Source organism: Cupriavidus sp. USMAA2-4, from assembly GCF_001854305.1.
Taxonomy (GTDB): Bacteria; Pseudomonadota; Gammaproteobacteria; order Burkholderiales; family Burkholderiaceae; genus Cupriavidus; species Cupriavidus malaysiensis.
The window spans coordinates 1-110,654 of sequence record NZ_CP017748.1 but is presented as its reverse complement, the minus strand read 5'-3'; the positions used below and the strand labels follow the sequence as shown (position 1 = coordinate 110,654).

Genomic DNA, 110,654 nt, shown 5'->3' with positions numbered 1-110,654 from the left:
TCCTCTCCGACGAAGCCTTCTTCATCGCCGCCAAGCCCTACGCGCGCCTGGTGCTGCAGGCCGGCGACGGGCGCGGCGAAGCCCTCAGCGCCGCGCTGCCCGACGTCTCCGTCAACCGCCGCGCCGAAGACCCGCTGGTCAACCTGGAAGCGCTGCTGCTCGACAAGCAGCGCCGCGTGCTGATGTGCGCCGACTCGGCCGGGCGCCGCGAGACGCTGCTGCAGTTCTTCGCCGAGAGCGGCCTGCGCCCGCTGCCGGTGGACGACTTCGCCGCCTTCCTGGCCGGCGACAGCCACTTTTCCATCGTGGTGGCGCCGCTGCAGAGCGGCTTCGGCCTGCCCGGCGCCGCCGGCGCCCCGGCCCTGGTCACCGAAGCCGAGCTGTACGCCGGCACTGCGCGCCGCGCCGGCCGCCGCAAGCAGGAACAGGCCAGCACCGTCGATTCGATGGTGCGCGACCTCGCCGAGCTCAAGATCGGCGACCCGGTGGTGCACAGCGAGCACGGCATCGGCCGCTACCAGGGCCTGGTCTCGATGGACCTGGGCAACGGCGATGAAGAGTTCCTGCACCTCGACTACGAGAAGGGCGCACGCCTGTACGTGCCGGTGCACCAGCTCCACGTGATCTCGCGCTATTCCGGCGCCGATCCCGACACCGCGCCGCTGCACCAGCTCGGCTCCGGCCAGTGGGACCGCGCCAAGCGTAAAGCCGCCCAGCAGATCCGCGACACCGCCGCCGAGCTGCTCAACCTCTACGCCCGCCGTGCCGCGCGCGAAGGCTTCGCCTTCCCGCTCTCGCCCAAGGACTACGAGACCTTCGCCGAGAGCTTCGGTTTCGAGGAAACGCCGGACCAGGCCGCGGCCATCGCCGCCGTCATCGCCGACATGACCTCGGGCAAGCCGATGGACCGCCTGGTGTGCGGCGACGTCGGCTTCGGCAAGACCGAGGTGGCGCTGCGCGCGGCCTTCGTCGCCGTGCTGGGCGGCAAGCAGGTGGCCATGCTGGCACCCACCACGCTGCTGGCCGAGCAGCACTTCCAGAACCTGTCGGACCGCTTCGCCGACTGGCCGGTGCGCATCGTCGAGCTGTCGCGCTTCAAGACCAAGAAAGAGATCGACGCCGCCGTCAAGCAGATCAACGAAGGCGCCGCCGACATCGTCATCGGCACCCACAAGATGCTGTCCGACGACGTCAAGTTCCAGCGCCTGGGCCTGGTCATCATCGACGAGGAACACCGTTTCGGCGTGCGCCAGAAGGAAGCGCTCAAGACATTGCGCGCCGAGGTGGACGTGCTGACGCTGACCGCCACCCCGATCCCGCGCACGCTGGGCATGGCGCTGGAAGGCCTGCGCGACTTCTCCGTGATCGCCACCGCGCCGCAGAAGCGCCTGGCCATCAAGACCTTCGTGCGGCGCGAGGAAGACAGCGTGATCCGCGAGGCCATCCTGCGCGAGCTCAAGCGCGGCGGCCAGGTCTACTTCCTGCACAACGAAGTCGAGACCATCGAGAACAAGCGCGCCAAGCTGGCCGAACTGGTACCCGAGGCGCGCATCGCGGTGGCGCACGGCCAGATGCACGAACGCGAGCTGGAGCGCGTGATGCGGGACTTCGTCGCCCGCCGCGACAACATCCTGCTGTGCACCACCATCATCGAGACCGGCATCGACGTGCCGACCGCCAACACCATCCTGATCCACCGCGCCGACAAGTTCGGCCTGGCGCAGCTGCACCAGCTGCGCGGGCGCGTCGGGCGCTCGCACCACCAGGCCTATGCCTACCTGCTGGTGCACGATCCGGAAGGCCTCAGCAAGCAGGCCACGCGCCGGCTGGAGGCCATCCAGCAGATGGAGGAACTGGGCTCCGGCTTCTACCTCGCCATGCACGACCTGGAAATCCGCGGCGCCGGCGAGGTGCTGGGCGACAAGCAGTCGGGCGAGATCCACGAGATCGGCTTCCAGCTCTACACCGACATGCTCAACACCGCCGTCAAGGCGCTCAAGGCCGGCAAGGAACCCGACCTGCTGGCGCCGCTGTCGGCCACCACCGAGATCAACCTCGGCACCCCGGCGCTGCTGCCCAACGACTACTGCGCCGACGTGCACGAGCGGCTCTCGCTGTACAAGCGGTTGGCCAACTGCGAAACCGCCGAGGCCGTCGACGACATCCAGGAAGAGCTGGTCGACCGCTTCGGCCGCCTGCCGCCGCAGGCGCTGGCGCTGATCGAGACCCACCGCCTGCGCATCGCCGCGGTGCCGCTGGGCGTGCGCAAGATCGACGCCGGCGAAGCCTCGCTGGCGCTGCAGTTCGTGCCCAACCCGCCGATCGACGCCATGCGCATCATCGACCTCGTGCAGAAGAACCGCCACATCAAGCTGGCCGGACAGGACAAGCTGCGCGTGGAAGCCAAGATGCCGGACGTGGCCGCGCGCGCGCAGCAGATCAAGCAGACGCTGCGGCAGCTGAGCTGAGTTGAGCTGAGCCGGCAGTTCCATTGAGCTTCATTGCGGCCCCGGGTTGGCAGGCCCCCGCCGATCGGGGCGGCCGCCGACCCCGCACCTGATCGCCAAGGAGACCCGAGATGCCGCGCTTCGCCGCGAACCTGTCGCTGATGTACACCGAGCACGACTTCCTGGACCGCTTCGCCGCCGCCGCGCGGGACGGCTTCCAGGGCGTCGAATTCCTCTTCCCGTACGAGCATCCGGCCGCCGAGATCCGCCGGCGGCTCGACGACCACGGCCTGGTGCAGGCCCTGTTCAATGCGCCGCCCGGCGACTGGACCGCGGGCGAGCGCGGCACCGCCGCGCTGCCCGGCCGCGAGGCCGAGTTCCGCGCCGGCTTCGCCCGCGCGCTCGACTATGCCTCGGTGATCGGCAATGATCGCCTTCACGTGATGGCCGGCCTGGTGCCGGCCGGTGCCGAACGCGCGCGCTGCCTCGCCGTGTACCGGGAAAACCTCGCCCACGCCGCGGCCGCCGCGGCCGCGCACGGCATCACGGTGCTGATCGAGCCGATCAACACGCGCGACATGCCGGGCTACCTGCTGAACCGCCAGGACGAAGCCCAGGCCATCCGCCGCGAGATCGGCGCGGCCAATCTCCAGGTCCAGTTCGACTGCTACCACTGCCAGATCGTCGAAGGCGACCTGGCAAAGAAGCTCGAACGCGACATCGGCGGCATCGGCCATATCCAGATCGCGGGCGTGCCCGACCGCCACGAACCCGACCTCGGCGAGCTGAACTACCCCTATCTGTTCGACGTGATCGACCGGCTCGGCTACGCCGGCTGGATCGGTTGCGAATACCGTCCGCGCGCCGGCACCTCGGCCGGCCTGGGCTGGCTCCGGGCCTATCTGGCGCGCTAGCCTCGGGAACCGCTCATGCCGCGACGGATTGGCGGCGGCGCCGGCAACGCCACACCGTCGCCCCGGTCCTCCCTCGCGCGCCTGTGCGCCGTTTGGCTATACTGGGCTGCGGGCCCGGGCACGCCGGCCCTGCTCCGGCGGCCGGCCCGGCCATGGGAGCGGTCGCGCCACCTGGACCGACTGCCGCCACGGTGCGCCTGCACGGAGGCCCCGTACGATGAAATCCTTCCACTGCGGCCAATGCGGCCAGCTCGTGTTCTTCGAGAACGTCCGCTGCGAGCGCTGCGAAGCGCCGCTCGGCTACATTCCCGACCTCGGCGAAGTCAGCGCCTTCGCGCCCGCTGACGACGGCACCTGGCACAGCCTGCACCGGGCGGCCGCGGGCAAGCCCTACCGCCCCTGCCACAACTACGCGGTGGAAAACGTCTGCAACTGGATGATTCCCGCCGACGCGGCCCACGCCGACGACACACTCTGCGCCGCCTGCCAGCTCACCGCCACCATCCCCAACCTGGACACGCCGGGCAACCGGCTGCTCTGGTACAAGGTCGAGGTAGCCAAGCGCCGGCTGCTCTACACGCTGGACATGCTGGGCCTGCCGATCGGCACCGGCGAACGGCAGGCGGACCGGCCCATGCGCTTCGCCTTCAAGGAATCGACAGATGACGAGCCGATATTCACCGGCCACGCCGATGGCCTCGTCACCCTCAATATCGCCGAGGCCGACGATGCCGGGCGCGAGCGCATGCGCGCCCAGATGCACGAGCCCTATCGCACACTGCTGGGCCATTTCCGCCACGAGATCGGCCACTACTACTTCGACCGCCTGGTGCGCGGCACCCACTGGATCGAACCGTTCCGCGCCCGCTTCGGCGACGAACGGGCCGACTACCAGGCCGCGCTCGCGCAGCACTACGAGTACGGCACGCCGCAGGGGTGGGAGGACCAATACGTCAGCAGCTACGCCACCACGCATCCCTTCGAGGACTGGGCGGAGACCTGGGCGCACTACCTGCACATCGTCGACGCCCTCGACACCGCCGCCGCCTGCGGCCTGGTGCTGGCCCCGGAAGACGAGCGCCTGCCGCAGCTCAGCGACCAGACCGCCGTGGACGAAGCCAGCTTCCACAACCTGATGCAGCGCTGGTTCCCGCTCACCTACGCGCTCAACAGCCTCAACCGCAGCCTGGGCGCGCCCGACGCCTATCCCTTCGCGCTGGCGCCGGCGGTGGTGGCCAAGCTGCGCTTCGTGCACGACGTGGTCAGCGCCGCGCGCCGCACCGGCCGCGCGGCGATGGCGGCCGGCAGCGCAGCCTCGCCCGGAGCGACGGCGGCCGGCAGCAGCAGCGAGGCGGATGGCGCGGCGCAGGGTTGAGGGTGGTGGTTGGCGGGTCTTGTGCCGGGCTGGTGGTGGATGCCGGCCATCACGGCTGGCGCCGGCGCGGAGTAAATGCCGCCGTACTGGCGAATGCCGGCCCTCTCCCCCAACCCCTCTCCCGCAAGCGGGAGAGGGGAGCAAACCGGCGAGGAGCAAATCCCGTCGCGCTTGGTGGGGCCAAACGAGATGCGCCAACACGAAGCGCCAAGCGCGCGGTCTTGGTTCCTTCTCCCCGCACGGGGAGAAGGTTGGGGAGAGGGGTGGTTCAGCAAGGCGCCACGCGCAAACGAAGCCAAGGGTGTAATCCTGCCCGCAAGCAAAGAAACGAAGCCGACGGTGTGATCCAAGCATCCACGGCCAGCCGGCGCCTGCCCGACCAAACCGCCCCGCCAGCGCTACACTATCGCCAGCAAGCGCCCCCACCCCGGCAAACCCGAACCGCCCGCAGAGACGGCAGAGGAGACAGGACACCCGATCCCCCGGGACCGATCGCCCCCATGCATGGACCACCTGGTCCACAAAGGTGTAGCATCGGTTCCTTAACCTGTTAGCCTGTTAGCCCGTTAGCCAACCCGACGATGCAAGCCGATACCCTCAAGCAGCCCGCCACCGCCTCCGCGGATACCGCACCGCACAAAGGCAGCGCGCTCGACTGGACCCAGCGCCTGGTGACCTACGACACCACCAGCCGCCACTCCAATCTCGGCCTGATCGAGGCCGTGCGCGACCACTTCCTGGCCAAGGGCCTGCGCCCCCACCTCAGCTACAACCCGCAGCAGGACAAGGCCAACCTGTTCGTCACCGTGCCCGCCGCCGACGGCAGCACCGACGGCGGCATCGTCCTCTCCGGCCACACTGACGTAGTGCCGGTGGACGGCCAGAACTGGACCACCGACCCCTTCCAACCCGTGGTGCGCGACGGCAAGCTGTTCGGCCGCGGCACCTGCGACATGAAGGGCTTCATCGGCACCAGCCTGGCACTGCTGCCCACCATCCTGCAGGCCCGGCTGCGCGAGCCGGTGCACTACGCCCTCTCCTTCGACGAAGAGATCGGCTGCATGGGCGCGCCCTATCTGCTGGCCGAACTGCGCGAGCGCGGCGTGCGTCCCTCGGGCTGCATCGTGGGCGAACCCACCAGCATGCGCGTGATCGTGGCGCACAAGGGCATCAACGCCTACCGCTGCTGCGTCAAGGGCTTCGCCGCCCACTCCTCGCTCACGCCGCGCGGCGTCAACGCCATCGAATACGCGGCGCGCCTGATCTGCTTCATCCGCGACATCGCCGACGAGTTCAAGGCCAACGGCCCCTACGACCAGGCCTTCGACGTGCCCTACACTACGGCGCAGACCGGCACCATCCAGGGCGGCATCGCGCTCAACACCATCCCGGCGCTGTGCGAATTCATCTTCGAATTCCGCAACCTGCCCGGCGTGGACCCCGAGGCCCTGTTCCAGCGCATCCAGTCGCACGCCAATGACGTGCTGCTGCCGCGCATGCGCGCCGAGCACCCGGACGCCGACCTGGCCATCAGCAAGATCGCCGCCGCGCCCTCGCTGGACGCCGCCGAGCAAGACGCCATCACCCAGCTGGTGCGCGCCCTCACCGGCGACCGCGACATCAACAAGGTCGCCTACGGCACCGAGGCCGGCCTGTTCCAGCGCGCCGGCATCCCCGCCGTGGTGTGCGGCCCCGGCGATATCCAGCAGGCCCACAAGCCCGACGAGTTCGTCACGCTGGAGCAGCTCGCCGAGTGCGAGCGCTTCCTCGGCAAGGTGATCGACAGCCTGCGCCTGCCCTGAGCCTGCGCTTGCCCTGAGCCGGACCTGGCCACGCCCGGCCAGGCCCGCCAACCCGATGCAGTAAGCCCCGTCTACCGTAGTACCCGGGCCGCGCTACCCGCCGCGGCCCGGCCTTTGCGTCATGTCCCATAACAAAACGAGGAGACAGCATGACAGCAGTACCGGCAGGCAACCCCCAAGCAAACCCAGCCCAGGCAAGCGCAGCCGCCCCGGCCTCGCGCCACCCCTGGCGCGCGGTCATCTCCGCCTCCATCGGCAACGCGCTCGAATGGTTCGACCTGGTGGTCTACGGCTTCTTCGCCGTCACCATCTCCAAGCTCTTCTTCCCCACCCATGACGAAACCACCTCGCTGCTGCTGACGCTGGGCACCTTCGGCGTGTCCTTCTTCATGCGGCCGCTGGGCGCCATCGTCATCGGCGTCTACGCCGACCGCCGCGGCCGCCGCGCCGCGCTCACGCTGTCCATCCTGCTGATGATGGTCGGCACGTTCATCATCGCCCTGCTGCCCACCTACGCATCCATCGGCCTGCTGGCGCCGCTGGGCATCGTCGCCGCGCGCATGATCCAAGGCTTCTCCGCCGGCGGCGAGTTCGGCAGCGCCACCGCCTTCCTGGCGGAGCACGCACCGCAGCGGCGCGGCTTCTACGCCAGCTTCCAGGTCGCCAGCCAGGGCCTCACCACGCTGCTGGCGGCCGGCTTCGGCGCCCTGCTCACCGCCACCCTCACGCCCGAGCAGATGCAAAGCTGGGGCTGGCGCGTGCCCTTCCTGTTCGGCCTGGCCATCGGCCCGGTGGCCTACTACATCCGCCGCCACGTCGACGAAACCCCCGAATTCCTGCACAGCGAAGGCACCGCGACGCCGCTGCGCGACACCCTCGGCCACCAGAAGGAACGGCTGCTGCTGGCCATGGGCGTGGTCATCGTCGCCACCGTGTCCACCTACCTGGTGCTGTACATGCCCACCTACGCCGTCAAGCAGCTCGGCCTGCCGCCCTCGGCCGCCTTCGCCGCCACGCTGGCCACCGGCGTGGTGCAGATGCTGTTCTCCCCGCTGGTCGGCCACTGGTCCGACCGCATCGGCCGCATCCCCCTGATGCAACTCGCCGCCGCGCTGCTGCTGGCCACCATCTGGCCCGTGTTCTGGCTGCTCAGCACCTACCCCAGCTTCGGCATGATGCTGGTCGTGCAGATCGTGCTGGGCCTGATGATGACGCTCTACTTCGGCGCCCTGCCCGCGCTGGCCTCCGAGATCTTCCCGGTGCAGACGCGCACCACCGGGCTCTCGCTGAGCTACAACATCGCCGTCACCATCTTTGGCGGGTTCGCGCCGTTTATCTTGACGTGGCTGATCGGCGCTACCGGCAGCAAGCTGGCGCCGAGTTTCTATCTGATTGCGTGTGCGGCGGTGAGTTTGTTTGCGCTCACGCGTACGCGGGATCGGTTGGGGATCCGGTAACGCTGCCGGTTAGACGATGGTCTGCCGTTCAGAGGATGCTGCGCCAGCGCGCCAGGGTGTTCCTACCCGCTGCATCGCGGCTGGCCGGATGTCTTTCCACAGTTCAACGTTTCGCGAGGTGACCCGCATGACCAAGTCCGCGACAGTGAAACTCCAGAAATGGGGCAATGGCCTCGCCGTACGCATTCCGGCAAGCGTAGCCCGGGCAGCCCATTTCACAGAGGGACTACCAGTCGAGGTAAGCGCGGACGCCGCTGGCTTGACGATCAGGCCGGCCGGCACGTTTCGCCCGACCCTCGCCGAGAAGCTGGCGTTGTTCGATCCCGCCAGGCACGGAGGCGAAGCGATGGGCTCGGCGCCGGTTGATGCGGAGGCGATGCCATCGCCCGCTATCCGGCGGAGTCCGCTCGACGTCCTGCGCGGCTCCGTCGTGCGCTACGACGATCCGGCCGCGCCGGCAGACGCCGAATGGGACGCCGCACGATGATCGTCCCGGATGTACCAGCAGGCCAGAACGATCAGGTAGATCCGCCTCGGCAGCCGCACCACTCGTGTCGACACCCGCCTCACCGGCCCGGCCACCGCAAGCGCGCAGCTACCGCGCACTAACACAACAAGACAAAACAAAACATTCAACACAGGAGAACCAGCAAATGGCAGTACGCAGCCCCGCCCATTCCATCCGATCGGCCATGAAGGCCCGCACCACCCTTGGCACCCTCGCCCTGGCCGCCGGCCTGCTGATGGCGCCAGCCGCCCAGGCCCAGACGACCGCCGCCCCGCAAGCGGCCACCGCCACCCCGGCCGCCGCCGACCTGCACGCCCAGATCGAAACCCGCGCCAAGGCCATCGAAGCCCAGCTGATCGCCTGGCGGCGCGACATCCACCAGCACCCCGAACTGGGCAACTACGAAGTCCGCACCTCCAAGCTGGTAGCCGACCACCTGCGCAAGCTCGGCATGGAAGTGAAAACCGGCGTGGCCAAGACCGGCGTGGTCGGCCTGCTGAAGGGCGGAAAGCCCGGCCCCGTGGTCGCCCTGCGCGCCGACATGGACGCCCTGCCCGTCAAGGAACGCGTGGACGTGCCCTTCGCCTCCAAGGCCAAGGGCCAGTACCTGGGCAAGGAAGTGGACGTGATGCACGCCTGCGGCCACGACACCCACGTCGCCATCCTGATGGCCACCGCCGAAGTCCTGGCCGGCATGAAGGACCAGCTCCCCGGCAGCGTCAAGTTCATCTTCCAGCCCGCCGAAGAAAGCCCCGCCGACTTCGAACCCAACGGCAGCAATATGTGGGGCGCCAAGCAGATGGTCGCCGAAGGCGTGCTCGACAACCCCAAGGTAGACGCCATCTTCGGCCTGCACGTCAGCAGCGGCCTCGAATCCGGCAAGCTCGGCTGGCGCAGCGGCCCCTCCATGGCCGCCGCCGACCAGTTCTGGATCGACGTCAAAGGCCGCCAGACCCACGGCGCCCGCCCTTGGGCCGGCATCGACCCCGTCGTCGTCGCCTCCCAGATCGTGCTCGGCCTGCAGACCATCCAAAGCCGCCAGGTCAACGCCATGCTCGAACCCTCGGTCATCACCGTCGGCACCATCCACGGCGGCAACCGCATGAACATCGTGCCCGAGAAGGTCGAGATGATGGGCACCATCCGCACCTATGACGAAGGCATGAAGAAAGACATCCATGCCCGCATGAAACGCACCACCGAAGCCATCGCCTCCAGCTCCGGCGCCGAGGCCACCTTCAAGGTGGTGGAGCTGTACAACGCCACCGTCAACCAACCCGCGCTGACCGAAAAGATGGCGCCCACGCTGGTACGCGTGGCGGGAGACGGAAACTGGATGATCGTGCCGAAGGCCACCGCCTCGGAAGACTTCTCCTTCTATCAGGAAAAGGTGCCGGGCCTGTTCTTCAACCTGGGCGTAACGCCCAAGGGTACGGACCTGGCCAAGGCCGCGTCCAACCACTCGCCGGAGTTCTATGTGGATGAACCGGCGTTGGTGAACGGCGTACGCGCCTTGTCCAATCTGACCGTGGACTATATGGTGATGGCGCAACGCTGAGCGAAGCCAACGGGCGGCTGAGTTGCCGTCAGCCACCCCGCCCGTCGTTCATCAAGCCCAGCGCCGCACCAGCATCCCAACCCATCCAAAACGACGCCGCTCCCGGCCATCAAGCCAGCCAGCGGCCGACTCTCCTCTCATGACACAAACCATGCAGATTCGCCCGATCCGCCCCGAAGACTACGCCATGTGGAAACCCCTCTGGGACGGCTACAACGCCTTCTACGGACGCTCCGGCCCCACCGCCCTGGCTGACGACATCACGCAGGTGACATGGCAACGGTTCTTCAACCCCATCGAGCCGGTCTTCGCGCTGGTCGCCGAGCAGGACGGCAAGCTGATCGGCCTGGTGCACTACCTCTTCCATCGCGGCACGACCCGGATTGAACCCGTGTGCTATCTGCAGGATCTGTTCACGGATGCGAACGCGCGTGGGCGGGGATGTGGGCGGGCGTTGATTGAAGGGGTCTATGCGCAGGCCAAGCTGGCGGGGGCTCGGCGGGTGTATTGGCAGACGCAGGTGGGGAATGCGGCTGGGCGGGCGTTGTATGACAAGGTGGCGGAGCATAAGGGGTTTATTGTTTATGCGCATGAGGTGGAGGTTTAAGCGGGCGTGAGCGGCCGCCCGCGCGATGGTGGTGATTCCACCAAATGCCCTCATACTGGCCGCACCGCCCGCCCGGGCAGCTTGCAGTTGCCTAGAATCTCAAACGGGCCGCCACATCCCGGCGCTCGCATCGGCCTTCTGCCCCGGCCTCTACTACCTTTTTGAGCAAGGTACCCCTGCATGAACAAGCTATCCAGCAAGGACGGTGACAACTGGGTCAGCCAGTCCTATCCGGCAGCTTTCTGCCTTCAGCCTTTGCAAGGTGGGACTACCCGCCTTGCAATAGGCGTGCCGGCGGGCGACAGCCTTGTCTTTTCCCGATTGCTAGCTTGCATGCAGGAACCGCTCTACCTCCTCTATGTCTTGCATACTCCCCGAGGCGAAGGGCCACCCGGCAGGTATCAAAGCCCGGAGCTATCGCAATCGGATGTACTCGCCTTCGTGGAGAGATTCTCGCTCCTGCTTGGAACGGATGCCCGCCACGATATCTGGGCTCACTCGCCAGAGGACAATGCGACCTTGGTCTGGGAGCGCCACAACATCGTCTATGCGTACGGGCTGTTGGATCGCTTTGAATCCATCTTGACCCTGCTGGGATTCAGCAGAGGAAACATCGACATTGATTTTCCTCATCAGCACCACTACCGTGCGGAGAATGACGATGACGCCCGGGTAGTCCTATCCTACTTCGATTGGTCCTATACGCCGCTACGCGCCGAAGACGAGCAATAGAAAAAACGCTCCCGATGAGAGCCGTCGAATCGCACCTTCGTCAGCGCGTAACTCCCCTTGAAGAATTCGACAGCGTTGGCGGCCACTACTTGAGCAAGTGCGGGCGGACTTGCCCTAGCGTGGTGGCTCGTGGCCATCACGGCTTGAATCGCTTGGGCCAAGTCAAAGAAGCTTGTCGTAGCAATCTGAAACACCTCTGCTTCAGTTACCTGCGATACTCTTCGTGTCGCTGCATCACAGCACCGGGATTGGAAGCCCGAAACCAGGCGGACCGCGCCACCGTTTGGCGCTCAATCTGACAGGAGACCGCGACATGCGCCTCTTCGCCTTTGCCCGTCCAGGCTTCCAATCGGCGTGCCAAGCACGCCCCCGCCCGATCGACCTCCGTTGCCACACACTCGCAGAGCATCGGGAGGCCGCCAATGGATAACCCCCGCCAACACACCCGCTACGGCCTCACCGCCGAGTACCGCAACGCGGACATCCATCTCCACTCGCGCGCGCTCTGCGAAACGCCGCTGACCCTGGCCGCCGAGAAATCGGCGCAACTCTATGCCCTGCTCTTCCTGGCCCGCGACTGCGCGGAGTCGGGCACCTTCGGCGATCTAAATGCAGAGATCCAGAACCGAGTACTCACGTTGGCTGCTGGGCTAGCGCATGAGACGTTGGTGTTGAGTGAGTTGGCTGCGCAGTGCGAGGCTGATTCAGCAACCACATAAGGCCCCTCCAAACGAGGTAGGCTTGTTGCCGGCCTCGGGGTTCGGTTGTAAAGGAGCCGAACCCAGCACACCCTCCCCCCAAGCGGTCGCGAGTACGACTGCTGCCGGCACATCGAACACTGCCTTGCTCGCCAACGACCAGTCGTGAGCGCTCCGGAAAACACCAGCAATACCGATTGGATCCCGCACGCCTAGCGCAGGCCACCGCAGCAAGTGGTCTTGCCTCGATGCGAAGTAGGGCATTCATCCAACGCGATCTCGGCATCGACGTAGATGATGTTCTCGAAAAGGTAGTGCCCCCCCGAAACGATCATGCAATAGCCACACCAATATCCTGATCCACACAAAAAGCGAACTCAGAAACAATCAAATCCATAAACCTCAAGTATGTTTTCCTCACAGAATCATCAATAATCAGAAAATCCTCATCATTGAATCGATTCGCATGCAGCGACGCCACCTCAAAATTCTGATGCGTGATTTGAGAAAGGAACTCATAAATATCCCTATGATGCATAATTCCAATTTTTGATAACTTTGCCTTCTCCGAGACATTGGATGCCAGCGCCACAGGCTTCCACGCAGCACCAGCTTGATCTACTGCGATATCACGTGCAACCCCCTTTGAGACAAGGTCGTTACTCATCACCTCTTTCTGACGAGAAACCTCCTTGTTATCAAAGACAGCCGCCGCCGCCAAGTATCTGTAGTTTGTTTCTGGCTGCATCCAGTCGAAGCAAAAATTCAAATGAATCTCATACAACACACGCAGCAAGGATAAAGCTTGGTACCACAACTCTTGCTCAAGCAAAAGTTGAATTGCACGTAGAGTCTCTTGCATTCTAACCAGCGCCGAAAACACCATATGGTGGTAATGCATTTCATTTGGGCTTGGCGCATGAAAGAGGCGGAGCCTCCCAACAAGGCGGGCCAGTTCCTTCTGGAACCTATCCAGCATCTCTGCCGGAGCTTCTGGCAGAGCAATTCCAGTAATAGATGGGATTTTCTTCGGTACACTTGCACTGACAATCCCGCGTACGTTTGCCCCCCTCGCCACATACCTAGCGTCGACCCGGGTTTCAAACGAAGAGAAGGGCAACGAATCCTTTCCAGGACTCAGGACAACAGCAGGCACCGCACCAAAGCCAAGCTTTCTATATGCGAGACAGACTGCAACGTCATCCGGACACATAAACCTCACATCGCTACTAGCATTCAGATTACTGTATAGATGAAGAGATGGGCGCCCTCCTCCTCTAATTTCCCTCATCGTTTGCCTCACAACATCTTCTGGCGGTTGATCGCAGCGATATTCAAAGCCACGCGAGGCGAGAAAAAATCCCTCCCTCACAAAATTCATGGGAACCCGAGTGAGAAATCCAGATATTTTCCCAGTAATATATTTACGATACAAGCAAGAGAAAATCGGATCATCGTCACCCATCCAGTCCGGAACCACAATATCCTCAATAGGTATCTCCCGAACTTCCTGGGTTCTTCGAATCGAAACAGAGTTCAGCCCGACCACCCGCTTCCCCGTCACCAAGCCCTTTCTACCACTCTTATTTTTCGGCATAAGATTTATTAAAAAAGATTAGTTACCGAGCATTATTCAATGTACCGACGCTGCCTAAAAACCGTCTGCAACTCCTTCGACAAACGCCAGGAGGAAGTCCTTGACCAGCGCCACACACATCAACCCCACGCTAAAAGTCAAGACACGTGATTCTGTCAAACTGCTCCCGCATGATCGGCGGAGCAGCTTGAATCTGCTCGACAAATTATCGATCTCGCCGGCCTCCAGGACCAGCTTGACGAAATTCGCTTGCTCCAGATAGCCCGGCGAGATGGCCTCGGCTTCGTCGCTCAGTGGGGCGTCTCGTAGCCAAGGTACTGCGGGTCCGGCACGAAAGATCGATGTCGCGGGAAAAGCGATGGCCGTACCGAAGCATGAGAACGGTGCCACCGCCGAACGTCCAGACCGGCTCAATCCCGCCGTGTTTGCGCACCTCGTCCATCAAGGCAAAGGCATGCGGGAACAGGCTTTCCCAGATATCCCCTTTCCGTTCCACCTTCATGCCCACAGTCCTCCGCGCGTCGCCATCAATGCCTGCGCCAGCCTCCGCAGGTTCTTCCAGATCTCTGACGGCCTGCGCTGCCGCCTAGCGGCCACCTCCGCCACCATCTTGGTAACGAGCTGCAGTGGCGCCTCATCCAGCACCTGGGCCAGATGCGCGCGGAAGGCGGCAGGCACTTGACCAGTAGCCAGCGCCTGCTCCAGTTCCTCCGGCGTCAACTCCCCTGCATAGCTGACGCTGGCCCCTTTTGCGGCCATCCACAGTGCCCGCGTCGGCCTTCCCTCGGCTTGCCGTACTGCTTCCGGGTCGTCCACCTCCAGCACCAGGCCAAGCATATCCAGGAGCCGCCCCAAGGTATCAAGCGTGGCATTCACATGGCCATGCTCGATGCCATTGAGAGACTGGCGCGACACCTTTGCCATGTCCGCGAGCTGCTGCTGGGTAAGGTCAAGCGCGGTGCGTTTGCGTTGGATGGCTGCGCCAAGCGTCGCTGAGTTCATCTTGCGATCCATTTTTGTCAAGTACAGACGACAAGATCAGCTCAAGCGAAATGGCACAAGCAGCTACACAGCTTTCGCTTCCCTCCAGATCATTTCTAGTTCTTCGATCCGTCTACGGGTCTGCCGCCGTGGCTCTCTAGGGCAGCCGGTGTTTGGGTTCGCCCCCCCCATAACTAGATAGCCGCAATGATGTATGAGGCATCGACTTCATCATCTGGACTATCGTCGTAATGATCCATCTCGGCACGTATGACGTATGTCACACCTCGCGGTACGACAAAGGTCTTGATCTCGTCGTAGTCAATGCCCGGCTCCATCACGTACCCGCCGTTGAATCCCGATACGATGTTGTGCGCAGCAAACGTTACAGGTACGCCTTCGAGATCGAGGTAGCCGTTTGGGGATTTGCTCGGTAGCGCCTTGATGTCCACGCTGATGTCTGACCTTGCCCCTGTTCCACGAATCCCATAACCGAGGGAATTAGGCAGCCCGGTGTTGCTGAGCTGCGGACCAGTTTTTCTCGAACGTCATGGGGCTGACGTAGCCCAGCGTCGAGTGGAGTCGGCTGGCATTATAAAAGCCAAGCCAGTCAATTACCTCGTCCATTGCGGCGCGGCGGGTAGCGAACTGGCGACCGTGCAGGCGAGCGACCTTCAACGACCCCCACAGACTCTCAGTCGGCGCGTTGTCCCAGCAATCGCCCCTGCGGCTCATTGACGAGCGCATGCCATACGCCTTCAGGGCGTCTTGAAACAGATGGCTGCAATACTGGCTTCCCCGGTCGGTGTGCACAATCACACCGGCTTCCGGGCGGCGCCGGAACCAGGCCATGCGCAGCGCGTCCGTGACCAATTCGGCCTTCATGTGTGGTTGCATCGACCAGCCAACCACCTGCCGGCTGAACAGGTCGATGATGACCACCAGGTAGAGCCAGCCTTCGGCGGTCGCCACATAGGTTATGTCGCTCGTCCAGACTTGATTGGGTGCTGCTGGGCTAAAGTCGCGTTGCAGCAGATTGGGGGCCACCGGCAAATCGTGGTTCGAGTTGGTTGTCGCGATGTACTTGCGCTTGTGGCGGGCACGGATGCCGTGCAGCGCCATCAGCTTGCGAACACGCTCCTTGCCCACCCGCACCCCACGCGCCAGCAGTTCCTTCCACATGCGCGGCCAGCCGTACTCCCCCTTGACCCCGGCGTGAATCGCCTTGATGTGGGCCAACAAGGCATCGTCACTGAGTCGGCCTCTATCTGGCCTGTCGGTGCTTACTGTGCGTTGCTTGCGCTGGTGATAGCCGCTGGGGCTGACCCCTAACAGCTCACACAGGACCGAGACCGGCCAGTAACGTCGGTTTCGCTCGATGAACGCATACCTCACACCGACTCCTTCGCAAAGTATGCTGCGGCTTTTTTTAAAATATCGCGCTCCATCTTCAAGCGCGCCACCTCCGCCCGAAGCCGGGCCAGCTCCATCTGCTCCGGGCTGACCGGCTTCATACCCGCACCAGTCAGCTTGCCTTCCCGCTCCGCCTTGACCCAGTTATGCAGCGTCTGCGCTCTGATGCCCAGGGTCGCGCTAACCACTGCCATGCTCTGCCCGCTCTTCACCAGCCGTACCGCTTCCAGCTTGAATTCCAGCGTGTACTGCGCCCGCTTTGTCTTGCTTGTCATCACATCTCTCCTTGCTTCAGTTTAACCTCAGCAAGGGATTCGTTTTGCGGGGGCAAGCTCAGTCCCCACGCGTTCCACCGAGCAACTCGATCGGCACCTTCCCCAGATTCCTTGGCCGAATGTGTACAACGAGCAGTCGTCGCTCATCGTCATAAGGCATCACTTCCGCTGTTACGCTGATATTCGGATTGGCTTCGTGCGTGTCTTCGACGGAGAAATTGTGGTACGCCCACCATCCCGTCACCGGAATCGCGATCAGCGAGACGACCGTCAGCAAGAGATCGGCCCATGGCTTCACTTTTTCCAGTTGGATGCGCATAGTGCCCTCCCCTACATAGGAAACAATGCATCGAAAGATGCTAGTTCAAATAGTTGACGCTGGAGCCACTCTTGGAGAGTCCATCAGCTGGTGCGCCACATGAATCCGGCCACGCAACCCGCCTTTCCCCGATGCCCCTCCATAGATGGCCGTCACGGTAGCTTGGCGCGCAGACGGTCTATCCAGGTCGGTGGAAGGGGAACATAGTCTTTATCTTCACCGGGGCTGTAGTAGACGATGTCATCGCCCCAGGCAATACGAGGCTCTGCGATCTCCATGAACATGCGCTCAGCGATTTTTTCGCCCGTTTTGGCGTCATAGAGGCGAAACAGTGAACTGTCTCTAAAGGCCATATAGCAATGCTCGCCAATATAGTCCCCCTCGGCCTCACGTTCGCATTCGTGGGCGGTGGATCTGTAATACATCCCGCCCCCATACCAAAGAAGCAAGATGGGCACGAGCACATAGGCCAACATCTTCAATATTCGTTTCATCGCCTGAACTCAAAGACCATCGGTTCACGAAGCCTCATGCGGTAGCGGTTGGAGTACAGCACTAGGTCACCGCCTTGCCGATGCTTTAACTGCCACTCCCGGTAGTCGCGATTGCGAACGGTATAGAACACGTGCCCCCCTGTCATCCTGCCGTACCGAGCTACGGGGGGCATCTTGGCCGTTGAGACTTCCCCAAGTACGGCATACGCCGGTACTACAATCAGCCCATGCTTGTTCCAGTTTCCGAGATATTGCGTTCCCTTGGAGGTGGGACTGCCGTCCGTCCGGTCATGGAACGTGAACACGTCGCGGGCATAGTAGTTGATCTCGTCGATTTCCAGCCGCCCATTGAAGTAGGTGAACTTGCTCAGGGCCGCATAGAACGAGAAGCCCGCCAACGCCCCATAGAGGTCGTCCATAAGAATTGGCGTCACCGATCCAGCGACCCCCATGATGGCTTTGCTGGTCAGGTCGCTATCGACGTTGACCAATTGATATTGATATGTTCGGTGATACTTCTGCCAGTCGCCCTCGCATCGCGCCCATGTGTCAATCACATAAGGGGACGACTCCCAGTTGCGCGCCTTGAGCTTCAATTCATTGATGGCCGACGCGTTGAATAGTCTTTCATTCAGAAGCTCGTCCAGCTTGGCCTTGGCACGTGGGAAGCGCAGAAGCCAGTCCATCTTGATCGTCGTCGTGTCGATCATACTGGGCGGGAATGGCTGACCATCCTGATTGACGCCCAAGACAGCACCCTTGTCAGTGGTCGGGTAATTCAACTCCCCTGCGAACCACTTGCGCTGGAGCTTCGCGGAAACGGGCCAGTTCAGGCCATCCATCGCTTTGGGGACGTCCTGCAAGTCGAACGGGGGAAGGAGCTTGGCGGGGATTATTCTCGGGGGACCAAGGGTCCCCCCTGGCCCTTCCGGGACGACCGCGGTCTGGCTGTGCGCCCATTCATGGATCTTTGCACCGACTTCCAGCAGACCCTGGATGAGAGGCTTGGGCGCTTCCTTGGGCTTGGGTGGCTCCTTTGGTTTCGGCGGGGGCGGTGGCTGATCGCGCAGAGCGGGGGGAGCCTTGTCGGTAGACAGAACGACATCGTCCACTGGCGTGCAGCGCTTGCCTTTCGCTGGCTTCCATTCGGAGTTGAACATCGATTTCTCGTAGTACTCCAGCGGCTCCTCTGAATCCAGCGGCATGGTGGCTCCATCGTTGTTGGTGGCAAGCCATTTTTGCCGACGGCACAGAGTCTCACCGCACGGGTACGGCGCATTTGCACCAGGGTATTTTCCCAACTGATCTGCGCAAAATCTAAGAGCGGTCGCAGTCGACTGAGCTTGGGAATCATCAGAAAAACATCACAGATCCCGGTGCGCGAATCACTTCCTGACAACCCTGGCATCCGGATCTCAACATCCTGACGCGCAGACCATTATGCTAAGCGCCTGCACGAGCGTGTCGATTTGCAGGAAGGCTCTTCTACACTACATGATGGATTCAGCCGTTGGCAAATGGCAAAGTGATTGCCCATTTCGGCCGACAGCGAACCAGTCACCGCCGCCAAACGTGCGGCCGATGCACCGGCTGAACGATTCCATCAAGCGGTTGCGTTGACCGGTTGAATCTGCAGCCAGGAGCCGTGATTCACCGCTAGGTTCCCTGGCCCCGCAGCCGGAACACCCCGTGTGCAAGGTGCCGCCTTGCTTTGTGGCCGGCGGGCGCCGCACAGCGCAAGTGGCTCTTCATACGTGCGGCCAGGAAAGCGACGGCCCTGCACGTCCGATCGGCTATCATGCCATTCCTCTCCGAAGTAGCTCCCTATGATTTCCATCCGCAATGTCACGCTGCGTCGTGGCGTCAATGTCGTGCTCGACCGCGCGTCCGTCAGCTTCAACCCCGGCGAAAAGATTGGTCTTGTCGGCCGCAATGGCGCCGGCAAGTCGTCCTTCTTCGGCCTTCTCAACGGCACGCTGCACGAAGACAGCGGTGAGTTCTCGATTCCCGCTGCATGGAAGATGGGCCAGGTCGCGCAGGAGATGCCGGAGACCGAGCAGAGCGCGACCGACTTCGTCGTCGAGGGGGACACCGCGCTGTTGGCCGCGCAGGCCGAAGTCGCCGCCGCCGAGGCCAGCGACGACGGCATGCGCATGGCGCACGCCTACATGGCCCTGCACGACGCCGGCGCGCACGATGCCCCCGCACGTGCCCAGGCGCTGATCCTGGGCCTTGGCTTCAGTGCTGCGCAGCTGGACCAGCCGGTCAACAGTTTCTCCGGCGGCTGGCGCATGCGGCTGCAACTGGCGCGCGCGCTCATGTGCCCGTCCGACCTGCTGCTGCTCGACGAGCCGACCAATCACTTGGACCTCGACGCGCTGGTCTGGCTGGAAGCCTGGCTCAAGCGCTATCAAGGCACCCTGGTCGTGATCAGCCACGACCGCGAATTCCTCGACGCGGTGACGCAGGTGACGGTGCACGTCGACAACGCCAAGCTGGTGCGTTATGGCGGCAACTACAGCAAGTTCGAGGAAATGCGCGCGGAGCAACTCGTCTTGCAGCAGGCCGCGATGGCCAAGCAGGCGGAGAAAATCGCCCACCTGCAGAAATTCATCGACCGTTTCAAGGCCAAGGCTTCGAAGGCGAAGCAGGCGCAGAGCCGGGTCAAGGCGCTCGAACGCATGGAGAAGATCGCTCCGGTGCTTGCCGACGCAGAGTTCAGCTTCGAGTTCAAGGAGCCACTCAACGTCCCGAACCCGCTGTTGTCGATGCTGGACGCGAGCTTCGGCTACCCGGCGCCGGCCGACGCTCTGCCGGGCACGCCGCCCACGGTCATCGTGCGGGGCATCAACCGTTCCGTGCTGGCCGGGCAGCGCATCGGCATTCTCGGCGCCAACGGCCAAGGCAAGTCCACGCTGGTGAAGACGGTGGCGCACGCGCTGGCGCCGATTTCCGGCGAAATCAGCGAAGGCAAGGGCCTGAACATCGGCTACTTCGCCCAGCAGGAACTCGACGTGCTGCGCCCGCTCGACACGCCGATGGAACACATGAACCGCCTGGCCAAGGACACACCGCCGCACATGCGCGCTCCCGGCCAGAGTGGCACCGAACAATCTCTTCGCACCTTCCTCGGCACCTTCAACTTCAGCGGCGACATGGTCCATCAGCCGGTTGGCACGATGAGCGGCGGCGAAAAGGCGCGGCTCGTGTTGTGCATGATCGTGTGGCAGCGCCCCAACCTGCTGCTGCTCGACGAGCCGACCAACCACCTCGACCTGGCCACGCGCGAAGCGCTAGGCATCGCGCTCAACGAATTCGAAGGCACCGTGATGCTGGTCAGCCACGACCGCGCCCTGCTACGCGCCGTATGCGACGAGTTCTGGCTGGTCACCAAGGGCGGCGTCGAGCCCTTTGACGGAGATCTGGACGATTACCAGCAGTTCCTGCGCGACGAAGCCCGCCGCATGCGCGAGGAGGCTGCCGCAGCGTAGGAGGTCATTGCCTGACATGGTGAGACAAGGGCGGGCGTGAGCTTCACGGATTCAGCTGAAGGTCGCCATTGAGCACAGCTTAAATCTGTCACCGTTGCGACAGTAAATGTGTCAACACGAGCAGGCGATCTCAGTCGATGCTGCGCCAGCCCTTACCGGGCAAGCGTCTGGAGGTTGCGAACTCAATGTGTCGCCGAAAAGCTCGGGCCCGGGTCAGCCAACTACCAAGCCCAGCCAACGGGCGGAGATCGGCCAGGAAAGCAGCCTTTCAACTTCAGAAGAATGCTTACTCCTTCATCGACCGACTCGCCCCATCAAGTGGCCTCATCGATGATACGGATCCATGCTGCCGGTGGGGATGAACGAAGGGGCGCTGACGCTGGCCGATGCCAACCGGGATATCTCGAAGAAGCGCTTCGCCCAGGCGCGTGCCAGGTCGACACTGCCGCTGCACAGTTGGCGTGAGGCCAAGAAGGCGGTCTTCCACAGGCATGCCGGGCGGGCTGCCACGGTCTCTGAAACTCCGCTGACCCCGGCGTCACACTCATGATCGTTGCGCCGTCAGCACGCGCAGTTCCTCGAGCAGCTTGATCGACGGACCGGGCAGCATGCCGGCCCTTCGACGGAACGCAGTCAGGACTCTCTTGTCGCTGGCGCCTGGCATCTCCAGGGCGTCGATGAGCCCCGCCTTGCGCTCGGCGTCGTACATGGGCTCGGGCATCCAGCCAAGGAAGCCTGAACGCCCGATCAAGCTCTTGAGCGCCATGACGGAGCGGGTCTCGACGACGATGTTGGGCAAGGCGAGGTTCTGTCGCGAAAACACCTTCTTCATGTGCTCGAAAGGCCCGGTTCCCTTTGGAAGCATGGCCCAGCGCTCTTGCAGCGTATCAGCGAGCTTGAGATCTGGCTTTTTTCGCAAAGGATGGCGCCGACCCGCAACCACGTGGCTGGTGTCCTCCCAACGGCAATCCTTGACAGCGACGATCTCGTCAGTGTCTTCGACGTCGACCCCCAGCGCCAGATCGATTTCGTGGGAGACCAGCGCATCAGCAAGGCGATCCCAGACGCCTTCGATGATCTGGACTTGAAGATTTGGCCACTTCTTGATTGTGCTGCCGATGGCCAAGGGAAGCACCAGGCAGGCAATGCTGCCGACTGCGCCGACGCGAATCGTGCCTTTTGCCAAGCCTAGCATCGCCTTGATGTGCTCATTCGCATGCTCGGACTCGCGCTGCAATAGGAGCGCGTGGGGCTGCAAGGCCTTTCCCACATCCGTCAGTTGCATACCCTTCGAGTGGCGCTCGAACAGAGGTGCGCCAACCTGCTCCTCGAGACGGCGGATGGTGCGACTCAGCGCCGGTTGCGTCACGTTCAGGGCGTTAGCCGCCCGCCCAAGGCTTCCAGACGAAACGATGGCGTTGAAGGCGACAAGGTATTGGAGGTCGAAAGTCATGCTTAACGGTAATGACTTTCTCTCAAGAAAGCAATTTTCATGAGGGTGACGAACTTTCACACTTGTGCCATCGAGACTAGTGCTGCGACTCGTGCAGTGCACAACAGAAGGAAAGCGCGCAATGACCGGACCCCTACCACTCGCCGTCGTCGACGCAGCCAAGCAACCCGGCACCGTCACCGTCACCGTTCGCGACGCCGTCGTCGACCTCATGCGTCGTTTCGGCATGACTTCCGTGTTTGCGAACCCCGGTTCGACCGAGCTCCCGATGTTCCGCGATTTCCCAGCCGACTTCCGCTACGTACTGGGCTTGCAGGAGGCTACCGTGGTGGGCATGGCGGATGGCTACGCCCAGGCCACGCGAAACGCTTCCTTCGTGAACTTGCATTCGGCGGCAGGCGTGGGCAATGCGATGGGCAACATCTTCACCGCTCACAAGAATCGCACGCCGATGGTCATCACGGCAGGCCAGCAGGCGCGCTCGATCCTCCCTTTCGACCCATTCCTGTCTTCGGCGCAAGCCACCGAACTCCCCAAGCCCTATGTGAAATGGAGCATCGAGCCGGCGCGCGCTCAAGACGTGCCACAGGCCATCGCGCGGGCGTACTACATCGCGATGATGCCGCCGCGCGGCCCCGTGCTGGTGTCGGTGCCGGTAGATGACTGGGACCAGCCAGCAGAGTTCGTGCCGGCAAGGGTCGTGAGTACGGAGCTTCGCCCGCAGCCTGCCCTCCTGGCACAAATCGGCGACGCGCTGGATGCAAGTCATCGGCCGGCGCTCGTCGTAGGTGCCGCGATCGATCGGGACAATGCGTGGAACGAGGTCGTGGCTCTGGCCGAGGCGCACAACGCCCGCGTGTGGGCAGCGCCGATGTCCGGCCGGTGCAGCTTCCCCGAAGATCATCGGCTGTTCGCTGGCTTCCTGCCCGCAATGCGCGAGCGGATCGTCGAACTGCTCGGCGACCATGACTTGATCCTTGCCATTGGTGCGCCCGCGTTCGCGTATCACGTCGAAGGCGCGGGACCACACATCCCGAGCGGCGCTACGTTGTGCCAGCTGACCGAGGACCCGGATACCGCGGCTTGGACGCCGGTCGGCATGTCGGCGGTCGGCAGCATCCGCCTGGGAGTTCTCGATCTGCTCGCCCGCCCGGCACCCCAGGTTCGAGCCGTGCCGCCGGCCAGGATCAAAGCACCGAAGGCGGAGCCTTCGCCGTTGATGTCGGTTGCCTACGTCCTGCAGACGTTGGCGCAAGTGAAGGCACCCGAGGACATCGTGGTCGAGGAAGCACCGAGCGCGCGCCCGGTGATGCAAGCCTATCTGCCCATCACCCGCAGCGAAACCTTCTTCACCATGGACAGCGGCGGTCTCGGCTACGGCATGCCGGCAGCAGTGGGCGTAGCGCTCGGCAAACCGGGCAGCCGCGTCATCTGCCTGATGGGCGACGGTTCCAGCATGTACTCGATACAGGCGCTGTGGACCGCCGCGCAACTCGAACTGCCGATCACGTTCGTGATCCTGAACAACCGTCGGTACGCTGCGCTACAGGATTTCGCGCCCGTGTTCGGGTTCTCTGCGACCGATGTCGTCCAGGGAACGGAACTGCCTGATATCGATTTCTTGTCGCTGGCCAAGGGCATGGGATGCGCCGCCACGCTCGTCAGCGATGCCGGCGATCTGCGGGCGGTGCTCGAACTCGCCCTCGCCGCCAAGGCACCAAACGTCGTGGAGGTTCGGGTCGCCTGAAGACACCGCCGGCTCACGCATTCATTCAAGACCCTTCCGGAGACAAGGCCATGAAGATTTCGATGTTGATCAACGGCGAGCCGGTCCAGGCCCGCCATGGCGCAACCTTCGAGCGGCGCAATCCGCTTGACGGCAGCGTTGCGACGGTCGCGCCCGCGGCCACCGGGGAAGACGCGGTCGCTGCCGCCGACGCTGCCGCTGCGGCCTTCAAGACCTGGTCGCGCACTGGCCCGACCGAGCGCAGAACGCTGCTGATGAAGGCCGCCCAAGCGCTCGAAGCGAAAGCCGAGGCATTCGCGGCAGCCATGGCGGCCGAGACCGGCGCGTCGGCGATCTGGGCCGGCTTCAACGTTCACCTTGCGGCCGGCATGCTTCTCGAGGCCGCATCGCTGACCACGCAGATCGGCGGCGAGATCATGCCTTCCGACGTGCCGGGCAGCCTCGCCATGGCTGTGCGGCAGCCCGCGGGCGTCGTCTTGGGCATCGCTCCCTGGAACGCGCCCGTGATCCTGGCGGTACGGGCCATCGCGACGCCACTGGCTTGTGGCAATACGGTGGTGCTCAAGGGCAGCGAAATCTGTCCAGCGACGCACGGCCTCATCATCGAGGCGCTGCAAGAGGCCGGACTACCCCAGGGCGTGGTGAACTTCGTCACCAATGCGCCGGCCGACGCGGCGGCTGTGGTCGAAGCCATGATTTCGCACCCGGCTGTGCGACGGGTGAACTTCACGGGATCGACCCAGGTGGGCAAGCTCATTGCCGCAACCTGCGCGAAGTACCTGAAGCCCGTGGTGCTCGAACTCGGCGGCAAGGCACCGCTGGTCGTCCTCGACGACGCCGATGTCGACGCCGCCGTCAATGCGGCCGTGTTCGGTGCGTTCGCCAATTCGGGACAGATCTGCATGTCGACCGAGCGGATCGTCGTCGATTCGGCCATCGCCGACGAATTCGTGGCCAGGTTGAGCGCCCGTGCATCGAGTCTTCCGCTCGGTGATCCGCGCCTGGGCCCGGTGGTCCTCGGCTCGGTCGTGGACATCAGCACGGCAAAACGCTGCAACGAACTGATCGATGATGCGCTGGCGAAAGGCGCGAAGCTCGTGGCGGGCGGCAAGGCGGACGACACGCTGATGCCCGCCACCCTGCTCGACCACGTCACGCCGGACATGCGCATCTTCCGCGAGGAGGCTTTCGGCCCCGTGAAAGGCATCGTGCGTGTGCGTGGCGTGGAAGAGGCAGTCGCTTGCGCCAACGATAACGAATACGGCCTCGCCGCCGCGGTCTTCGGCCGTGACGTGGCGCGCGCCATCCAGGTAGCGGGACGCATCGAGTCCGGCATCTGCCACGTGAACGGGCCCACGGTGCACGACGAAGCGCAGATGCCGTTTGGCGGTGTCAAGGGCAGTGGCATCGGGCACTTCGGCGGGAAAGCCGGGGTCGATGCCTTCACCGATCTGCGATGGGTGACCGTTCAAACGAGCCCGCGTCACTACCCTTTCTGAGACGGGCACCGCAATGAAAACACAAGTTGCCATCATCAGCGCCGGCCCGGCCGGGCTGATGAAGCAAGACTGTGGTCGGCATGCGTAGTTTCGTGACCGAGCCGATGCAGTACGGCGCGCAACGTTTCTCTTGGTGGATGACCTCGATGCTGCATCGCTTCCCCGACGCGGACGAGTTCCAGCACAAGGTGCAGCTCGCCGAGCTCGACTACGTAGCCGGCTCGCGCGCTGCTTCGACAGCGCTGGCCGAGAACTCTGTCGGCTTGCCATTCGACACGCTGGACGACTGAGACGCTTTCCATCAGAGACCGCCCGGGAAGAGGCGGAGGCTGTTCGCAAACGATGGAGTGAGGGATGCCGTTTTCCCACAATTTCCGGCAGGGAGGGCAATTTCCCGGCAGGCGTCCATGCCGGACACCGCTACTGATACGACCAGGGCGCGCGCACGCCAGAGCGCTCAAACAGGAGACAAGACATGATCGAACGAACCCCGTCAGCCATTGGCGCGCAAGCTTTTCCATCGCGCAACCAATGCCAGCGCATGCTGCCCACGAGCTGCAACCCGGGAGTACGCGCATGAACTCCCAAGCGGTTCCCTTCAAGAGCCATGCCGACATCGGCCGGCTGCTCGACGACGGCGCCTATACGACCATGCAAAAGGTCGTGGTCTTCCTGGCAGCCATGTCCATTGTGATGGATGGCTTTGACGGCCAGCTCATCGGCTTCGCGATTCCGTTGATGATCAAGGAGTGGAACATCACGCGAAACGCCTTCGCCCCGGCGGTCGCCGCCGGTCTCATTGGCATGGGGATCGGCAGCGCCTGCGCAGGCCTGTTCGCGGACCGATTCGGCCGCCGGATGGCGGTCATCTCCAGCGTCTTTGTCTTCGGGGCGGCGACCTGCGCCATTGGCCTTGCGCCCAATGTCCTGACCGTGGCGGTACTCAGGTTTGTCGCCGGCCTGGGCATTGGTGGCGCACTGCCGAGTTCCACCACGGTCACGGCCGAGTTCACGCCGGCGCGCCGCAGGACGCTCGCCGTCACGGCCACGATCGTCTGCGTGCCGCTCGGCGGCATGCTGGCGGGCCTCTTTGCCGGTGAAATCCTGCCGATATTCGGCTGGCGCGGACTGTTCTTCATCGGTGGAACCTTTCCCATTGCGCTGGGCACCATCCTTCTGTTCACGTTGCCAGAAACGCCTCGATTCCTGGCACGACATCCGGCACGCTGGGTTGAGCTGGGCAAGCTGCTTGGGCGTATGGGCCATCCGATGGCTGCCGATGCAACGTACACCGATGCCGCGGAACAGCTCGTAGAAAAGCGGGCCGGATTTGGCGCGCTGTTCTCAGACGGCCTGGCGCGCGACACGCTGGCAACCTGGGCTGCGTTCTTCCTGTGCCTTACCGCCGTCTACAGCGCTTTTAGCTGGCTGCCGACGATGCTGGCATCGGAAGGACTGTCGATGGCCGTCGCTGGCTCGGGGTTGACCGCCTACAACCTCGGAGGCGTCATTGGCGCGCTGGTCTGTGCCGTCGCGATAACGCGATTCGGGTCACGTTGGCCACTGGTCCTGTGCTGCGCCGGCGCAGCCGCCAGTGCATTCGCGATGCAGACCCTGAATGTCGGGCGCGACACGCACCTGTTGATCTTCGGCTTCGGTGTACATGGCATGTTCGTCAATGCAGTGCAGTCGACCATGTATGCGCTGTGTGCGTTCATGTACCCCACCAGCGTCAGAGCGACCGGCACCGCGTCCGCGCTGGCCTTCGGACGGCTGGGCGCGATCCTCAGTGCATTCGCAGGAGCCGTGGTCATTACGGCCGGCGGTGCGACGGCTTATCTCGCGCTGCTTGGCACTGCCATGGTGTTGGCGATGCTTGCGCTTCTTGTCGTCTCGCGTCACATCCCGAAGCGCGATGGGCTGCTGAAGCCGGGTTCCGCGGCGGCAATCACCAGCTGAAATTCCTGGGGAAATCATGCGGATCACTATCGTCGGCGCTGGCGCCATGGGCTCGATGTTTGGCGGTTTGCTGGCTGAGTGCGGCAATGCTGTCACGCTGATCGACATCAACGATGCACACATCGGCGCCATCCGCTCGGATGGCTTGCGATTGGTCACGGACAACGGCGATCGGCGTGTGAAGACGCTGAAGATCTGCCGACCGGAAGACGCTCGCGAGCCACCCGAGTTGCTGGTGATCTTTACCAAGACGCTGCACACCGGCGCCGCGCTCCAGGGCGTCAAGCACCTGATTGGCCCGGATGTCCATGTGCTGTCCCTGCAGAACGGGCTGGGCAATGTCGAGAAGATCAGCGGGTTCGCCTCCGCCGAGCGCATTCTGATCGGCGTGACCACCTGGCCGGCCGACATGGTCGCGCCTGGCCACGTGCACTCGCATGGCAAAGGTGTCGTCAGACTCATGGCCGCTGACGGCAACGCCCGACCGATCGTCAGCATGGTCTCCGAGACGCTCTCGGCCGCCGGTCTCCAGTGCAGTGCGGACGCCACCGTATGGGCTGCGATCTGGGAGAAGGTCGCGTTCAATGCCGCGCTCAACAGCATTTGCGCCGTCACCGGGTGCACCGTCGATCAGCTCGGCTCTACGCCTGAAGGCAGCCGGCTCGCAGAGCAAGTCGTCGTTGAAGTGCTGTCGGTCGCGCAGCGGCTCGGTATCGAAGTGAATCCAGCCAAGTGCAAGGCCAACGTCGCCGGCGCCATTGCCCAGCACAAGGGGCACAAGCCATCGATGTTGCAGGACGTTCAGGCCGGACGCCGCACCGAGATCGAAGCGATCAATGGCGCAGCGGTCGCCACGGCCGGGAGCTTGAACATGACACTGCCCGCAACCGAAACGCTGCTGTTGCTCGTGCGCCTCGTCGAGGCGCGGGCAGTTGCCTGTCATCCGTCGCCTGCCTCAGGAACAGATCAAAATGCCCTCCCCTCGAGCGTTTGAATGACCGAAGCCCGACAGCAAGGCACGCGTGCGCTTCGGGCACGCGGAATCCACGCATGCGCCGCTCACGTTCACGAGTGGGCCGGCGACGTCTGCCTTTGCTGCCAGGTAGCTGCGCGGCCGGCCGGTGGCGATCTTGCGCGGCGCCGGACAGGAAGGCAGCACGCGCAGGAAGAAGCGTTTGGCCGCAGCCTTATCGCGGCGCTTCTGCGACAGGATGCCGAGTTCGGGCGCCATGCTCGTCGACCGCACGCCATCGCAGGCGGGGCTCGCCACGCAGCGTCATGAACATCGTGTCGAGATGCCAGGTGCTGCCTGGCTTGCGCCGTGCGTCGATGCGGCAGATGCGGCAGATGCGTTTCGACAACGACAAAGGCCCCGGAAGATCTCCCCGCCCTCGGCAGCGAGATACCCGAGACGTCAATATCAACAGGAACAACGAGCGATGCGCGCCATGCCGCGAAGCGATTTCCCTCGATTCATCTTCGTACACGATCAACGTTGCTCCGTCTTCCCGCCAGGCAGAGACAATTTCTGAGCATCCCCAATTAACAACCAAGCCAGGAAGCCACGATGGGCTCACTCGTCAACGTAGAAGATTTTCGGAGACTTGCTCAAGCTCGTCTGCCGAAAATGGTGTTCGATTACATGGAGGGCGGCGCCGAAGGGGAAAGTGGTCTTCGGCATAATCGGGATGTCTTCGAAAAAGTCCGCTTCCAACCTAAGCGCCTAACGGACACCAGCAAGCGTTCGATGGAAGCGTCGCTACTTGGCAAGCGGTTGCGTGCACCGCTTCTGATCGCCCCCACCGGTATCAACGGCATTCTGTGGCCAAAGGGCGACATCGTTCTGGCGAAAGCGGCCGAGCGATTCGGCATACCTTTCATCCTCTCCACCGCATCAAATTCCTCTATTGAAGAGGTGGCTGACGCAGCTGGCGGCGATCTCTGGTTTCAGCTCTACATCGTGCACAGAAAACTCGCCGAGATGCTTATCAAACGTGCCCTCGCCGCTGGGTACAGCACACTTGTGCTCACGGTCGACGTTGGCGTCAACGGGAAGCGGGAAAGGGACCTGAAGAACAACTTTGGTGTACCCGTGCGCTACACAGCCCGCACACTCATTGACGGACTCATGCACCCGCACTGGTCCTTCAACTTCCTTCGCAACGGCGTTCCACAATTTGGCAATCTCGCATCATCCGCAATGAATGATCCGGAAATTCAAGCCGCCCTCATGACACGGCAGATGGATGCGAGCTTCTCCTGGGATGATCTGGCACGACTGCGAGAACTGTGGCCCCACAAGTTGCTGGTCAAAGGCCTTAGCCGGCCGGATGATGCAAAGCGATGTCAGTCGATGGGGATTGACGGAGTGATTCTGTCAAATCATGGCGGCAGACAACTCGATAGTGCCATCGCTCCGTTCCAAGCACTACCCTCCACGCGCTCCGCGGTGGACATCCCAGTCTTGATTGATAGCGGCATCCGCCGAGGTTCAGATGTGGTCAAAGCTGTCGCAATGGGGGCTTCAGCCGTTCTGCTGGGGCGTGCCACACTATATGGCCTCGCGGCAAAAGGCCCTGAAGGCGTCGACGCCGTACTTGAGATTTTTCGAGACGAAATCGATCGTACACTGGCGCAGATCGGGTGCTCTGATGTCGCACAAGTAGACATCACATACCTGTGGCCTCAAGGCAGCGTTGTGGCATAAATCCTGGGCCGGGAGGGCTGACGTCCAGATCCCGGCGGATACACCGATCGACACCATCGGGGGTGATGGCGCTTACGGCAGCTGTGCTGCTAGGAGTTCTCGCGCTTGCTGATCTCCAGCATCCGCGCGGAGCCGCCACCCTTGCGCCGGTTGTATTCCCAGTACATCAGGCCGGGGGGACTTGGCCGCCGCACGCACGCCGCAGTCGTTGATCTGCTGCTGCATGTTCTTCCAGCGCGAAATGCCCAAGGAACTGGTGACCACCTGACTGCGCAGGGTGCGCAGCCCGAATGCAGCAGCACCTTGCCGTGGCCGCCGGGCAGCGGAGGCGTTTTGCGCTCGACGGCGGTGTTCAGCCCTTGGCTCCCTGGGCCATGGCAGTGCTGGTGGCAATTGCGGGCTGGCGGGCCAGTTCAATGAAGGCCCGCACGTAGTCAATGGCGGTGTCCGCTTCGCGTGCGCCCAGGAAGATCTGCTTGGCGATACCGCGCGCGCCCAGCCGCACAGGCACCACGTCCATCTTGGCCGCGTATTCGTCGACCAGCCAGCGCGGCAGGGCAGCCACGCCGCGGCCGCTGGCCACCATCTGCAGCATGATGTCGGTGGTTTCGATGGCTTTGTGGCGCCTGGGCGTGACACCGGCCGGCAACAGGAACTGGCTGTATATGTCCAGGCGCTCGATGTCCACGGGGTAGCTGATGAGCACTTCCCGGGTCAGCTGCTGGGGTTTCACATAGGCCGCCGAAGCCAGGGCATGGTCCTTGGCCACGACCAGCACCTGCTCGTAGTCGAATACGGGTTCGAACTTCAGCCCCGGCTTGAACAGCGGGTCGGGCGTGACCAGCAGGTCGATCTCGTAGCCGAACAGCGCACCGATCCCGCCGAACTGGAATTTCTGCTTGACGTCCACATCCACGTCGGGCCATGCGGCCAGATAGGGGGAAACCACTTTGAGCAGCCATTGGTAGCAGGGATGGCATTCCATGCCGATGCGCAGCGCACCGCGCTCGCCCTGCGCGAATTGGCCCAGGCGCTCTTCGGCCAGGTCCAGTTGCGGCAGCACCCGGTTCGCCACCGCCAGCAGGTATTGGCCGGCCTGCGTCAGGCGCAGGCTTCGGCCTTCGCGCAGCCAGATGTCGGCGCCCAGCTGCTGTTCTAGTTTCTTCATGCTGTGGCTCAGGGCCGACTGGGTCAGGTTCAGTACGCCGGCGGCGGCCGTCAACGACCCTTGCTTCTCGACCTGCTGAACGATGCTGAGATGGATGCGCTCAAGCATTCACATGATTCCCATTCATGGATTGGTGAAATAAAACCATTTTACTTCATCGACACACATCCATACCATGCGTTCCCATTGTTCGACTGCAGCCATCTGAAGGCAAAAATGACACGTCCACTTCGAGTCGTAGCGGTTTCTGGCGGACTGCAACGCCCCTCCAAGGCTGCAGCCCTGTCAGAGCACCTGCTGGATCTGATCGCCGACGAAATCCCGTGCCAGCAACGCCTGGTCGAACTGGGCCACCTCGCACCGCAGCTTGCCGGCGCGGTCTGGCGTTCCCAGCTGCCCGATACGGTGGAGCGCGAACTTGCAGCGGTCGAGCAAGCGGACGTCCTGGTGGTGGCAACACCGGTTTACCGCGGCTCTTACACGGGACTGTTCAAGCATTTCTTCGACTTCATCCACCAGGATGCCTTGATCGACAAACCCGTTCTGTTGGCAGCCACCGGCGGCAGCGAACGTCATGCCCTGGTGATCGACCACCAGTTGCGGCCGCTGTTCAGCTTCTTCCAAGCACGCACATTGCCGTTGGGCGTTTACGCGACCGACAAGGATTTCGTGGATTACCGCCTGCGGGACGAGGCCCTGATCGAGCGGGCAAGACTGGCGGTCCAACGGGCATTGCCGTTGGTCAAATTGACGCACCACGCCAGGCCCTCTCTGGCCGATGAAGTGGTTGTGGCCTGAAACAGGAATCGGCTTTTCTCTCAGAGATTAGGTCATGAGATCACAATGAACCAAGAACTTACCTTTCACCTCAAGAGCATTTGTTTCGATGAGAACTATCGCCCATCGGACAGCACCCGCATCACCACCAACTTTGCCAACCTGGCTCGAGGAAGGAGTCGGCAACAGAACCTGCGCAACACGCTGAGGATGATTGACAATCGCTTCAATGAGTTGGCGCATTGGGACAATCCGACGGGAGACCGCTACGCTGTCGAACTCGAGATCATCTCTGTCGAGATGAATATTGATACCGATAGCCGCAGCAATGCATTCCCGCTGATCGAGATCCTGAAAACCAGCATTCTCGACAAGACTGCGAGCAAGCGCATCGACGGTATCGCGGGGAACAACTTTTCCTCCTACGTGCGCGACTACGACTTCAGCGTCTTGCTTCCGGAGTACAACGCCCAGCGAGCGGAATTCAGCACGCCAGACAACTTTGGCGACTTGCATGGAAAGCTGTTCCAGCAATTTGCCAACTCGAGCGCGTACAAGGAGCGCTTCAGCAAGCCGCCTGTCATCTGCATCAGCGCCTCGACCAGCAAGACCTATCGGCGAACCGGGAACAAGCACCCCGTACTGGGTGTTGAGTACCAACAGAATGAACTGTCCTCAACCGACCAGTACTTCGCAAAAATGGGGATGCAGGTTCGGTTTTTCATGCCCCCGAATGGCGTTGCACCATTGGCGTTCTACTTTCACGGCGACCTGCTGGGCGACTACACGAATCTCGAGTTGATCGGCACCATCAGCACCATGGAGACCTTTCAGAAGATCTATCGCCCCGAAATCTACAACGCCAATTCTGCAGCAGGGAATCTCTATCAACCGAGCCTGAAGAACCAGGATTACTCGTTGACGCAGATTGTCTACGACCGGGAAGAACGCAGCCAGCTGGCTGTCAAGCAGGGGAAATTTGCCGAGGAGCACTTCATCAAGCCATACAAGAGCGTCCTTGAACGATGGGCTGCCGATTTCGCGCTCTGACCGGCCAGCATACATAGGCCATTCTTCCGGCATCTCGTCGGCCCAGCGCGCCGGAGCGAATATCGCTGCCTGGCGGCACTCGCATCGGCGCTGCCTGCCGTCCTGCCTCACATCACACACCATCCCGTGGCTGCTCTGGCAGAACGGTCCCGAAGTACGTTTGCCACACCCATCTTTCTTGAAAGGAACCCTCAGATGTTTGAAACCTCCATCGCCGGCAGCCTGCCGAAGCCAGCCTGGCTGGCTGAAACCAACAAACTCTGGCCTCAGTGGAGGGCTGAAGGCGATGCACTGCTCCAGGCCAAGGCCGACGCGACCCTGCTGTGGATCAAGGCCCAGGAAGACGCAGGCCTGGACATCGTGTGCGACGGCGAGCAATCGCGCCAGCACTTCGTGCACGGCTTCCTCGAGCAGGTCGAGGGCATCGACTTCGAGCACAAGGTGAAGATGGGCATCCGCGACAACCGCTACGACGCCATGGTGCCGCAGGTGGTTTCGGCCCTGCGCCTGAAGGGCCGCGTGCATGCGTTCGAAGCACAGCTGGCGCGCGCGCACACGAAGAAGAAGCTGAAGTTCACGCTGCCCGGCCCCATGACCATTGTCGACACCGTGGCAGACCGCTTCTACGGCGACAAGGTCAAGATGGCCTTCGCGTTTGCGGAATTGCTCAACCAGGAAGCGCTCGCGCTGCAGGCCGATGGCGTGGACATTATCCAGTTCGACGAACCCGCGTTCAATGTCTACATGAAGGACGCCGCTGACTGGGGCGTGCAGGCGCTCGAACGCGCGGCGCAGGGCTTGACCTGTACGACCGCGGTGCACATCTGCTACGGCTACGGCATCAAGGCCAATACCGACTGGAAGAGCACCCTGGGCGACGAATGGCGCCAGTACGAGGCGGTATTCCCCGCGCTTGCCCGCAGCCGCATCGACCAGGTGAGCCTGGAATGCATCCACTCCCATGTGCCGCCCGACCTGATGAAGTTGCTGGCCGGCAAGGACGTGCTGGTCGGCGTGATCGATGTGGCCAGCGACGTGGTGGAGACCCCCGAGGAAGTGGCTGACACCATCGGCCGGGCGCTGGAGTTCGTGCCGAAGGAGCGGCTGTTCCCGTGCACGAACTGCGGCCTGGCGCCGATGGCGCGGGACGTGGCGTGGCGCAAGCTGGAAGCGCTGGCAGAAGGCACGAGGCTGGCCAAGGAGCGGCTCACCACGGCGTGACGTCCACGCGGTCATCGCGACCAGTCATCCAGGTCGCGCCGTCGGTGGCGCGACACAATACACGCCTGCTGAATCGCCCGGCTTTTCCAAGCTTGCTTGACATCTCAAAGACCGTCGAGCGTTAGGTATGGCTGCTATGTGGCAGTAAGTGGCCCATCACGATTTGGGCCCAGGCTTCCGGCATTCCGAGTCTTCGATACCGATCGAACAGGGTTTCGCGTGGCATGATCGCCCCACAAATCTGATTTCAACTCATTGATTTCACTGAACCAATCCTAATGACGGTCATCAGGCAGGCTTGCGGTGCTCGGCCGCGTGCATCGCGAGGTAGGCTTTGAGGTTCCCGTCACTTATACCCAAGGTGCGCAAGATTTCGGCCATGAAGCTGACCGGGGCAGTGCCGGGAGCTGTGACGACGTGCTGATCGGCAACTGCATAAGGAACATCCTGATAGTGAGAGGCTCCGCGATAGTTCAGTTCCGACAGGTTTTCTGCCGAATTGGAAGTATGGCGGAGGTTGTCGAGCACGCCCGCTTGCGCCAGCACACGGGTACCGTCGCAAATGCCAGCGACGACGATGTTTCTTTCATGGGCAGCGGCAACAAGCGCTGCGATATCTGGGGCCATATCTGTTTTCCAGATAGTACCTCCACATACGATTAGCAGGTCAAGCTCATCGAGCAGGATGCTTTCGAGCGCCAAGTGCGGGGTGACGATCATGCCTCCGGAGGAGGTAACTGCGGCGCCATCGGGGGTGGCAAAGCGTGTATCGAAGCCGTAATAGGCACGACCAGTGGAATTGATCAGGGCGGTTTCCCAATCGGAGAAATCTTCGGTGAGAATAGTAATGGCACGAGTCATTGAAGTGTCCTTCTTCATGGTTTCCCACAGAGCCTTAAATCGTAATAGACACTACTGTCATTTCCTGTCAGTAGTGTTGGTTCCTGTGGAGGGATTTCCTTCATTTCGTACCGATCTTTGAGAAGAACGTTCTGGCGGCTGGCGATGTGGATGGCAATGGCACGAGACCAAATTGCGCCATCGATAAGGCTGCAAGTCCTGGCCAGAAGGGGATCACGATGCCCTTCACGACGCAAGCTACCAGGCCGGGCCGTTCAGGCTGGTCTACGAGTTGAGCCAGAAGGCCCGATCGTCATCAATACCGGCACATGCATCTGCGATAGACGCGAGTCTCTTGCACTGACTTATTCCAGGTTTCCCGGCGATGGCCTGGAGATTGTCGAAGAGGGGCAGGAGGAATGGGGGTCATCGAGGAGTTTGCCCTGCAAGCAGTGGATGCCCTGCCCGACGGTGCAAGGCCTTGACTTCAGGCGGCGCACGGCAAGGTGCTGGTATCCACTACCACCACCAGGTAGCGCCAGCTTGCGACGCTTCGCCGTTGCGGACCGGCGTGGCGAGCGGTAGCTTGGCGGTGGGCGTCCACCACCGAGCGCTTCGCCCCGGCCGCAGCGGACTCCTGCGCCGGCGGCGCTCAGAGCTTGTCCATCAACAGGACCAGCCCCTTCCCCTTGATGGCAATGCCTTTGGCATTGCGGACTTCGCCTTCCAGTTGCGCTAGGGTGCCTTTCATCTTCTCGCTCGGCGTCAGAGCCGATACGGTCCAGTGCATGCGCAGCGTGTCACCGGCGCGGATGGCGGACAGGAAGGAGAAGGAGAAATCGACGCCGACCATTGGCGTGATCTCAGAAAAGTGCGTCGCCACCATCGAGGTGAACAGGCTCATGATGTGCGGGCCGGCTGCAATGATCGAGCCGAACCGGGTCGTCCTGGCATAGTCCTCATCGTGGTGCAGAGGATTGAAGTCTTCGCAGAGCCCGGCGAACTTGGCAATGTCTTCGCGCGTCACCAACAGATCGCGGTGAAACGTATGCCCTGGGGCAATCACAGCGTTTCCGAATTGCATGGCAACCTCATCGAGAATGTAGTCTGAAACCAGCATCGTTGCTCTCCCCTACCTGAGCGGGCCGTCCGGGCTGTGCCAGATGCCGTCCAGGCGGCGCTCTGCGCGCGTGCCGGGATCGAGCTTGACCATAAAGCAGGGGTTCTCGACGACGTGCTCAACCGGCGAAAAGGCAGTCTCGCCGCTGCGCAGCTCGAAAGATAGCCCATCCCATCTGCTGTGCTCGCTCGACTGGAGCGCAGGCGCCCCGAACAATTGACGGACGTCGGCAGCGTTAGCGTCGTCGAACACCGGCAGGATCATCGATCGGCCCTCGCGGCAGTATTGGCACAAGAATGCGCGGACTCGGGACATCGGCATATGCGTCGTCGGCGCCAATACGCTGCGCCCAGGGCCATGCTGCCTTGTCCGCAGCTGTCGCGGCGGCATGGCCAACGAATTGTTCCATACAATTCAATCGTATTCAAATGTATTGTCGGATGGCAGCCTCGCTGGATAGGGTAGTCGGCGTTTTCCCGTGCTGAGCGTAGCAAGAAGCCGAAGGCAAGAGCCCATCACACTAGAGGCCCCAACCGACCAAAGCAACGTGTGAGAGACTCATCCCTCTACACCCCCTGCGCTTTGCATGCCCACAAAGCCCAACACACTCCTGGCCATGTCCTTGACCATCGCCGCAGCTCAGTCGATTTCCCTCGCTGGCAATATCCCCGCCAACGTCTCGCGCCATCTGAGCGCCATGCAGGTGGCGGAGAGCCATGGCGCCCAGCTTCTTGTGTTTCCGGAGCTATCGCTGACGGGATATGAAATGGCGATGGCGCGGGAGCTGGCGATTCGGCCGGATGATCACTCGTTGATCCCGCTCCGCGAACAGGCACGCCGCAGCGGCATGACGGCTGTGGTCGGTGCGCCGCTGCGGTCTGCCGACGATGACAGCGTTTTCATTGCTGCCCTGGTGCTTCGGCCCGACGGCTCTGTTGGCGTCTACACCAAGCAGTATCTCCATGCTGGCGAAGAGGTTGCCTTCACCGCTGGTGACGGTGGTCTCCCCCTGACGGTCGGGGACGCCTCGGTCGCGCTCGCTGTTTGTGCGGATTCCCTCCAGCCGGCGCATGCCGCCCGTGCTGCGGAGTCGAACGCAGACGTGTATGCCGTGGGTTCTGTCATCTCGACAAAGTCGTATCCGGCGGAGAGCGAGAGATTGCGGAGCTACGCTGTAGACCACGAGATGGCCGTCCTGCTTGCCAACCACGGTGCCATGACCGGCGGCTGGGCGTGCGCGGGACGCAGCGCAATCTGGGCCGCGGGCGGTGAGTTGATAGCCGCCGCGCCTGGCCTGGGGGAACGCCTGGTGATTGCCACGCGTGAATCGGGCCAGTGGAAGGGCCAGGTGGTGCCTTTGGCAGCGCAGTCGGCCGTTTCCCCCGCCGGCATCGTTGCCGCGCGCATTGGCTGGGCGGTCACGTCTGCGCCGGCAAGTCAATCGTCTGCGATGAAGTTTCCGTGCCGTGCTGCTTCAGCATGGCCTTGAGTCGCTCTGCCAGGGCTTTGGCGCGGGCCATGAAATCAGCATCGCTAACGGCATCACTACTGGCGGAGGTTGTTCTTGCGATCTCCAGGTAGGCATTGGCGTGGCTGTTAGCGCCCAGCGTCGAGGTATCCACGGACATTTGGCTTGTGGTCAGGTTGGTGTCGGATAGCCCGCCACCGCTGGTGCTGGGATCTGCGCCGCCCGCACCCGCTCCACCGGACAGCGTGAATCCTGAAGCCTCGCTTTGGGATACCGCCGGAGCCTGCTGGTCTCCTGCCCCCGTGTATTGACTCACAATGCCTTTCAATTCCTTCGCCATCTCGGCAAGGACTTTCGGCGGAAACCCGAGCATGTACAGGCGGCGCATCATCTCTTCCAGTTGCTCCAGGCGCTTCCTGGCATAAGCCTTTTCGCTGGCGGAGGCATCCTGGCTCAGCCGGCTCAACGCGGCACGGGTTTCTTCGTTGCGCTTCAGCAGTGCATCGAGAGAAGACGCAGTCTCAGTGGAAGCGGGCTGTGTCTGCCCCGAGGATTTCGGTGCGTTGGAATAGGGCAGTTCCCCGTTGCCAAGGGAAGAGATGGAAGTGAGCATGGTCAGGCGTCGCCGGTTCTTGTTTGTTGGCTCCAGATTTCGCTGGTGGAGCTTCTAGGTATCGAATCCTTTTTACGGACGTTTCTTGCCTGGATGTAGTGCGAATTTGCGTGAAGCGTATCGATCCGCCTCGACTCCCGACATCACGCTTGCTGCCATGCTCCAACCCGGTCCGCGTCCGTCATGTCGCCCGCTTCTGCGCCGTGTTGCTACGCAACAAGCGCCTGCTCGGTTGCCTGCCCTACGTCCTGGCGACCCGCCCGAGGACGGCGGCCAGCTCGGCGTCTTCCAGGACCGGCATGATCTCCAGTTCCATCAGGTCGCTCCACTGATAGGCGAACGCGGTGAGCTTGGCCGCATCGTCGGTTTCGAGCAGACCGAAGCCCGACCCGAGATCGGCGCTGGTCCATCTGCCCAGCAGCCGGACGCCCTCCGGCGGCACCCCGCCGGTTCGCAGGAAGCGCTCGATGGCTTCGGCGCGCTGCTCCGTATCCGGAGCCCAATGGAAGGTCATCATGAATTTCATGGCGGCATCTCCTGAGAGTGGGGCCTCCCCTCCTCCTGCTTCACTATACGTTCCGGCGCACCATGCGGATGCGATCGAACGCGACTCCGCACGTGGCGAGACGGGGTGTGACCTGCCGGGATACCCGGAATGCGCGCCGCCCGACGCCTGTCTCCCGGCGCGCACGGCTGGCGGCGCTAGCAGGTGAGATGCAGGATCGCGTTGGCGCCTTTGGGGTTGGCCTGGAGCGTCTCGATGGCGTCGGCGGTCGGCTGGATGACCAGCTCGACATGGCGCCTTTTGGCCTCGCGCTTCACCTCGTCCATTACCGGCAAGGCGCCGGCTCCGGTGCCGACCACGAGCTTGCTGCAGTTCCAGGGGATGTCTTCCTGGATCGATAGCGGCGTGTGGCCGAACGCTTCGCGGAACGGCTTGGAGGGGCCCTTCCTGCGTTTGCGGACCTTGCCGTGGTCGATGATGACGTCGTGGTCGTATGTGACGCCGTCGATACGGATGGTGCCGAAGGAGAAGGATTCCAACCGCATGGGGGGCTCCGCGGCGCGTTGTGCAGCGCCTGATGCAACGCGTTATGCAGCGCGCTTCCCGGCGCGCTCGGCGGCGTGCTGCAGGCGGGCCTTCAGTTCCTGGCGTTCGGTGAAGGTCGGGTTGGCCTGCCAGCCGGCCAGTTCGTCTTGCCAGCTCTCCCACGCGTTCTCGTCGAACTCGAAGTCCTCATCCAGCCGCCCGCCGTCGCGCAAATAGGCGCCGGCCACCTGTGTGCCATTCCAGTAGGCAACGGCCACGTCGGAGAAATCGGCGGTGGTCCCGATCGGCATGTCGCGCAGCAACATCGCCAGGTTTGCCTTGAACGCTCGGAAGGCTGGGGAGGTCATGGCGGGCTCCGGTGCGGGGCGGAAGATGATGAAAGCTTGCACCGGATCTTCCGGCGCGTCAATTTGGCGCGTTGACCGGCGCTGCGTGGACGGATGCCGCGCGTGCGCCGATACCGACGGCGCCATGCGGCGTCATCCCCGGAGACATCCGCCCTGATCGGTGTAGAGCTTGCCAGGGTGGGTTCGCGGTCGACCGGACGGACCAGGCACGGCTGGTATCGCATCGATCGCGCCGTCGAAGGCAAGCGAGACGTGACGATCGGCAGCGGTCATGGCCAGCGCCAAGCGCACCACGCCGGCCGACAAGGCGATGGCGATGGCGATGGCTGCCGGGTTGCCCCGCTTACTTCTCTTTGGGCCAGAGGATCAGTTGCGTGTTGCGGAAGCTGGCGATCAGGGCATTGTCGCTACCGCGACGAACCTCGGCATCCCAGACCTGGGTGGTGCGTCCTTTGTGGATGGGGCGCGCGGTGCAGATCACGAGGCCTTCGCGGGCCGTTCCCAGCATATTGCTCTTGAGTTCCACGGTGGTGAATCCGCTGGCGCCCGCCGGCAGGCTGCGCACGGTTCCGTAGCCGCAGCATGTGTCCGCGAGCGACACGACCGTTCCCGCATGCAGGTAGCCATTCCAGGCGCCCAAGGCACGGCGCACCTCAAGCGTTGCCACTACCTCATCTGGCTCCACTTTGGTAAAGGTCATGCCAAGAAGACCGGGCAGGTATTCCGCACCGGATGCATTCCATTCTTCCAACGTAGCGGGGGGAGTAATTTCCATTGGTCACCTCGATGGCAGGTAGGGTGGTCAATCATACTAACGGCCTTCTCGGCCAGCTTTCGCGGCGATCGGGATATCGCGCGCTGTCGCGGCGGTTGCCGGCAGATCAACTGGTGGCCGGTCCCGATCGCTGAGATACGCCCTGCTCCGCCGCGCGGATCCACTCTCTGCAATGCACGGAAGCGGGATCGGCCAATGGATTCCAACGCGTCAGTTGCGTTGTTGCTGCAGCCAGTTGAGGACGTCTTCGGCGTTCTGGTCCGGCGGAAAGACGGGGTAGAACACATGTTCGATCACGCCCTGCCGGATGATCAAGGTAAGACGCTTGAGCAGCACCCTGCCGCCCGCTTCGAAGGTGGGAAGGGACAGCGCGTTCGTGAAGGCCCGCTCGTGATCGGACAGCAAGGGAAAGGGCAAATGCAGGCGCTTCGCCCCTTCACGCTGGTCCGCGGTGTCTTGCGTTGACAAGCCAAAGATGTGCGCCGCGCCCGCAGCTGCCAGTTCCTTCGCGTGATCACGAAATGCGCAAGACTGAGGCGTGCAACCAGGCGCGCCAGGAATCGTGAACCATCCATCGGTGATGGGCTGGTCGGGACGGTGCATGCGCGGAAATGCGTAGAGGACCGTACGGCCGCTCAAGTGGGAGAGATCGACCACATCCCCGTCGGTGGAGGTCAGTGCCACGTGCGGCAGCGGTTTTCCCGGCAGGTGTCGGGCCGCGCCGTCGTCAGTGGGTGCGGGCAGCGTCGACCAATCGACAGAAAAGACATGGCTCACCATTGCTCCTCTTCTCCTCCTCTCCTCAGGAACGCACAGCGTACAGCAATCGGATGCGTTCGCTGCTGGTATTGCACGCGCTACCGGCCACCCATTGGTGGGGGGCGCTTTGGCATGCGGTGGGGGCAGCGCCGTGCCCTGGCGGGTGGCGGCCCCGAACGGCGGAGTCTTCCTCGCATGCGCGAGCCGCCGAGCCAGCACCCGAGCGTCACGCGCGCCCGACGTTCAAGCAACGCTTCGACCTTGATGCGCCAACCACGCACCATGGAACCCGGCCGGAATCCGTGTCGGCAGATGCACGGTCGCAACCGGTCCGGCAGCAAGATCGCACGCATTCAGCACAATCACGTCGCTGGTATCGGTCGCGCGTCGGTACACGCAACACAGCAACCATCCGTCATCTTCCGCCGTCGCTGTCCGTCGCGGCACGAACACCGGCTCACTGTTCTGATCCCCCGGCGGCACCGCATACCGTTCGAGCGTGCCGCGGTGCCAGTCGTACCGCACGATCCCGCGCAGTTCGACCGGGGTCGGCTGCTCGGCGGCATAGCCATACCGATACGGCCGGCCGGTCCACTGCTCGTTGATCCGCGGCAGCTCGATCCCGTCTTCGCCGACCTGCGTTTCCTCGACCGTCCCCGACTGCAGGTCGATCCGATACCGCCACAGCACCCCGACCGGGTTGTCCTCGAACGCACCGCCGTCTGCCGTGAGCCGCAGGAACCACGGATAGCGGACGGCATCGAGCACGATCGTCGTTTCGTCCGCGTCATAGGCATTGACGACATGCTGGATGAAACACGGCGCGATCTCGAACCATCGCACCTCGCCGCCGTGACGCGGGATCACACCCAGCCGTGAGCCGCGTTCGTGATGCCAGCGCAACGGCATCCGGTGTCCGCGCGCGAGCATGGCGAAGTCATAGCCGACGTTCAGATCGAGCAGGATGCTGTACGTCTCGGTGATCGCGATGTCGTGCATCATCGACGGGGCCGGCAGCGCGATCTCGACGTCCACGGTCGGTTCCCCCCTCGCGTCGGACACGCCATAGCGCAGGAACGGCGCCTTCCAGTCGGCGCGGAACGTCACCAGTTCACCAGTGCGCGGATCGATCTTCGGGTGCGCGGTCATGCCCGTCGCGATGCCCGGATGCCGACGCGCCGGCCCGAGCGTGTCGAGCGTCGAGGTGATTGCCAGCGGCGCGCCGCCTTCGGCCAGCGCGAGGGTTTCGCCGGCGTGCCGGATCACGTTGACGTTCGGATTGGTATCCGGCCACGTCGACATACTTTCTGGCGCATGCGCGCGCGCCCATCGTTGCGTGCGCAGCCAGCGGTTACGGTAGCCGCCCACTCGGCCACGCTCGAATGCGATCCCATGCAGCATCGCGGCCTCCGGCCACCACGACAGCACACCGTCGCCCTCGAATCGCCCCGACAGCGGGTTGGGGCCGTTGCGCACCAGCACGCCATCGAGATCGTCCGGCACCGTTCCCGTCACGCGCAGCGCGGTGAGCTCCATTTCATGCGCAACCGGCGCGACGGCGCCGGCGTTCAGGTCGAAGGTCGTCATCGGCGTTCCCCGTGGGTGACAGCGCGGCTCACAGCGCGGTGCCGAAGCCGGGCGCGAAGGCAGGGGCGCGGACGTCGGACGGCCCGGCTGGCAATCGGTTCGCCGCAATTCGCACGATCGTCTGCGAGCAACGCGCGCGCCGCCTCCTCGAAGCCGCGTCGTAGGCCACCGGCCATTGCGGGCACGAAGGGATACGTGCACACGCGTGCGATGTGGACTGAAGGTATGGGAAGAGTTGTGGGAAGAGGAATCATGGCGGGCATCCCTGCTGTGAAGCCGCCAATTTATATCCGGGTAAAATAATTGTCAATATTACCCGGATAAAATCAGGAGAGCGTCACGCCGATGCAGCGGAGGCATGCAGTGCTCCGTGAAATCGGGATTCGGGGTCTGCCCCGCGCCTCAGCCATCCAGGCATGAGCGCAACGTTCGAGCGAGACGGGCCGCTTCCTTGGCATCGGCGATGTTCGCGAAGCCGATCACGAGGCCACGCGGCGTGCGCCGCATACGGCCATTCGCGTACCAGATCGACAGCGGCAACACGGCCAGCCCCGCCTCGCGGGCCCGCGCGGCAACGGCGACATCGTCGACCGGGCCGTCGGGGCCTTCGGTGAACCGCACCGCGAACTGGATTCCGCCGGGTGGCAGTTCGACGCTCAGCCGCTCGCCGAAGGCCTGTTCCAACGCGTGCGCAATCAGCATGCGCCGCTGACCGTACAGCGCACGCATCCGCTTCACATGCCGGGCAAAATGCCCCTGCTCCATGAAATCGGCCACGGCAGCCTGCCATACCGCCGGCGAGCCGGCATTCATGCTGCACGCCACCCGCCCGACGCGCTCGACCGCACGCTCCGGCACCACGGCATACGCGAGCCTCAGGCCGGGGAACATCGCCTTGCTGAACGTGCCGCAATAGATCACGCGATCTTGCCGATCAAGGCTTTTCAACGCCGGCAAGGGCCTGCCCACATAGCGGAACTCACTGTCGTAGTCATCCTCGATGATCCAGCGCGAAGCCTTCTCCGCCCAATCCAGCAGCGCCAGGCGCCTGGTGAGCGACAGCATGTGTCCGAGCGGGCTTTGATGCGATGGCGTGACCAGTGCGAAGCGCGCCCCCGGGTCCAGTTGCATGCCGCGCTCGACGTCGATCCCTTCGTCGTCCACCGGCACGGGCACGAACTGCACGCCGGTCTCGGCCAGAAAATTGCGCGCGAGCAGATAGCCGGGATCCTCGAACCACATGCGGTCGTTCGGCTGAGCGAGACTGCGCAGCACGAGTTCAAGCGTCGCGCGGTAGCCACCGGTAATGAAGACCTGATCGGGCAGGCACGTGACACCGCGCGACAGACCGAGATAGGTGGCAATGCGTTCACGCAGCGGCCGGTAGCCCATCGGATCCGGGTAGGCGAGCATCGTGCGTTCGCCGCTGCGCACACGACGCGAGACCAGGCGGCTCCATATCTTGCGCGGGAATGCGTCCAGTGCTGGCAGCCCTGGCTGCAACGGCCGCGGCTCGCCGCTCATGGCAACGGTGATCGCCACCTGGCGCGGCATCGGCCGGCCATGTGACGCGTCCGGTGTCTTCGCCGTGCCCGCTCCTTGGGCAGCCGGCCGGCCGCGCGAGCCCTGGCGACCCTTTCCATCCGCGGAAGGCATCACTGACGCCGATAGCGAAGTCGAAACGAACGTGCCGGCAGCGCCGCGCATCTCCAGGTAGCCCTCGTCGACAAGGATCGTATAGGCCAGTTCGACCGTGCCTCGCGCCGTGCTCAATTGCGTGGCGAGGCCGCGCAGCGCGGGCACGCGGTCACCCGGACGCAGGAGGCCTGCCGCGATCGCGGTCTTGAAACGCTCGCAGATCTGCAGATAGATCGGCAACGGCTTCCCGCGGTCGATCTCGATGGCCAACGCGGGAGTACGGGTGCTCATGCCAGCCTCGCGGACAAGGAGGAGGAGCCAGAGCAACTTGGCCTAGTCATATCGATCATTCTTGACCCTTATTGATAGGTCATGATTGTTACATACTGCCCCTGGGCGATGCGGCGGCGAGAACGATGCCTTTGCGCAGCGCCCCAGCCATCGCGCATTCCACGCGTTCCTCACGTTCCTCACGTTCCTCGTGTTTCTTTATCCCTCTGGAGAACCTGCCATGAAGGTCGTCGTAATCGGTGGTTCGGGCCTGATCGGCTCACGTCTGGTCACCTTGCTCAGCGAAGCAGGCCACCAGGCGCTCGCCGCCTCTCCCCGTACCGGCGTCAACAGCGTGACGGGCGAAGGTCTGAGCAATGCGCTCATCGGCGCGGACGTCGTCGTGGATGTGACGAACGCGCCATCGTGGGAACCTCAAGCGGTCCTCGACTTCTTCCGCACCTCGGCGCGCAACCTGGGCAAGGCCGAGGTGGCCGCGGGCGTGCGCCATCACGTCGCGCTGTCGATCGTCGGCACCGATCGCATGCCTGAGAACGCGTACTTCGCCGCCAAGGTCGCGCAGGAAGCGGCGATCGAAGCGGCCGGCGTGCCGTATTCGATCGTACGCGCCACGCAATTCATGGAGTTCATCGGCAGCATTGCGGACTTCAGTACGGACGGCGGCACCGTGCGTGTCGGCGACGGACTGTTCCAGCCGATCGCCGCGGACGACATCGTGGCGATCCTCGCGCAGCTCGTGCTCTCCGTGCCGCTGAACGGCAGCCTTGACATCGCTGGCCCGGATCGGGCGCCCTTCGCCGAGATCATCGCGCGTTATCTGAAATCGGTCGGCGACGCACGCCCCGTCGTCACGGACCGCAATGCGCGGTACTACGGCGGGCTGGTCGAGGAACTGTCACTTGTGCCGCTCGGCGACGCGCGCATCGGCCGCATCAGTCTCGATCAGTGGCTCGCTCAAGCTAAAGCGGCTTGATTGCGGCTCGATTGCGGCTTGCTGCCCTGCGAAGCCCATCGTTTCACCGCTCGTTTCACCCCTCCTTTCGTTCAGCGGGACATCGCCACGATATGCCGCCAGACCCAACCCCTGCCCTCTGCCAGGAGAACATCATGACGCCACGCCTTAACTATTTTCAGCAATCGCCCGAGCTGTCGAAGAAGCTCGTGGAGCTTGGCACGCTGCTCCAGAAGACGACGATCGAGACCCACATCCGCGAACTCGTCGAGCTTCGCGCGTCGCAGCTGAATGGTTGCGCGTTCTGCGTCGACATGCACGTCAAGATGGCGAGGATCCACGGCGAGCGCGAACTGCGCCTGCATCACGTGGCGATCTGGCGCGAGTCGTCGCTGTTCACGCCCCGTGAACGCGCCGCGCTGGCATGGACCGAGGTGCTGACCCGTATTCCCGCCCACGGCGTGCCGGACGACGTCTACGACAGCGTGCGTGCCGAGTACTCCGAGAAGGAGCTGTCGGATCTCACCTTCCTGGTGGGCGCGATCAACAGCTGGAACCGGCTGAACGTGGCCTTCCGCATGGTGCCCGGCTCGTCCGACAAGGCGTTCGGGCTCGACAAGGCCGGCCTGGAGTGATGCCATGAAGCGGATCGTTTCCTTCGTTGCCACCCTGATGTGTTTGTGCCCGATGGCCGTGCGGCCGGCCATGGCCGCGCCGCAGGCGAGCGTGACATCGCTGCGTTCGGAGCCGTTGCCTGAGTATCCGGGCAAGGAAGTCCAGATGATCGTGGTCGACTATCCGCCTGGCGCGGTCGACCCGGTGCATCGCCATGACGCGCACGCCTTCGTCTATGTGCTCGATGGAAGCATCGTCATGGGCGTCAAGGGCGGCAAGGAGGTAGCGCTCAAGGCGGGCGATACGTTCCACGAGGGCCCTGACGACATCCATACGGTCGGGCGCAATGCCAGTTCCACGCAGCCGGCAAGATTCGTCGTGTTCCTGATCAAGAACAAGGGCGCACCGATCCTGACCCCGGTGAAGTAGAAAAGCCGTCTTTCGCGGGCACCGGGAACAGCTGGAGGCATGACAACCCTCCCCTGCAGCCAGTCGAGCGTTTCCCTGCTGCCGGCGGGACGTCAGTTGGGCATTCGCAACTATCCGGGCGCGCAGGGTCATTACGTCGCCGATGTCGTGAGCTTTCCTGCCCAGGCATTGCAGGCGTTCAGCCTGCGCTACCGCGAGCAGATCGGCAACTGGCCCGGACACACCTCGGACCTGTGCGTTCCGCTGGACCGGCACACCGCCTTGGCCTGGGACAACCTGCTGGAGTGCATTGCCAGCGATGCGCCGGATGCCCTGCGCAGCCACTATGGCGAAGCCGTGCTATTGGCACTGGCCCTCGGCGGCTGGGCTGCACCGCTGCTGCTGGACCGGCGCGATCCATTGTGCGAACGCGTACAGCACATCCTCATGGGCAATCCGGCGCGGGACTGGACAGTGGCTTGCGTCGCCGAACGACTGAACCTCGGGGCCTCGACCTTGCGCAGGCAACTGGCAAACGAGGCCAGCAGCTTCAGCAAGCTCCTGGAAAACGTCAGGCTGGGAATAGCCTTGCAATGGCTGCAGACCACCGCGCGCCCCATCGGGGAGATCGCCGCAGCCAGCGGCTATGCCTCGGCATCGCGCTTTGCCGCGCGCTTTCGCAAGCATTACGGACTGTCGCCCAGAGCATTGCGGACGGCGATCTAAGCGCGGTCCGAGATCTGCCTCAGGAACCGGTCGTCCGACGCTGACGATAGACGGTCACGCCGTCTTCTTCGCGCGCGGCCAGCGCATTGCGCGCGCCGCAGATCGGGCAGCGGAACAGCGGGCCCTGGCCCTCGTTGACGACGACCACTTCGGTGGACTCCCAGCGGGTTCCGCACGATTGGTTCTGGCAGGTGTAGTAGATGGGCTTTTTCATTTGCGCGGATCGTAGCACGAGATGCGGCGCTTGCCGGGATTCTGAGCCAAAGGGGCCGATCCAGCACATCCAGTACGGTGTCGCCTGGCCGATTTCGCAGCACATCCCTAAAGGCCATATAGCAGCGTTCGCCAATGTAGCCCCTCGACTTCACGTTCGCATTCGCGGACCGTGGATCTGTAATACATCCCGCCCCAACACCAAAAGAAGCAGGATGGGTACGAGCACATAGCTCACTGCCTTCAGGATTCGTTTCATCGCCTGAACTCCAAGACCATCGGTAACGGTACAGGGTAAAGCCGGCACCCGGTCGTATGCCTCCCCGTCAGTTCAAGTGGATGACTGTGTCCGGGGATTCAAGGAGCCGCTCCATTCACAAGTTATTCACAGGCAGGATCCTAGAGGTTTATGGGGGGCGGACTTCGCGCAAGCTGGACCCAACGCCTTGGATCGCGGTGGAGAGGAGGAATTTCTGCCAAAGGCAGACAAATTCAGGAATCGTCCGATAGGAATCGGGTTGCTTGCGGAGTAGCCTTTTCGGGCTACTCCGCATCGCTGGCTGGTACGTCATGACGATGCGCCCGTGCATCGCCGATACCCGGCTAACGACCATTGCCCAATATGAGTCCACCGGAATTCACCGCCGCCGAGAGGGTGCGCATCGCCCGCACCAGTGTCACGCATGAGCGGAAGCTCGAAGGGTGCGTGGACTGCGAGGAAAAGGCGCCTATCCGTGCCATCATCCTCAGTCCCAGTCTGGGTACGCCCTTGGTCCTGCCGCCCAAGCAGACCCGGTGCAGCCTCTTTATCGCGGCTGAGGCCATGGCAGAGCAGTACTTCGGCGTGGGCAAGCCCGTGCAGCCCGTTGAGTACTACGGCCGCAAGATCATCAAGGCCAAGTACGGCCCCGTCTTCGTGGACCGCCATCTGCGCCTGTACCCGATCCAGGGCAAAGGGACTGCGGCCGAGCCCAAGGACACCATGCTGTTTCGGGACGGCAAGGCCGCCTCTCGCGCCATGGAGGTGGTCAACGTCTGGCAGGTCGGCCGGTTTCATGGCGGGCTGATGGTCGATCACCGTGGCGAGCCGGTGGCCATCATCCGCCCGGAGACAGTCAGGCTGTACAAGGACATGACGCATGTCTACGAGATTGACATCGATCTCGCGACGTTGCCCGACAAGCCCGACCTCACCCTCATGCACACCTTCGCGTGGATGGTCCCGGTGCCGTCCAGGTATGCGCAACGTCCGGAGGTCAAGGGCGTACAGGCCTGGGAGTACCAGGATCAGGTGATTCTGGATTTCCTCGACGCGCAGGCGAAATCCGAGCAACAGAATGGTCAGAACCACGTGCCGCGCTTCTATGAATACGATGTGGACAAGGCCACGGCATTCGCTTTACCGCCGCTGAAGGCCGATACCGTACACCGCCTGACGGCGTGGCATCCGGTCATCCAGAAGCCGAACGCTACCTTGAAGCTCGGACACCTGTCGGATGTCCACGTCAACGTTCGCCACCTGGCCCTGCAGAAGTCTCCGGCGTGCCTGATCGAAACTACCGATGGCACGCCAGTGCCGGGGACGCCTCCGACTCCACGCGCTTCCCATCTGTGCAATAGTTTCCTGGCGCTGCGTGATCTGATCGAACAGTTCGGCAAGGCAGGCCGCGCCGACGCACTGGTGATCACCGGCGATCTGATCGACTTCAACCGCAACATTGTGCCGGCGGAAACTGGCAGTACCATTGCCGAGCAGTGGAACGCCTTCAACGTCCTCAACCAGATCCGCAATGGGAAACTCTACCAGCGCGGCGCGGATGACATGCTGCTCTATTCGCTGCTGCGCCATGCCTATCGGGACCTGAAGCTGCCGGTGTTCCTGACGACCGGCAACCATGAGGCCTACGCGGTGCCGTACGGAGTATCGCCACGCACCAACCCGTGGGTCGCGACGGCCGGCGCGCTGGAGCAAGTCGGGGCGCTCAAGGGCACGCACGGGCCGCGAGCGATCGACCCCGCCAAGATCGAGGATCTCGGCAAAGTGGCCAGCGCCGGGGCCGGGATCCTCGGCGGGATCCTCGGCGGACCTCTCGGTGGTCTCGCCGGCCGTGAGTTGGGCAAGCACGGCAGCAGCAAGGCGGCGGACAAAGCCGCCGAAATCTACCAGGACTTCGATCGCGCCAGCGATTGGGCCGAGGCCAAGGCGAACGCCGGGATCGCGGCGGACCACAACCTCACCCTCTACGAAATCTGCCTGGCGTATGGCCCCACCTATGCGCAGGTCCTCACGGCAAAGAACTTTACGCCCGCGAACTTCGATTGGTTCTTCACCCTCATCACGCCCCTCTCGGACTGGCGCCTGGATTACGGGCCAAGACAGACGCTGCTCGGCCTGGACTGGGGCAGTGGCGAAAACTATCTCAATCCCCTGGGAGGCATCGACAAGCTCCCCGAGGTTGACGACAAGATCCGCTGGGTAGCTGAACATCTGCCCAGTCGAGCCGACAAACAGGGGCTCGGTATCCTCCCCCGGGCAACGCAATCCCTCTCAGAAGAACAGAAATTCCTGCTGCAAGGCGGGCGCCGCCGCAAGCGCGACATCGGCGCCAGCCTGACCGTGTTCTCGCACTTCACCATCGTCAACTATGACGGCGCGATTGAACTCTCAAAGCAAGGCCGCCAGATCGAACCCCAGCAGAGCCCCAATGCTCTGAAGACGATGCGCTTCGAGGACAACGCCGGGGGCTGGAACCTGAATAATATGGGAACCTGCGAGCGCAATGTCGACTGGTATTTCCACACCTGCGTGGCGGGTCATGACCAGCCCAACCATGACAAGGTGGACTATCACCTGAGCGGGCACTCCCATCGCGCCGGGGTGTACACGGTGGGACTGCAGCATGGTGGAAAGCTGGTTCAGGTGCGCAGCGCCTTCGACCCCGGACTGTCCGCCACGCAGAGTACCAACAAGCACGGCGGCCCCACCAAGCTGATCGTAAGTTCGTCGGGTGGCCCGCTTGGCACGCAGAACCTGAACGGCGAACTGAAGCAATGGTTGCTGACGGCACCGTCCGGCACGCTGCTCAACGAAGCCGACGCCACGCCCATCCGCCAGGTCAGGACCGAGGCGGGCAACGGCAAGCCGCGCCTGGCGGTGGCGCTCGATTATCTGCACGTCGACAAGGTGGAGACGCCGCTGGTGTGGGTGCCACCCGCCAACGGCCCGCTGCCGCCCACCTCCTGGACCATGCAGGTTGGCCCGCTGACCGATGCGCTGCAATGTATCGACAAGGTGAGATTCTGGGTCTTTATCGCGGCCACGAAGAATTCCGCCGGCAACTGGACCCAGATTGACGCCCTGCTTAAGCCAGCAACGGACTGGCGAGCACAGCCCCGTCCGGGTAGCTATGTCATGGCCGCCCCTCTTCAACCGCTGCTGGTGCGCTTCAACCCCTCGACGTGCCGCATGTTCTGCGAGGTCTTACTGAAGGGGCCGACCTGGCCCAAGGGCGCGGAGAAGCTCGAAGGGATGTTCGATGTGGCGAGTTCCTGGGTGTTTCCCGTTGACTATCAGCATGGGCTGATTGCCCGGCGGCTGGGGGAACAGGGGGAGGTGCCGGATTGGAAGTGGTTGACTCTGATGCATCGATCTACCAAGCGATATCCAGAGAAGGACGCAGTCACTGGAGTGGACCGTAAGTGATCTCGCGCCGCCATATTCTTCGATTGCTCGCCGCCGCTGGACTGACTCTCACTGGATGCAAACGCATGACCGCCAAGAACATCGACCGGATGCCCCATGAATTTGCCATGCTTACCGACCCCGAGCTTCGTAGAACGACGCTGGGCGATCAGCCGCTCAAGATCAGCGGGGCGGACTTCGTCACGCTCGAAGCGTTCTATGAAGCCACCTGGGAAAACGTGCACTTCTACGACTGCATCTTCTACGGGATGACCCGGCTGAGCCTGCTCAAGAATTGTGTCTTCGAGCGATGCCAGTTCCCGGGATCGAACTTCCAGGGCTATGGCTGGGATAACGTGCTGTTCGTGCGGTGCGATACCCTCGGTGAGGTGGCGGTCATGGGGGGCAAGGAAAGTAAGAAAGTCCGCTTCGTCGAATGCGATTTCGGTGGAACCAAGGAGGACCCCAATCACTGGGGTGCGGTGGGCACGTGGGCGGGTGATATTTCATTCGAAAGCTGCACCGGCAAGTTCACGAACGTATTTGGTAGAGATACGGTCTCATACAAGGACTGTCGATTCGGTAGTATTGAGCTGAGGGGGGGAAGCTATGACTACAAGACCAGCACCACGTACCCTGCCAGGATAGAGCTCGACAACGTCAAGAGCGATGGAAGACTACGGCTGGGAGATAACGTTACGTCCCTCACCGTCCGCAACAGCGCCTTTGCGCTGCTCGACATAGCCCAGCTTCAAGCGACCGGTGCCGTTCGATTCGAGAACGTCACCGCCAACGGGATCGCCGCCAATGGGATCGATGCGGAGAGCTTCACGATGTCCGACGTGGTTCTTACCGGAGATGGGCTTATTGGCTTGCAGAACACAGTCATGGATGCCGGGCGCATGTGCGCGGACGCCATCCTGCTAGAACGTGTGAGATGCAGGGCGAGCAAAGCCTCCATTGCGCTTAGTGGCGCCGGTGTGCGCGAAAAGCTGGACCGGTCCCAAACGGCCATACCGCAGATAACCCTTCGCGAGTGCGCGATGCCCGAAATTGAACTGCAAGCCATCAATGCCCACAACGTGGCAATTGAGAAGGTCGACGCACAGACCGCGGACTTCTCCGAAAGCACGATCGGCTCGCTGACACTCAACGGGACAGGCATCGTGCGCAGGATCGATTTCACCAAGGCACGCATTGAGCAGATCAGCGGGCTGGTTCGATATACAACCCAGGAAATCGTGACCGAGGGGAGCAACGTCAGGCTATGAGCGCGGCCAGCAGTGTCTACCTGTCATTGAGAAGAAGGTGGAAACAGACGCACACGCCGAGGATATTCTCGACGCGTTCGATTGGAGCGTTGCCGCCCCACCCTCCTCGACTATGCCTGTTGCTCATGACGACGGCTGCTGCTGGCCGCGCCTGATCATTCGTCAGTCATCAAACCCGATGAACGTGGCGGCTTCCTCCACGGACTTTCTATGCGAGACCACCGCATTGGCGGGAAACGTCTCGTCCGGCCACCCCATGGCAATGCAGGTCTGGATCACCTGATCGTCCGGAATCGCCGCTTCCGCGCGAACCACCGGGGACTGCATGATGCCCTGGCTGTTGATGACGCAGCCCAGCCCGCGCGACCAGGCAACGTTGACGATGGCGTTGACGACGCCGCCGCAGTCGAACGGGGCGACGTCGCTGCCATGAATGGAGCGGTCATAGGTCACGATGATGGACACCGGCGCGTCGAACTGGCGAAAGCCGCGCAGCACCCATTCGCGCCGCCCTTCCTGGTCGTCGCGGGCGATGCCCATGGCGGCAAACAGTTGCTTGGCGACGCCGATCTGACGCTCACGGTGGGTACTGTCATAGGCCGGCCCGATGCGGAATTCGCGTGAATCCGGTACGCCGGCCAGGTTGCGTTCCACGTTACCTTGGCGAATGCGGTCCAGGGCGTTGCCGGCCACCACGTAGAAGTTCCAAGGCTGGGTGTTGTATGACGTGGGGGCGCGCATGGCCAGCGCCAGGATCTCCCGCACCAGTTCTTTCGGAACCGGCTTGTCCAGGTAACCTCGGATGCTGCGGCGTTGCTGAATCACTTCATCGAATTTCATGGTCTCCTCGCTGATTGTTATCGGTAGATGGGGGGCGGCAAGGAACGGGAAGGCCGCCCGAGCGGCGAAGCGTCTCAGGCGTCCATGCCGCGATCAAGCCGTGAGGCGGTCAGTGCCTTGGTTGCTCAGCACTCGCCCTTCTTCGCGTGTCCCGGTGGGCAGTGGTAGCCGCCATGCCCACGGTGTCGCTGCTCGTCTTCCCACTCGCGGCGCTGCCAGTAGCGGTGGCCGTCCCAGTAGCGGTCGCCGTGCCAGCCGATGACGATGGCGGGCGCGGGGGCGACCATGACCGGCGCGGGTGCGACCATGACCGGCGCCGGCGCGACGACGACAGGCGCGGGCACGCCGATGTTCACGTTGACGTCCACGGCATGGGCGAGGCCGGACAGCGAGAGGCCGACGCCGGCGAATGCAAGGGCAATCAGTGAGCGTTTCATGTTGTTTTCCCGAGTGTTGTAGAAGCGCGGCGCGACGAGGCGGGGCGTACGAGGCGGAAAGCCGGTTCCGTAGCACGACGCGGCGCCGTTGGATCGCAGTGTGCCGCCGTGCCGACGGGAAGGCGAGCGGATTTTGTTACGGCGGCTTGATCACGCAGTGGTGGCGCGGGGCCATGGCGCGCGCCAAACTGACAATACCGCACCGCAATAGGGCATTCGCCGTGGCGCAGCATGTTTGGAACGGCGGCCGGATTTAACGCTTTCAAACGGAACGCCATCAGGTGAACGTGACGCGAACGCCTTGTTAAAAAATGCCGCGCGGCCCGCGGCGAACCGGCGCCTGCCCGGCGCCCGCCCGGGCCGGACCCGGGTCACGCAGTGGATTGATAGGCCATACAGTAGCGACGGGCACTCCAAAGCTCAAATGAATTGTTCGCAGCCTCAGCATGCAACGCCTGCATGGCCGTCCGTCGCCCTGCACGTGAAGGCGAACGCGCGAGATCGCGGACCAAGTCGCTGGACGGCCGGCCGTGGCAGGCGTAGAAGAGCAGGAAGCCGATGGTTTTCCGTGAAGGGCCCTGCGCGATCTTCATCGCTGGCACGGGCCCATGAGTTCTCTTCCCGAGGGTGGCGAAAATGGCGATCGAGTCCTTTGCAGAGATCAACCCGGCTACGTGTGGCTTGCCGCGCTCACTGGCGACGAAGGCAGGCGGCTTTGTGTTCGTGTCCGGCCAGGTCGCCAGGGACGGAGACGGGCACATCATCCCCGGGGGGATCGAGGCGCATGCCCGCCAGACCTTGGAGAACGTCGCACAGGTGCTCGCGCTGGCGGGTTGCGCGCTCGAGGATGTTGTCAAGGTGACCGTCTGGCTCGAAGACGCCCATGACTTCGCTGAATTCAATCGCGTCTACGGCGAATTCTTTCCTCTCCACAAGCCATCGCGCTCGACTCTGCAGACCAGGAATATGGTCGGGAGCAAGGTAGAAATCGAGGCCGTCGCCTATAAGGCATGAAGCCGGAGCGTGCCCGACCATTGCATTCCTGGCGGTCAGCGCCGATTTCCACCGCCTGGCCGCCCAGGGAGACGCCGCGCTCAGTCCAGCCGCTCGACGGCGGGCACGCGCACGCGGCCGTCGCGCAGTTCGGCCTTGGGCTCGTAGGCGCGCAGTACCAGGGCGAAGTCGCCGGCCGGGGTCGGCAGCCAGTTGGCGCGCTGGGCCGGATCGGCCGGCGCGTCGCGCTGCATCACGATGTCGATGGCGCCATCCGGGCCGGCCTTGAGGCCGGCGGTGCGGTCGCCGATGGCGTAGCGTCCGATCGGGTTGGGCGTGAAGAACAGCTTGCCGTCCGGCTCCACCTCGTACATCGACAGTGACCAGAACCCGTTGACCGGCAGCGCGCCCGCCGGCAGGCGCAGGCGATAGTGGTGGGCGCCGGAGAGCTTGCGCTGCTGTTGATCGACGAAGCTGACGGGATACATGGCTTCGACGGTCTTGAGCGCCAGCAGCCCGCCCAGGGCGACTTGCGCGCGGTACGCATAGTCGGTGCCGAAATCGCCGAGGTTGTCCTTCGAATAGGACCAGCCCTCGCTCTTGGCCCCGGTGGCCCCGGTGGCCCCGGTGGCCCCGGTGGCCCCGGTGGCCCCGGTGGCCCCGGTGGCAGACAGTCCACCCTTGAGCGAGGCCAGCATGGCCGGCAGTTGCTGCGCCCACAGCGCCTTGACCTCCGGCGACAAGGCCTCCCAACGGCAGGCCGCGCCGCAGATGCCGACCGATGCCAGGCGCTGGATCAGCGCGTCTTCATAGCGGGGCGCGGGGTTGCGCGCCAGCATCAGGTTGGCCATGTCGACGAAGGCCTGCGGGCTCTGCTCCACCGGCGGCGCAGCCTGCCACAGGGGCGGCGTCTTGCCGGCGCCCAGTGGCTGCACCTTGAACTGGTCTTGCAGAGCCGTCACGGCGGGCATGTCGGCGTCGCCGTTGACGAGAATGCGCGCCAGCACAAGCACGTCGTTGGCCGGCGCGCGGATCACCTGCGCATTGGGCGGCAGCGGCTGCGTGGTGTCCGGCCCGACCACGACGAAGGTGCCGCCGCGCGTGCCGTTGGCGCGCCGGCCGAGCAGCTCGAAATTATTGGTCGCCATGTCGAGGAAGGCCAGCGAGTAGTAGCGGCCGGCCATGTCCGGCACCGACAGCGCCACCGGCCCTTGCCGCAGGTCCAGCCACAGCGTGGAGTACGCCGTGTCGTTGTTGGGCGTGGTCACCCAGCGGTCATCCGGGCCGGACAGCTTGTGCTGGTGCAGCCAGGTGTTCAGTTGCGACGCGCCAGGCCTGGCATCCGCACCCAGCATGCGGGCGCGCAGGCGCCCCATCGCGACCAGCGGAAAGGCATAGTCGAAGGCCTGGTGCAGCGTGGCTTCCTGCGACGGCGCGGCAGGCGCCGGGCTCCAGTCCTGCGCGGCCGCGGCGGCAAGGTTGGTGCACAGGCATGCGGCAGCGAAGGCCAGCAGGTGCTTGGCCACGGTGGGGCGTCGTTGGCTGGACGACATGGGTCTCCTCCTCATGTATATCGGCTTGCGCCGATAATATGAGCATTGCTCACATCCTGCCACTCGCGTTCCATGGCCTCGCCAGCAAAGGAAAAACCGCATACAGATCAGTCACTTGCCCGACGCCAGCCACGCCAGGCGCGCTCGCGCGAGAAGGTCGAACTCATCTTGGAGGCGACGCTGCAGATTCTCGACCAGGAGGGGCCGGACGCGCTGACCACCAACCGGATTGCCGAGGTGGCCGGCATCAGCATCGGCACGCTCTACCAGTATTTCCCCAACAAGCGGCAGGTACTGGAGGAACTGGCGCAGCGCGAAAGCGATCGCCTGACGGCGGAACTGCTGGCGGTCTTGAGCGAGCCGGATGGACAGTCGCCGGACCAGCGGCTGCGGCAGGTCGTGCGCACCTTGCTCGGCGCCTTCGGCGGACGGCACCGGGCGCGCCGCTTCGTGCTCGAACAAGCCATCGCGCGCGGCGGTAATCCGCTGGTCACGCCCGGGCATGTGTCGACCTTCCTGAGCTCGGCCGGCATCCGCGACGTCGACGGGCGGGTCGTGGCGCTCTCCCCCATCCAGGCCTTCGTGCTGACCCGCTCGATCATGGGTGCCATCGGCAGCGCGCTGACGTATGACGAGCAATGGCTTGCCAGCCCGGCGTTCGAAGACAGTCTGTTCAGCTTGGTGCGCGGCTTTCTGCGCGAGTGTGCCGGCAAGGCGGCAGCGCCTGCGGCTGCGCGCTAGCGCGCAGCATAGGGAAAGCCGGACTTCTCGCTCATCCGGTCAAGCCGCGCCCGCAGGCGGCCGATCTCGGCGGCCAGCTGCGACGCCATGAACGCCAGCGGCCCCGTCTCGGGAGCCGGTACGACGGCCGGCTGCGCTGGGGACACAGCGGGCGCCGGTGCCCGGCCGGTCTCGAGGGCATCGGCCAATGCCAGCAACGCGGAAGCGATGCCGGGGTCATCGCCATCGCCCGGCCCGCTCTCCTGCTCGATCGCGGCCATCAGTTCCAGCGCGCTGACGCACACACGCGCAGCATGCTGGATCTCCTCGAACTCGGCGGCCGGCACGCCGGTCTCCTTGGCGACCGAGGGAATCAGCCCGCGCAGGGGAATGAGCTTCGCCCCCAGGTCCAGCATCGCCGCGCGCTGTTCCGCCGCGTCGGCGAAGCCGTGCCGCATCTTCACATGGACGGCGGCGCTGGCCCGCAGCAGCGCGGCAAGCCTGACGCGCCACGAGTACGAGGCATAGGCCGGCAACGCGAAGGAGAACACCAGCGCGATCGCCGTACCGATGAACACGTCCACCGTGCGCCAGAGGGCGTCATAGACGTTCTGGTTGCCATGCCCGGCGGTGATGACCACGGTGATCGCCGCCAGCAGCGCGATATAGCCGCCCTTGCCGATCGCGTGGTAGGCGCAATAGCCGCAGACCACGGCCATCAGCAGATAGGTCAGCATCGGCGCGCCGAAATAGGACTGCTGCACGATCAACGCCAGCCCGACCACCGCGCCGATCAAGGTGCCGACCCCGCGCTCGGCGGCGCGGCGCCGGATATTGCCGTGATGCTGGATCCCGCCGATCACCACCAGTACCGTGATGGTGGCCCATTCTCCATGCGGGATCCGAATGCCGGTGGTCAACGCAATCGACACCAGCAAGGCGAGCGCAACGCGCGTCGCGTGGAACAGCCTGGCCTGCCGGAAGCGCCGGTTCGAATCAAAAAGGACATCGGTGGTCTTGCGCAGGATATCGAGCATGTTCGCATGGCCGGGGTCGGCTTGACGGTGCTCAAGTGTAAGCCGGGGGCGGCCGCTCAGGCGCCGCGGCCGCCGGGCGTCCGGGGCTCCCGCCCCCCCGAGCGCGAGGCCCGGGATCGTGACGATCGTGCGATCGGACCTCGCTCGGATCCGCCCAGTCCCAGCTAAGCCCCAGCCCCAGCCCCGTATATCAAATTTTTTGAATGACAATGACAATCGCGACTGCCTGACAGAGCACTTCGCCTAGCTATAGTTCTGCCCATGGACAGCGCGACGGCGCAACGAAGCGAAAGCAGCGCCGCTGTCCAAGCACTCAAATTCATTGAATCAAGAAACCATCGGAGAGCCCCCATGTCGAACGCGAAACTTGAAGTCCTGACCCCGCACAACAGCCAGTTCATCATCATCGACCACCAGCCGCAGATGGCCTTCGGCGTGCAGTCGATGGACCGCCAGACCATGAAGAACAATGTCGTGGGCCTGGCCAAGGCGGCGAAGATCTTCGACGTGCCGACCACCATCACCACGGTCGAGAGCGAATCCTTCTCGGGCTATACCTATCCGGAACTGCTCGATGTCTTCCCCGGCAAGCAGACGCTGGAGCGTACCTCGATGAACTCCTGGGACGACCAGAAGGTGCGCGACGCGCTGGCCGCCAATGGCCGCAAGAAGGTTGTCGTGGCCGGCCTGTGGACCGAGGTCTGCAACACCACCTTTGCGCTGTGCGCGATGCTGGAAGGCGACTACGAGATCTATATGGTGGCCGACGCTTCGGGCGGCACGAGCAAGGAAGCGCATGACTACGCCATGCAGCGCATGGTGCAGGCCGGCGTGGTGCCCGTGACCTGGCAACAGGTCATGCTGGAATGGCAGCGCGACTGGAAGAACCGCGAAACCTACGACGAGGTGATGGCCGTGGCCAAGGAGCACTCGGGCGCCTATGGCATGGGCATCGACTATGCTTACACGATGGTCCACAAGGCCGCGCAACGCACGGCAACCGTGCACGAATCGCTGGCTCCCGTGCACGCGCCGGTGATCGAGCGCTGATGCCCGCCCGCCGCCAGTCATCCCTCGGAGCACACACCATGATTCCAGGTCGAAGCGTGGCCAGCATCGCCCTCCCCCTGGGATGCTGGCTGGCCATCAGCGCCTCCAGCGTGGCGGCGGCAGCGATCGTTGCCACCACGCTGCTCGTCTGATCGCGCCGTCCGCGGGAACCCCCTTCCCCGCGGACATGTCCCTGCACGACAAGCAATCGACGGCCATGCTGCCGGCGGGTGTCTGCCACCCCTCGGCATTGCCGCATCGGCCAAGCGCCCGGGATCGGGCGCTTACGCGGGCCGCGGCGCCCATTTACCGGAGGGATCTCAACCATGAGCGCGAACGTCAACGCATCCAGCCCAACAGCAGCGAGCCAGGAGCCCAGCCTCTGGGAACTGTGCCGGGCGCCGATTCTCCTTACCATCGTGGGCGGCGCCATCGACACGATCGGCTTTATCGCGCTGGTGGGCTTCTTCACCGCGCACGTCACCGGAAACCTGGTGCTCGCGGGAGCGGCCTTCGTCAAAGGCGGGGCCGGCTTATGGATCAAGCTGGGCGCCATCCCGCTCTTTATCGCCACGGTCGTCATCAGCAAGATGCTGATTGACCGCAACCGGCAGACCCACCGGACCCTGGGCTGGCTGTTCGTTGCGGAAGCCGTCTTCCTGCTGGGCTTCATGGTCGCCGGCCTGTCGCTCGCACCGTTCGACAACCCGGATGGCGTGGACCTCGCCCTGACCGGGGGCCTCGGCCTCGTCGCGCTTGCCGTGCGCAATACCGCCAGCAAGACCCTGATCAAGCACATCAGCCCCAGCACCATGATGACCGGGAACACCACGCAACTGGGCATCGACCTGTCGAATTTCCTGCGTGCCAGGACACGCGCCGGTTTCCAGGATCTTCTCAAGAGCGCCAGTGTCGTGCTCGGCTTCGTGAGCGGCGCTTTCCTTGGCGCGACCCTCTATGTGACGATCGGCTTCTGGAGCGTCTTTCCCTTTATGCTTCCCATCGCCTACCTGGCGCGGCTGGCCTTTCGCAACGAATTCAAATGAGTGGATGACGTCATGAGCATCAGCAAGAACCGGGTGGAATCCTTCAGCGATGGCGTCATTGCCGTCAGCCTGACACTGATGCTGTTCCAGCTGCAGGTGCCGGAAGGATTCGCACTGAAGGACATCCTCGGCAACGCCTATAACTTCTTCGGCTACGTACTGAGCTTTATCTACGTCGGCATCTATTGGAACAACCATCATCACCTGTTCAAGGTCGCGCGCGGCATCAACGGCAGGATCATGTGGGCGAACCTGAACCTGCTGTTCTGGCTGACCATGGTGCCGTTCACCACCACCTGGACCTGGAAGTCCGACTTCGCGCAGACGCCGACAGCGATGTATGCCTTCGTCCTGTTCATGTGTTCCGTCTCCTACTCCTTGCTCACGAGGCTGATCCTGAGATCCGGCGGCGAACACTCGGAACTCCGGCAGGCCATCGGCAGCGACCTCAAGGGGAAGCTCTCCATCCCGATCTACGCCGTGGCGATCGCGGCCAGCTTTTTCAGCAGCGCAGCCTCGTTCTCCATCCTGACCGTGATGGCTGGCGTATGGTTCTTTCCGGATTCGCGGATCGAAAAATACCTGCTCGCGGACAAGACCCACGAGCTCTGAGGGCATGAGGCTCGGGATCGGACCCGAGGCTCACTCGCTCGGCCGGCGCCGGCACTCGGTCCGATACATCCGGCGGCGCAGGGGTATCGGCTGGCGCGTGCCCCCCTTCTATGGCTTCGACGATGACGTCCTATCCAGGGGCATCGCCTGCCGGATTGCCCTGGTGCAGCATTGCTCCGGCGCGCGAAACCGACGTCTTGCGAGACGGCGGGCCTCCGGAAAGCCGGGGCCGGCCTCCCGGCCGGCCCCATCGCTACCGCCGTCTTGCCACCGGTGTCACCTCAAGTCGAAGCGGTCCAGGTTCATCACCTTGTTCCAGGCTGCCACGAAGTCCTGGACGAACTTCTCCTGTGCGTCCGCCCCGCCATAGACTTCGCAGACTGCCCGCAATTCAGAGTTGGAACCGAAGACCAGATCGACCCGCGTGCCGGTCCATTTCGGCGCGCCTGACTTGCGGTCGCGTCCTTCGAACACGTCCTTTTCATCCGACAGCGGCTGCCATTCCGTGCCCATGTCGAGCAGGTTCACGAAGAAGTCGTTGGTCAGCATGCCAGGGCGCTTGGTGAGAACGCCATGCTGGGACTTGCCGAAGTTGACGTCCAGCACCCGCATGCCGCCCACCAGCACGGTCATCTCCGGAACCGTCAGCGTCAGCAGTTGCGCCTTGTCGACCAGCAGCGCCTCGGACGGGATCGAGAACTTGCCCTGCAGGTAGTTTCGGAAGCCGTCCGCGACCGGTTCGAGCACGGCCATGGCATCGAGGTCGGTCTGCTGCTGCGAGGCGTCCATGCGTCCCGGCGAGAAGGGCACCATGACAGGGTGGCCGGCCTGCTTCGCCGCCTGCTCGACTCCCGCGCACCCGGCCAGCACGATGAGGTCGGCCAGCGAGACTTTCTTGCCGCCTGACTGTGCCTTGTTGAACTCGCCCTGGATGCCCTCCAGCGTGGCCAGGACCTTTGCCAGCTCGGCAGGCTGGTTGGCGTCCCAGTCCTTCTGCGGGGCAAGGCGGATGCGGGCGCCATTGGCCCCGCCACGCTTGTCCGATCCGCGGAATGTCGAGGCCGATGCCCACGCTGTCGATACGAGTTGCGGGATGGTCAACCCGGATGCCAGCACCGTGGCCTTGAGCGCCGCCACATCCTGCGCATCGATCAGCGGATGGTCGACCGGTGGGATCGGGTCCTGCCAGAGAAGCTCTTCTTTCGGGACTTCCGGACCGAGATAGCGTGCGCGCGGCCCCATGTCGCGGTGGGTCAGCTTGAACCACGCCCGGGCAAATGCATCGGCCAGTTGCTCCGGATGCTCGTAGAAGCGCCGCGAGATCTTTTCGTAGACCGGGTCGAAGCGCAGCGAGAGGTCGGTCGTCAGCATGGACGGCGAACGGCGCTTCGACGGATCGGCAGGGTCGGGCACGGTGCCGGCGCCCGCGTCGCCCTTCGGCTTCCATTGATTCGCGCCGGCCGGGCTCTTCGTCAGTTCCCATTCATATTCGAACAGGTGCTTGAAGTAGTCGTTGCTCCACTTCGTCGGCGTGGTGGTCCAGATGACTTCCAGCCCGCTGGTGATGGTGTCACCGCCCTTGCCCGTGCCGAAGCTGCTGCGCCAGCCGAGACCCTGTTCTTCCAGGCCGGCAGCTTCGGGCTCGGGTCCCACGTGAGAAGCCGGACCGGCGCCATGCGTCTTGCCGAAGGCGTGGCCACCGGCGATCAGCGCAACGGTTTCTTCGTCGTTCATCGCCATGCGGCGGAACGTCTCGCGGATGTCGATGGCTGCCGCAAGCGGGTCCGGGTTGCCGTTCGGGCCTTCCGGATTCACGTAGATCAAGCCCATCTGCACCGCGGCCAGCGGATTTTCGAGATCCCGCTTGCCGCTGTAGCGCTTGTCGGCCAGCCACTGGGTTTCGTTGCCCCAGTAGACGGATTCGTCCGGCTCGTAGACGTCCTCCCGTCCACCGCCGAACCCGAAGGTCTTGAACCCCATCGACTCCAGCGCGACGTTGCCGGTCAGGACGATGAGGTCGCCCCATGAGAGCTTCCGACCGTACTTTTGCTTGATCGGCCAGATCAGCCTGCGCGCCTTGTCGAGGCTGACGTTGTCCGGCCAGCTATTGGTGGGTGCGAAGCGCTGCTGGGCGGTCCCGACGCCACCGCGACCGTCGCCGATGCGGTACGTACCTGCGGCATGCCATGCCATGCGGATGAACAGCGGACCATAGTGACCGAAGTCCGCGGGCCACCAGGGCTGCGAGTCGGTCATCAGCGCCTCCAGATCCTTCTTCACGGCCGCAAGATCCAGGCTGTTGAATTCCTTCGCATAGTTGAAATCCTTGCCCATCGGATCCGACTGCGGGGAATTCTGACGAAGGATATGCAGATTGAGCCGCTCCGGCCACCACTCCTGCAGAGATCGGCCGGCACCTGCGGGATGAAGAAACGGGCACTTCGCTTCAGTCGTCATGCGTGTCTCCTTGGTCGCTTGAACTCGAAACTCGAAACTCAACGTACCGCCTTGCAGCAACTCGTCGCCGTCACGCCGTCACGCCGTCAGTGAGGGAAGGGTCCAAAGGAACAGTGTTCGGATTTCTGCCGATTGGGACGTCACAGTCGCTCTACCATCCTAGAACGCGATGCCGCCCCTGTTCCATTGATTCCAGCTATGACCGCCATTGCGTTGGGGCCGCCTCCTGCCGCTCAGGGAGGGTCTATAGTGGTTAGCAGTCGGACAACAGTGGCGAGATGCGCGTCGGAGGATGCAATCATGGCCATGGCTACCACGCTGGCACGATGCTTACGCAAGCATCAGAGCCGCTATGACACCGTGTGTCGCCCTGGCAGCCCTGGCGGCATGGCCGCTGCCCGGGCGGTGTGCGTTCCCGGAGACCGGCTGGCCAAGACCATCCTGCTGGAAGACAGCCGCGGCTATGTCACGGCCGTCATCCCTTCCACGCACCACCTGAAACTGTCAGAGCTGCGCGAGCAGACCGGCCGCAGGCTTACGCTCGCGCGCGAAGACGGCGTGCGCGAAGTCTTCAAGGATTGCGACCCCGGATCTGCCCCGCCGGTCGGCATGGCGTATGGCACACAGACCTGGTTGGACGACAGCCTGCTGGCGCATCCCGATGTCTACTTCGAAGCGGGCGACCATCAGGAACTGGTGCACATGAGCCTCGCGCAATTCGTCGAACTGATGGGCGACGCACGGCGCGGGCATTTTGCGCACCGCGACATGTAGGGTAGAAACGCAGGCAGAACCCTCTGCCTGCGGCGCCTTGCCGCCACCAGGTCGAGGTTGTCCGGTTCGTACGGGTTCGTGCGGCCGGGGCCATTGGCTGCCGGGTCGGCTCTGCCCTTGTGCGGGTCGACGAAGCGCCGATCGATCTATCGATCTATCAATCTATCCGTCGAGCGAACGACCAGCCGAGCGGGCGGCCTCGGCGACCGCCCGGCCCTCAGCCCTCAGCGCCGCTCCTGGCCATCACATCCGAAGCCAGCACGACCACGCCCTGCGCCGAGGGAACGGTCTTGACCAGCGCCTGCGCCACCGCCCGTGCCTGCACCGGCCGGTAGGCGCCGGGAATCAGCGGCGCGAGCAGCTTCGCGATCGGGATCGCGATCGTCTCACCGAGCCGCGGCGGTTGCTGCAAGCCCTCCCGGTAGTCCAGCAGCAGAGACGGCTGGGCGATCACCAGTGCGGTGAGATCCATCGCCTTGAGCGCATCCTCCAGCTCGCCCTTGACGCGGTTGTAGAACACCGAGGAGCGCGCGCTGGCGCCGACCGCGCTGACCAGCCCCACGCGCCGGGCGCCTGCCGCCAGCGCGGCCTCGGCCACGGCGAGGTTGGCCGCCAGGTCCACCGCGCGGAACGCCGCCTGGCTGCCGGCCACCCTGATGGTCGTGCCGAGCGCCAGGTACACCTCGTCGGCCTGGGGCAGCGCTGGCAGCCGGCTGAAATCCACCAGGCGGACCTCGAGCTTGGGATGGCTGACACTCAATGGCCGCCGGCTCAGCGCATGCACCGCCGAAACGTCCGGGTCGACCAGCAGGGCCTGCAGTATCTGGCCGCCGACCAGGCCGGTCGCACCGGCGAGCAGGACCCGTCTCTGATGGTCTGGCGAAGACATGAGCGATTCTCCTCAATGCAGGCGCATGGCGTGACGGGCGCTCTCAGAGGTCTGCCCGCTCCACGCCCGGACGGCGCGATAGAAAGCGTCGGGAACTTCGAAGCCGATGTCGACCGATCGACGCCGCGGACGCTTGCCCGCGAACCTCGTCACACCTTCCTGACGAATTCCGATTTCAGGCTCATGGCACCAAAGCCGTCGATCTTGCAGTCGATGTCGTGGTCACTGTCGACCAGGCGGATGTTCTTGACCTTGGTGCCCATCTTGACCACGCCGGCCGAACCCTTCAGCTTGAGATCCTTGATGACCGTGACCGTATCCCCATCCTGCAGCACGTTGCCCGCGGCATCGCGATAGACCCTGGCTTCTGCCTCCACAGGTGCCGAGGCCTGCGCCGACCATTCATGCGCGCATTCCGGGCAGATATAGAGGCCACCGTCTTCATAGGTGAACTCGGAATGACATTTCGGACAGGACGGCAATGCGCTCATGGCTAACTTCTATGTGTGTGGAGAATGCCGGAAGTATACTGCCCCGCCCAAATGGCAAGCTCCTTTGCAGGATGCCATCCTGCAAACGGGAAACCGGCGCCCGCTTCCCAAGTCAGGCGAGCGCCCGCGGCGCTACGGGGTCGGCGGACCGGCAGGCCTCGGCCGTGCCCGCATTCTCCGGCCGGTTCCATTCGTCGCCCCCTCCTTCCCTGCGCCCGGCCACCCGCCAAGGCCGAGCCGTCTTCGGCTTGCGGGTTTCCCCCACTGCCGGGCACGGATCGCGATGAGAGAATCCCGCGGTACCGCAGGGCTCAAGCGCCCGCACGACGCACCATGCGCAGGCCAACCGAAGGGAGGGACATATGCATCGTTTTGCTTCTCTTGCCGCTATCCCCGTTGCTTTTGCATGCGGCTACCTTGCCGCCCACACAGGGCTGCCACCCGCCCACGCCCAGACCCCACCGGCCACGCTGGCGCCGCAGATCGTCCACATGGCGGCGATGACCGACGAAGACATCGGGCCGCAGGTGCCCAATATGGGCACCCTGCGTACCAAAGGACTGGTGGCAACGCCGTCGGGAACCATCGCGGTGCAATCGGGCAACGTTCCCAAGCACTATCACACCAGCGCCGACGAGATCCAGTACATCATCTCGGGCAAGGGCACCTTCTGGCTGGGCAATGAACAGCGCGAGGTCGGCCCCGGCGACCTCATCATCATTCCGAAGAGCATCGCGCACGCGGGTTCGGTGGCCACCACCGGCGAATTCAAGGCGCTGGCCATCAAGCTGCCGCCGCAGGCCGCGGGCGATACGCACCTGCTGCCCTGAAGGACGCCGCGATCGCAGCCCCCGGGGAGGGGCACCAGGCCCTTCCCTGCTCTCGCTCCCCTTGCGCGCGGCTTCAGTTATTTCAGTCTTGACAGAAATAACTGAAGAAACTAGATTGCCCCTCATGGAACTTACACCTCTCGCTGAACGGTTCATCCTCCACTGGGGCGAAATGGGCTCAAGATGGGGCGTCAATCGCACCGTGGCCCAGATCCACGCCTTGCTGTATCTGCTCGGGCGTCCGGTCGCCGCCGATGAGATCGCTGAAACACTTGGTGTCGCGCGCTCGAACGTCAGCACGAGCCTGAAGGAACTCCAGGCCTGGCGCCTCGCGAAAGTGGTTCACGTGATGGGCGATCGGCGGGACCACTTCGAGACCTCCACGGATATCTGGGAACTGTTCAAGCTGATTGTCGAAGGCAGGCGCCAGCGGGAAATCGATCCCACGCTGACCATGCTGCGGGACAGCCTCATGGATCCCGGTCTGGGGAAGGAAAGCAAGGAGGTGGAACAGCGCATGCGCGACACGCTGGAGTTTCTCGAAACCCTCACCACCTGGTCGGATGAGATGTTGCGGCTGCGGCCCGATACCCTGATGAAGACATTGGGCGTAGGGGCAAAGATCAGTCGCGCAGTCAGGCGGAAGGCGAACTGAGGCACGCGGTAACGGACCTATGGTCCGTATTTTTTGACCTTTTATTTCTGTCAATACAGAAATTTCAGAAACGGAGGAATCCATGGAAACGATCCTGTTGCTTGCATTCCAGCTTGCCGGCCCGGTGGCGATCGGACTGGCCATCACCTGCTATCTGCGCGCGGTGACATTGCGACTGCTGACGGATGTGTGCGGAACGCGCGATCGCGCCGAGTTCTGGGTGCGCGTTTCGGCGGTGCTGACGGTATGCATGCCGCTCTCGCTGGTTCTTCTGGCTGCGACGAGTCCTGTCAAATGCCTCTCCGGCGATCCGGTCTGCGAAGAACTCGTGGTCCGGCAAACGTTCCTCTTCACGCTTCTCGGTTCACTGCTTTCGGTCGCTGCCGTGGCCTGCATGATCGCGCGCTACCTTCCCCAACCGCAGGCGTCCACGAAGCAACCCGTGGCAGCGACCGCGCAAGCGACCGCGCAATCGACCGCGCAATCGACCGCGGAGGCAGCATGAACATCCTCGTCTGCGGCGCACACGGTTTCATCGGCGCGGCCTTGTGCGACAGGCTCGAGCGCGGCGGCCATCGCGTGGTGAAGGGCGTACGGCATGCCACGGCGGAAGATGAGCGCGCGATCGACTATGCCGGCGCCCTTGGCCCCGATGCATGGGATGCCCTGCTGCAAGGCATCGACGTCGTGATCAACGCGGTGGGAATCCTGATCGAGAAGGGTCGGCAGACCTTCGACAGCGTCCACACCAGAGCACCGATCGCCTTGTTCGATGCTTGCCAGCGGCAAGGTATCCAGCGCGTGATCCAGGTTTCCGCGCTTGGCGTTCCAAGCGGCCTCACGCCCTATTTCCAGAGCAAACTCGCCGCCGACCATCATCTGCAGTCGCTGCCGGTCAGCCATTCCATCGTCAGGCCGGCACTTGTCTATGGACCGTTGGGCGCATCGGCCGCCTTCTTCCGGATGCTCGCGAGCCTGCCCATCCACGCCTTGCCGGCGGGCGGCCATCAGCGCCTTCGCCCCGTCCACGTGGAGGAACTGGCTGAAGTCATCGAACGCTTGCTCGATGCGGACGCCGGCGACCGCGGCGTCATCGACGTGGTTGGCGGCGAAGAGGTCGAGTATCGCGAGATGCTGGCCATCTACCGCCAATCGCTCGGCTTCTCCCCCGCCTTGCCGGTGTCGATTCCAGGCGGCTTGATCGGCACCGGCGCGGCACTGCTCGACCGCGTGCCCGGGTCGATGCTGACCCGCGATACCTGGCGAATGCTGCAGGCCGGCAGCACCGGCGATGGCGCCGCGACGGCAAGCCTGCTCGGGCGCCCGGCGCAGAGTCTTCGCGCCTTCATCGGCCCCGATGCGCTTGCGCTGCGCTACCGGGCTCTTCGCACGTGGCAGTCCGCGCTGCTGAGGGGCGTGCTGGCCTTCGTCTGGCTCTGGACCTCGGCGGCCAGCCTGTGCTTTCCCCGCGACGCGACCATGGCACTGCTCGCGCGTGCGCACCTGCACGACATGAGTGCGGTATCGGCGTTCTATGCGGCGGTGTGCCTGGACTTCGCTTTCGGCGTCATGACGATCGTGAAGCCGGGGCGCCTGCTGTGGCTATCCCAGGCAGTACTGGTCGCGACCTACACGTCGATCATCGCCGTCGCGATGCCGGAAACCCTCTGGGACCCGTTTGGCGCGATTCTCAAGAATCTCCCGATTCTGGCGATCCTGCTCATCCTGCTTAGCGAGGACAACTCGCGATGAACACCTACCTCACGATCAAGGCGCTCCATATCCTCTCTTCGGTATTGCTGGTCGGAACCGGCTTCGGGTCCGCGTTCTACCTCTACTTCGCCCACCGCACGCGATCGGTTCCTGTCATTGCCGCGGTGACCCGGCTGGTGGTGCGCGCCGATTGGTGGTTCACCACGCCAGCGGTACTGTTCCAGCCGATCTCCGGTGCCTGGCTGGCACATCAGGCAGGATGGCCATGGACGAGTTCATGGCTCGTCGCCGCGGCGGTGCTTTATGCCGTCGCGGGGGCCTGCTGGCTGCCGGTGGTCTGGCTGCAGCTTGAAATGGCAAAGATGGCGCGCGTCGCTCATGCCGCCGGATCGACGGCATTGCCGGACCGCTACTGGCGCTTCTCCATGCGATGGGAATGGCTGGGATATCCAGCATTCCTGGCGATGATCGCGGTCTATTTCCTGATGGTGTTCAAGCCGGCCTGATCGACCGGCACGTGGCACGTGGCACGTGCCAGGGATAGTCCACATCCCTGCCCCTCTCCCCACATAGTTGAATTTTTCAACTATCTGCCTATAATCGCCCCAAGGGCATGCGGGGCATGCCCGCGACCTTGGAGTGGTGGTGTACTCGGACTTCCTGACGTTCAAGCTCGACCTGACCAGTGCCTTGCTGATCGAGCGGGCCAACGTGGCCTACCGCGAGCACTGGGATCTCGATGTGCGCGCGCTGCGTGTGCTGCGCCTGGTGTGCGCTGAACCGGACACGACACCCAAGGAGGTGTCGCGGCGTACACTGGTCGAGAAGACCTTGCTATCCAAGGTCCTTGCCGACCTGGAAGCGCGGGGCCTGATGCGCCGCACCACGCATCCATCGGATCGCCGCAGCGTGATGCTGCGCGCGACGGCGCGCGGCCTGGAAGTGGCGAGGGCGTCCGAGGTGCTGGGATCGGCGCTGGAGGTCGAACTGGCCAAGGCACTGAGCGCCAGCGAGCGCCGCACCCTGGAGCGACTGCTGGACAAGCTTTCGCACGACCTGTTGAGCGCCGGATCCGCCGGCGCCCCCGACTGAGTGTGCCGCCTGCCGCCCCGCCTGCGGCGCGCACGGTAACGACGAGGAGTCTCCCATGCCGAACTGGATCGAAGCGATGGGAAGCGCGATCGACGCGCTCCTGCCCGGACTGGAAGCGATCTACCAGGATCTGCATCGGCATCCGGAATTGTCCATGCAGGAGGTCCGCACGGCATCGATCGCGGCGGACTATGTCGCCGGGCTCGGCTACGAGGTCACGCGCAACGTCGGCGTCACCGGTGTGGTTGCCGTGCTGCGCAATGGCGACGGCCCCACGGTGATGCTGCGCGCCGACATGGATGCCCTGCCGATGGCGGAAGCCACCGGACTGCCCTACGCCAGCACGGTCAAGATGACGGATGAAGACGGCGTCGAGGTGAGCGTGGCGCATTCGTGCGGGCACGACCTGCACGTCACCTGGCTGATGGGCGTGGCGCGCCTGATGGCCGAGCATCGCGCTGCGTGGCGCGGTACGCTGCTGGCCGTCTTCCAGCCCGGCGAGGAGGTGGGGCGCGGCGCGCGCAGCATGATCGACGATGGCATGATGTCCCGCTTCCCCAAGCCCGACGTCATCCTGGGCCAGCACGTGATGGTCGGCCCCGCGGGCACGGTAGGCTATCGCTCCGGCACCATCCTCTCGGCGGGCGACAGCCTCAAGGTGCGGCTGTTCGGGCGCGGCTCGCACGGCTCGCAACCGCAGACGTCGATCGACCCCGTCATCATGGCCGCGTCGACCACCTTGCGCCTGCAGACCATCGTGTCGCGCGAGATCTCGCCGCGGGAGAGCGCGGTGCTGACGGTCGGCGCGCTGCAGGCCGGCACCAAAGAGAACATCATTCCCGACGACGCCACCCTCAAGCTCAATATGCGCACCTTCGACGAGGACGTGCGCGAATACATGCTGGGCGCGATCCGCCGCATCTGCTGCGCCGAGTGCATGGCATCGAATGCACCGCGCGAGCCGGAGTTCACCACGCTCAGCAGCTACCCGCTGACGGTCAACGATGACGCCACCACGCAACGCCTGCAGGCGGCGTTCGAGGCTTGGTTCGGCGAGCGGGCCTACGAGACGCAGCCGGCCGCGGCGAGCGAGGACTTCAGCGTGTTCGGCCGCGCATGGAACGTGCCGTACGCCTTCTGGTTCGTCGGTGGCACGGATGCCGCAACCTATGCCAGGGCGCAAGCGGAAAAGACACTCAACAGGCTGCCCAGCAACCACTCGCCCCAGTTCGCGCCCACCCTCCACCCCACGTTGCGTACCGGCCTGGAAGCCATGCTGTGCGCAGCCGGGGCCTGGCTTGTCCAATGAGGACGGCCATGGTGAATTCCCACGCGGCCTACACCTTCCTCGACCTGGTCGGCACCTTCGCGTTCGCCATCAGCGGTGCCGTCGCCGCCCGGCAGAAACGGCTCGACCTGTTCGGCATCGCTTCGATCGCCTTCATGGTGGCCTGCGGGGGCGGCATCGTGCGCGACGTCTGCATCGGCGCCGTCCCGCCCGCCGGGCTCTCGAACTGGCCCTATCTGGCCACCTCCCTGGCGGCGTGCGGGGTCACCCTCCTCGCGTATCCGCAAGTCCGCCGCCTGCGCCAGCCTGTGCTGCTCTTCGATGCCATCGGGCTCGGCCTGTTCGCGGTGGCGGGGGCGCAGAAGTCGCTCGCTTATGGCCATAGCGCGGAGCTCGCGATCCTGCTGGGCATCGTGAGCGCGGTCGGCGGCGGCGTGATGCGCGACGTGCTGCTCTCGCGCGTGCCGGCCATACTCGAGCGCGAGATCTACGCGTCCGCTGCGCTGCTCGGCGCGGCAGTCCAGGTCGGTTTCACCTACGCGGGCTGGACCGCCTGGTGGGCGCCGTGGCTGGCGACGCTTGCATGCGTGGTGCTGCGGCTGGCGTCTCTCTACTTCGGCTGGCGCCTGCCGGCATTTGCGGGACGGCGGGAATACCTGGCCCGCGATGGCCAATAAGCCCGCTGCCGAGCAGCCGGCCGGCGGGATGCGGCAAGCGCTGTGCAGCCCGCGGCGCCCCGGCCATCGCTCGGCGTGATGCTGCCCCGGCACGACGAGGGCGCGCCCTTCACCTCGCCCCTTGCCCTGCCGCGCTTGATATATTTTTCGACTTAATTACGCCAGAAAAATATATTGGACGTCTTAGCGCATCTCCCGCACCATCTGCACCATCTGCACCATCTGCACCAACTGCACCAACTGCACATTTCCCCCAGACCGTGCGCCCCGTTACGGCGCGCCAGGAGGCTCAAGCCGCACACCGAGCCTCGACTAGTACAACATAATCCCCGAGGACACGGATGCCTGACTATCGATCGCGAACTTCCACCCATGGCCGCAACATGGCCGGGGCGCGCGCCCTGTGGCGCGCCACCGGCATGAAGGACGGCGATTTCGGCAAGCCCATCATCGCCGTGGTCAACTCCTTCACCCAGTTCGTGCCGGGACACGTGCACCTGCGCGACCTCGGCGCCCTGGTGGCGCGCGAGATCGAAGCCGCCGGCGGCGTGGCCAAGGAATTCAACACCATCGCGGTCGACGACGGCATCGCCATGGGCCACGGCGGCATGCTCTATTCGCTGCCCTCGCGCGAACTGATCGCCGATTCGGTCGAGTACATGGTCAACGCGCACTGCGCCGATGCCATGGTCTGCATCTCCAACTGCGACAAGATCACCCCGGGCATGCTGATGGCCGCCATGCGCCTGAACATCCCCGTCGTGTTCGTCTCCGGCGGCCCGATGGAGGCCGGCAAGATCAAGTCGCCCACCGATGGCCAGGTGATCGCCAAGATCGACCTGATCGACGCCATGATCAAGGCCGCCGACCCCAAGGTCAGCGATGCCGAGGCCGAGGAAGTCGAGCGCAGCGCCTGCCCCACCTGCGGCTCCTGCTCCGGCATGTTCACCGCCAACTCGATGAACTGCCTGACCGAGGCGATCGGCCTGGCGCTGCCGGGCAACGGCACCATCGTGGCCACGCACGCCTGGCGCCAGGGCCTGTTCGAGCAGGCCGGCCGCCTGATCGTCGACCTGTGCCGCCGCTACTACCAGGAAGAAGACGCCTCGGTGCTGCCGCGCCAGATCGCCACCAAGCGCGCCTTCGAGAACGCCATGGCGCTGGACGTGGCCATGGGCGGCTCCACCAACACCGTGCTGCACCTGCTGGCCGCGGCGCAGGAGGCGGGCGTGGACTTCACCATGTCCGACATCGACCGCATCTCGCGCAAGGTGCCCTGCCTGTGCAAGGCCGCGCCGGCCACCGACAAGTACCACATCGAGGACGTGCACCGCGCCGGCGGCATCCTCGGCATCCTCGGCGAGCTGCTGCGCGCCGACCTGATCGACCCCAGCTGCGGCAACGTGCACAGCGGCACGCTGGGCGCCGCGATCGCGCGCTGGGACGTGGCGGGCAGCGGCGAGGATGCCGCGCACAAGTTCTACCGCGCCGCGCCGGGCGGCATCCCGACCCAGGTCGCCTTCAGCCAGGAAGCCACCTTCGACACGCTGGACCTCGACCGCGAGCGCGGCTGCATCCGCAGCAAGGAGCACGCGTATTCCAAGGACGGCGGCCTGGCCGTGCTGTACGGCAACCTGGCCGAGAAGGGCTGCATCGTCAAGACCGCGGGCGTGGATGAGTCGCAGTGGGTGTTCAGCGGCCGCGCGCGCGTGTTCGAGAGCCAGGACGACGCCGTGGCCGGTATCCTGGGCGACCAGGTGCAGGCCGGCGACGTGGTCATCATCCGCTACGAAGGCCCCAAGGGCGGCCCCGGCATGCAGGAGATGCTGTACCCGACCTCGTACCTGAAGTCCAAGGGCCTGGGCAAGACCTGCGCGCTGTTCACCGACGGGCGCTTCTCGGGCGGCTCCTCGGGGCTGGTGATCGGCCATGCCTCGCCGGAAGCGGCGGAAGGCGGCACGGTGGCGCTGGTCAACGATGGCGACACAATCCACATCGACATCCCCAAGCGCCGGATCCACCTCGACGTCTCCGAGGCGGAGCTGGCCAGCCGCCGCGCCGCCATGCAAGCGCGCGGCGCGCGCGCCTGGCAGCCGGAGCACCGCGAGCGCGTGGTCTCGGCCGCGCTGCAGGCCTACGCGGCGCTGGCCACCTCGGCCGATCGCGGCGCGGTGCGCGACCTGTCGCAGCTCAAGCGCGGCTGAGCCTCGCCTGCGCCCGGGTGCGACCGGGCGTGAAAAAAGGAAAGCCGGCACGGTCCTGGACCGCGCCGGCTTTCTTGTTTCGGATCGCCTCCCCGCGGATGCTCGCGGCAACAGGTTGCGCAAGGTCTGCCGGACCGCCTCTCAGTCTGTCAGGTAGCGCTCCGCCAGCAGGCTCCAGAACGCGGCCCCGATGGGCAGGTTGTCGTCATTGAAGTCGTATTGCGGATGCGCGACAGGATCGAACAGAGCGCCGCGGCGATCGTGCCTGCGGATAGGGTGGCCGCTTGAGCCTTGGCGTGAAGGTCCGGCGGACCCACGCGAACGCCGAGGCCGGGGTGCCGACCGAGCCAGCGGCCGGCACCGACACCGCGAGACGCCTGCTCGCCCGGCGTACCACTGGCGCGGGTCAGTTGCCGCCTCGCCCCGCCATACCGCGTTCGATCGTCACCCGGTCGAACTCCGGCGCCGCTTTCGTGATCGAGCGTTCGAAGGCCTGGGCATCCTGCTGCAGGCGCTGCAGGATCGCGGGCTCGCTCGCAGCCTTGTCGAACTTCTCCCCGGGATCCCGCCCCAGGTTGTACAGCGTTGGCTTAGCCATGCGGACTTGCAGGCTCTCCTCCGGTTTGCGCCCGGTGACGTCGTAGAAGTTGACCTTCCATTCCCCTTCGCGCCAGGCCTGCAGGCGGCCACGGTAGAAATAGGGCATCACCTGGCGCGGGCTTGGCGCCTGCTCGCGCAGCGTCTTGCCCAGGTCGACCCCGTCGAGGACGGCATCGGGCAGCCGGGCCTTGGCCAGCGCCGCGAAGGTGGGCAGCAGATCGTAGGTGGCGCCGATGCCGTCCACGACCGCGGGACGGATGGTGCCAGGCCACCAGAACAGGGCGGGCACGCGTGCGCCACCCTCATAGGTGGAAGCCTTGCCGTCGCGCAGCATGCCGGCCGACCCGACCAGCTCCTCATACAGGATCCAGGGGCCGTTGTCGCTGACGAATACGACCAGCGTCCTCTTGGCATCCGGGCTGCGCCGCACGGCTTCCATCACCCGCCCCACACTGTGATCGAGCTCGGCAATGGCGTCGCCCACCGGCCCCCCCTTGCTGCTGCCGACGAACTCGGGCGCCGGCATATGCGGCAGGTGAGGCTTCTCATACCCCACCCAGGCCAGGTAGGGCTTGTCGTGCTTGCCACCGATGAAATCGACGACCCGGTCAGTCAGGCGCTTGTTGTAGCCGGGCTGATCCACCGGCTGCTCGACCACCTGGTCGCGGTAGTCGGTCTTGCCGTTGACGACAATCCGCTCGCTCGAGATCAGCGGTGAGTTCCAGTACGCGTTCTTGGGATCGCGGAAGGCAGTCACCGCCTGCCGGTAGTACAGGGCGAACAGTTCCTTGGGCGACTCACCCTTGGCGAAGCGCTGCCGCAGTTCCTCGATGCTGACGCCGCCGGGAATGCCGGTGAAGTACGCATCGTTCGACATCGGCATGCCCCACCAGGAGTCGAAACCGTGCCGTGTCGGGTAAGCGCGCGGGGCGTCGCCCAGATGCCATTTGCCGAACAGGGCGGTGGCATAGCCGGCGTCGCCCAGCACGCTGGCGACCGTCGCTTCGCGGTCGGGAAATCCGTAGGGATCGCCTTCGACCTGCACGCTGTTGAGTGCTCCATACAAGCCCGAGCGGGTCTCGACCCGCCCGGTCAGCATGGCGCCGCGGCTGGGCGAGCAGATCGGAGAGCTGACATAGAAGTTGGTCCAGCGCTGGCCTTCGGCCGCCATCCGGTCCAGGTTCGGCGTGCGGAACACGGGATGGCCGTAACTGCCGAGATCGCCCCAGCCCAGGTCGTCGGCGATCAGCAGGATGATGTTCGGGCGGGTATCGGGCGACCCATTCGGGCCGGCAGCGGGCACCGCCCGCGCCATGAGGGGCGGCACAGTTAGTGCCACGGCCCCGATGATAGGCAGTGCCCATCGACACGCGACGCGCCTGGCGCGCGCCACAGCCAATTGCGCTGGCGCTGGCGACCGCTCCTGCGGCTCCGCCGCGCGACGTCCTCCGATCGCGCTTTGATCCATTTGCTTCATCTCCTCTCAACCCATCAGAACTTGTGACGTATGCCGGTTGCGATCCCCGTCTGGCTGTTCTTCCCTTCGCCAAGGAATGCACCATTCGCGAATCCGATTGCCGGAGAGTCGAGGTTCAGTCCAGAGTTCCGTGCATAGCCAACCGTGAAATAGACGTCGGTGCGCCTGGATAATGCGTAGTCGGCGATGAAACTCAACTGCCAGGGGTTGACCGGGTTGACGTCCGGCTGTGCGGCGTTGGTCTTCAATGTCCTGCGATCATCGTAGTAGTAGCCCAGCGTGAGCGTCAGCGCAGACGTGGCGCTGTAGTTGAAACCGGTCCACCAGAAATTGTCCCGCACCAAGGTGCCGCCTGCAGCGTCCTTGTTTTGTCCCCAGCGATAGCCGGCCATCCACTTGGTCCGGCCCAGCTCATAGCTTGCAGCCAGCGCCAGCTTCTTCGACGTACCGGTACTGCCGGGCACGACCGCAGGGTTCCACTGGTCATAGGTGACGGCGAGGCCAAGGCCTGCCCCCAGGTACATCAGGCCGGCTCCATAAGCGGTATTGTCCTTGGCATGCCCGGGCACTTCCCCCGCGCCCTGCCCGGCAACGGGAGTCAGGCCGAACTTGCTCAGCCCCGCCCCGAAACTGTAGTGCGCCTTCATCGTGAGCGGCCCCGCGACTGCGGTGTACTTCACCGCATTGTCCAGGCCACCGCCGCTAGCCGTCCCGCCAAGCAAAGCTACCGTTGGCTCGAACAAGGGAGCGAACTTGGCCGGCATGAAGTTCCCCAGCGTTTCATACATGCTGGTGTTCTGCCGGCCGAGCGTGATCTGGCCGAGCCGGTCGCTTTGCAAGCCGACGAACGCCAATCTGCCGAATATGGTGCCCGCTCGCGATATCTGCCCCGAGTCGGCGGCGAAACCACTCTCGAGGACAAACAACGCCTTCATGCCCGCCCCCAGGTCTTCCACGCCGCGTATGCCCCAACGCGAGCCCGACATGCCGCCAGCCGCCTCCAGGGAGAATTTGTTGCCCCCCGCTTGCCGTGTCACCGCGCCGGTGACGGGATTGATGACCGGCGCGACCTGCGCCTGGTTGTTGACATACTCGAACGGCACATCGATGACGCCATAGATCGTCACGCCAGACTGTGCATGCGCCACGCCCGTGCCACCCGCAGCGAGACTCAAGACGGCATGGCACGCAAGATGCTTTTTCCTCCCCACAGCTCTCCTCCTTGTTTTTCTTTCGCGCTCGTCGTCCGAGGCGCGCCTCGGCGTTACGGATACGCTGGTCTGGATCCGGATGCGCAACAACGGCAGCAACGGACCCGGCCAACTGCCAGCTGCCATTCGCGCGCGCACCAGCAACGCGCACCAATAAAATTATCCGATCGGATAATTTATCAACGTCGATCTGGCAGTGTCAAGCGCGACACACGCCCCGCTCATCTCAGTAGAATCCCTGATCCCGCGAGGTGGTTGGATCGTGAAAATGCCGGCGTCATCGCACCGTTCGCGTGGCCCTCGGGGGAAATGGAAGAGGCACGTCGCCAGGCAAACCCAGCAGGTAAGGAGCGGACAAACCCGCGCCGGGATAATGGCTATCGCTCCAGCTTCCGTAGCGGCTCACCGCTGAGAAGACATAGTTGCGCGAGATCGGCGCAATACGCGAAAACACAGTCGGCGCCCATTGCGAAGCGGCCCTGGCATTCAGCTTCCGATAGCCGGGCACCCCTCCTCCTGAGGCCGCCACTACGCGGGCACTTTTTTCGCCGGGCCCTGCCACCACGCAACAACCGGAAGGCAGTTCCTTGCCTTCCGGTCGATTGGTTCTATCGTCAAGGTGCATGCCGCTTCATTTCTGCAATCGAATCATGGCGGCAAGCCACTCGATCTTTCTCAGCACTGCGATATGCCGTAGGCGCCACGCTGGCGATGCCACGATCCGCGCCTGACGAGGATGCGATGGGACTGTGTAAGGTTGTGCCGCGAGGCACGACTAACGTGGCATGGGCGGCGGTTGCCGCTTGACGACTGCCATCGGAGGGAAACGTGAAGACTGCAGAGCGATTCGCGGCAATCAGGCCAGAGCCTCGCACAAGCCCGTCCACCACGATTCAGCCGGCGTGGCTGCGCATCACGCACTGGCTCAATGCCATCGCCGTGATCATCATGATGCTCAGCGGCTGGCGCATCTACAACGCTTCCCCGCTGTTTGCCTTCCATTTCCCCAACGGCATCACGCTCGGCGGGTGGCTGGCCGGCGCGCTGCAATGGCACTTCGCCGCCATGTGGCTGCTGGTGGCCAACGGCCTGTTTTACCTGGCCATGAATGTGCTCACCGGCCGCTTCCAGAGGCGCTTCCTGCCACTTTCCATTTCCGGCGCGCTGCAAGACATGGCCGCGGCGTTGCGCGGGAAGCTCTCGCACGCCAATCTCGCTGAATACAACGCCGCCCAGAAGCTGCTCTATCTCGGGGTCGTCGCCGTCATCGTGGTCACGGTGCTATCCGGTCTCGCCATCTGGAAATCAGTGCAGTTTCCGCTGCTGCGCATGCTGATGGGGGGCTATGACACGGCTCGCTGGATCCACTTCGCCGGCATGAGTGCGATCGCACTCTTCATCGTCGTCCATGTGGTGATGACGGTACTGGTGCCGCGCACGCTCATCATCATGCTGCGCGGCCGCTAGGCTGAGGCAGCTAAACAGGCTGAACAGGGGAATTGCCGTGAGCACACCCGAGAAAATCGTCCGAGTCGACCGCCAGCTGATCCTGCGCGATGCCACCCGGGAGTTGAGCATGCCGTCCCGCCGGCTGTTCGGCAAGCGCGCCATCACGCTCGGCGGATTGCTGCTGCTGACTGGATGCCGCATCACCGACGAGCCGTCAGTAGAGTCCTTCCTGATGGCGGTTTCACGCTTCAATGATCGGGCGCAAGCCTGGCTGTTCGATCCGCGGCGGCTGGCGCCGACCTATCCTGAGTCCATGCTGACGCGGCCGTTCCCCTTCAACGCCTACTACGGCATCGATGAAGTGCCGGAGGTGGACGCCGACGGCTTCCGGCTCGAGATCGGAGGCCTGGTCTCACGCAAGGCGCCATGGACGCTCGACCAGTTGTATGCCTTGCCGCAGACGTCCCAGGTCACGCGGCATATCTGCGTCGAAGGGTGGAGCGCGATCGGCAAGTGGGGCGGCACGCGCTTCTCCGACTTCCTGCAGCGCATCGGAGCGGACGTGACGGCAAAGTATGTGGGTTTCCGCTGCGCCGACGACTACTACTCCAGCATCGACATGCCCACGGCATTGCATCCGCAAACGCTGCTGACGTTCACCTACGACGGCGAACGCCTGCCGCCAAAGTATGGATTCCCCATGAAGCTGCGCATGCCGACCAAGCTCGGGTACAAGAACCCGAAGCACATCGTCGCCATCTTCGTGACCAACAAGTATCCGGGCGGCTACTGGGAGGACCAGGGCTACAACTGGTTCGGCGGTTCCTGAGCGATCACCCGTACCTGACCGGCGGGTTCGCCGGTTTCCTGCTTATCTGACCAAGGAGAACACCATGAAAAAGCGTCTGGCTTTGCTGATTTCCGCTGCAATGCTGCTGGCCGGCAATGCGCTGGCACAGGACACCATGAAGAAAGACGAGATGGGAAAGGATGCGATGGGACAAAGCGGCAGCATGGCGAAGGACACCATGGGCAAGGACGATATGTCGAAAGGCCATATGAGCAAAGGCCACGCCAAGAAGGCTCCGGCGAAGCGAGGCATGAGCAAGGATTCCATGGGGAAAGGCTCCATGGACAAGGACTCCATGGGCAAGGACTCGATGGACAAGGACTCCATGGGCAAGGGCGATACGAAGGAATAGCGGGCTGCATCAAGCGATCCGGCGCTGGTGAGAGTGCCCGGCTCCGGTCATTGCATGAATCGCAGCCGGTCGTGCCCCGCGGCAGCGTTCCGGCTTCACGCGGACCGACGCGGACATTGGCGGGCGCGTCCGGGCGCTCCCACGTCCCCTTTGTGAGAGCGAGCGCCTCCCGGGGCGCAGCATCCCCGGCCCGAGCCCGCCATCGTGCGGGCTTTCTCTCGCTGCCGCCCTTCCTTGGTCGCCCCGATTGCGATCCCGTTTCGCGGCGCGATCGCCCCGCCCAGACAGGAGCATTGCCATGAAGATGCAGAAGATCACCCCCTTCCTCTGGTACGCGAAAGAGGCGGAGGAAGCCGCCAGGTTCTACGCTTCGATCTTTCCCGATTCACGTGTCGTGCGGGTCACGGCAATGCCCAGCGATTCGCCGAGCGGCCCGCCGGGTTCCGTCAAGATCGTCGAATTCGTCCTGTGCGGACAGCCTTTCACTGCCATGAGTGCCGGACCGCTCGATCCGTTCAACCATGCGATCTCCTTCGTGGTGCAGTGCGAAGACCAGGAGGAACTGGACCGCTACTGGAATGGGCTGCTCGACGGCGGCGTGCCCGAGCAATGCGGCTGGTTGAAAGACCGCTTCGGGCTCTCGTGGCAGATCGTTCCGGCGGCCCTCGGCGAGTGGATGTCGGATCCCGATCCGCTCAGGGCCCGGCGCACGGCGGATGCCATGATGAAGATGGTCAAACTCGACATCGGGGCCCTGAAGGCGGCTCATGCGGGGGCCGCCGGCTGAGGCTGCTGCCGCTTTGGGGGGGAATGACGCCGGACCGGCCCCGGCATTCCGCGGCGAGGTCTCGGGGCCATCGCCGGGGGGACGCCGCGGTGTGTCGCCCTCGCGTCAGCCGCCGCCATCACGCCGGACGGGAGCAGCGTGGACGTCCGCCTGGCAGCGCTTCAGCCATGCTCCACGGCAGGGCCGCAGGCCTTTTGATTTGCGATGCAGCGCACCCTGCGACTGGCGGATTGAAACCGCCACGCGCGGACTGAAATATCAATCGGCCGGCAACATCAACTAGGCGGCAAGGTGAACCTGCCGGCTCGTCAAGGCATTATTGACGGCAATCGGAAGCTCCTTGACCCCGATCGGTTTTTTCAAAAGGCAGATATGCTCGGGCAGCCCGCCATTCGATTCAATCACATCATCCGACAGTCCGGTGACGATGATTATCGCGATTTTCTCGTAGATTTCATTTGTCTTGAGCGTATGCAACAGGCGAAAGCCATCGACTCCCGGCATCACAAGATCCAGAATAAGAATATCAGGCTCACACCGGCCTATCGCGATCAGGCCTTCGATCCCGTTCCCCACTGATTCGATTTTCAGGTCCGGGAATCTCGTCCTGATTCCACTCGCATAGAGATCCCTCAAATAGGGATCGCTTTCGATGATCATGAGACGCCTGGAACGCAGCAAACTGCCATCCTGCACCCGCTGCTGCTGGAGAACCAGGGTATCGACGGCTTCCTTCGGAATCCGGCGGTGGCCGCCATCGGTCTTCCATGCCGGCAACTTGCCGGTCTCAACCCACATCTGCACCGTCCGACGAGAAACCCCGAGCCGTTCCGCGGCTTCTTGGGTTGAGTAGAATTCAAAATTCTTGCTCATATCATTATGATCAGATATTTTTATCTGAAGATTAATTCCCTCTTATCCCGCCAGGAACCTTGAAATCCGGGTCGGTCTGTCGAGCGTCGCCCCGCTCGCGCTTTGCCAGCGCACCGCCATCGTTCTAGGCCTCAACCACGCCGCTCCGGCTTCCTGGCGCGTGGCCTGCGCAGCATATCCGGCCTGCACGGACGGCATCAACCGGACGGGCACCGCAAACCGCAAAGACCAGTTCCCCAGGGTCGGCAAATAAGAGACAGGGATGCTTTCTCCCTCCGTGAAAGCATATCTTGATGCGTAGTCTATCAGCTATTCCTGCACTTTCCTTCACCCAAAGGGATTAAAAGTCCGCTTGAAAATCAAACCTTTGCAAACGCAAGGGACGGGGGGTGCCATGTTTATCTGAACCATCGCAGCGCCATTCTTTTCCGTCGATCGCTTGCGCCTGTTGAAACCCCCATCTCCAGCATGCGCAAACGATCCTTTGCCATCCGTGCGTCATCCTCTTGGCCGCCGCGCGCGCCGTCGGGATTGACAACTCCCAGCGCTGGCACGGCCACGATCGATGGCGGCTCCGCTCGCCTCACCACTACATCCAGCGTGCCGCCGGGTGAACCCGTCCATGCGTCTTTCGCCACTGCCGCGCAGACTCGTCCAGTCCCTTGCTCCGATCCCGCTTCCCCGCGAGCAGGGGGGATGTAAACGTGCAAAATACGAATTTCAAATTGATAAAATGAAAACCACTTCGAGAGCGACGAATCCATCCCGGGCCCATGGCCTCCCATTGCCTGAAGCGCAGCCTGCCGCCAACGCCCTCGCCAATCCATCAACGATGTCCCCGAGATCATGCAAGGCCTAGTACCGCCGTTATCGCTATTGATCATTCACATTGCCTGGGCCATTCCCACCTCGTTTCTGCTGCGGCGAGCGGGATTTTCCGCCTTGAGCCAGTTGATCCTGCTCTTCCCGCTATTCGGGCCATTTATTGCCATCTGGTTTGCCGCTCTCTGTCACTGGCCGAGATTCAAGAGCCAGGTGCGCCGATTGGAATAGCCGGAATAGCCGGAATAGCCGGGATCTCTTCCCGGTCACGCGCGCAGCCGGCAGCCACTGCCGCTATTCAGCTGGCGCACGGAGTGCGCCGGCATCGGGGCAAGCCGATCTCAGGCCACAGCAACCGGGCACTTACGCGCGTCCCGATACGGATGCGCGCCCAATGCGGGAACGCCCTTGCGGCACACCGTACAAAAGCCGCACCCGCGCCGATCCGGCGCCGCAATCCAGCCAGTGCCACAGGGCAGCGCATTCTCCGCGACGCGCCTGCTCCGATAACCATTAACCATCCCTCTGCCAGAGAATCAAAGTCACTCATGAATATCGGCAAGATCGCTCTCACCTTCGCGGCCCTCGCCCTCTGCGGCCACGCTGCCGCCCAGTCGGACAACCCGGGAAATATCGAGGCCTTCACCGGCCCTTATATCGGCACCAAGGTCGGCGCCAACATCTCCAGCGTTTCCGGCGCGACCAACCGATCCTCGCATACGACCATCTTCCCCGGTTTCGTCGCCGGCTACGGCTTCGGCGTCGGCCCGGCCGTGATCGGCGCCGAGATCTTTGCCGACCTGCATTTCGGCTCGGCCACCAACAAGGACATCGGGATCGACGCGAAGCTCGGCTATCCGATCGGCAGCTTCATGCCCTATGGCCGGGTGGGGGTCACCGGGACCTCTCCGTCGTACCGCATCCACTATGGTGCCGGTGTGGAGTACATGGCCACCCGGAACGTCAGCGTGTTCTCGGAATGGACCGGCGACACCGACCGGGCAGGGGGCAGCCGCTGGGTCAATAACAGCTTCACCATTGGCGTCAACTACCGGCTCCGCTAAAGGAGCGAGGAGCGCGCCCGGCCACCCCCGCTCGCGGCGCTTGCGCAGGCCCTGCGGAAGTCTCCGGCGCACGCGAAAGAGATCCGCTTCCGCTCCGCGCCAGTTTCCCCCGGGGGGGGCACCGCTCAGGCAGCAGCCCCTTCGTCAGGGGTAGCCAACAAGTGTATATAAGAAATCTTAAAAGGATAAAATTGAATCTCGTTTGCAGGGATGCCATGGGATTCCCCATTGACATTCCGCTCCTGCCCCACCCTTGCACCCCAAGTGCGAGGGTGGGATCTTTTTCCTCCCGCAACGCAAGCTGCGCTGGCCGCAGAAGCCCGCTCGTCGCGGACCAGCCGACAGCCGTTCGCACCGCGCCACGCACCGCCGCAGCGGACTCCGGCACGCACACCATCCGCCACGCTTGGACCGTCGTCCGGAGCGCGCTTCCCCTGCCGCCCGATATCGCGCGTGAGTTTCGTCCGCCAAGGATCCACCGACATGCCAAAACCTCCGCATGACCCGAGTCACTCCGCAAGGCACGAGGCCGCCCCCGGATCCGAAGGCCTTGCCGCTCCAGCGCCCCCATTGTGCGGCCAGGACATGCAGGCAGGCAGTCCGGATGGCGGCCCCGGCGGGCCCGCGACCGATGACCTCCACCTTCGTTTGTGCAGGCTCTCCAGCCGGCACCGCTCGGTGCTGTACCTGATGCTTCTGGGCCGATCCAACCGGCTCATTGCCGCCGAACTGAACCTGGCCGAATACACGGTCAAGGATCACGTCAAGGTCATCATGACCCGGCTCGGCATCCGCAGCAGGACGCGGATCATCCGCGAACTGAATTCCCCGGCCATGAGGAAATTCCTGGTGAGCTTGTCTCCCCCCATGCACCACGCCCACGGTGAAGGGGATGCGAAAGGCGCAGTGGCGCATCGCGCCATCACCCCGCGGCAGCTGGGCCTGACCGTCCGTCAGGGCAGCGTTCTCTCATTCCTGCTCGAAGGATTGCCCAACAAGGAGATCGCGGCGCGCCTGGGCCTGCGTGACAACACGGTCAAGGAGCATGTCTCGGAGATCTTCCGCCGTCTCGGTGTCGGCACCCGCTCTGAGCTGCTTTCCACGATGCCCGATATCGTGCTGGCCGCACACGACCGCCGCGAGATCCTTTCCGGCCTGTTGCCCGTGCACCGCTGACGGGATATCCCCTCCGGGGCCGATGCCCCGCGCGCCGCGTAGCGGGGGGCCCGGCTCGCCGGCAGCGCCGTACATCGCCATGCTGGCTTCCTCTGGCGCCTACTCCATCGCCGGCAGCAGGATCGACATGCGGAATGCCCCGTTCTCCGCGCCTCTCAGCTGGACAATTCCTCCGCACCCGGCGATGGCATCACCGACCTCCCTGAGGCCCACGTCCAGCCTGTTCGCGTAGGCCCGCGATCCGGCCAGGTGTCTCAGCCGCTCCGGCACCAGATGCCAGGCGATGATGGCATTGGAGCGCGCGAAGACCTCGATCTCCAGCGAGCGCCGGCTGCCCGTGCCGGCGCACAGGTGCCCCGGCGTCGGCGGGGATTCGGCGTCGGAGATGTGCATCACGATTTCCGAGCATGGGAGCCAACGCCGGAGCAGCCAGGACAGATGGATCATGACCAGGCGGAATCGCTGCCCGTTGATGGCAATCGCCGCATCGCCGGACTCCAGGCTGGAGCGCAACCGGACCTCCATGGAGAGGAACCTGGCAATTTCTTCCGCAAGGCCTTGCATGAACGTTTGCGCGGGAACCTGTGCAAGCGTGAGGTAGTCGGCGCCCACCATATCCCGCCAGGTTTCCAGCGCACTCACGCACCATTGAATGGCATGACTCGTGCCATCGCGCGAATGAACCGCGCCGGCGCTCACGCAATGGGCAAGGCCGTCGACACTGGCGGCGATGATGGCCAGCTTGTCTTTCGCCTCCTGTGCCGTCAGGTCATACACCGCCCTCAACAGCTTGTTGATCTTCACCATGGCTTCTCCGCCGCAAGCCGGTTGGCTGGAACTGAATTCCTGCAGGCTTTTCATTGATCTTCTTGTTGACTCTGTTGCATCCATTGCGTCCATTGACACCCCTGATTCCCGTCCGACCACAGCTCGCATCCGTGCGCCAGCGGCGCATGCCCCCCTTGCCCCGGCACATCGACCCGCTTGGTGCAGCGCCGGGCCCCGCCGTCGGCGACTCGCTTCGGCTCGCCGCGACGCGCCACCAGCGATACCACGCATCCCTTGACCATGGAGATGCGCAAGTCCCTGCAGACATCGCGAGCGCCCAGGAACCGCGCAGCCGGCTGCATCGCGCGGCAGGGCCCGCGCCGAGCCGTCGAGCCATCTGAGCGACAGGCGGACTCACAGATGGCCGACGCCCGTCGCGGCACCGGACTGGACGAATCCGGCTGACGGGTAGTTTCATTTTTTCTCGATCCCGAATCAGGACACGAGCTGACGCACCCGAAAATCGATGCACGGGGCCTCAGATGGGGATCGCAATTCCTCTTCCGACCATGCCCTTCGCGCCAGAAATGCTCGACTTGCAGCGCAGTTCGGCCGAATACGCTCAAAGTTACTCCAAATGCGAGTCACTGTTGATAGTGAGTCGCATTCATCCCCCCGTTGGTCGGGTCCAAAAAGCATCAAAACGAAACACCAAAATGATACAAAGTAAACTCGTAGAAATGGCTAGCGGCGCGTGGCCGCGCGGCCCTCCCTGCCCGCAGTGCCGACGCCGTCACCGGCAAGGCGCTCACGGCAATCTGACATGCGTACCGACCCGGCTCACCAGCAGAAGCTTCCGCCAGGATCGCCATCGGTCCGCCAGCCGGCCTGCGCCATCGGGAGGAAAGCAATCAACACGGCCACTCAGCTGCGCGTATCGATCCACCATCGGCCAGTACGCCGGCGGGTTGGGCGCCATGGCAAGCGCGGCGCGCACTGGCCAGGTTCTTTCGAAGGCAAATGGAGTCAACAATTACATCGATGCAGGGTCACATCATGATGGGCACGACGCAAACCGGGGGACAGGATCTCGAGAAATACTTCGCCTCCTATGTGGGAATGGAGGGTGGCAATCCACGCAGCAAGATCTGGTTTTGCGACGTGGCCCCGCATCCTGCCATGCCCGGCCTGCAGCGGCCCCTCGAGCCGGCATTCGCTCCCCCGTCCTGGAATGACAGTTTCAGGAAAAGCCATGGCGCGCAGATGGGGAAATGGCTCGGGCATCAGCGCATCGCAAAGGTCATGACTGCCTGCGTCAGCGCGCTGCAGGGACGGCATGCCGGGCCGCGGGAATGGGAGGACTACTTCCGGGCTTCGCTGTATCGCCCGGAGGGGAACGAGTTCAAGATCAATCTGTATCCGTTGCCGCTGCGACCGCGCATGGATATCTCCTGGCGCGACGCCTATGGCCACGATCCCTTGCTGGTGCACAAGGCGCAGTTCATCGACGTCTGCCATTTCGGCGGTCGCTTCGCCTTTCTCAAGGCCATCACCAGGAACTGGGCACCGCGCGTCGTCGTCTGCATCAACAAGACCTACTCGAGCCAGTACATCGATGCCTTCGGGCTGGCACCGCTCAGGCCAGCGGTCGAGGTGCTGCAGCCCGCCGACCTGACGGTCAAGCTGATCGTCTACCAGGATGCGCAGACACGCTGGGTACTGTGCCCGCCCCTGGCCGGGCCTGTCGGGATGTCATCGGATAGCCAGCTCAGCAGCTTCGGCGAACTGCTTGCGAACTGGTGCCGCGAGCCGGCGTCTGCCACTGTCATGTAAAACCGGAGCGACCATGTTGGCAATCGCTTGCTTTCTGCTCGGCCTGTTCCTTGCGTTCTCCTATCCCGTCTACAGGATCATGCGCCGGGCACATATGAGGATCTGGCTCTATTCCTTCCTGATCATTCCTTTCTTCGGCCCGATGCTCTGCCTCTTTGTCGTGGCATTCGGCAAATGGCCGACGCGTCGCAGACTGAACCGACTGTTCGACTGACGTCTTCGCGCGGGCGGGCGGCGGGCGGCCGCCGCCCGCCCCATGCCAATGAAGAACTCTCGACCCGATGCGCCTGCCCGCTCCTCGCCGCGCGACGCATGGCATCGGGAATGGCATCGCCTGTACGACGAACTGGCGCGGCAGCATGTGCTGCTGCGTGTCGCGCTGGATGCCGTCGGAGACGCCGTGATCACCACGGACAATGCAGAACGGGTCACGTGGCTGAATCCGGTCGCCGAACGCATCACCGGCTGGCGGCTGGCGGAAGCCGTCGGGCTGCGCCTGGCCGACGTCTTCCACATCGCGCCCGCCCCCAGCCTGGCAAGCGCTCAGGAGATGGCGTCGCCAAGCTGGCGCGAGCGCGCGCGCGGCGACCCTCCCCGCCAGAGCGTCCTGATAGCGCGCCATGGCGTGGAGCGCGGCGTCGAGCATTCCGAGGCTCCCGTTCGCAACCAGGCCGGCGAAGCGATCGGCAACGTCCTGGTATTCCGCGACGTGGCCGAACAACGCCGGCTGAGCGAAGAGATTGCCTACCGAGCCACGCACGACCCGCTGACCGGGCTGCTGAATCGCAGCGAGTTCGAGTCGACCGTCCAGCAACGGATCGACAGGGCATCCAGGGACCGCAGCGAGCATGCCCTGCTGTACATCGACCTGGATCAGTTCAAGCTGGTCAACGATGCCTGCGGCCATCGCGTCGGCGACCAATTGCTGCAGCAGGTAGGCCGCATCTTCCAGGCGCAGGCCCGGCCCGGCGACACGGTCGCCAGGCTGGGCGGCGACGAATTCGGCATCCTGCTGGAGAACTGCCCGCTGGCCCATGCGCGGGAAATGGCGGATCGCCTCTGCGCCAGCATGGACACTTTCCGCTTCCTGCACGAGGAACGGCGCTTTCGTATCGGCGCCAGCATAGGGCTGGTGCCGATCGATCGCGATTCGTACGACCTGGCCACCGTCCTGCAGGCCGCGGATGCCAGCTGCTATGCCGCCAAGGAAGCCGGGCGCAACCGGGTCCACGTCTGGCTCGATTCGGACAAAGCGCTGCACGCTCGCCGCGGCGACATGCAATGGGCGGCGCGGCTCGAACACGCACTGGACGACCGCCGGCTGGTGCTTTACGGACAGCGCATCGTCCCGATCGACGACGACCTGCAGGCCCAAGCCAGGACAACGCAGATCGAAGTCCTGGTCAGGTTGATCGAACGCGACGGCGCCATCGTGCTGCCGGGCGCCTTCCTGCCGGCGGCCGAGCGCTTCCAGATCGCCTGCCGCATCGACCGCCGCGTGCTGCGGCTCGCCATCGAAGCACTCGCGACGTTCGCGCACGCAGCGCCGCGCAGCATTCTCCACGTGAACCTCTCCGGGCAGTCGATCGGCGACCGCGCCTTCCACCGCGAGGCCCTGGAACAGCTCGACAGTGCCGGCCCGCAGATCAGCCGGCGCCTCTGCTTCGAGATCACCGAGACCGCCGCCATTACCAACCTGGCCGATGCCACCGCCTTCATCGACCAGGTGCGGCAACGGGGATGCGGCGTCGCCCTCGACGATTTCGGCTCCGGCACCTCATCGTTCGGCTACCTCAAGTCATTGAAGATCGACTGCCTGAAGATCGACGGCCAGTTCATCCGCAACATCGGCGAAGACCGGCTGGACGAGGTCGCGGTGCAGTGCTTCGTGGATGTGGCACGCGCGATCGATGTCAGGACCGTGGCAGAGTTCGTCGACAAGCCGCAGGTACTGGAGCGCTTGCGCACGCTGGGCGTCGACTACGCGCAGGGGCACCTGATCCACGAGCCGGAGCCTCTGTGGGATATCTTCGGGCGTCTTGCTGTGGAGGGTGGGTGAGATCGCAGCGGAAGGCTTGTCACTTTGACGCCATTGATCTTGTGCGCGGTCCGACACTCGCGGACGAACACCGACGGACGCAAAATGCGCCTAAATCCTTGATTTACTTGGGATGGTGAACCACTGCGGACTGCAGCGGCCAATGACGTGGTGCCCAGAGCGGGCATCACAAAGCAGACGTAACTATTTAATTTCATTGATGATTCATCAAAACTAGATTCATCAATGCCCCTAAGCGTGCCCCTAAAAAATAGCGATGCCACGAAGAGGGTACGCAGGCACTTTCTGGGCGTGCCCATCGTTGTTTACCGGCGACAGTCTACCCGACGGGGTATCCTCGCTATACTGTATATCCATACAGTATTCAGCAGGTGACGCATCATGGGCAATCCCAAGCTCCGCCCGGTCGACAAGTCCGACAGCGACTCGCGCGGGCCCAGCATCAATCCGGCAAACGGCGTCCTGGCGTACATCCCAGGCGACTACGTGCACGTGGCGCGGCAGACGCTCGGCCCCGCCGACAGTGACAACCGCACGCATGCCGAGGTGGTCATCGAGGCCGGCAACTTCGGTACCGTCCGGATCTTCTTCGAGCGGAAGCTCTCCCGCCACCACAAGAGCTACTACCACTATTGGATGGCCTACCGGGCCGAGCCGGTCACCCCGGACACGGCGCACGCCGATGCCGACCACGCGTAGCGGCCGGTCGCGCGGTTTCCCGCCGGCGCTGACCAGGGATGAACTGCGCGCGCTCTACGAGCGCTGCCCTACCCCCGAGGTCAAGCGTCTGCTGTGGGAGATCGCCCGGCTGCAGACACTCGCCCAGCGCGCCCAGGACGTGGTCGACATGCTGTCGCCGACCCAACTCGACCAGCTCCTGGTGGCCGAGATCCCACTCGAAACGGCGATCGCGCCCTACCGGCATGCCCTGCGGACCGCCCTCAACCGGGAAGCCTGCGTCCAGGCGGGCAGGATCGATTACCCTGGCCCGGCCTCCGACTTCGGGCCGCAGCCAGAGCGGGCGCTTTCCGCCGGCGAAGCCAGGCGCGCGGCCGAGCGGGAGGCCCGACGCCTCCGCGGCGGGTAGACTTGCATGCGCGGCCCAGACGCTGCGCCAACGATCGGGAGGATTCGCCGATGTGCACGAACTACGCCCCAGTGCAGGCCCAGCTGCTGCGCGACGTCTTCGGCGTCGAGCCGCCGGCGTCGGTCTGGAAGCCCGAGACCTGGCGCGACTACCCGGCGCCGATCGTGCGCGCCGACCAGGCCGGCCGCCGCGACTGCGTGCTGGCCGGCTTCGGTATGATCCCCCGCGCCGAGATCAAGCGGCGCAACGCCGAACAGGAAGAGCGCACCGGCGCGCCGCCGAAGCTCAAGGATTACGACACGATGAACGCCCGGGCCGAGACGGTCGGCTCGAAGGCGTCTTTCTCCGGGCCGTGGAAGAAGGGCCAGGTCTGCCTGGTGCCGATGACTGCCTTCTACGAGCCCAACTACGAGCACGGGCCCAAGTCGGTGCGGTACCGGATCTGGATGAAGGACGAACCGGCGTTCGGGGTAGCCGGACTTTGGAGGGATTGGCCGGACGGGGCCTTCACCTTCACCATGCTGACGGTGAACGCCGACCACCACCCGGTGATGAAGCGCATGCACGCGCCGGGGAAGGAGAAGCGCGGCATCGTGATCGTACCGCGCGGACAGTGGGATGACTGGCTGATGTGTCGGGATCCGGAGGTGGCGCGGTCGTTTATGGTGCTCCCATTCTCGAACAGGATGGCAACAGAACCTGCGACCATCTTCTGATGATTTCCTAATGTAAGTACCTAAGCTTTCGTTTTTGTGTCCAAGAAAAACGGAATCATCAAATCTTCAATATGCGGCACATCAATCCGCTTTACATCCTTCCTTTTCACCCGCCGCTTATACTCCACACGAGGATCTTGAACCCCCCTTTCAAATCCCTGCACACACGTCACAATAAATTCCGCAACAATACCGGAGATTCGCTCCAAATCAACGATCGCCGTTGAGACCCCTGCCCGCCAATCGCTCCCATCAGCCTCCAACACGAACGCATTCCCAGCAACAAGATCTGCCGTCTCATATAGAACATCGCCTATTTTCCGCCCAAAATAATACCTAAACGCGATCTCACTCTCCTCGAACTTCTCGAGCGAATCTCTCCAATAGTCAAAGGTTGGATAGTGCATAGCGTGCCCATTTCTAGCCGCAGCGAGCCAGCGACACTTTGTGACCTCCCGATTGAACTCCTTAAGACGATCCTTTTCCCTCTCCTCCATGTTTGGAAAGCATCTTTTCAAAAGAAAATCCTTAACAAGCGGAGAATTTATCTTCAACTGCGCCTCATATATCTTTCCAGCCAACATCCTCACAAACATCATCATATTCAACAGAAATCCGCTCTTCTCCGGGTCGCTCAGTGCATTCAGCTTCTCGCCTGGCTGCAGGTGAGATGCCGCAGCACACTTACTCAGAGCCAATATTTCGTTGAATATATGCCCCAGAAGATTAAGGCTATACTTGTGCTCAAGGGACAATCCGGTCATTGCCGCGGCCGGAATTACTGTGCACCTAAGATGGACTTTTCCCACATCGCCTCCAGTCGAATGATCCGGCAATACACAGCACAAGTATGCACGACTTCCCTCAATTTGGCCTCAATCGGCACAGCCTCGATCTTGCCGCTCATGTCGTGGGCTGCGTATTGGTGCACATAGGAAAATCCGCGTCGTTCGGTGCCTGGTAGCGCACTCGCCAAGCCTTCACTGTGCAACGTTCATACCGGCATCGGGTCACCCATAGACGGTAGGCGAATGCTCTTCAATGGTTCAATTGAGCTACTCCTACCGTTGCATACCATCCAGGAAAGCCGCTTCCTATACTCGCCTCGCCGGTAACGCTCGCCGGCAACATAATTCCACCCTTCGGGAGGCGACATGCTCACGGCTCAACTGATCGATACAGTATCTACGAGGATTTCAGCCGCAGAATCACCTGAAGAAGCCGCGCGCATATTTGCGCAGTTGGCAACTGCCGCCATTGGCCAAGCGGTGGCGAACGCTCTTGCGGACGCGATTGGGAAGGTCAGCAGTGCAAGGCCTGCTCAAGCGAATTCACCTATTCTCGGTTGGGAGCGATGCGTCAAGGGTGCCAGCATTCAGATGGACTGGTGCAGCCCTGGTATGGGTCCAACTTCTACGCTTCTTCCCGGGCTATTCACTGCCGCGCTTCCGGTCGCGGGCGCCGTGCATCCCGCCGGTGTTGACATCGGGATCACAATCGGGATTCATGGCAGCTTCTAGGGCCCCTTGCTCTACGTCGGGCATCCTAACGGCCCGCTCACAGGCTTGCCCTGCGAGCGGGCAATGCCAGCAAACTCGGCACGGATTCCCACGCGCCGACCGGTGCGACTGAACAGCGGCTTGTTGTCAATTCGAAGCTGGATCTGCGTCCCAATGGGACACACCGCCAAACCGCACGCCCCAGAACATCAGCCACCGGCGCCACGCCGGCACGCCGGTGACCGCCGAGGCCTCGCGCAGTACGGCATCCGCCACCGCGCGCGGCACGGGGTGCTTGGTGTAGAGGAAGTCGTGCACCACGGCCGCCTCGTTGGACGTGCCGCCGGCCAGCAGGTAGACCACCGGCAGCCGCGGCACCGACGCCAGGTCGGTTCCGAACCCGGGCGGCACCTCGAAGGTCTGCCCGGCCACGTCCGACTGGTAGACCAGAGGCTCGACCAGGCGCCACAGGCCGTCGTCCTGGCCCGTGGCGTTCTCCATGACCAGCTTGGTCAGGAATTGGCTCACGATGTCGACCCGGCAGCCGCGGCCGGCGCGCTGGCCGGCGCCGGCGTCGAACTCGCCGCCGGCGCGGCGTACTGCGCGAGCGCGGCAGCCAGCGCCACCTGGAACGCCATCAGCCCGATCTGCACGCCGCTGCGGGCGGCCGGGTCGAGCGGCAGCAGGCCCACCACCTGGATGGCGGCCGGCACCGACGTGTTCACCAGCGATTGCACGCTCGAGGCGTCCACCGACGCGCCGGCGGCACACACGGCGCCGTTGTCCTTCACCAGTTGCGCCAGGATGACCTGCTTGGCCGGGTCGTCGACCGTCATGGCCTGGACCGACTGCAGGGTCGGCTGCACGACCGCGCAGGCCTTGACGACCTGGGCCGGGAAGGTGGCGGCGGCCTGGGGCGCGCCGGCACAGCCGGCCAGGGAGACGAGCGCGACGATTCCTGCCGCACACAGCAGCATCAGCTTCTTCATGTGACGTTCCTCTTACGGGTAGATGCCGCGGGTGCGGCGGGATGGGACTGCTCAGAAAATCCAGCTGGCACCGACCATGAGGCGGCCGGCGCGGTCGAAGGTGGCGGTGATCTGGGTGGAAGGCGGGATCTCGACGAAGGCGCGGCAGCAGCCGGTGACGTGCAGGTTCTGGTCGAACAGCGGCACGACCTGGACGTGCTCGACCGCCGCGCAGCCGGGCAGCAGCAGAAGTGCCGCAAGGACCGCAAAATTGCGATATTTCGCAACTTCGCAATTCGCGCCGGCGGCCGCCACGCGGCTACGTCGCATGGTGGATCACCTCCCCCGGTGTGAACTGATAGCCCTCGCGGCCGAACTTCTGCGCCAGCCACAGGGGGAACGGCAGCGCGTGGATGCCCGCGTCTTTGCCGGTGTGATGCTGGCGGCAGAGCAGCAGCCCGTTCACCGTCATGTCGTCGACGAAGGTGTACGGGTCGGCCGGGTCGAAGGCGGCCCAGTCGAACGCCGCGGCGTGCGGCCCGAGCGCGCCGGCGCGCGCGGCGGCCTGCACCGCCGGCCAGTCGATCATGTTGGCGAGCGACCGCTCGATCGGGTGGTGATGGGCCTCCAGCGGCTGGCCGCTCTCCTGCGCTGTGGCGCCGCAGACGTAGCAGCGGCCGCCCTCGCGAGCGATCAGCTGCTTCTTCGTGCGTTCGAACAGCGCCGTGGTGGCACGTGGCTCGTGCCCGGGCAGCAGCACGTCGACCGCCAGGGTCTCTTTCTCTTCGTGGGTGTCGGTGACGGCCATGAGGGCCTCCAGAAAAGCAAAAGCCCCGCGCGCGGCGGGGCTTGGGGTGCAGGTGGTGCAGGTCAGACTGCGGGCGGCGAGATCACCCGGAATGCCAACTGGGCGATGTCCACCGAGATCGGCTGCGTGTTGCCGCCCGCGCTCGAGGCGCCGATCAGGACCGACACGTTGGCGGCGCCAGCCGGCACGAGCAGGCGCTCGCAGATGATCCCGCTCTCGGACGCGCCGGTATTCGTCTGGCGCAGGTAGGCCGTGCTGATGGTCTGGCTCCAACTGGCGTTCTGCCACGCCACACCCAGCATCTGGCCGAACGGCCCCGTGATGGCGTCCGCCGTGCCCCAGGTCACCGCCGGCGTGCTCGCGCGCAGGCGGCAGCTCACCTCGATCACACTGCCGGCCACGACGCCGCCGAACGCCAGCGACGACGCGCCGACCGCCCCGGCGTTCGCCGGGCGCGTGAAGCGTTGCCAATTGCCCAGGCACTGGCCATCGTTGACAAGCAGGCCCGTCACGCCGCTGGCCAACTGCACGCCATCGGCCACCGACGTGCTGCCACTTCCCGAGTTGAACAGGCCGTTTTGCAGCAGATTAGCCGGGTCCGAGTTGTAGGTGACCAGCCAGGGCGGCGTGTCCTTCTTTGCCGCGGCGTTGAACTTCGGGTCGGCCAGGACATAGGCCGCCAGCGCGCCGCTGCCGAGCACGGTCGGGTGCGTCCCGTCGAAGGTGTATGCCGCCTTCAGGAATGCCGGGTTGTTCGGATCTTGGAAAGCCGCATTGCAGTCGACCAGCGGGAAGCCGTACTGCGCCTGCATCTGGTAGACGAGCGCGTTCCAGGCGTTGATGCCAGTCTGGCTGCCCGGCACGTTGCCGCGCGGCGGAATGGTCCACAAGATCGGCTGGATGCCGGCAGCGATCAGCTGCCGGATCATCGTCGTCACGGCGGCGAAGCCGCTCGCAATCTCCGCCGACGAGTTGTAGTTGTTCGAGCCGCATGCGATGACGCACGACTTGGGCAGCGGATTCATCGCCAGCACCTGCGGCAGTTGCGACGCCAGCGCTTGTTCCGCAGTCGAGCCGGACACAGCGAAGTCGGCACCGTAGCGGTAGCGGTACGTCTGCCCGCTCAGGTAGCACAGATCGCGCAGCCAGTTCGTCAGGCCCGAGTAGGCGATCGCCGAGATGCTGTCTCCGACGCCAACGATGCCAACCTTCTGCCCGGCGAACGACATCGACGCCGTGACGATTGCGGCAGCTGCCTGCGCCGCGGCGACTGCTTCCACGTCGGCCGGGCTGAGTTCGCCGGCCGCGACGAACAGACTCCACTGCAGCGGCGTGATGTCCGGCTGGGCGCCGACGCTCGGCATCAAGGCGATGTACGCCGATCCGTTGTAGGTCACACAGTCGTTAACCGCATATGTCGCGGTCGTCGACCAGGCGCCACGCGGCTTGATGCCTGCACCGGGCGGCCCTTGTAGGCCAGGCGTGCTTGCCAGGATCACGGTCATGAATGCTCCGGAAGATCAAGGTGAAGGGGTTACGCTGGGCGCCAGGAAGATCTGGCCCTCGAGGTACTTGGTGAGGCCGCCGTCGACCGCCTCGATGAACAGGTCATAGACGCCGAACGGGAACACACCCGATTGAGGCAATGCGTACCCTTGAGGCACGTAGAGCGCAGTCTTTGCACCGGGCACGGCCCAATTCAGTTGGCCCAAGGGGCCATCGAGCACCATCACTCCGGTCCTCGTGGACAGGTCAATCAGGGTTGCCCGGCTTGACTGGTACGCACGGCACTTGAGGTAGACATGGCAGCCGGTCAGGTCCAGCGGTGTTCTGTCGTCGTTCTGCAGAACCAGCTGGACGTTCCAATCGGCGCCCTGGTCAATCAGGAAATCCAAGCGATCAGCCATAGGGGTCCAGGATGAAGAAAGCCCCGCGCGCGGCGGGGCCTGGGGTGTGGAGGGGGCAGATGGGAGAGGCCTCAGCCCCACCTGTCTGGGAAGGCGACCATCGGCACTGTCTGGCCGGCCAGCGCATGCGTGCAGTCACCCAGGTACTGGATCTGCCCGTCCGTCACGAACGTGTGGCAGACCTCCGGCGGATCGCCGTCCATCGGCACAAAGGCCGGGTCGACCGCGCGGCCAGTGCGCACCAGCACGCTCGGCGTAAAGGTCGGCCGCTCGGCGTGGCCGTTCCAACCCCACCGCGGCCCCGGCCCGGCGCCGTACTGGATCGAATGCGAGACGCCGCAACCCGGGCACCAGAAGGACAGCACTCCGGGCGCAAGCTCGCGCAGGACGTTGGAGAGGGCCGTCATGCGAGCACCCCACCCGCCTGCAGGTAGATACCGCGCAAGTAGTCGAGCGAATGTTCGTTCTGCCCGTAGCCGGCGCCCGGCAGGCTTGCCCATATGTTGCGCACGCGGGACACTGCCTCGTCGAAGCGACCCGCAGTGATCAACTGCAGCGCCAAGCGTTCGCGGATCTGCTGTACCGCAATACGGTCCTGCGCCACCGGGCCGAAGTCCGTCAGTCCCAACTGGCGCCTGTAGATGTCATACCAGCGCGCGAGAACCTGGTAGCGGCCGGCCGCCGTCGAAGACAGACCCGCTCGGATCAGCACCAGTTGCCGCGGATGGTCGGCATAACTGCGAAACAGCTTCGGCGCAGCCGGTGTGCTACCCACAAGGACGTTGTAGCCATTATCCGACTTGGCGATGAGTGCCCGGCCAAGCTCGGCGACGGCAATCATGTCCAGGAAGGGCCGGATGTTCGGGGTATCCATGTCACCCGGCATGGCTCTCTCCTGCCACCGCTTCCTTGGCATCGGCCACCAGCTCGGCGATGTCCTTGCCCCGGCGCTTCTCGAACCACCGCACGACGGCGCCGATCACCCACCAGGCCGGCAGGCCGGCGATGACCAGGAACGGCGCGCCGGCATAGAGCACGCCGAATTCCGGCGGGAGGCCGAAGGTCGTGCCCATGGCACGCGCCGACGTGAACAGATCCGGCACCTTGGCGTTGACGTAGGCCACCAGCGCCGGGCCGAAGACGATCGACGCCAGGACGGACGAGACGAGCCGGGCGAACCCTTCCCGCTTTGTCTTCGGCCAGAGCACCATGAAGCCCAGCGCGGCCGCGACGGCGCCGGCGCCGATCTGAAGGCCGAAGAGTTTGGCGGTGGCGCTGACAGCTGCGCCGGTTGCGACGGTGCCGCTGATTGGTTCGGACATTTGACCCCCGGAAATGAAAAAGCCCGCGCGAGGCGGGCATGAGAAGACCGCTTGGAGGCGGCTTGTGTCGTTCGAATCAGCCGGGCTACTTGGTCGGCACCGGCATCCCAGACCGCGCCAACTCTGGCAGCGACTCGTAGAATGCGGCCCACCGCGCGTCGCTCGCATCGATCTCGCCCAGGTTGGCGAACACCGAATCGGCTTGCGGGGACGCGAAGTAAGACACGATCGTCAACTGAGTGCTGTCGGAGAACTGGACTTTGAGCATAGCCGCCCCATCTGCGGCAGATATGGCCGCGGTCTCATTTGATGTGCTCATAATCAGAAGGTGTACTGCGTGATGTTGACCGCGCCAATCGCACCGCTTCCAGTATTGGTGTAATAGGTGGTCTGCGGAGTCTGAATGAGCACGTCGCTAAGTGACACGTTAATTCCGGCGCCGTTTGCCGGCGATGTCTGACTGATGAAACGTTGCCCAACTTGTCCGGTATTGGCAGCGACAGTAAGGAATGAACCGACCCCAGCAGTCACATTGGAAGTCGTTCCAGTAGCCGTCCAAGTACGTGCATTCGCAGGGACTGCCGCGGCAATGTTCAGCGCGGCAGGCGTCGACACGGTCGCAGTCGTGCTGAGCACCTGGATCGGCGCGAAATACACGCTGCGATCTATCTGTGCAGCGGCTGCGAACTGTCCGCCCGCGTTCGTCGGCCAAACGGATACCAGCGCCGATGCCGTGTATCCGGCGGGCATGTTGGCACCCCCGTAGACATTGGGGGCGGCAGCGGCCGTAGCATTGCTCGCCAGCAGCGCGCTACCTCCCGTCGCGGGGTTGTAGATCGCGTAGAGCGCCACGTACCCATTGGCCGGCGGCGATCCCGTGTCCATCCCACCGGCCCCCGTCGCGGCCAGGTTGATCGTCTTGTTGAAGTTGGCTAGGCAGTAGCGTGCACCGCCGAGTGCCGACTCGACGATGATCTCGTCCGCCGTCAGCGTCGCCGTCGCGGACGCCGCAGCAACGTTCATCTTCAGATTGCGCACCTGGCCAACAACGCCGGCCGCCTGCACCACTGTCACGGCGTGGCTGCTCTGCGTCCCCGGCGTGACCTGCAGCGCCCCGCCTGTGCATTCGATCAGCACCCACGAGGCGATGTCTGCCCGGTAGACGACTTGGCAACGCCCCGCGGCAATAATCTCGCCGCCCTGCAGCGCGCTGTGCGCGCCGCCAACCAGCGGTACCGCGCCCAGCCCATTGACGTTCAGCGTCGACGCGCCGGTGTTGCTGGTCTTCGCCTTGAACCACAGCACCATGCCATCGGCCAGCGCGGTGATGGCCGGGCTGTAGCTCACGGCGTAGACGTTGGCCGCGCCGGTGTCGGCGGCGACCGTCATCGCGCTCTGCTGAATCGCGTGCACCAGATCGGTTGGCAGAATCGGCGCGTTGGCCGCCTGGCTGATGTTCGCCGCGGCGATGGTGCTCTGGCCGTTGGCCACCGTGACCACCCACAAGCCCGTGTAGCCGGCGTCGGCCGCCGGCGTCGTCTGCGTTCCACTCGGCGCGGCCACGCCGGGCTTCACCGAGATGTTGACAATGCCCTTGCGCACGGTCGCTTGCTGGGCACCCGTATTGCCTGGCCCGGACCAGGCCTGCGCCGGGTTGCTCGCGTTGTAGTACGGCAGCGCCACCAGCCCAGAGTCGCTGTCGAGGTAGGTTGCCTGGATCAGGTAGTTGACGCTCTGGCCGGCCGTCGCCGGCGCCGGGCAGCTCAGCGTGACAGCATCCAGTGAGATGCCCTGCTTCAGGATGTTGTGTGTCGAGTCGGCAGCCAGCGACGAGTAGGCCGTCGCATCCAGCGCCGCGAGCGCATACATTTCGCCCGGGCTCACACTCACCTGCAGCGACGCAGGGCTGGTGGGCACGCAGGCGAGGCCATTTACGATCGTGGCCGAGCCCAGCATGGCTGCCGCCAGCTTGGCGAGCGCCACCATGGTGTTACGGTTGGTGTTCAGCAGATCCGTTTCAAGGGGGATCTGCCCCGGATATACAATCTGGCGGTCCATTCGGGCTCCGAAAAAAAGCTCGCCGGGTGGCGGGCTCCTATAATTAGTCAGAATTACTATTAACGCGCTGGTCCATGCCTTTAGTTCCGCGTAGCCATCAAAGACGAGCCGACCAACAAGGAGATTTCAATGAAAATAATGACTATTAATGAAGCAGTGATGGATTATGCCGAGAGAAAAAGCAAAGAGGTCGCCGCGAAATTTCTGCGCTCGGTGAGGTTAGTCTACGGCTTATCAGAGAGGGGCAACCCAATTGGGATGGCTTCCTGCATACTTTTGATGATTGATGGTCACCACATCATCTTAACCGCCGCCCACGCAGCCGACATCACAACCAGCGGGAAATCACCCCTCTACATCGCGGGCGAGAACAAGCTCATAAAAATAGAAGGCGAGATTTACACCACAGCGGCACCGGATGGAAATAGAGCCAAAGACAATATGGATTTTGCATTCAAGATCCTCTCAACAAGTGAAGTCAGTTCACTTGGAGACGTCGATTTTATCGAGGCAAACTCCGTCTCAATGAATCAAGGAAGCTTGGAGGGAAGAGCCTTCTTGGCGCTAGGATATCCATGCTCAAAAAACAAAGAGGCGAGCCCAAGAGCGAAAGAAATTGTTAGCGCCGCCTGGAATTACCAGTACATAATTCCAAACTCAAAAGAAAAGATACAAGACTTGCAGATTGACTCCGCAGAGCATTTCACTTCCCATATGGAAAACACGTCGGAGACTACAACGGGAACAAAATCAATGGAGTGTCACCAAAAGGAGCAAGCGGGGGTGCATTAATTGACCTCGGAATATTTCAACCAGGCGACATTTCGCCTGACGCAGTAATGCGCGGGCGCCTGGCAGGAATGTTCATTGCTTTAAAAGAAGGAAAGAAAATGGAGTTTGTGAAGATCCAACCGATTCTTCATGGAATCCGCAGCAAACTGGCGCGCCATCATTCAAGTACGCCCTAATCATCTACCAACTATGACTTGCCGGGCTAGGAACTCCTACCTCCCACATCACGCCCACACCCGATACGGCGTCGCAGGCAGTGGTTCGATCAACATGCCGTCCAGCGCTCCCTGCTCGCTCACGGACAGCGGCCGATCCAACCGCAGATTGACGTGCCAGCCTGGCACCGCCGTCGGCGCCGTGATCACCGTGCCGTCCGCCCCCCACTCGCCGCCCTCGTAGATCGTGCCGATGGTCGAGATGTTGACGCCCTCGGCGGGCATGCGCTGAGTCTGACCGTCCTCGCCAGGCACATCGACCGTGAGACCGGCGGCCAGCAGCGCCGCGCGTGTAGTGTCGCGATCGGGACCACGCAAGTAGTAGTCGAAGTAGGTCGTCATGATGTCAGGGCCTGCAGTTCGGTGTTCGAGAGACGGCGCGGGAAGTAGCGAACGTTCCGCAACCAGCCGTTTAGCCAGCCGGGATTTCCACTGAATCGACCAAGCCGCATTTCCGTCAGGCCAGACGGGCTCCCGGATGTGCCGCTTGCCACGGCTCCTCCGTTCAAGCAGATGGCGTCGTTCTGCCCTGCGCCATAGGCAAATGCCACCTTCGTCGCCGCTCCGACCGTAAGCGCGTTGGCCGTTGAGAGCTGCCCGGGATTGGTCGTCCCTTTGCGGTACAGAATGGCTGCGCCTGTCGGGCGACACCGACGGCCAAATAGTTGTTCAGCGCGGAATCGCCTAGCGTGACGACGCCCTGCCCTACATCCCCCGTTACGCCCGCCGTGAGCCGAGGAACCATGAACTCGGCAAACACCGTGCCCTCGCTAACATTGAACCCGATCTTGGACAGATCGCTGATCGTGGCATTCTCGGCAGCGCGCGTAGCCTGCGCGCCCTGCGTCGGCACGTAGCTGCCTGCGTATGCCCCGGCTCTGATCTGATAACCAGTGACCTTGAATGTGCGTGGGGTATTCGTCGAGTACTTGACAACGCCGAGGTTTGGCCCCGGAGATGCAGGCGTCGTGAGCGTTCCGGACACCCGATAGACGCCATCCCGAAGCGCCTTGACCGTGAAGCTGTTCGGCCCGATTGTCGAGCTTCCAAGGACCATGGCGAAGTCATTCGACACATCCGCACCAGTTGCCGCCCCGAACGACGGCGCAGCCCCGTCATCCATCTTCACGAAGACTGAGACGGTATATTGCGTGCTTGCGCTGAGCGTCACAGCTTTGTAGGCGTAGGCGTGGTTCGTCCCATCCCAGCCAACGGCAATTCCGGACGAGAAGTATCCAAGCAAGCTCAGCGATGCTGCGGTGATCGGACCACCGCGCGTCGGCGCATCGCTGGTACCGTTCGGGAATTCCGAGTAGGTGCAGAGATTGGCCATCGATTCCTCGATCGGCATCCCCAACGCCACCAACGTGCTCGGGTCATATTCGAATCGCGGCACACCGGCCGCCACTGGCACCAGCACCCCACCATTGCTGTAGGTCCAGGCGCTCGACGCACGCGCAAAGGTGACGAGGTCACCGAAATTTCGATTGAAGAGCATCCGTCATCCCTTGATCTTGAAACGCCGGTGGTGCCATACAGCCACGTCGGATCGTCGGTCCACGCCTGGTAGGACTGCATGAGGAAGTCCAGCACAAGGGTCGGCTGGTTGACTCCCAGGAAGTCCAGCGAAAGCGTGCCGGCGGAGAGGTCGCTCGCGTCGTAGCGGCCGGCGCGGCGCCCGCCCGGCCCGATCCCCAGACCGAGCCTCATAGCGCCACCAGGTCCATGGCGGTGGTACCCGTCGCGTTCACGCGCAGCGCGCGGATGGGCAGCACCTCACCCGAGAAGCAATTCTTGAACAGCACCGCCGTGCCGTCGCCGCACACCGCCACGACATCGCCGCCAGTGCCAACGCGGATACTGTTCGCCGGCCGGGCCAGATTCACGGTGTCACTCGCATGATGGTGAAATAGTCGAACGACGGGTCCGAGAGCTTTGGCGCCACGTTTTGGAAGAAGTCCTTCATGTCTTGCGCTCAGATCGATTGGTACTGCTGGTTCACGAAGTCGAGGATCACCGTCGGACCGGTGATGCCCGGGATGACCGCCGGCGGCGCTGGCAGGTTCTGCACGACGCTGGTCCATACGATGGTGCCCACCGGCTTCACGTTGTCGATCGCGGCGTAGATATCCGCATCGGCCACGCCGCCCTGGATCATCGACAGCGAGGCGCACTCGGCCTGCGACGGCGTCGCGTAGGCGGCCGTCGAGACCCCGTAGCCGGCGACGTTCGGGATGCCCGTGCCAGCTGGCCGGAAGGCGATCACGAAGGCCTGGAATGACATCGACAGCGAGCCGTAGGCGCCGGCATAGCCGTAGCCGCTCGTCGGCACGCCGTAGGCGCCCGTGTCGGCCGGCCGCGTGGGCTCGATCACCACTGGCGTGCGGCCGGTCAGGTCTTGCAGCACCCGGATCAGCCCTGCACGCGTCGCGCGTTCGCGGAACAGGTTCAGGATGATCCGAGCCCGGAACGAGTCGTCCGACTGGCTGGCCGCGCGTAGCAGACTGTCGCCGAAGAAGTCGGCCGCGATCATGTCCAGCCAGCCGTCGACGGCCGTCTTGATCCGCGTCTGCAGCCGCGCGTAGCTGATCAGGCCGTAGGCGTAGGCCGCACCATTGGCCAAGCCCTGCAGCACCCCGTTGAGGATCGGCGTGTCCGCCTCGTCGCCGAACCAGGGCGGCAGATAGCCGCGCAGCCGGCGGTAGATGTCCTGTTGGTCGCCAGTTGCCATCTACGCCACCGCGATGGTTGATGCCTTGATCGTCTGCTTGGCCGTGGCCACCAGGTCGGCCGTGTCACCGTTCAGCGTCACACCGGTGACGTTGGTCACCCCCGGCGAGGCGTCGTAGGCCACCTGAGCCAGTCGGCTGTAGGCAGCGTCATGGCCTGAGTCGAACCGTCGCGCACCAGTGCGTTGATGTAGCCAGCCAGCGCAGTCGCCACGAGCTGGCGCGTGGCCGGCCCGTCGTAGCCAGCCGCCACCGCGCAGGTCATCCCCACCGCGGCGTTCACCACCACCGGCGCGAACACCCCGAAGCTGCTGCACAGCGGCCGCACCGCGTCGATGGCATTCGCCACCGTCGCGAGAAAGGTACTGCCCGGCGCCCCACTGCCGTCGTCGACTACCACGTAGAAGTAGCCCATCTGAACCGCGCCGCCGTAGGTCTGGTTCTCGACCAGTGAGTATGTCACGCCCTGTTGCAGCGACGTGATGGCTAGCCGACGGCCGCCTTCGTCGCCTTGGACAGGCTGCGGATGTAGGCGATGAAACGCGTGCGCAGTGCCGCGTCCTTCTCAGCATCCGCGCCGTTGGCGAATGCCGCCGGGTTGGTGACCGTGTCGACACCCGGAATGGCGCCGGAGATCACCGAGACGGCGCCGGCCACCGCATTGCCCGCCGCGCCGGCGGTGACCGCGACGACGGGCACGGAAACGCTGGCGGTGCCTGCCGGCAGCACGTAGCCGCCCAATGTCCCACTGTAGGCAGGGTTGGTCGTGTCTGCAACGACCGTGTACTGCTGGGTGCCGTCCTTGGTCTGGACCGTGGCGCCGAGCGGCACCACCGCCTGCTGTGTCGGCGTGAAGCGCGCGAAGGTGACGTGGCCGGTGCCATAGGTGGCCATCAAGCGCGTCACGCCGAAGTCGCCGACCCAGCTGTCCAGGTCGGCGCCGCTCGAGGTGGCCGCCCGGGTGATCGCCAGCACCTGCAGGATGAGGCCCTGCAGCCAGATCACCACCGCAGCGTTCGCCTCGACGAACGCCCGCAGGATCGACCCGATGGTCAGGTCGACGAGCGCGCCGGCGTAGCCCTGGATGGCCGTGACGCCCTCGCGCACGAGCGTGGTGAAGTCCTTCGTGGAAATGGCCATATCAGCGGTTCACGTCAAAGCTGAGGTCACCGGCTTGCGCGTGTCGGCGCTGGTGTACCGGATCGTGATCGAGAAGCCGGTGCTGATCTGCACCAGGTCGACTTCTGGCTCGGGCAGCTTGGCCACCGCGTCTTCCATGAGCACCTGGGTGCGGATCAGCGCGCGCAGCGCCGGCAGATCAGCGTTCTGGCCGATCTTGGCTGGCAGGCCCGCGCCGTAGTCCGGGTGGAACATGTAGTCGCCCGGGTTGGTGCACAACCGGCGCACGATGCGCTGTTGCGTGCGCGTATCGCCGGCCGCCACCGCCAGGTCGCCAGTGGCGGAGACACCAAGATCCGCACCCACCCAGTGGTCGAGTCGTTCAGGAGCTTCTGGGTCATGCGACGGTGCCGGAAAGGTCGGGGCCGGATTGGACGTCGGCGTGCTGGTGCGTGTCGTCGATGCGCTTGCCGTTTGCGGTCACCTGCCCGGTGAAGTCGGTATTGCCGTTGATGCTCATGGACCGCCCGGTGCCGTTGTCGCCGGTCACGGCCCATGCCTCCCTGCCCGGTGATGGTGTTCTCGACCAGCAGCGTGCCGTCCATCTGACCGGTCGACGAAGTGATGCAGCTGCGCGTGTACTTGGCCGTCGTCTCGGCCACCACCTCGACCGTGCCGTCGTTCTTGAACTTCAAGGCCGAGCCACTGGCATGCACCACCCAGAATTCGCCGGACGGCGCGCCGGGCGGCCGGTCCGCGTCGCTGTACAGGCGCCGCAGACGTAGCCGTTCTCGATGCTGCCGCCGAAAAACTTGACCTCGACCTGGTCGCCGATGCTTGGCGGCGCGTCCATACCCAGCCGTTGCCCACCCAGGGCGACGTCACGGGCAGCCAGCCGGACAGGAACGGCGTGTCGTCTCTTCCGCGCTCGACCGGTCAACGAACTCGACGCGAGCCGATGCGGTGCCCGGGTCATAGCTGCGCACGATGCCCGCACGCGCCTCGGCGATCGCCCCGTTGGGCGAGCTGCGCCGCCAGGCCATCTGGTTGCGGATGGCTTGCATCATGGCGACGGCACCGTGTCCGGGTTGTGGTTCTTGGCCTCGACGCGCATCGCGTAGCCCGCCGTGACGCTCATCTGGCGGGTGATCGAGACCGGGTAGTAGATCTGGTCGAACTTCGTGTTGGTGCCCTCGACCAGGATCGGCATCGTCGCGGTCAGAATCTCGTCCGGCCGGCAACGTTGCCCAGAACTTCATCGTGCGAGGTGATCTCGCGGTGCAGCTCGATCGCCTTCTGGGTGGCTGTTCCTGCGTCAGCCCGGGGAAAACGAAGCTGTAGACCTGCGTGCCGCCGAACGGCGTTGCCTTCCCAGCCTGGGTCGTCTTGCCCTTGCTGGGGTAGTAGGCTGTGAAGCCGTTCTTCTGCTTGCTGTTCCAGGACCGGACCACCACACGACACCCTTCGCGACCGTCAGGCTGCGCTGGAACTGCATGTCAGTGACATTGGCCAGCCTGGACGCCCGCTCGTCGGTGGGCTGTTCCCAGCGGATGACGTAGGGTCAGCCTGCTCGGTCGGCCGCGGCTGGGAAGTACAGCGTCTTCCCGCGCACATAGCACAGGTACCCTCGTTGTTCGCCAGGTAGGTCAGCAGATCCCACTCACTGCGCTCTTCCTGCATGCGGGCATGGTCGCGCGCATAGTAGGGTGCCGACCAGCGTGGTGGTCGGCGTGACCGGTCGCCGAAAGGCCGTGCGCAGCAGCCAGCTTCTCGGCGATCTGGGACGACGTCAGGTTCTGGTACTGCATCGACGTCTTGGCGTCGATAAAGACCGCCGTCAGGTCGCGCCCGATCAGCGTCACCAGTCCGCGCGCCGGGTCGTACTCGATGTCGTCAACCCGACCGTAGATCTGGCTGGCAAGGTCGCGCTCGGTGAAGTTCTCGGAGTCTGCCGGAAAGCCGGCAACGGCTCGACGAATCCCTCGGTCAGCGCCGACAGCCAGTTGGCGTCCCGGTCCGGCGGCAGCAGCCCCTCGGCGAAATTCACCCGGAAGGTGTCCGCCTGGTAGTAGGTGTTGTTGGTCACCGTGAATCGACCCAGCCGACCACCTGCTCGTCGTTGAGGCGAAACGATCCCCCGCGGCGCCCGGGCTTCCGGGGTCGCTGGCAATGTGTTCTGCATGGGGTTCCTACGCCGTCATACGCCGCCGCTATCGTCGGCAGTGGGCGGAATCGTCACTGCTGCACACCCGATACCTGTGGGTCGCTCAGGTTGTTGGCCTTGGCCAGTCCAGTCCAGGCCATGGCATCGCCGTAGAGCTTCGACGCCATGGTCATCAGGTTGCCGCCGGCCACGGTGTCGCGGCGCGCGCTGTTGTGGATGCTGCCGATGTTGCCCTGCACCCGACCCATGACGCGGTCCAAGTTGATCAGCATCGGCAGTTGCTGCGTCGCGACCACTGCCTCGAGATCGACTGAATCTGGCGCGAAATAGGGTTGTTCGGCAGGATGCCGCCCAGGGTCGTCACGTTGATCAAGGTGTTGTTCACCTGGGCGATCGTGGTCTGGATCTCTTGCGGCAACGCCGCGATCGGCTGCAGCACGCTGTTCAGGGTCGACTGGGCCGCGCTGGCCAGGGAAGAGACCGTGGCCGAGACGCTGGGAGATGGCGCTCGTCACCGCACCGAACGCCTCAGTGATCCCGCTCAGGCCGAGCTCGTCGACCAGGCCGCCGGCCGTGTTCATGTCCTCGCTGACCAGGCTGTCGACGCTGGGCGACGCCAGCGAGCGCACCGGCTGGTTCAGGTTCTCCACCACCTCCAGCTCGATGCTGTAGGGCATCTGGTAGAAGCGCTGGAAGTCGGCGCGGAAGGTCCGAATCACCACGATGTACATCAGCTCGGACCAGCTCAGCGCCAGCGGCTGGCCCTGCTCGCACATCGTTTCCAGGTACCGGGCGCGCTGCAATGGCGACGGCCCGCGCAGCCAGCCGTCCCAGGCCTTGGGGAGGCTGAAACCACCCATCGCCTGGACCGATTTCACACCGCCGACCATGCGATGCACGACAAGGCCTGTTCGGCGCCAAACGGCAGCGGACTGTGGCACCTCGGCATCCTCGAAGTTCATGTCCCCGAGGGTGAGCTGAAAATCGGCCATCGTCGCATCCTACTTCAGGGCCGGCGGCCGCAATGCCATCGAGGCATCGAACCGCTCGGGCCGGTCAGTGGCCGGGCCAGTTCTTGGCCTGGTGGAAGGTCGTCGCCTCGGCCAGTACCCGGCTGTCCAGCTTGATGTGCTGTTGACCTGGACGGTCTGCGGCGCGGCGCCAGAAACCGGGTTGGCTGTCGCCAGCTTGTCCTTGCCGCCGGGGGCCACGGGGTCGCCGGACAACATCGTCTTTCCCGCGCGCCAGAGCCAGCCAGCATGCCGCCCGAGCCGGTATCGCGCGGGTCCAGCGAGAAGGGACTGCCGATTCCCTGCAGGCGCTGGTTCATGTCGGCGTTCTTCAGACCCCAGTCGTTGACGGCGCGGAAGAACTCGGTACCGGCGTTGAGCAGCTTCGTGACCATGGGCAGCACGCCGCGGCCCATCTCCGCCTTCATGGATTCCCAGGCGGCGATGAAATCCGCCTCGGCGCCCGGCGCAGTGTTCTTGAACTCGTCGATCGTGCCCTGCACGCCCTTGGCGTTCCTTGATCAGGTTGAAATCGCGCAGCGCCTGGGCCTGCTGGGTGGTGAAGTTCGCCGCCATGTTCGAGCCCTGGCGTTGGACACCAGGTTGTTCATGAAGGCGATCACCTGCGACTCGTCCGTCGCGCCAGCCCGCTTGGCGGCCTCGGTGCCGTACTTCATCAGCCAGGCGCCCGGATTCTCGCGCAGCATCTTCTCGTCGACGATGTTCTTCAGGGCCGTCGACTTGATCTGCTTGCCGCCACGCTGCCGCTTGTGACCTCGGTCAGCTCGGCCAGGCCCGCGTTCGCCAGGGCCGCCATGGTCTTCTTCGGCGTGCGCCCGGCAATCAGGTTCTGGTACAGCGACATCAGCGCGGTACCCGTGCGCGCACCGCCCTGCCTTGGGCCAGCGTCGCCAGCATCATGATGCCTCGTCGCTGAGGCCCTTGAATGCGGCGCCCCGGTCTTGGCCATCTGCTCGAGGTCGGTGAACTTGAGCGAGCCGCCCGAGCCCGTCACCATGCGGCTGCGCCAGGTCCAGGCCACGCAGGAAGTCCTGCGGCGTATCGGTCAGCCCGCGCATGTCGTTGAAGCGCATAATGGCGCGCACCGAGCCCTCATCGATCGCCCCGATCTTCCCGCTGAACAGGCCAGAGTTCGCCGCGTTCAGTGCAGCCAGCGTCGGCGCGACCGCTCGCGCCTTCTCGATGCCCCCGAACATGCCCACCGATTCGCGCAGCGTCTCCATCAGCTGCGCGCTCGATGCGCCGAACACCTTGGTGCCGCGCGCGAACTTCTCAGCGTCCTGGTTGACCGCCTCGCCAAGGTTGAGCGTCCGGAAGCGCGCCGCGGCGACCTGGAACTCCTTTCCGGCGTCATAGAGGGCCTTGGTCACGTACAGCGCGCCGAAGCCGGCCGCCACGGGTGCGATGGCGCCAGCCGGCGCCCGAAGCCGACAGCGCCCATCCCGAAGCCGCCCGGGCCGACATGCACGTTACCGCCGTGGCCACCGCCGAATCCCCCACCGCCGGCAACGCCCGCGCCGCCGCGACGCGGCACTCCCCGAGATGTAGCCGCCGGGCCTGGCAGCGCTGGCGGCCGCGTGCCGCCGCGGTCCGCCCCCGCCAAGGTGGCCAATGAAGGCCGACCGGGAGGCCGCCACGCCGGCCGCGTGCACGGCATTGATGCCGCGCGCGAGCTGCGCTGCCTCGCTGTTGGCCCGGCCGAAGTTGGTGGCCATGGTCCGGCTGGCCCTCGACAGCGCGCGAATGCCGCCCACGTGGGTATCCAGCTTTGGCCAGATGCGAATTCAGGTTGGCCGCCAGCGCGTCGACCTTGCGGAACTCTGCCGCCAGCTTGAGCAGACTGCGGCGGACCAGGTCGTTCAGACAGGGTGGCGCCGATCTTATAGACGTCGATCATGGTGGCCTATACTGTGCTGTCCGGACCCGCTTGCCGAATCCATGTCTTCGCTCTTCTTCCGCGCCCATGAGTGGCTTGCAGACCGCATTTCTTGGGTGCAATACCCAGGCCGCGGCAGCCACGCGCGCCGCGCCCGCCGGGTGCCGGAGAGCGAAACCGCCCATTCTGGACCGCCGCGCTCGGCGGATCACCGGGGCGATCTTCCTGGCGGTCGTCGTGTTGCCCTTCCTGGGCGGCGCACTGTCCAGCCTATTTGAGTCGCGGTCGGCGCCCAGCCGCGCCCAGCCAAGCCAAGCCGCGAGGAGCGCCCAAACCGCGACTGCAAGTTCTGGCCGACCCGAATAGCCGCCGGGCCTAGCACCGCGCGCGCGGGCACCGTCGGCGTGCCCAGCTCGTGCCACACATCTTGTCGTCGTTCGACCCTATGGCCGCCTCGTTCCCGATCGTGCGGTGCTCGATGCTGTCACGCATCTCGCCAGTCCGTTCCAGGGCGCATTCAGGCGGAAGCCGAGCCGCTTCTTCTCGGCCTCGGTCTCCGGCTTGAGCTGTTCCCATTTGGCGAACGGGCCGACCGCCGGCTGGTAGTGGCCTATCTCGGCCTTGGCGACCTTCTCGACGTCCTTGGCCGTTTCCTCGGTCAGGTGATGCGTGACCGCAGTCGACTTGGCGGCCAGCCGCGCCAGATGGTCAGCGAAGACGCCCATGTCACGGAACTCCCTCATGGCTTTCCGATCCTTGAATTCCATGGCGTTCCAGTCGTAGATAGCGCCGTCGTGCTCGCTCATGACCACGCAGGCGGCGAATCGCTCGGCGTCCGAGTAGGAAAACGCGACGTCGTAGGGCACGCCGTTCTTCACGAGCCACAGCGCCTGGCGAAACGCTGGGGCTCGGGCTAGTTTTTTGCGGATTCGACCCCGCCGCCGGCGGCGCCGGCCGTCGCCACCTGGGCGATGCCCTGCTGGACCGCGACCATGCCGGCTTCGTCCAGGCGCTGAATCAGCGCTTCGAGTTCCAGCTTACTGGTCGGCTGCAGCACCGGCTCGCCATCGACGGCTGCC

Annotated in this window: 119 protein-coding genes and 4 pseudogenes (1 of these 123 running past the window's edge); 60 read left to right on the top strand and 63 right to left on the bottom strand. The window is 64.0% G+C overall.

Annotated elements, in window-relative coordinates; genetic code table 11:
* The 10 genes from mfd to BKK79_RS00515 form a co-directional block, all read left to right on the top strand.
* On the top strand, positions 1-2,468 hold the 3' portion of the coding sequence (mfd, locus tag BKK79_RS00560) for a transcription-repair coupling factor (RefSeq protein ID WP_442873239.1). Its footprint begins 1,024 nt before the window's first position; only the last 2,468 of its 3,492 coding nucleotides appear in the window; the start codon falls outside the window, past its left edge; it ends in the stop codon at positions 2,466-2,468.
* A gap of 110 nt (positions 2,469-2,578) precedes the next feature.
* Positions 2,579-3,361: a 2-oxo-tetronate isomerase gene (gene otnI / locus BKK79_RS00555; protein WP_071036757.1), complete on the top strand. Its 783-nt coding sequence runs from the start codon at positions 2,579-2,581 to the stop codon at positions 3,359-3,361.
* Between the two features lie 217 nt (positions 3,362-3,578).
* Entirely contained in the window at positions 3,579-4,736 is a 1,158-nt protein-coding gene (locus BKK79_RS00550) for a zinc-binding metallopeptidase family protein (protein ID WP_071036756.1), read from the top strand.
* A 581-nt stretch (positions 4,737-5,317) separates the two neighbouring features.
* Positions 5,318-6,538, top strand: a complete 1,221-nt coding sequence (argE, locus tag BKK79_RS00545) for an acetylornithine deacetylase (protein WP_071036753.1) — start codon at positions 5,318-5,320, stop codon at positions 6,536-6,538.
* A gap of 149 nt (positions 6,539-6,687) precedes the next feature.
* Positions 6,688-7,995: an MFS transporter gene (locus BKK79_RS00540; protein ID WP_071036752.1), complete on the top strand. Its 1,308-nt coding sequence runs from the start codon at positions 6,688-6,690 to the stop codon at positions 7,993-7,995.
* A gap of 127 nt (positions 7,996-8,122) precedes the next feature.
* Positions 8,123-8,482 (top strand): AbrB/MazE/SpoVT family DNA-binding domain-containing protein, encoded by a 360-nt coding sequence (locus BKK79_RS00535; protein ID WP_084084828.1) that lies wholly within the window; start codon positions 8,123-8,125, stop codon positions 8,480-8,482.
* A 205-nt stretch (positions 8,483-8,687) separates the two neighbouring features.
* Positions 8,688-10,061 (top strand): amidohydrolase, encoded by a 1,374-nt coding sequence (locus BKK79_RS00530; protein ID WP_157128455.1) that lies wholly within the window; start codon positions 8,688-8,690, stop codon positions 10,059-10,061.
* A 151-nt stretch (positions 10,062-10,212) separates the two neighbouring features.
* Positions 10,213-10,668: a GNAT family N-acetyltransferase gene (locus tag BKK79_RS00525; RefSeq protein ID WP_442873238.1), complete on the top strand. Its 456-nt coding sequence runs from the start codon at positions 10,213-10,215 to the stop codon at positions 10,666-10,668.
* A gap of 180 nt (positions 10,669-10,848) precedes the next feature.
* The gene (locus BKK79_RS00520) at positions 10,849-11,400 is read left to right on the top strand and encodes a hypothetical protein (protein ID WP_071036744.1); all 552 of its coding nucleotides are present in this window, start codon (positions 10,849-10,851) and stop codon (positions 11,398-11,400) included.
* A gap of 422 nt (positions 11,401-11,822) precedes the next feature.
* Positions 11,823-12,119 carry a hypothetical protein gene (locus BKK79_RS00515; RefSeq protein WP_071036742.1) on the top strand — a complete coding sequence of 99 codons (297 nt, stop codon included), beginning with the start codon at positions 11,823-11,825 and terminating at the stop codon, positions 12,117-12,119.
* Positions 12,120-12,429: 310 nt separating this feature from the next.
* Here BKK79_RS00515 and BKK79_RS40030 read toward each other — a convergent pair whose 3' ends face one another.
* From BKK79_RS40030 to BKK79_RS00480, 8 genes are all read right to left on the bottom strand, one after another.
* Positions 12,430-13,695 (bottom strand): DUF5677 domain-containing protein, encoded by a 1,266-nt coding sequence (locus tag BKK79_RS40030; protein ID WP_157128320.1) that lies wholly within the window; start codon positions 13,693-13,695, stop codon positions 12,430-12,432.
* 205 nt (positions 13,696-13,900) lie between these two features.
* Positions 13,901-14,071, bottom strand: a complete 171-nt coding sequence (locus BKK79_RS42105) for a hypothetical protein (protein WP_335582921.1) — start codon at positions 14,069-14,071, stop codon at positions 13,901-13,903.
* Between the two features lie 122 nt (positions 14,072-14,193).
* Positions 14,194-14,697, bottom strand: a complete 504-nt coding sequence (locus tag BKK79_RS00505) for a helix-turn-helix transcriptional regulator (RefSeq protein ID WP_071038369.1) — start codon at positions 14,695-14,697, stop codon at positions 14,194-14,196.
* Positions 14,698-14,870: 173 nt separating this feature from the next.
* Positions 14,871-15,128, bottom strand: coding sequence for a hypothetical protein (locus BKK79_RS00500; RefSeq protein WP_071036738.1), 258 nt, complete (start codon positions 15,126-15,128; stop codon positions 14,871-14,873).
* Positions 15,129-15,177: 49 nt separating this feature from the next.
* A protein-coding gene (locus BKK79_RS00495; protein WP_085960481.1) for an IS3-like element ISRme13 family transposase occupies positions 15,178-16,364 on the bottom strand; the annotation gives its coding sequence in 2 pieces (ribosomal slippage) (positions 15,178-16,109 and positions 16,109-16,364; 1,188 coding nt in all).
* 58 nt (positions 16,365-16,422) lie between these two features.
* Complete coding sequence (locus tag BKK79_RS40025) at positions 16,423-16,683, bottom strand: hypothetical protein (RefSeq protein ID WP_157128319.1); 261 nt, start codon at positions 16,681-16,683, stop codon at positions 16,423-16,425.
* Positions 16,684-16,835: 152 nt separating this feature from the next.
* On the bottom strand, positions 16,836-17,177 hold the full coding sequence (locus BKK79_RS00485) for a hypothetical protein (RefSeq protein WP_084084354.1): 342 nt from the start codon (positions 17,175-17,177) through the stop codon (positions 16,836-16,838).
* Positions 17,174-18,382, bottom strand: a complete 1,209-nt coding sequence (locus BKK79_RS00480; RefSeq protein ID WP_071036734.1) for a DUF6402 family protein — start codon at positions 18,380-18,382, stop codon at positions 17,174-17,176. The genes BKK79_RS00485 and BKK79_RS00480 overlap by 4 nt, the downstream gene beginning before the upstream one ends.
* A 621-nt stretch (positions 18,383-19,003) precedes the next feature.
* On the opposite strand from BKK79_RS00480, the gene BKK79_RS00475 reads away from it, so the two are divergent.
* Both BKK79_RS00475 and BKK79_RS00470 read left to right on the top strand, forming a co-directional pair.
* The gene (locus tag BKK79_RS00475; RefSeq protein ID WP_071036727.1) at positions 19,004-20,668 is read left to right on the top strand and encodes an ABC-F family ATP-binding cassette domain-containing protein; all 1,665 of its coding nucleotides are present in this window, start codon (positions 19,004-19,006) and stop codon (positions 20,666-20,668) included.
* Between the two features lie 343 nt (positions 20,669-21,011).
* Positions 21,012-21,218: a hypothetical protein gene (locus BKK79_RS00470; RefSeq protein WP_071036725.1), complete on the top strand. Its 207-nt coding sequence runs from the start codon at positions 21,012-21,014 to the stop codon at positions 21,216-21,218.
* On the opposite strand, the gene BKK79_RS00465 is transcribed toward BKK79_RS00470, so the two are convergent.
* The gene (locus BKK79_RS00465; RefSeq protein ID WP_071036723.1) at positions 21,213-22,121 is read right to left on the bottom strand and encodes a LysR family transcriptional regulator; all 909 of its coding nucleotides are present in this window, start codon (positions 22,119-22,121) and stop codon (positions 21,213-21,215) included. The genes BKK79_RS00470 and BKK79_RS00465 overlap by 6 nt on opposite strands.
* Positions 22,122-22,242: 121 nt before the next feature.
* Between BKK79_RS00465 and mdlC the strand changes: the two genes are divergently transcribed.
* The 5 genes and pseudogenes from mdlC (at position 22,243) to BKK79_RS00440 (ending at position 28,320) form a co-directional block, all read left to right on the top strand.
* Complete coding sequence (mdlC, locus tag BKK79_RS00460; protein ID WP_071036721.1) at positions 22,243-23,868, top strand: benzoylformate decarboxylase; 1,626 nt, start codon at positions 22,243-22,245, stop codon at positions 23,866-23,868.
* 50 nt (positions 23,869-23,918) lie between these two features.
* Positions 23,919-25,367, top strand: a complete 1,449-nt coding sequence (locus tag BKK79_RS00455; RefSeq protein ID WP_071036719.1) for an aldehyde dehydrogenase — start codon at positions 23,919-23,921, stop codon at positions 25,365-25,367.
* A 116-nt stretch (positions 25,368-25,483) separates the two neighbouring features.
* Positions 25,484-25,657, top strand: a pseudogene (locus BKK79_RS00450) (4-hydroxybenzoate 3-monooxygenase); the annotation flags it as partial.
* 286 nt (positions 25,658-25,943) lie between these two features.
* A complete protein-coding gene (locus BKK79_RS00445; protein ID WP_071013027.1) occupies positions 25,944-27,326 on the top strand; it encodes an MFS transporter in 1,383 nt (460 codons plus the stop codon).
* 16 nt (positions 27,327-27,342) lie between these two features.
* Positions 27,343-28,320, top strand: a complete 978-nt coding sequence (locus BKK79_RS00440; RefSeq protein WP_071036715.1) for a ketopantoate reductase family protein — start codon at positions 27,343-27,345, stop codon at positions 28,318-28,320.
* Between the two features lie 3 nt (positions 28,321-28,323).
* On the opposite strand, the pseudogene BKK79_RS00435 reads toward BKK79_RS00440, so the two are convergent.
* Positions 28,324-28,651, bottom strand: a pseudogene (locus BKK79_RS00435) (DDE-type integrase/transposase/recombinase); the annotation flags it as partial.
* Positions 28,652-28,893: 242 nt separating this feature from the next.
* On the opposite strand from BKK79_RS00435, the gene BKK79_RS38625 reads away from it, so the two are divergent.
* Together BKK79_RS38625 and BKK79_RS42225 are read left to right on the top strand one after the other, a co-directional pair.
* Positions 28,894-30,033 (top strand): alpha-hydroxy-acid oxidizing protein, encoded by a 1,140-nt coding sequence (locus BKK79_RS38625; RefSeq protein WP_083384082.1) that lies wholly within the window; start codon positions 28,894-28,896, stop codon positions 30,031-30,033.
* Positions 29,996-30,115, top strand: a pseudogene (locus BKK79_RS42225) (IS5/IS1182 family transposase); the annotation flags it as partial. The gene BKK79_RS38625 and the pseudogene BKK79_RS42225, both read left to right, overlap by 38 nt.
* 13 nt (positions 30,116-30,128) lie before the next feature.
* Here the strand turns inward: BKK79_RS42225 and BKK79_RS42100 are convergent.
* A pseudogene (locus BKK79_RS42100) lies at positions 30,129-30,294 on the bottom strand (epoxyqueuosine reductase QueH); the annotation flags it as partial.
* A gap of 91 nt (positions 30,295-30,385) precedes the next feature.
* Complete coding sequence (locus BKK79_RS00425) at positions 30,386-31,309, bottom strand: LysR family transcriptional regulator (protein ID WP_071013030.1); 924 nt, start codon at positions 31,307-31,309, stop codon at positions 30,386-30,388.
* A 108-nt stretch (positions 31,310-31,417) separates the two neighbouring features.
* Between BKK79_RS00425 and msuE the strand changes: the two genes are divergently transcribed.
* From msuE to BKK79_RS00410, 3 genes are all read left to right on the top strand, one after another.
* Positions 31,418-31,999, top strand: coding sequence for an FMN reductase (msuE, locus tag BKK79_RS00420; RefSeq protein WP_071013032.1), 582 nt, complete (start codon positions 31,418-31,420; stop codon positions 31,997-31,999).
* 45 nt (positions 32,000-32,044) lie between these two features.
* On the top strand, positions 32,045-33,028 hold the full coding sequence (locus tag BKK79_RS00415; protein ID WP_071036709.1) for a DUF1852 domain-containing protein: 984 nt from the start codon (positions 32,045-32,047) through the stop codon (positions 33,026-33,028).
* 195 nt (positions 33,029-33,223) lie between these two features.
* The gene (locus BKK79_RS00410) at positions 33,224-34,249 is read left to right on the top strand and encodes a methionine synthase (RefSeq protein WP_071013036.1); all 1,026 of its coding nucleotides are present in this window, start codon (positions 33,224-33,226) and stop codon (positions 34,247-34,249) included.
* A gap of 288 nt (positions 34,250-34,537) precedes the next feature.
* Here BKK79_RS00410 and BKK79_RS00405 read toward each other — a convergent pair whose 3' ends face one another.
* The 3 genes from BKK79_RS00405 to BKK79_RS00395 form a co-directional block, all read right to left on the bottom strand.
* On the bottom strand, positions 34,538-35,128 hold the full coding sequence (locus BKK79_RS00405) for a DJ-1/PfpI family protein (protein WP_232346241.1): 591 nt from the start codon (positions 35,126-35,128) through the stop codon (positions 34,538-34,540).
* 613 nt (positions 35,129-35,741) lie between these two features.
* A complete protein-coding gene (locus tag BKK79_RS00400; protein WP_083384083.1) occupies positions 35,742-36,209 on the bottom strand; it encodes a MaoC family dehydratase in 468 nt (155 codons plus the stop codon).
* 12 nt (positions 36,210-36,221) lie between these two features.
* On the bottom strand, positions 36,222-36,473 hold the full coding sequence (locus BKK79_RS00395; protein WP_157128318.1) for a hypothetical protein: 252 nt from the start codon (positions 36,471-36,473) through the stop codon (positions 36,222-36,224).
* A 352-nt stretch (positions 36,474-36,825) separates the two neighbouring features.
* Here BKK79_RS00395 and BKK79_RS00390 point away from each other — a divergent pair, with 352 nt between their 5' ends.
* Positions 36,826-37,698: a carbon-nitrogen hydrolase family protein gene (locus tag BKK79_RS00390; RefSeq protein ID WP_084084824.1), complete on the top strand. Its 873-nt coding sequence runs from the start codon at positions 36,826-36,828 to the stop codon at positions 37,696-37,698.
* Here BKK79_RS00390 and BKK79_RS38615 read toward each other — a convergent pair.
* The 8 genes from BKK79_RS38615 to pdxR all read right to left on the bottom strand — a co-directional run bounded on the left by BKK79_RS38615 (position 37,628) and on the right by pdxR (position 44,738).
* Positions 37,628-38,290, bottom strand: a complete 663-nt coding sequence (locus tag BKK79_RS38615; protein WP_157128317.1) for a hypothetical protein — start codon at positions 38,288-38,290, stop codon at positions 37,628-37,630. The genes BKK79_RS00390 and BKK79_RS38615 overlap by 71 nt on opposite strands.
* Before the next feature lie 241 nt (positions 38,291-38,531).
* Positions 38,532-38,816, bottom strand: a complete 285-nt coding sequence (locus tag BKK79_RS00385; RefSeq protein WP_071013045.1) for a DUF3303 domain-containing protein — start codon at positions 38,814-38,816, stop codon at positions 38,532-38,534.
* A 176-nt stretch (positions 38,817-38,992) separates the two neighbouring features.
* On the bottom strand, positions 38,993-39,340 hold the full coding sequence (locus tag BKK79_RS00380; RefSeq protein WP_071013047.1) for an MTH938/NDUFAF3 family protein: 348 nt from the start codon (positions 39,338-39,340) through the stop codon (positions 38,993-38,995).
* Between the two features lie 42 nt (positions 39,341-39,382).
* On the bottom strand, positions 39,383-39,814 hold the full coding sequence (locus tag BKK79_RS00375; RefSeq protein ID WP_232346240.1) for a hypothetical protein: 432 nt from the start codon (positions 39,812-39,814) through the stop codon (positions 39,383-39,385).
* A 217-nt stretch (positions 39,815-40,031) separates the two neighbouring features.
* Positions 40,032-40,463, bottom strand: coding sequence for a PaaI family thioesterase (locus BKK79_RS00370; RefSeq protein ID WP_071013049.1), 432 nt, complete (start codon positions 40,461-40,463; stop codon positions 40,032-40,034).
* Positions 40,464-40,673: 210 nt separating this feature from the next.
* Complete coding sequence (locus BKK79_RS00365) at positions 40,674-41,243, bottom strand: peroxiredoxin (RefSeq protein ID WP_071036705.1); 570 nt, start codon at positions 41,241-41,243, stop codon at positions 40,674-40,676.
* A gap of 222 nt (positions 41,244-41,465) precedes the next feature.
* The gene (locus BKK79_RS00360) at positions 41,466-42,809 is read right to left on the bottom strand and encodes a carotenoid oxygenase family protein (RefSeq protein WP_071036704.1); all 1,344 of its coding nucleotides are present in this window, start codon (positions 42,807-42,809) and stop codon (positions 41,466-41,468) included.
* 402 nt (positions 42,810-43,211) lie between these two features.
* On the bottom strand, positions 43,212-44,738 hold the full coding sequence (gene pdxR / locus BKK79_RS00355) for a MocR-like pyridoxine biosynthesis transcription factor PdxR (protein WP_071036703.1): 1,527 nt from the start codon (positions 44,736-44,738) through the stop codon (positions 43,212-43,214).
* A 220-nt stretch (positions 44,739-44,958) separates the two neighbouring features.
* Here pdxR and BKK79_RS00350 point away from each other — a divergent pair, with 220 nt between their 5' ends.
* The 4 genes from BKK79_RS00350 to BKK79_RS00335 all read left to right on the top strand — a co-directional run bounded on the left by BKK79_RS00350 (position 44,959) and on the right by BKK79_RS00335 (position 47,439).
* Complete coding sequence (locus BKK79_RS00350; RefSeq protein WP_071036702.1) at positions 44,959-45,711, top strand: SDR family oxidoreductase; 753 nt, start codon at positions 44,959-44,961, stop codon at positions 45,709-45,711.
* A gap of 134 nt (positions 45,712-45,845) precedes the next feature.
* Positions 45,846-46,325 (top strand): carboxymuconolactone decarboxylase family protein, encoded by a 480-nt coding sequence (locus BKK79_RS00345; protein WP_071036701.1) that lies wholly within the window; start codon positions 45,846-45,848, stop codon positions 46,323-46,325.
* 4 nt (positions 46,326-46,329) lie between these two features.
* Complete coding sequence (locus BKK79_RS00340) at positions 46,330-46,734, top strand: cupin domain-containing protein (RefSeq protein ID WP_071013066.1); 405 nt, start codon at positions 46,330-46,332, stop codon at positions 46,732-46,734.
* A 39-nt stretch (positions 46,735-46,773) separates the two neighbouring features.
* On the top strand, positions 46,774-47,439 hold the full coding sequence (locus BKK79_RS00335; RefSeq protein WP_071036700.1) for a helix-turn-helix transcriptional regulator: 666 nt from the start codon (positions 46,774-46,776) through the stop codon (positions 47,437-47,439).
* A 19-nt stretch (positions 47,440-47,458) separates the two neighbouring features.
* Here BKK79_RS00335 and BKK79_RS00330 read toward each other — a convergent pair whose 3' ends face one another.
* Positions 47,459-47,653 (bottom strand): hypothetical protein, encoded by a 195-nt coding sequence (locus tag BKK79_RS00330; RefSeq protein ID WP_071013074.1) that lies wholly within the window; start codon positions 47,651-47,653, stop codon positions 47,459-47,461.
* Between the two features lie 621 nt (positions 47,654-48,274).
* Between BKK79_RS00330 and BKK79_RS00325 the strand changes: the two genes are divergently transcribed.
* Together BKK79_RS00325 and BKK79_RS00320 are read left to right on the top strand one after the other, a co-directional pair.
* Complete coding sequence (locus tag BKK79_RS00325; RefSeq protein WP_084084350.1) at positions 48,275-51,355, top strand: metallophosphoesterase; 3,081 nt, start codon at positions 48,275-48,277, stop codon at positions 51,353-51,355.
* A gap of 65 nt (positions 51,356-51,420) precedes the next feature.
* Positions 51,421-52,605, top strand: coding sequence for a hypothetical protein (locus BKK79_RS00320; RefSeq protein WP_071036698.1), 1,185 nt, complete (start codon positions 51,421-51,423; stop codon positions 52,603-52,605).
* Between the two features lie 162 nt (positions 52,606-52,767).
* Here the strand turns inward: BKK79_RS00320 and BKK79_RS00315 are convergent, their stop codons facing one another.
* Both BKK79_RS00315 and BKK79_RS00310 read right to left on the bottom strand, forming a co-directional pair.
* A complete protein-coding gene (locus BKK79_RS00315) occupies positions 52,768-53,445 on the bottom strand; it encodes a nitroreductase (protein WP_071013077.1) in 678 nt (225 codons plus the stop codon).
* 125 nt (positions 53,446-53,570) lie between these two features.
* On the bottom strand, positions 53,571-53,882 hold the full coding sequence (locus tag BKK79_RS00310) for a hypothetical protein (protein ID WP_071013080.1): 312 nt from the start codon (positions 53,880-53,882) through the stop codon (positions 53,571-53,573).
* 636 nt (positions 53,883-54,518) lie between these two features.
* Here BKK79_RS00310 and BKK79_RS00305 point away from each other — a divergent pair.
* Positions 54,519-54,896, top strand: a complete 378-nt coding sequence (locus BKK79_RS00305) for a RidA family protein (protein WP_071013082.1) — start codon at positions 54,519-54,521, stop codon at positions 54,894-54,896.
* An 80-nt stretch (positions 54,897-54,976) separates the two neighbouring features.
* Here BKK79_RS00305 and BKK79_RS40020 read toward each other — a convergent pair whose 3' ends face one another.
* Positions 54,977-56,428 (bottom strand): DUF1254 domain-containing protein, encoded by a 1,452-nt coding sequence (locus tag BKK79_RS40020; protein WP_071036696.1) that lies wholly within the window; start codon positions 56,426-56,428, stop codon positions 54,977-54,979.
* Positions 56,429-56,596: 168 nt separating this feature from the next.
* Here BKK79_RS40020 and BKK79_RS00295 point away from each other — a divergent pair, with 168 nt between their 5' ends.
* Positions 56,597-57,169 (top strand): TetR/AcrR family transcriptional regulator, encoded by a 573-nt coding sequence (locus BKK79_RS00295; RefSeq protein WP_157903211.1) that lies wholly within the window; start codon positions 56,597-56,599, stop codon positions 57,167-57,169.
* Here the strand turns inward: BKK79_RS00295 and BKK79_RS00290 are convergent.
* Positions 57,166-58,185, bottom strand: coding sequence for an FUSC family protein (locus BKK79_RS00290; protein WP_071013092.1), 1,020 nt, complete (start codon positions 58,183-58,185; stop codon positions 57,166-57,168). The genes BKK79_RS00295 and BKK79_RS00290 overlap by 4 nt on opposite strands.
* Before the next feature lie 351 nt (positions 58,186-58,536).
* Here BKK79_RS00290 and BKK79_RS00285 point away from each other — a divergent pair, with 351 nt between their 5' ends.
* From BKK79_RS00285 to BKK79_RS00275, 3 genes are all read left to right on the top strand, one after another.
* Positions 58,537-59,235, top strand: a complete 699-nt coding sequence (locus BKK79_RS00285) for a hydrolase (RefSeq protein WP_071013095.1) — start codon at positions 58,537-58,539, stop codon at positions 59,233-59,235.
* Positions 59,236-59,561: 326 nt separating this feature from the next.
* Entirely contained in the window at positions 59,562-60,281 is a 720-nt protein-coding gene (locus tag BKK79_RS00280) for a YoaK family protein (protein ID WP_071036694.1), read from the top strand.
* A 12-nt stretch (positions 60,282-60,293) separates the two neighbouring features.
* On the top strand, positions 60,294-60,893 hold the full coding sequence (locus BKK79_RS00275) for a TMEM175 family protein (protein WP_071013100.1): 600 nt from the start codon (positions 60,294-60,296) through the stop codon (positions 60,891-60,893).
* A 276-nt stretch (positions 60,894-61,169) separates the two neighbouring features.
* Here BKK79_RS00275 and katG read toward each other — a convergent pair whose 3' ends face one another.
* Entirely contained in the window at positions 61,170-63,350 is a 2,181-nt protein-coding gene (katG, locus tag BKK79_RS00270) for a catalase/peroxidase HPI (protein WP_071036692.1), read from the bottom strand.
* 300 nt (positions 63,351-63,650) lie between these two features.
* Between katG and BKK79_RS00265 the strand changes: the two genes are divergently transcribed.
* Positions 63,651-64,124 (top strand): aminoacyl-tRNA deacylase, encoded by a 474-nt coding sequence (locus tag BKK79_RS00265; RefSeq protein WP_071036690.1) that lies wholly within the window; start codon positions 63,651-63,653, stop codon positions 64,122-64,124.
* A 217-nt stretch (positions 64,125-64,341) separates the two neighbouring features.
* On the opposite strand, the gene BKK79_RS00260 is transcribed toward BKK79_RS00265, so the two are convergent.
* The gene (locus BKK79_RS00260; protein WP_071013106.1) at positions 64,342-65,013 is read right to left on the bottom strand and encodes an NAD(P)H-binding protein; all 672 of its coding nucleotides are present in this window, start codon (positions 65,011-65,013) and stop codon (positions 64,342-64,344) included.
* Positions 65,014-65,162: 149 nt separating this feature from the next.
* Positions 65,163-65,504, bottom strand: coding sequence for a zinc ribbon domain-containing protein YjdM (locus BKK79_RS00255; protein WP_071013110.1), 342 nt, complete (start codon positions 65,502-65,504; stop codon positions 65,163-65,165).
* Between the two features lie 362 nt (positions 65,505-65,866).
* Between BKK79_RS00255 and BKK79_RS00250 the strand changes: the two genes are divergently transcribed.
* The 9 genes from BKK79_RS00250 to ilvD all read left to right on the top strand — a co-directional run bounded on the left by BKK79_RS00250 (position 65,867) and on the right by ilvD (position 73,963).
* Positions 65,867-66,334, top strand: coding sequence for a cupin domain-containing protein (locus BKK79_RS00250; RefSeq protein WP_071036688.1), 468 nt, complete (start codon positions 65,867-65,869; stop codon positions 66,332-66,334).
* A 124-nt stretch (positions 66,335-66,458) separates the two neighbouring features.
* A complete protein-coding gene (locus BKK79_RS00245) occupies positions 66,459-66,989 on the top strand; it encodes a GbsR/MarR family transcriptional regulator (RefSeq protein ID WP_071013115.1) in 531 nt (176 codons plus the stop codon).
* A gap of 82 nt (positions 66,990-67,071) precedes the next feature.
* Complete coding sequence (locus BKK79_RS00240; protein ID WP_071036687.1) at positions 67,072-67,494, top strand: hypothetical protein; 423 nt, start codon at positions 67,072-67,074, stop codon at positions 67,492-67,494.
* Positions 67,491-68,741: an SDR family oxidoreductase gene (locus BKK79_RS00235; protein WP_071036685.1), complete on the top strand. Its 1,251-nt coding sequence runs from the start codon at positions 67,491-67,493 to the stop codon at positions 68,739-68,741. Before BKK79_RS00240 ends, BKK79_RS00235 begins: the two co-directional genes overlap by 4 nt.
* Complete coding sequence (locus tag BKK79_RS00230; RefSeq protein ID WP_071013122.1) at positions 68,738-69,208, top strand: DUF2269 family protein; 471 nt, start codon at positions 68,738-68,740, stop codon at positions 69,206-69,208. The genes BKK79_RS00235 and BKK79_RS00230 overlap by 4 nt, the downstream gene beginning before the upstream one ends.
* 139 nt (positions 69,209-69,347) lie before the next feature.
* Positions 69,348-69,794: a MarR family winged helix-turn-helix transcriptional regulator gene (locus tag BKK79_RS00225; RefSeq protein ID WP_071036683.1), complete on the top strand. Its 447-nt coding sequence runs from the start codon at positions 69,348-69,350 to the stop codon at positions 69,792-69,794.
* Between the two features lie 55 nt (positions 69,795-69,849).
* The gene (locus tag BKK79_RS00220) at positions 69,850-71,103 is read left to right on the top strand and encodes a M20 family metallopeptidase (protein WP_071036681.1); all 1,254 of its coding nucleotides are present in this window, start codon (positions 69,850-69,852) and stop codon (positions 71,101-71,103) included.
* An 11-nt stretch (positions 71,104-71,114) separates the two neighbouring features.
* Positions 71,115-71,759 carry a trimeric intracellular cation channel family protein gene (locus BKK79_RS00215; RefSeq protein ID WP_071038366.1) on the top strand — a complete coding sequence of 215 codons (645 nt, stop codon included), beginning with the start codon at positions 71,115-71,117 and terminating at the stop codon, positions 71,757-71,759.
* A gap of 341 nt (positions 71,760-72,100) precedes the next feature.
* Entirely contained in the window at positions 72,101-73,963 is a 1,863-nt protein-coding gene (gene ilvD, locus BKK79_RS00210) for a dihydroxy-acid dehydratase (protein WP_071036680.1), read from the top strand.
* A gap of 406 nt (positions 73,964-74,369) precedes the next feature.
* On the opposite strand, the gene BKK79_RS00205 is transcribed toward ilvD, so the two are convergent.
* Both BKK79_RS00205 and BKK79_RS00200 read right to left on the bottom strand, forming a co-directional pair.
* Positions 74,370-75,890, bottom strand: a complete 1,521-nt coding sequence (locus tag BKK79_RS00205; protein WP_232346239.1) for a sulfatase-like hydrolase/transferase — start codon at positions 75,888-75,890, stop codon at positions 74,370-74,372.
* A 164-nt stretch (positions 75,891-76,054) separates the two neighbouring features.
* Positions 76,055-77,251 carry a porin gene (locus BKK79_RS00200; protein WP_335582920.1) on the bottom strand — a complete coding sequence of 399 codons (1,197 nt, stop codon included), beginning with the start codon at positions 77,249-77,251 and terminating at the stop codon, positions 76,055-76,057.
* A gap of 828 nt (positions 77,252-78,079) precedes the next feature.
* On the opposite strand from BKK79_RS00200, the gene BKK79_RS00195 reads away from it, so the two are divergent.
* The 4 genes from BKK79_RS00195 (at position 78,080) to BKK79_RS00180 (ending at position 80,689) form a co-directional block, all read left to right on the top strand.
* Complete coding sequence (locus tag BKK79_RS00195; protein WP_071036678.1) at positions 78,080-78,718, top strand: cytochrome b/b6 domain-containing protein; 639 nt, start codon at positions 78,080-78,082, stop codon at positions 78,716-78,718.
* A 37-nt stretch (positions 78,719-78,755) separates the two neighbouring features.
* The gene (locus BKK79_RS00190) at positions 78,756-79,529 is read left to right on the top strand and encodes a molybdopterin-dependent oxidoreductase (RefSeq protein ID WP_071013143.1); all 774 of its coding nucleotides are present in this window, start codon (positions 78,756-78,758) and stop codon (positions 79,527-79,529) included.
* 64 nt (positions 79,530-79,593) lie between these two features.
* Complete coding sequence (locus BKK79_RS00185; RefSeq protein ID WP_071013146.1) at positions 79,594-79,902, top strand: pentapeptide MXKDX repeat protein; 309 nt, start codon at positions 79,594-79,596, stop codon at positions 79,900-79,902.
* Positions 79,903-80,200: 298 nt separating this feature from the next.
* Positions 80,201-80,689: a VOC family protein gene (locus BKK79_RS00180; RefSeq protein WP_071036677.1), complete on the top strand. Its 489-nt coding sequence runs from the start codon at positions 80,201-80,203 to the stop codon at positions 80,687-80,689.
* Positions 80,690-80,968: 279 nt separating this feature from the next.
* Here the strand turns inward: BKK79_RS00180 and BKK79_RS00175 are convergent, their stop codons facing one another.
* Together BKK79_RS00175 and BKK79_RS40015 are read right to left on the bottom strand one after the other, a co-directional pair.
* Positions 80,969-81,562, bottom strand: a complete 594-nt coding sequence (locus BKK79_RS00175; protein ID WP_071013152.1) for an excisionase family DNA-binding protein — start codon at positions 81,560-81,562, stop codon at positions 80,969-80,971.
* Positions 81,563-81,960: 398 nt separating this feature from the next.
* Positions 81,961-82,446: a hypothetical protein gene (locus BKK79_RS40015; protein ID WP_157128315.1), complete on the bottom strand. Its 486-nt coding sequence runs from the start codon at positions 82,444-82,446 to the stop codon at positions 81,961-81,963.
* A gap of 486 nt (positions 82,447-82,932) precedes the next feature.
* Between BKK79_RS40015 and BKK79_RS00170 the strand changes: the two genes are divergently transcribed.
* Together BKK79_RS00170 and BKK79_RS00165 are read left to right on the top strand one after the other, a co-directional pair.
* Positions 82,933-83,448, top strand: coding sequence for an outer membrane protein (locus BKK79_RS00170; RefSeq protein ID WP_071036675.1), 516 nt, complete (start codon positions 82,933-82,935; stop codon positions 83,446-83,448).
* Between the two features lie 585 nt (positions 83,449-84,033).
* The gene (locus BKK79_RS00165; RefSeq protein WP_232346237.1) at positions 84,034-84,624 is read left to right on the top strand and encodes a helix-turn-helix domain-containing protein; all 591 of its coding nucleotides are present in this window, start codon (positions 84,034-84,036) and stop codon (positions 84,622-84,624) included.
* A 99-nt stretch (positions 84,625-84,723) separates the two neighbouring features.
* On the opposite strand, the gene BKK79_RS00160 is transcribed toward BKK79_RS00165, so the two are convergent.
* Entirely contained in the window at positions 84,724-85,485 is a 762-nt protein-coding gene (locus tag BKK79_RS00160; RefSeq protein WP_157128314.1) for a hypothetical protein, read from the bottom strand.
* A 963-nt stretch (positions 85,486-86,448) separates the two neighbouring features.
* On the opposite strand from BKK79_RS00160, the gene BKK79_RS00155 reads away from it, so the two are divergent.
* The 6 genes from BKK79_RS00155 to BKK79_RS00130 all read left to right on the top strand — a co-directional run bounded on the left by BKK79_RS00155 (position 86,449) and on the right by BKK79_RS00130 (position 91,087).
* Positions 86,449-87,225: a transcriptional regulator gene (locus BKK79_RS00155; RefSeq protein WP_157128313.1), complete on the top strand. Its 777-nt coding sequence runs from the start codon at positions 86,449-86,451 to the stop codon at positions 87,223-87,225.
* Between the two features lie 13 nt (positions 87,226-87,238).
* Positions 87,239-87,439, top strand: a complete 201-nt coding sequence (locus BKK79_RS00150; protein WP_071013168.1) for a hypothetical protein — start codon at positions 87,239-87,241, stop codon at positions 87,437-87,439.
* A 48-nt stretch (positions 87,440-87,487) separates the two neighbouring features.
* The gene (locus BKK79_RS00145; protein WP_071036671.1) at positions 87,488-89,284 is read left to right on the top strand and encodes an EAL domain-containing protein; all 1,797 of its coding nucleotides are present in this window, start codon (positions 87,488-87,490) and stop codon (positions 89,282-89,284) included.
* 381 nt (positions 89,285-89,665) lie between these two features.
* Positions 89,666-89,983, top strand: a complete 318-nt coding sequence (locus tag BKK79_RS00140) for a hypothetical protein (RefSeq protein ID WP_071036670.1) — start codon at positions 89,666-89,668, stop codon at positions 89,981-89,983.
* A complete protein-coding gene (locus tag BKK79_RS00135) occupies positions 89,967-90,371 on the top strand; it encodes a hypothetical protein (protein WP_071036669.1) in 405 nt (134 codons plus the stop codon). The genes BKK79_RS00140 and BKK79_RS00135 overlap by 17 nt, the downstream gene beginning before the upstream one ends.
* Before the next feature lie 50 nt (positions 90,372-90,421).
* Positions 90,422-91,087 (top strand): SOS response-associated peptidase, encoded by a 666-nt coding sequence (locus BKK79_RS00130; protein WP_071036667.1) that lies wholly within the window; start codon positions 90,422-90,424, stop codon positions 91,085-91,087.
* 20 nt (positions 91,088-91,107) lie between these two features.
* On the opposite strand, the gene BKK79_RS00125 is transcribed toward BKK79_RS00130, so the two are convergent.
* The gene (locus BKK79_RS00125; RefSeq protein WP_157128312.1) at positions 91,108-91,896 is read right to left on the bottom strand and encodes a hypothetical protein; all 789 of its coding nucleotides are present in this window, start codon (positions 91,894-91,896) and stop codon (positions 91,108-91,110) included.
* Between the two features lie 345 nt (positions 91,897-92,241).
* Here BKK79_RS00125 and BKK79_RS40010 point away from each other — a divergent pair, with 345 nt between their 5' ends.
* Complete coding sequence (locus BKK79_RS40010; RefSeq protein WP_157128311.1) at positions 92,242-92,607, top strand: hypothetical protein; 366 nt, start codon at positions 92,242-92,244, stop codon at positions 92,605-92,607.
* A gap of 126 nt (positions 92,608-92,733) precedes the next feature.
* Here BKK79_RS40010 and BKK79_RS00120 read toward each other — a convergent pair whose 3' ends face one another.
* From BKK79_RS00120 to BKK79_RS40005, 11 genes are all read right to left on the bottom strand, one after another.
* Positions 92,734-93,114: a DUF1353 domain-containing protein gene (locus BKK79_RS00120; RefSeq protein ID WP_198173296.1), complete on the bottom strand. Its 381-nt coding sequence runs from the start codon at positions 93,112-93,114 to the stop codon at positions 92,734-92,736.
* Positions 93,111-93,575, bottom strand: coding sequence for a hypothetical protein (locus BKK79_RS00115; RefSeq protein ID WP_071036665.1), 465 nt, complete (start codon positions 93,573-93,575; stop codon positions 93,111-93,113). Before BKK79_RS00115 ends, BKK79_RS00120 begins: the two co-directional genes overlap by 4 nt.
* Before the next feature lie 51 nt (positions 93,576-93,626).
* Positions 93,627-93,884, bottom strand: a complete 258-nt coding sequence (locus BKK79_RS00110; RefSeq protein WP_157128310.1) for a hypothetical protein — start codon at positions 93,882-93,884, stop codon at positions 93,627-93,629.
* On the bottom strand, positions 93,874-94,362 hold the full coding sequence (locus BKK79_RS00105; RefSeq protein ID WP_071036663.1) for a hypothetical protein: 489 nt from the start codon (positions 94,360-94,362) through the stop codon (positions 93,874-93,876). The genes BKK79_RS00110 and BKK79_RS00105 overlap by 11 nt, the downstream gene beginning before the upstream one ends.
* Before the next feature lie 62 nt (positions 94,363-94,424).
* Positions 94,425-95,867, bottom strand: a complete 1,443-nt coding sequence (locus BKK79_RS00100; protein ID WP_071036662.1) for a GDSL-type esterase/lipase family protein — start codon at positions 95,865-95,867, stop codon at positions 94,425-94,427.
* Between the two features lie 15 nt (positions 95,868-95,882).
* Complete coding sequence (locus BKK79_RS00095) at positions 95,883-96,269, bottom strand: hypothetical protein (RefSeq protein WP_071036661.1); 387 nt, start codon at positions 96,267-96,269, stop codon at positions 95,883-95,885.
* Positions 96,270-96,340: 71 nt separating this feature from the next.
* Positions 96,341-96,676 carry a DUF6527 family protein gene (locus BKK79_RS00090; RefSeq protein ID WP_071036656.1) on the bottom strand — a complete coding sequence of 112 codons (336 nt, stop codon included), beginning with the start codon at positions 96,674-96,676 and terminating at the stop codon, positions 96,341-96,343.
* Positions 96,673-97,155, bottom strand: a complete 483-nt coding sequence (locus BKK79_RS00085) for a glycoside hydrolase family 24 protein (protein WP_071036654.1) — start codon at positions 97,153-97,155, stop codon at positions 96,673-96,675. Before BKK79_RS00085 ends, BKK79_RS00090 begins: the two co-directional genes overlap by 4 nt.
* Entirely contained in the window at positions 97,145-97,591 is a 447-nt protein-coding gene (locus tag BKK79_RS00080; protein ID WP_071036652.1) for a hypothetical protein, read from the bottom strand. Before BKK79_RS00080 ends, BKK79_RS00085 begins: the two co-directional genes overlap by 11 nt.
* An 85-nt stretch (positions 97,592-97,676) precedes the next feature.
* Positions 97,677-97,859, bottom strand: a complete 183-nt coding sequence (locus tag BKK79_RS00075) for a hypothetical protein (RefSeq protein ID WP_071036650.1) — start codon at positions 97,857-97,859, stop codon at positions 97,677-97,679.
* 53 nt (positions 97,860-97,912) lie between these two features.
* Positions 97,913-99,649: a phage tail protein gene (locus BKK79_RS40005; RefSeq protein WP_157128309.1), complete on the bottom strand. Its 1,737-nt coding sequence runs from the start codon at positions 99,647-99,649 to the stop codon at positions 97,913-97,915.
* A gap of 129 nt (positions 99,650-99,778) precedes the next feature.
* Between BKK79_RS40005 and BKK79_RS40000 the strand changes: the two genes are divergently transcribed.
* A complete protein-coding gene (locus BKK79_RS40000) occupies positions 99,779-100,441 on the top strand; it encodes a hypothetical protein (protein ID WP_157128308.1) in 663 nt (220 codons plus the stop codon).
* Between the two features lie 224 nt (positions 100,442-100,665).
* On the opposite strand, the gene BKK79_RS00065 is transcribed toward BKK79_RS40000, so the two are convergent.
* From BKK79_RS00065 to BKK79_RS39985, 11 genes are all read right to left on the bottom strand, one after another.
* Entirely contained in the window at positions 100,666-100,998 is a 333-nt protein-coding gene (locus BKK79_RS00065; RefSeq protein ID WP_071036648.1) for a hypothetical protein, read from the bottom strand.
* Positions 100,999-101,161: 163 nt separating this feature from the next.
* Complete coding sequence (locus BKK79_RS00060) at positions 101,162-102,154, bottom strand: phage head spike fiber domain-containing protein (RefSeq protein ID WP_071036646.1); 993 nt, start codon at positions 102,152-102,154, stop codon at positions 101,162-101,164.
* A gap of 208 nt (positions 102,155-102,362) precedes the next feature.
* Positions 102,363-102,740: a spike base protein, RCAP_Rcc01079 family gene (locus BKK79_RS42220; RefSeq protein ID WP_442873237.1), complete on the bottom strand. Its 378-nt coding sequence runs from the start codon at positions 102,738-102,740 to the stop codon at positions 102,363-102,365.
* The gene (locus BKK79_RS00050; protein WP_071036644.1) at positions 102,632-103,387 is read right to left on the bottom strand and encodes a hypothetical protein; all 756 of its coding nucleotides are present in this window, start codon (positions 103,385-103,387) and stop codon (positions 102,632-102,634) included. The genes BKK79_RS42220 and BKK79_RS00050 overlap by 109 nt, the downstream gene beginning before the upstream one ends.
* 95 nt (positions 103,388-103,482) lie before the next feature.
* Complete coding sequence (locus tag BKK79_RS41900; protein WP_250637829.1) at positions 103,483-103,848, bottom strand: baseplate J/gp47 family protein; 366 nt, start codon at positions 103,846-103,848, stop codon at positions 103,483-103,485.
* 23 nt (positions 103,849-103,871) lie between these two features.
* Positions 103,872-104,525 carry a baseplate J/gp47 family protein gene (locus BKK79_RS41895; protein WP_071036643.1) on the bottom strand — a complete coding sequence of 218 codons (654 nt, stop codon included), beginning with the start codon at positions 104,523-104,525 and terminating at the stop codon, positions 103,872-103,874.
* A gap of 9 nt (positions 104,526-104,534) precedes the next feature.
* Complete coding sequence (locus BKK79_RS00035) at positions 104,535-104,870, bottom strand: phage tail protein (protein ID WP_071036641.1); 336 nt, start codon at positions 104,868-104,870, stop codon at positions 104,535-104,537.
* A gap of 31 nt (positions 104,871-104,901) precedes the next feature.
* Positions 104,902-105,054 (bottom strand): hypothetical protein, encoded by a 153-nt coding sequence (locus tag BKK79_RS39990; protein WP_157128306.1) that lies wholly within the window; start codon positions 105,052-105,054, stop codon positions 104,902-104,904.
* A 141-nt stretch (positions 105,055-105,195) separates the two neighbouring features.
* On the bottom strand, positions 105,196-105,357 hold the full coding sequence (locus BKK79_RS42215) for a hypothetical protein (RefSeq protein WP_442873236.1): 162 nt from the start codon (positions 105,355-105,357) through the stop codon (positions 105,196-105,198).
* Positions 105,358-105,385: 28 nt separating this feature from the next.
* On the bottom strand, positions 105,386-105,571 hold the full coding sequence (locus tag BKK79_RS00030; protein ID WP_071036639.1) for a hypothetical protein: 186 nt from the start codon (positions 105,569-105,571) through the stop codon (positions 105,386-105,388).
* Positions 105,568-105,714, bottom strand: a complete 147-nt coding sequence (locus tag BKK79_RS39985) for a hypothetical protein (RefSeq protein ID WP_157128305.1) — start codon at positions 105,712-105,714, stop codon at positions 105,568-105,570. Before BKK79_RS39985 ends, BKK79_RS00030 begins: the two co-directional genes overlap by 4 nt.
* Before the next feature lie 496 nt (positions 105,715-106,210).
* Here BKK79_RS39985 and BKK79_RS39980 point away from each other — a divergent pair, with 496 nt between their 5' ends.
* Entirely contained in the window at positions 106,211-106,573 is a 363-nt protein-coding gene (locus BKK79_RS39980; RefSeq protein ID WP_157128304.1) for a hypothetical protein, read from the top strand.
* A gap of 166 nt (positions 106,574-106,739) precedes the next feature.
* On the opposite strand, the gene BKK79_RS00020 is transcribed toward BKK79_RS39980, so the two are convergent.
* A complete protein-coding gene (locus BKK79_RS00020) occupies positions 106,740-107,660 on the bottom strand; it encodes a hypothetical protein (RefSeq protein ID WP_232346236.1) in 921 nt (306 codons plus the stop codon).
* 336 nt (positions 107,661-107,996) lie between these two features.
* On the opposite strand from BKK79_RS00020, the gene BKK79_RS00015 reads away from it, so the two are divergent.
* The gene (locus tag BKK79_RS00015; RefSeq protein ID WP_071036636.1) at positions 107,997-108,452 is read left to right on the top strand and encodes a hypothetical protein; all 456 of its coding nucleotides are present in this window, start codon (positions 107,997-107,999) and stop codon (positions 108,450-108,452) included.
* Between the two features lie 143 nt (positions 108,453-108,595).
* Here BKK79_RS00015 and BKK79_RS00010 read toward each other — a convergent pair whose 3' ends face one another.
* The 3 genes from BKK79_RS00010 to BKK79_RS39975 form a co-directional block, all read right to left on the bottom strand.
* Positions 108,596-109,096: a hypothetical protein gene (locus tag BKK79_RS00010; protein ID WP_071036631.1), complete on the bottom strand. Its 501-nt coding sequence runs from the start codon at positions 109,094-109,096 to the stop codon at positions 108,596-108,598.
* Positions 109,097-110,018: 922 nt separating this feature from the next.
* Positions 110,019-110,453, bottom strand: coding sequence for a hypothetical protein (locus BKK79_RS00005; RefSeq protein ID WP_071036623.1), 435 nt, complete (start codon positions 110,451-110,453; stop codon positions 110,019-110,021).
* A 35-nt stretch (positions 110,454-110,488) separates the two neighbouring features.
* A complete protein-coding gene (locus BKK79_RS39975; protein ID WP_157128452.1) occupies positions 110,489-110,632 on the bottom strand; it encodes a hypothetical protein in 144 nt (47 codons plus the stop codon).
* Between the last annotated feature and the right edge of the window lie 22 nt (positions 110,633-110,654).

Excerpts from the sequence above, each read along its gene's own strand:
- otnI (WP_071036757.1), top strand. The coding sequence starts at position 2,579 with ATGCCGCGCTTCGCCGCGAACCTGTCGCTGATGTACACCGAGCACGAC.
- BKK79_RS00550 (WP_071036756.1), top strand. The coding sequence starts at position 3,579 with ATGAAATCCTTCCACTGCGGCCAATGCGGCCAGCTCGTGTTCTTCGAG.
- argE (WP_071036753.1), top strand. The coding sequence starts at position 5,318 with ATGCAAGCCGATACCCTCAAGCAGCCCGCCACCGCCTCCGCGGATACC.
- BKK79_RS00540 (WP_071036752.1), top strand. The coding sequence starts at position 6,688 with ATGACAGCAGTACCGGCAGGCAACCCCCAAGCAAACCCAGCCCAGGCA.
- BKK79_RS00535 (WP_084084828.1), top strand. The coding sequence starts at position 8,123 with ATGACCAAGTCCGCGACAGTGAAACTCCAGAAATGGGGCAATGGCCTC.
- BKK79_RS00530 (WP_157128455.1), top strand. The coding sequence starts at position 8,688 with ATGAAGGCCCGCACCACCCTTGGCACCCTCGCCCTGGCCGCCGGCCTG.
- BKK79_RS00525 (WP_442873238.1), top strand. The coding sequence starts at position 10,213 with ATGCAGATTCGCCCGATCCGCCCCGAAGACTACGCCATGTGGAAACCC.
- BKK79_RS00520 (WP_071036744.1), top strand. The coding sequence starts at position 10,849 with ATGAACAAGCTATCCAGCAAGGACGGTGACAACTGGGTCAGCCAGTCC.
- BKK79_RS00515 (WP_071036742.1), top strand. The coding sequence starts at position 11,823 with ATGGATAACCCCCGCCAACACACCCGCTACGGCCTCACCGCCGAGTAC.
- BKK79_RS40030 (WP_157128320.1), bottom strand. The coding sequence starts at position 13,695 with ATGCCGAAAAATAAGAGTGGTAGAAAGGGCTTGGTGACGGGGAAGCGG.
- BKK79_RS42105 (WP_335582921.1), bottom strand. The coding sequence starts at position 14,071 with ATGCTTCGGTACGGCCATCGCTTTTCCCGCGACATCGATCTTTCGTGC.
- BKK79_RS00505 (WP_071038369.1), bottom strand. The coding sequence starts at position 14,697 with ATGAACTCAGCGACGCTTGGCGCAGCCATCCAACGCAAACGCACCGCG.
- BKK79_RS40025 (WP_157128319.1), bottom strand. The coding sequence starts at position 16,683 with ATGCGCATCCAACTGGAAAAAGTGAAGCCATGGGCCGATCTCTTGCTG.
- BKK79_RS00485 (WP_084084354.1), bottom strand. The coding sequence starts at position 17,177 with ATGAAACGAATATTGAAGATGTTGGCCTATGTGCTCGTGCCCATCTTG.
- BKK79_RS00480 (WP_071036734.1), bottom strand. The coding sequence starts at position 18,382 with ATGCCGCTGGATTCAGAGGAGCCGCTGGAGTACTACGAGAAATCGATG.
- BKK79_RS00475 (WP_071036727.1), top strand. The coding sequence starts at position 19,004 with ATGATTTCCATCCGCAATGTCACGCTGCGTCGTGGCGTCAATGTCGTG.
- BKK79_RS00470 (WP_071036725.1), top strand. The coding sequence starts at position 21,012 with ATGCTGCCGGTGGGGATGAACGAAGGGGCGCTGACGCTGGCCGATGCC.
- BKK79_RS00465 (WP_071036723.1), bottom strand. The coding sequence starts at position 22,121 with ATGACTTTCGACCTCCAATACCTTGTCGCCTTCAACGCCATCGTTTCG.
- mdlC (WP_071036721.1), top strand. The coding sequence starts at position 22,243 with ATGACCGGACCCCTACCACTCGCCGTCGTCGACGCAGCCAAGCAACCC.
- BKK79_RS00455 (WP_071036719.1), top strand. The coding sequence starts at position 23,919 with ATGAAGATTTCGATGTTGATCAACGGCGAGCCGGTCCAGGCCCGCCAT.
- BKK79_RS00445 (WP_071013027.1), top strand. The coding sequence starts at position 25,944 with ATGAACTCCCAAGCGGTTCCCTTCAAGAGCCATGCCGACATCGGCCGG.
- BKK79_RS00440 (WP_071036715.1), top strand. The coding sequence starts at position 27,343 with ATGCGGATCACTATCGTCGGCGCTGGCGCCATGGGCTCGATGTTTGGC.
- BKK79_RS38625 (WP_083384082.1), top strand. The coding sequence starts at position 28,894 with ATGGGCTCACTCGTCAACGTAGAAGATTTTCGGAGACTTGCTCAAGCT.
- BKK79_RS00425 (WP_071013030.1), bottom strand. The coding sequence starts at position 31,309 with ATGCTTGAGCGCATCCATCTCAGCATCGTTCAGCAGGTCGAGAAGCAA.
- msuE (WP_071013032.1), top strand. The coding sequence starts at position 31,418 with ATGACACGTCCACTTCGAGTCGTAGCGGTTTCTGGCGGACTGCAACGC.
- BKK79_RS00415 (WP_071036709.1), top strand. The coding sequence starts at position 32,045 with ATGAACCAAGAACTTACCTTTCACCTCAAGAGCATTTGTTTCGATGAG.
- BKK79_RS00410 (WP_071013036.1), top strand. The coding sequence starts at position 33,224 with ATGTTTGAAACCTCCATCGCCGGCAGCCTGCCGAAGCCAGCCTGGCTG.
- BKK79_RS00405 (WP_232346241.1), bottom strand. The coding sequence starts at position 35,128 with ATGAAGAAGGACACTTCAATGACTCGTGCCATTACTATTCTCACCGAA.
- BKK79_RS00400 (WP_083384083.1), bottom strand. The coding sequence starts at position 36,209 with ATGCTGGTTTCAGACTACATTCTCGATGAGGTTGCCATGCAATTCGGA.
- BKK79_RS00395 (WP_157128318.1), bottom strand. The coding sequence starts at position 36,473 with ATGATCCTGCCGGTGTTCGACGACGCTAACGCTGCCGACGTCCGTCAA.
- BKK79_RS00390 (WP_084084824.1), top strand. The coding sequence starts at position 36,826 with ATGTCCTTGACCATCGCCGCAGCTCAGTCGATTTCCCTCGCTGGCAAT.
- BKK79_RS38615 (WP_157128317.1), bottom strand. The coding sequence starts at position 38,290 with ATGCTCACTTCCATCTCTTCCCTTGGCAACGGGGAACTGCCCTATTCC.
- BKK79_RS00385 (WP_071013045.1), bottom strand. The coding sequence starts at position 38,816 with ATGAAATTCATGATGACCTTCCATTGGGCTCCGGATACGGAGCAGCGC.
- BKK79_RS00380 (WP_071013047.1), bottom strand. The coding sequence starts at position 39,340 with ATGCGGTTGGAATCCTTCTCCTTCGGCACCATCCGTATCGACGGCGTC.
- BKK79_RS00375 (WP_232346240.1), bottom strand. The coding sequence starts at position 39,814 with ATGGCGCCGTCGGTATCGGCGCACGCGCGGCATCCGTCCACGCAGCGC.
- BKK79_RS00370 (WP_071013049.1), bottom strand. The coding sequence starts at position 40,463 with ATGGAAATTACTCCCCCCGCTACGTTGGAAGAATGGAATGCATCCGGT.
- BKK79_RS00365 (WP_071036705.1), bottom strand. The coding sequence starts at position 41,243 with ATGGTGAGCCATGTCTTTTCTGTCGATTGGTCGACGCTGCCCGCACCC.
- BKK79_RS00360 (WP_071036704.1), bottom strand. The coding sequence starts at position 42,809 with ATGACGACCTTCGACCTGAACGCCGGCGCCGTCGCGCCGGTTGCGCAT.
- pdxR (WP_071036703.1), bottom strand. The coding sequence starts at position 44,738 with ATGAGCACCCGTACTCCCGCGTTGGCCATCGAGATCGACCGCGGGAAG.
- BKK79_RS00350 (WP_071036702.1), top strand. The coding sequence starts at position 44,959 with ATGAAGGTCGTCGTAATCGGTGGTTCGGGCCTGATCGGCTCACGTCTG.
- BKK79_RS00345 (WP_071036701.1), top strand. The coding sequence starts at position 45,846 with ATGACGCCACGCCTTAACTATTTTCAGCAATCGCCCGAGCTGTCGAAG.
- BKK79_RS00340 (WP_071013066.1), top strand. The coding sequence starts at position 46,330 with ATGAAGCGGATCGTTTCCTTCGTTGCCACCCTGATGTGTTTGTGCCCG.
- BKK79_RS00335 (WP_071036700.1), top strand. The coding sequence starts at position 46,774 with ATGACAACCCTCCCCTGCAGCCAGTCGAGCGTTTCCCTGCTGCCGGCG.
- BKK79_RS00330 (WP_071013074.1), bottom strand. The coding sequence starts at position 47,653 with ATGAAAAAGCCCATCTACTACACCTGCCAGAACCAATCGTGCGGAACC.
- BKK79_RS00325 (WP_084084350.1), top strand. The coding sequence starts at position 48,275 with ATGAGTCCACCGGAATTCACCGCCGCCGAGAGGGTGCGCATCGCCCGC.
- BKK79_RS00320 (WP_071036698.1), top strand. The coding sequence starts at position 51,421 with ATGACCGCCAAGAACATCGACCGGATGCCCCATGAATTTGCCATGCTT.
- BKK79_RS00315 (WP_071013077.1), bottom strand. The coding sequence starts at position 53,445 with ATGAAATTCGATGAAGTGATTCAGCAACGCCGCAGCATCCGAGGTTAC.
- BKK79_RS00310 (WP_071013080.1), bottom strand. The coding sequence starts at position 53,882 with ATGAAACGCTCACTGATTGCCCTTGCATTCGCCGGCGTCGGCCTCTCG.
- BKK79_RS00305 (WP_071013082.1), top strand. The coding sequence starts at position 54,519 with ATGGCGATCGAGTCCTTTGCAGAGATCAACCCGGCTACGTGTGGCTTG.
- BKK79_RS40020 (WP_071036696.1), bottom strand. The coding sequence starts at position 56,428 with ATGTCGTCCAGCCAACGACGCCCCACCGTGGCCAAGCACCTGCTGGCC.
- BKK79_RS00290 (WP_071013092.1), bottom strand. The coding sequence starts at position 58,185 with ATGCTCGATATCCTGCGCAAGACCACCGATGTCCTTTTTGATTCGAAC.
- BKK79_RS00285 (WP_071013095.1), top strand. The coding sequence starts at position 58,537 with ATGTCGAACGCGAAACTTGAAGTCCTGACCCCGCACAACAGCCAGTTC.
- BKK79_RS00280 (WP_071036694.1), top strand. The coding sequence starts at position 59,562 with ATGAGCGCGAACGTCAACGCATCCAGCCCAACAGCAGCGAGCCAGGAG.
- BKK79_RS00275 (WP_071013100.1), top strand. The coding sequence starts at position 60,294 with ATGAGCATCAGCAAGAACCGGGTGGAATCCTTCAGCGATGGCGTCATT.
- katG (WP_071036692.1), bottom strand. The coding sequence starts at position 63,350 with ATGACGACTGAAGCGAAGTGCCCGTTTCTTCATCCCGCAGGTGCCGGC.
- BKK79_RS00265 (WP_071036690.1), top strand. The coding sequence starts at position 63,651 with ATGGCCATGGCTACCACGCTGGCACGATGCTTACGCAAGCATCAGAGC.
- BKK79_RS00260 (WP_071013106.1), bottom strand. The coding sequence starts at position 65,013 with ATGTCTTCGCCAGACCATCAGAGACGGGTCCTGCTCGCCGGTGCGACC.
- BKK79_RS00255 (WP_071013110.1), bottom strand. The coding sequence starts at position 65,504 with ATGAGCGCATTGCCGTCCTGTCCGAAATGTCATTCCGAGTTCACCTAT.
- BKK79_RS00250 (WP_071036688.1), top strand. The coding sequence starts at position 65,867 with ATGCATCGTTTTGCTTCTCTTGCCGCTATCCCCGTTGCTTTTGCATGC.
- BKK79_RS00245 (WP_071013115.1), top strand. The coding sequence starts at position 66,459 with ATGGAACTTACACCTCTCGCTGAACGGTTCATCCTCCACTGGGGCGAA.
- BKK79_RS00240 (WP_071036687.1), top strand. The coding sequence starts at position 67,072 with ATGGAAACGATCCTGTTGCTTGCATTCCAGCTTGCCGGCCCGGTGGCG.
- BKK79_RS00235 (WP_071036685.1), top strand. The coding sequence starts at position 67,491 with ATGAACATCCTCGTCTGCGGCGCACACGGTTTCATCGGCGCGGCCTTG.
- BKK79_RS00230 (WP_071013122.1), top strand. The coding sequence starts at position 68,738 with ATGAACACCTACCTCACGATCAAGGCGCTCCATATCCTCTCTTCGGTA.
- BKK79_RS00220 (WP_071036681.1), top strand. The coding sequence starts at position 69,850 with ATGCCGAACTGGATCGAAGCGATGGGAAGCGCGATCGACGCGCTCCTG.
- ilvD (WP_071036680.1), top strand. The coding sequence starts at position 72,101 with ATGCCTGACTATCGATCGCGAACTTCCACCCATGGCCGCAACATGGCC.
- BKK79_RS00185 (WP_071013146.1), top strand. The coding sequence starts at position 79,594 with ATGAAAAAGCGTCTGGCTTTGCTGATTTCCGCTGCAATGCTGCTGGCC.
- BKK79_RS00180 (WP_071036677.1), top strand. The coding sequence starts at position 80,201 with ATGAAGATGCAGAAGATCACCCCCTTCCTCTGGTACGCGAAAGAGGCG.
- BKK79_RS00175 (WP_071013152.1), bottom strand. The coding sequence starts at position 81,562 with ATGAGCAAGAATTTTGAATTCTACTCAACCCAAGAAGCCGCGGAACGG.
- BKK79_RS40015 (WP_157128315.1), bottom strand. The coding sequence starts at position 82,446 with ATGATCAATAGCGATAACGGCGGTACTAGGCCTTGCATGATCTCGGGG.
- BKK79_RS00170 (WP_071036675.1), top strand. The coding sequence starts at position 82,933 with ATGAATATCGGCAAGATCGCTCTCACCTTCGCGGCCCTCGCCCTCTGC.
- BKK79_RS00165 (WP_232346237.1), top strand. The coding sequence starts at position 84,034 with ATGCAGGCAGGCAGTCCGGATGGCGGCCCCGGCGGGCCCGCGACCGAT.
- BKK79_RS00160 (WP_157128314.1), bottom strand. The coding sequence starts at position 85,485 with ATGAAAAGCCTGCAGGAATTCAGTTCCAGCCAACCGGCTTGCGGCGGA.
- BKK79_RS00155 (WP_157128313.1), top strand. The coding sequence starts at position 86,449 with ATGATGGGCACGACGCAAACCGGGGGACAGGATCTCGAGAAATACTTC.
- BKK79_RS00150 (WP_071013168.1), top strand. The coding sequence starts at position 87,239 with ATGTTGGCAATCGCTTGCTTTCTGCTCGGCCTGTTCCTTGCGTTCTCC.
- BKK79_RS00145 (WP_071036671.1), top strand. The coding sequence starts at position 87,488 with ATGAAGAACTCTCGACCCGATGCGCCTGCCCGCTCCTCGCCGCGCGAC.
- BKK79_RS00140 (WP_071036670.1), top strand. The coding sequence starts at position 89,666 with ATGGGCAATCCCAAGCTCCGCCCGGTCGACAAGTCCGACAGCGACTCG.
- BKK79_RS00135 (WP_071036669.1), top strand. The coding sequence starts at position 89,967 with ATGCCGACCACGCGTAGCGGCCGGTCGCGCGGTTTCCCGCCGGCGCTG.
- BKK79_RS00130 (WP_071036667.1), top strand. The coding sequence starts at position 90,422 with ATGTGCACGAACTACGCCCCAGTGCAGGCCCAGCTGCTGCGCGACGTC.
- BKK79_RS40010 (WP_157128311.1), top strand. The coding sequence starts at position 92,242 with ATGCTCACGGCTCAACTGATCGATACAGTATCTACGAGGATTTCAGCC.
- BKK79_RS00115 (WP_071036665.1), bottom strand. The coding sequence starts at position 93,575 with ATGAAGAAGCTGATGCTGCTGTGTGCGGCAGGAATCGTCGCGCTCGTC.
- BKK79_RS00110 (WP_157128310.1), bottom strand. The coding sequence starts at position 93,884 with ATGCGACGTAGCCGCGTGGCGGCCGCCGGCGCGAATTGCGAAGTTGCG.
- BKK79_RS00105 (WP_071036663.1), bottom strand. The coding sequence starts at position 94,362 with ATGGCCGTCACCGACACCCACGAAGAGAAAGAGACCCTGGCGGTCGAC.
- BKK79_RS00100 (WP_071036662.1), bottom strand. The coding sequence starts at position 95,867 with ATGACCGTGATCCTGGCAAGCACGCCTGGCCTACAAGGGCCGCCCGGT.
- BKK79_RS00095 (WP_071036661.1), bottom strand. The coding sequence starts at position 96,269 with ATGGCTGATCGCTTGGATTTCCTGATTGACCAGGGCGCCGATTGGAAC.
- BKK79_RS00090 (WP_071036656.1), bottom strand. The coding sequence starts at position 96,676 with ATGACGGCCCTCTCCAACGTCCTGCGCGAGCTTGCGCCCGGAGTGCTG.
- BKK79_RS00085 (WP_071036654.1), bottom strand. The coding sequence starts at position 97,155 with ATGCCGGGTGACATGGATACCCCGAACATCCGGCCCTTCCTGGACATG.
- BKK79_RS00080 (WP_071036652.1), bottom strand. The coding sequence starts at position 97,591 with ATGTCCGAACCAATCAGCGGCACCGTCGCAACCGGCGCAGCTGTCAGC.
- BKK79_RS00075 (WP_071036650.1), bottom strand. The coding sequence starts at position 97,859 with ATGCTCAAAGTCCAGTTCTCCGACAGCACTCAGTTGACGATCGTGTCT.
- BKK79_RS40005 (WP_157128309.1), bottom strand. The coding sequence starts at position 99,649 with ATGGACCGCCAGATTGTATATCCGGGGCAGATCCCCCTTGAAACGGAT.
- BKK79_RS40000 (WP_157128308.1), top strand. The coding sequence starts at position 99,779 with ATGAAAATAATGACTATTAATGAAGCAGTGATGGATTATGCCGAGAGA.
- BKK79_RS00065 (WP_071036648.1), bottom strand. The coding sequence starts at position 100,998 with ATGACGACCTACTTCGACTACTACTTGCGTGGTCCCGATCGCGACACT.
- BKK79_RS00060 (WP_071036646.1), bottom strand. The coding sequence starts at position 102,154 with ATGCTCTTCAATCGAAATTTCGGTGACCTCGTCACCTTTGCGCGTGCG.
- BKK79_RS42220 (WP_442873237.1), bottom strand. The coding sequence starts at position 102,740 with ATGGACCAGCGTCGTGCAGAACCTGCCAGCGCCGCCGGCGGTCATCCC.
- BKK79_RS00050 (WP_071036644.1), bottom strand. The coding sequence starts at position 103,387 with ATGGCAACTGGCGACCAACAGGACATCTACCGCCGGCTGCGCGGCTAT.
- BKK79_RS41895 (WP_071036643.1), bottom strand. The coding sequence starts at position 104,525 with ATGGCCATTTCCACGAAGGACTTCACCACGCTCGTGCGCGAGGGCGTC.
- BKK79_RS42215 (WP_442873236.1), bottom strand. The coding sequence starts at position 105,357 with ATGGACGCGCCGCCAAGCATCGGCGACCAGGTCGAGGTCAAGTTTTTC.
- BKK79_RS00030 (WP_071036639.1), bottom strand. The coding sequence starts at position 105,571 with ATGATGCAAGCCATCCGCAACCAGATGGCCTGGCGGCGCAGCTCGCCC.
- BKK79_RS39985 (WP_157128305.1), bottom strand. The coding sequence starts at position 105,714 with ATGCCGATCCTGGTCGAGGGCACCAACACGAAGTTCGACCAGATCTAC.
- BKK79_RS00020 (WP_232346236.1), bottom strand. The coding sequence starts at position 107,660 with ATGGCCGATTTTCAGCTCACCCTCGGGGACATGAACTTCGAGGATGCC.
- BKK79_RS00015 (WP_071036636.1), top strand. The coding sequence starts at position 107,997 with ATGTCGGCGTTCTTCAGACCCCAGTCGTTGACGGCGCGGAAGAACTCG.